The sequence below is a fragment of the Marinobacter sp. genome (assembly GCF_041984545.1).
Taxonomy (GTDB): Bacteria; Pseudomonadota; Gammaproteobacteria; order Pseudomonadales; family Oleiphilaceae; genus Marinobacter.
This window is the reverse complement of the sequence record NZ_JBHIXV010000013.1, coordinates 1-95,758: the sequence shown is the minus strand read 5'-3', so window position 1 is coordinate 95,758 and position 95,758 is coordinate 1. Positions and strand designations below refer to the sequence as shown.

Sequence of the window (95,758 nt, the reverse complement as noted above, 5' to 3'; positions counted from 1 at the left end):
TGGCCAGCTCACGGGAGGACTTGCACCTCCAGGAGTGCGCCCGTGCCGGGCGCACTAAAAAAACCCCGCAAATGCGGGGTTAAGGCTAGCGCTGTGCTGGAGGGAGAAGCAAGCAACAAACAATGCTGGCTTCCTTCACTACCCTTTCCATTGTGCATACCGTGGATTACCCGGGCGTGGCCGCCAAATTACCTTTTAGTCAGGGACCATCGGCCCGAGGAATTAGGTTGTGCACTCTAGGAAGAGCCCCTAATGTCGAGCCATCAGTTTCATACAGACTCAGGTTACGGAGACACCCGACATGAACACCGACAAACTGCTCACTATGGCCCTTAATGGCGTAGATGCCCTGGGCTACCGACTGGACCAGCTGGGCATCACCGGCAAGGTCAATCGCCACAACCTGGCGGCGTTCCTCATGGTCGAACAGAAGCATCTGGAAGGCGAGTGGGATAGCATTCAGGTACGGGTCAACCGTCGCCGGTCACAGGTAGAAACCCTGGCACACCAGATTGAAACCCGCGCCGACGCCCTGCTCACCCCGGTACTGGACCGCATCAACCGGTTCCGCGCCAGTCAGTGAGTCTCGGCGCCGGACGATTCGGTATTGCTGCGCAGCTCTCCGGGGGCGCCATCGGCAGGCTGCTCAGCCTGGGCTGCACGGATGCGTTTGCGCGCCTCGGAGTAGGCAGGCATCCGAACCGCCACCGTCAGCCCGGGCGAGGATTCCCCGGGCTGAGTATCGCTGAGCAGAATCCGCCCCTGATGAATCTCCGCCACGGCGCTCACCAGGCTCAGGCCAAGACCGTTACCGGGCAGTGAACGGCTCTTGCCCACCCGGTAAAAGCGCTGGAACACCTGATCTTTCTCGGCATCCGGAATCCCGATGCCGCTGTCGCGCACCTCGAAGATCGCCTCACTCCCCTCTTTGCGCACGCCAACACCGATGACACCATGTTCGGGGGTGTACTTGATGGCGTTATCGATCAGGTTGCTGACCATCTGGAACAGCAGATCCCGGTCGCCCTCGATCATCACGCCTTTTTCCAGTGCCTGTGCAAACGACTGGTCCTTGTCTTCCGCCAGCGCCTCGTAAAGCTCGCAGGCGTCGGTAACCAGCTCGTCCAGGGACACCGGCTTCATGTCCGCGGCGTTGCCCCGTGTCTCCAGGCGCGCGATGCGCAAAAGCGCGTTGAAGGTCGCCAGCAACTGGTCCGCTTCCGCCACGGCGCGCCCCGCCTGCTCCCGGGCCTCGTCGTTGTCTACTGACATCAGGGTGTTTTCCAGCTGGTTTCGCAGCCTGGTGAGCGGCGTGCGCAAGTCGTGGGCGATGCTGTCAGAGACATGCCGGATACCCTCCATCAGGTACACAATCCGGTCCAGCATCTGGTTCAGATTTTCCGCGAGCTGGTCGAAGTCGTCGTCGGTCCCTCGGGTAGGAATACGCAGTGACAGATGACCATTCATGATCCGGCGAGAGGTGTTGTTGATTACCTCGATGCGCCGCGTGGTACTCCGGCTCATCAGGAACCCGCCCAGGAGCGCCAGGGCCAGGGTGATGCCCATGCCCCAGTTGATGGCCGTTTCGATGACCCGCTTGAGGTTGGTCAGTTCATCCACGTCCCGACCTACCAGGAGCCGGAGGCCGCCCTGAACCTCGAAAATCCGGGCCCGGGCCAGGCGCTCAGGCCCGCTCCAACCCACCGATTCGTTCAGGGTGAAATTGATCCAGCCACTCTCGGAGCGACTCCCCTCAGGCCAGGTATCAATGTTGCCTGCCAGTTTCAGGAAGTCATCGGTGGTCAGCAGGTAGATGGACTTGGCGTTGGGATCGCGGGCAACGCGCTCGCGAATGATGGTGATCAGTCCATTGACCCCGCGGCCACGATACTGTTCTGCCAGACCGGCGATTTCCGCCTCGATGGTTTCGTCGGTCTGGGCGGTCATGAAGCCCGCGGTACGCCAGTAAATGAACGCCAGCAGCAGAAAAACCGAGGTGGCAAACACCACCATATAGAGCAGGGCGAGCTGAAAAGAGGACGTCCTGAGCTGGCTAAGCAGTTTCACGTAGCATGTACCCTGCACCCCGGATGGTCTGCAGTAAGGGGGTATCGAATTCCTTGTCGATCTTGGCCCGAAGCCGGCTGATGTGCACGTCGATCACGTTGGTCTGCGGATCAAAGTGATAATCCCACACCTTCTCCAGCAGCATGGTACGGGTGACCACCTGACCTGCGTTGCGCATGAGGTACTCCAGCAGGCGAAATTCCCGGGGCTGGACGTCGATGTTCTGGCCAGCGCGCTTGACGGTGCGGGCCAGCAGGTCCATTTCCAGATCGGCAACCTTCAATACCGTCTCGGTCTCGGCCGCCTGCCGATTACGACGGATGAGGGATTCTATGCGCGCCAGAAGCTCGGTGAACGAGAAAGGCTTGGTGAGGTAGTCGTCGCCACCGCCCCGAAGACCCTCGACCCGGTCGTCGACATCGCCCAGGGCGCTCAGGATCAGCACCGGCACCTGATTGCCCGTCGCCCGCACCGTTTTTATGATCGACAGACCATCCATACCCGGAAGCATACGATCCACGATCATGATGTCGTAATCCTCGCTGGCCGCCATCATCACGCCCTCTTTGCCATCGGCGGCATGATCGACCACAAAGTCCGATTCCTTCAGCCCTTTGACAAGGTAGTTTGCAACGTCCTGATCGTCTTCGATTACCAGCGCTTTCACCGGTTCTCCTCCCGATAGCGGATTACAGTAGCGACACGTACATCTGCGACAAGGGTACGAAGGATTCCGCAAGCCGGCCAGTTACGATCTTGTAAGAGGGTGTCGCCTATGGCGACGGTCGATGACCACCGGCAAACCAATCCAGACTGTCGGCAGTCCGGCCCGAGGGCCGATATTCGGCGCTGACCCAGCCTTCGTACCCAAGGCGGTCGATCGCCTCGAAAACATTCAAAAAGTTAATCTCCCCGGTGCCCGGCTCATGGCGCCCCGGATTGTCCGCAAACTGGATATGGCCTATCCACGGTAACAGGCATTCCACGGTGCGGACCAGATCGCCCTCCATGATCTGCATGTGGTAAAGGTCATACTGCAGGCGAACATTGTCGGCGTCCACCTGCTCAATCAGTGCCAGTACCTTGCCAGAGGTATCCAGCACGAAGCCCGGCATATCCACTCGCGAGTTGATCGCCTCCAGGCACAGGGTGATGCCCTGCTCTGCCAGCTTCGATGACGCCCAGCTGACATTCTCCACCAGGGTCTGCCAGGCCAGCTCCTCCGACACATCGGCAGGCTTGAGCCCTGCCAGGCAATTCAGCTGACGACAGTCGAGAGCCCGGGCGTACTCGATGGCCTGGTCAACGCCGGCCCGGAATTCCTCAACCCGGTCTGGCAGGCAGGCAATGCCGCGCTCACCGGCGTCCCAGTCTCCCGGCGGCAGATTGAACAGCACCTGGGTCAACCCGTGCTCGCGCAGCAGCCCACGCAGCTGCTCCGGGGGATAGGCATAGGGGAACAGGTATTCCACACCCTCAAAACCGGCGTCGCGGGCAAGGGCAAACCGCTCCAGAAAGTCCGCTTCCGTGAACAGCATGGACAGATTGGCAGCAAAACGGGGCATGGCGGTTACTCCTTCGTGCCTTGGCCGTGGGCACCGAGCAGGGCACCGTTCAGATGCTCCAGTTCCAGCAACAGGCCGCTGTGGTCAACATCGCTGTGGCCGTTGGCCACCAGCGACAGGTATTCGTTATGGGTCTGCTGCGCCAGCGGCAGAGTCAGCCCTTCCGCCCGCGCCTCATCCAGGATCATCCGCATGTCCTTGAGCTGAATCCGCGCCGGCGCGCCGGGGGCAAAGTCCCGTTCGATCATACGCTGCCCATGCAGCTCCAGAATCCGGCTGCCGGCAAAGCCTCCGAGCAGCGCTTCCCGAACCGCTGCCGGATCCGCACCGCCTTTGGCGGCAAGCAGCAACGCCTCGGACACCGCGCCGATGGTGATACCCACGATAGCCTGATTGGCCAGCTTCGCCAGTTGCCCCGAGCCCACGGGCCCGATCCGGGTGCACTTACCGAGCGCCGCAAACACCGGCCGTGCGCGGTCCACATCCGCCTCCGTTCCCCCGGCCATGATACTGAGGCGAGCTTCCGCCGCGCCCAGCGTTCCACCGGACACCGGGGCGTCCACATAGCCGGCACCCCGTTCCGCCGCCAACTCAGCATGCCGCCGGGCCACAGAAGGCTGGATGGAGCTCATATCAATCACCAGCGCCCCCGGCTTCAGGGCCTCAAGAGCCCCCTGCTTCACCAGCACCTGCTCAACCACATCGCTATTCTCCAACATGGTGATCACCACGTCGGCATTGGCCACGGCGTCTACCGGAGAGTCGGCAATGGATGCTTCCTGTGAAAAGGGCTCGCATTTGCTGGACGTGCGGTTCCACAAGGTCATCGGGAAACCCGCGTTCAGAAGGTTACGGGTCATCGGCGCGCCCATGAGGCCGATGCCGAGAAATGCGATATGGGGTTCTTTCGAGGTCATGGTTTGCTGGCCTTACTCAAAGGTTCGGGACGCGGTTGGGTAGCCCCTCCCAAAACTGTGCGTAGCCAGGGATGGCGGAGCCCAAGCGTCACATGGATGTGCCGCAAGGAGCGTGTTTTGGGAGGGGCTACTCAACCGCGTCTTCCACGGAAGTCAGATAAAAGATTATACAAACAAAAACGCCACCAACCGGAACCGGTGGTGGCGTTCTATTCAGATTACCTGATTAGACAGGCCGAACCTCAGGCCGCCTCAGACATCTGCATGCGAATCTTCTTCATGGCATTCTTCTCAAGCTGGCGAATCCGCTCCGCAGACACCCCATACTTGTCGGCCAGCTCATGCAGCGTCGACTTGCTCTCGGACAACCAGCGCTCGCGCAGGATGTCCTGACTGCGCTCGTCGAGGCTTTCCAGCGCCTGCATCAGACGGCCGTTGGCATCATCTGACCAGTCAGCGTTTTCCAGCTGCGTGGCCGGATTGCTGCGCGCATCTTCCAGATAATAGGCCGGCGCCTGGTAGGCGTTGTCGTCATCGTCGTCCATCGGACCATCAAACGCCGTGTCCTGCGAGGCCAGACGTCCTTCCATTTCGCGGACAACACGGGGCTCCACACCGAGATCCTCGGCCACCGCGTTCAGTTCATCGTGGCTGAGCCATGCCAGCTTCTTCTTCTGGCTGCGCAGGTTAAAGAACAGCTTGCGCTGGGCCTTGGTGGTCGCGACTTTCACGATCCGCCAGTTGCGCAGGATGAACTCGTGAATCTCGGCCTTGATCCAGTGCACCGCAAACGACACCAGGCGCACCCCGTATTCCGGGTTGAAGCGCTTCACGGCCTTCATCAGGCCAACGTTGCCTTCCTGGATCAGATCCGCCTGGGCCAGGCCATAACCGGAATAGCTCCGGGCAATGTGAATCACGAAGCGCAGGTGAGACATAACCAGCTGACGGGCGGCTTCCACATCGCCCTCGTAATGGAGCCGTTCTGCCAGCTCCCGCTCCTCGTCCGCTGTGAGCACCGGAATACGACTCGCAGCCTGAATGTAAGACTCGAGATTCGCACCCGGAACCAGTCGATCAACCAGTTGTAAACTCGTACCCATGCTCTAACCTCCGAACCCGACGGCCCTAAAATATACCAACTCTCATTTAGACCGCCAAGAACCCTGAAAGTTCCCGAATTTTCCAGTAAAACATTTAAAATCAACAGTCTGGAAAATTCGCCTTGGCTTTTCTGACTCCCAACCTACGCCAGAGAAAGCTGTCTCTTCAATACGGTTTTCCCGCAATCCGGATCATCAACCACCGGCAATATCGCCAGGCTCCAGATCGTCCAGATGACGCTTCACGGCAACCCAGGCGCCAAGCCAGCCTAGCAGCATCCCCACAATAATCAACGCCAGAGCGCCATCAAATTGCAGTCCCTGCAGGGAGAAGTCACTGCGGTACAACCCCGCCAGTCGCTCAATGGGCCCGCTGAGCCACCAGAGGGAAAGTTGCAGCAGGATCAGTGCGACCACACCGCCCCCAAGACCAAACCAGGCCCCTGTATAAAGGAAGGGACGGCGAACAAAGCCGTCGGTACCGCCCACCAGCTTGGCCACCAGAATCTCGTCTCGGCGGTTTTCAATGGCCAGCCGCACGGTGTTGCCAATCACCAGCACAACCGCTGCCGCCAACAGCACAGCCAACGCCCACACCGCGCGGGCCAACAGGTCAGTCATGGCATTAAGTCGCTGCAGCCAGCCCAGGTCCACCTGAACACGTTCTACTCCCTCCATTGCTCCGACGAAGCGCACCAGTGCCTCGACGCCTTCGGCCGACCGGGCCGATTCCTGGGGGGTTACCAGCAGGGTGTGAGGTAGCGGATTTTCCTCCAGGTAATCGAGCGCGTCCGCCAGCCCGGAGGACGTCCGGAACTCCGCCAGGGCCTGCTCTCGCCCGATCAGCTCAACAGCGGCTACCCGCCCATCGGATGCCACCTCCTGCTGTAGCCCCTGCGCTTGTTCCAGGTTCGTATCGAGGGTCAGGTAAGCTGTCACCCGGGCACTGCTTTCCCAGCCGGCGCTGACACCCTGAAGACTGGTGAGCAGCAAGAGCAAAGCCACCGGCAAGGCCAGGGCAACGCCCATCACTGTCCAGGTCATCAGGCTGGCCACCGGTGTGCGCCAGAGCCGACGGGCACTGTCCCGCGCCACCTTGCGATGGTGGCTGAGATAGCTATCTGCCTGTTCCCGCCATGGGGAACGTGCGGCGTTCGCCCCCCGGGACGAGTCCTGCTTTCGCCTCGGGTCAGTGGCCACTCGCACCTCCCACAACCGGCGTGCCACCGGCAACGAGGCGCCCATGATCCAGAGTCAGGGTGCGTCGGCCCATGGTGTTGATGAGGGCGATATCGTGGGTGGCAATCAGTACCGTCACCCCGACCTGACTGAACTGCCCGAACAGGTTCATGATGTCTGCGGACAGTTCCGGGTCCAGATTACCGGTGGGCTCATCCGCCAGCAGAACCGGCGGCTTGTTGACCACGGCCCGGGCGATACCGACCCGCTGCTGCTCACCGCCGGACAGCTGCATCGGATTCATTTTTTCCTTATTCAGCAGACCGACTTTATCCAGTGCTGCCCGCACCCGCCGACCGGTGTCACGAGGTGAGGCGCCCATGACCTCCAGGGGCATGGCCACGTTGTCGAACACGGTGCGGTCAAAGAGCAGCTGGTGATTCTGGAACACCACGCCGATGTGACGACGAATGTAGGGAATCTGCCGGCGGGGTAGCCGGTTCAGCAACTGGCCGCCAACAACCACTTCGCCGGCGCTGGGCCGCTCCATCACCATGATCAGCTTCAGCAGCGTACTTTTACCGGCCCCGGAATGCCCGGTAAGGAAGGCCAGTTCGCCCCGAGCCAGGCCGAAATTGACCTGACGCAGGGCGGTGTGATCGCTGTCGTAGCGTTTGGTGACCTGGCGAAACTCGATCATGGGCGACTACCGCTGGGCGCTGGGCTATTCGTCGAAAAGCGCGTGAACAAAGGTTTCGGCGTCGAAACTGCGCAGATCCTCCACCTGCTCACCCACACCGATAAAGCGGATGGGCAGCTGCAGCTGGCGGGCTATGGCAAACACGATACCGCCTTTGGCGGTGCCGTCGAGTTTCGTCAAGGTGATCCCGGACACTCCCACCGCCTGCTGGAACACCTGGGCCTGGCTCAGGGCGTTCTGTCCGGTGCCGGCATCCAGCACCAGCATGACCTCGTGGGGCGCCGTCTCATCAAGTTTCTTCATTACGCGGACCACCTTCTCCAGCTCCTGCATCAGGTTGTCCTTGTTCTGGAGGCGGCCGGCGGTGTCGGCAATCACCACGTCAACGCTACGGGACTTGGCCGACTGGATGGCGTCAAAAATGACCGACGCGCTGTCGGCCCCGGTGTGCTGTGCCACCACTGGCACGTTATTGCGCTCCCCCCAGACCTGCAGCTGTTCCACAGCCGCCGCGCGGAAGGTGTCGCCCGCCGCAAGCATCACCGATTTACCCTCGTCCTGGAATTTGCGGGCCAGCTTGCCAATCGTCGTGGTCTTGCCCACGCCGTTCACGCCGACCATCAGGATGACGTACGGGGTTTTGTCGGCGTCGATCTTCAGAGGCTGGGTAACGTCTTTGAGCAGGTCGTGCAGCTCGCCACGCAACGCCTTGCGCAGCGCCTCGCCGTCCTTGAGCTGATTGCGCTCGAGCTTCTCCGTGAGAGAATCAATGATCTCGGAAGTGGCGGTAACGCCTACGTCGGCCATCAGAAGCGTGGTTTCAATCTCTTCCAGCAGCTCTTCGTCAATCTTCTTGCCCAGTGAGAACAGATCTGACAGGCCACCCGTCAGGCCCGCGCGGGTTTTACCCAGGCCCTTGCGGATTCGCTCAAAAACACTGAGCTGGGGCTCCGGCTCCACCGGCTCCGGGGGTTGCTCGGCGGGCCGGGGTTCGGCTTCGGGCTCCGGCCCTGGTTCGGCCTCAGCAGCAGGCTTAGGCTCGCCTTCTTTGGGCTCTGGCGCAGCCCCTCTTGCAACCTCGGGCTTGCGCTGGGGTACCGGCCGCGGCCTTGGCGCCCGGCTCCGGTTGCCGGCAACATCCAGGATGAAAACGAGCACAAGAAGGGCCAAAAGGCCGATTGAAATCCACTCTGCCGTCATAAAATCAATCCATCAGTATGAATGGGCGGAACTCAGAAAGCGCACATTCTAGCAGACTGTCCCATTGAAGTGAGGCTTGCCGGATTATCACGCTGGCACGGGATTCCGGTAACATGCCGGGGTTCGTCACCCTGTTGATCCGCTTCGGAGTTACCGCCATGGCGCGTCGAAAACCCGCTCATCGAAACCCCGGCACAAAAAGCCCGGCTCCCGCCCGCTCAGACAGCGGAACCCGGGGTGCTGGCGAGCTTCGGATCATCGGCGGCGACTGGCGCAGCCGCAAACTCAAGTTCCCCGACGCCGGGGGCGTTCGGCCCACGCCGGCCCGCACCCGGGAAACTCTGTTCAACTGGCTGGCCTTTCACCTCGCCGGCAGCGATTGCCTGGACCTGTTCGCCGGCTCCGGCGCTCTGGGACTTGAAGCGTTGTCCCGAGGTGCCGGCCATGCCACGCTGGTGGACCACACGCCGGCTCTGGCCAACGCACTGAGGACCAACCTGCGGCTGCTGAAGTCTGAATCGGGAGAGGTGGTGTGCAGTGCCGTGGAGCACTACCTGGCGCAGCGGCAGCGACCGCCATTTGATATCGTTTTCATGGATCCGCCGTTCCGTCAGGGCTGGCTGGAGCGGCTGTTTCCGCTAATGGAAGCGCAGGGCTGGGTGAAACCCGGCGGCTGGGTCTACGTGGAGCATGAGAGTGAACTGGTCACGCCGGCGGTGCCGGCGACCTGGCACCTGCACCGTCAGAAGCGTGCAGGCCAGGTTACCTATTCCCTGTTTCGGGTTCAGGCCGAGGGTCTGAGCGAGTAGGCCCGCAGATGGTCGGCAAACTCCTCGAGGTAGCGGATACCGCTGGCTTCTGCCTCACGACACCAGGCCATCAGGGCATTGAGCTTGTCCTGGGGCTTGAGACCCCGCTGACGCCAGAGCGCCTGCAGCTCGTGGCTCTTCTCGTAGATCTGGCGGAGCACGGCGTTACGCTCAAGCACCGACTCCAGGGTTTCTTTCTCCCTGGGGTGGATCAGACTGATCTCCCGTGACAGCAGCTGCTTGAGCTTGCGGTACCGGGGACGGATTTCGTCGTCCATCAAGGATTTCTGCTGGCGCAGCACCGGCTCCATGACCCGCTTGCGGTATTGACGCATGATATCGAAACGGTTGTTGGCAATGGCCTGCACCGTTTCCACATCCATATCCAGCTTGCCCGGCACGTGATGGGCAATGGGCCGGTAACCTTTGGGCGTGGCCAATCCAAATAGCTGGAACAGACGGATATAGCCCCAGCCAATGTCCACCTCGAACCAGCGACGGGACAGCTTGGACGAATTCGGGTAGGTGTGGTGGTTGTTGTGCAGCTCTTCGCCACCAATCAGCAAGCCCAGCGGCGAAATATTTCGGGCGTTGTCGGCACACTCATAGTTACGGTAGCCCATCCAGTGACCTATGCCATTGACCACGCCGGCAGCCCAGACCGGGATCCACATCATCTGCACTGCCCAGATCCAAATACCATGAACACCGAACAGCGCCAGGTTGATCACGGCCATCAACGCAATACCCAGCACCTTGTAGCGGCTGTAAACGTTGCGCTCGATCCAGTCCTCGGGTGTTCTCTGCCCATACCGCTCCAGGGTTTCCGGAGTAGCGGAAGCGGCATAGAGCTCGGCGCCCTCGAACAGCACTTTACGAATGCCGAGCACGACCGGGCTGTGGGGATCTTCCTCGGTTTCGCACTTGGCGTGATGCTTGCGGTGGATCGCTGTCCACTCCTTCGTGTTCTGGGCCGTGGTCAGCCAGAGCCAGAACCGGAAAAAATGCTTCAGGACCGGATGCAGGTCCAGCGAATTGTGCGCCGAATGGCGATGCAGGTAGAGCGTTACACTGACAATCGTGACGTGGGTCATTCCGAGTGTCACCAGAACGAGCTGCATCACAGACAGGTCAAGAAGACCATTGAACCACATAGCAAATCCTCAAAATCAAAATCACTGGCACAAAGCCAGGGTCGCCGCTTTGGCAACGACGACACTTTAGCTTACAGCTGTAAGCCCCAACAACCGCATTTGGATGCAAATTTGTTACTGATTACACTTAGATGTTTCCAGGAGAAGCCCCGTGCCCGAACTGCCCGAAGTTGAAACCACCCGAAGGGGCATTGCCCCGCACTGCGAGGGTCAGACCATCGCGCGGGTTACCGTCCGCAATGGCAGCCTGCGCTGGCCGGTTCCCTCCGACCTGGGCGACCGCCTCGAAGGCCAGGTGATCCAGAGCGTTGACCGGCGTGCCAAGTATTTGTTCCTCAATCTCGACCAGGGTACGGTCATCGTGCATCTGGGCATGTCCGGCAGTCTTCGGGTGATCACCGACGGCACTGCCCCCCTCACCCACGACCACATTGATGTGGTCCTGCAGTCGGGCGTGATTCTCCGGTTCAACGATCCCCGGCGATTCGGCTGCTGGCTCTGGGCCGACTCCACCGACGAGCACCCGCTGATCCGCCACCTCGGGCCAGAGCCCCTGGTTCCGGAATTCAACGGCGCCCACCTGTTTCGACTCTCCCGGGGCCGGAGCACGCCGGTGAAGTCCTTTATCATGGACAATCATGTGGTGGTTGGCGTGGGCAACATCTACGCCAATGAAGCGCTGTTCAAGGCCGGGATCCACCCCCGCCGCAAGGCCGGTCGAATCAGCCTGGACCGCTACCACCGGCTGGCGGAAGCCATCCGGGAAACCCTCAGCGCCGCCATCCTGATGGGCGGCACCACACTTCGGGACTTTGTGAACAGTGACGGCAAGCCGGGTTACTTCGCACAGTCCCTGCTGGTTTACGGACGCGACGGCGAACCCTGCCGCGAGTGTGGCCGGGTACTGAAAGAAATCCGCATGAACAACCGGTCGACGGTCTACTGCCCGCAGTGTCAGCGCTAAAGGCCGACCCGGTGCACATTTTGCAACGAAAAATCGTTTGAAAATGCGCAAATATGATTCATAGTTAACGGAGGACTTATGCCCGGCGTATACAATAGGCTGGCATCCGATGGATGCCGTTCCGGTACTGCTCCCTGCGGGGAACAGATCGCGAGGGCCAAGAAGCTCAGGAGACAGTAACCATGATCCGCAAGATTTCCCGCACTCTGGTAGCCACCCTGGCTGCCTGCCTGATGGCCTTTTCTTCACTGGGCCATGCCCAGGCCGTTGATGAAACCCCGTCCGCCCTGGCCATGACCGGCGACGCCATCTTTGTCCGTCCGGCACTGCTGGCCACCACCATTGTGGGCAGCGCCGTCTACCTGGTGTCCCTGCCCTTCTCCCTGCTGGGCGGCAACGCCGGTGAGGCGGGAGAAGTCCTGGTAATGGGCCCCGCCAAGGCGACCTTCGTTCGCTGCCTGGGCTGCACCCGCACCGGTCGCAAGCCGGAAACGGTGGAACAGGCCGACAACTGATTCTGACCAAAACATCCGGCCTCCGTACTATCACGGCTTGCCGGGAAGGCGAAACTGCGGCAGCCTGAAGGAAATTTCTCAGGCTGCTTTGGCGTATGGTTAACTGGTCGTCCCTCGACACTGTGTTCCTGGATATGGACGGAACACTGCTGGATCTGCACTTCGACAACCACTTCTGGCTCGAGCATCTGCCGGCGCGCTATGCCGAGCACTATGACCTGCTCCCACAGCAGGCCAAAGACCACCTGATCCCGATGATCATGGCCGAGCGCGGCTCCCTCAACTGGTACTGCACGGATTACTGGAGTGAGCGGCTGTCACTGGATATCACCAGCCTGAAAGCCGAAGTGGGGGATCGTATCGGCTACCGCCCCCACGTGATCGATTTCCTGAACGCGCTGAAAACCAGCGGCCTGCGGTCGGTCATCGTCACCAATTGTCACCCTGATCCCCTGGCCCTGAAGCTCGAACGGACCGGGCTGGCGTCGCGAGTGGACGCCATTGTCTCCAGCCACGAGCTGGGCAAACCCAAGGAAGAGCCGGCGTTCTGGGAAGATCTGCAGACGCTGGCCCCCTACCGCCGGGAATCCACATTGATGGTGGACGACAGTTTCCCGGTGCTCGAGAGCGCACTCCGGGCCGGGATCAGCCAGTGCCTGGCCGTGCTGGCACCGGACAGCAAGCAAGGGCCCCGTGAAGCTCACCCGGACATCCCCTGCATCCACCACTTCGACGAAGTGCTTCCGGCACTGCGGGAACGCTCCTCCCTGTCAACCGGCCAATGACGGGTTATAATCCGGGTAGAGACCCATCCGGTGAGGAGATATGACGGCACCAACCTCTGACGAACAACGCGTAAGACTCGACAAGTGGCTGTGGGCCGCGCGCTTCTATAAAACGCGCACCCTTGCCAAGGAAGCCATCGAAGGCGGCAAGGTGCACTACAACAGCCAGCGCTGCAAACCCGGCAAACTGGTGGAGACTGGCGCGACTGTGACCCTGCGTCTGGGCTGGCAGGAAAAAGTGGTGATCGTCGACGATATCAGCGACAAACGACGTGGCGCGCCCGAGGCGCAAAAGCTCTACCACGAAACCGACGACAGTGTTAAAAAGCGTGAAGAACTGGCCTGGCAGCGGAAAACCATGCAGGCAGCCCAGCTTCCACCGGCAAGAAGACCTTCCAAGAAGGATCGTCGCGACATCCAGCGATTCCGCGAACAGAACGGCCTCTGACCCAAGCCGGAAGGCGGTCGAGCCGGAGCCACCCCTTCCCCATCGATATTCAGCTTTTCAGGAGACATCACATGGCATCCCGCGACCAGTTCCAGCGTTTTATCTTCGAGCACAGTCAGGTGCGGGGAGCCTGGGTCCGGCTGGGTGAAAGCTATCAGGTGATCGGCAGCCAGGCACCCTACCCCGATACCGTTCGCACGATGCTGGGCGAGGCACTGGTGGCCAGCATCCTGATGAGCAGCACCCTCAAGTACCAGGGCACCATCTCGATCCAGGCCCAGGGCGAAGGCCCTCTGCGCACGCTCATGGCCGAGTGCAGCCACGACCGGTACATCCGCGGCCTGGCCCGGTTTGACGAGCACGCGGTGAGTGAGGACAGCTTCACCGACCTGCTCGGCCAGGGCCAGATGGCCATCACCATCACCCCGGAGCAGGGCCAACGCTACCAGGGTGTGGTGCCAAGAGAATCGGATACGCTGGGCGGCTGCCTGGAAGACTACTTTGAACGCTCGGAGCAGATAGGTACCACTCTGATCCTGTTTGCCGACGACAAGGGCGCGGCCGGCCTGATGCTCCAGCGCCTGCCCGGGGCCACCGATGAGGATGAGGACCTGTGGGAGCGGGTTAACCACCTGGCCCGCACGGTAGAGGCTGCCGAACTGCTGGAACTGGACAGCGAAACGGTGCTGCACCGACTGTTCCACGAGGAGACCGTGCGCCTGTTCGATGCCGAACCCGTGGCCTTCCGCTGCACCTGCTCAAGAGAGCGGACCCTCGGCGCCCTGGAGGCCATTGGACGAGACGAGTGCTACAGCATCATCGAGGAACAGGGTTCCATCGAAATGGACTGCCAGTTCTGCCACGCTCACTATCGCTTCGATAGAAATGATATTGATCATCTTTTCACCGGTCATACGTTACACTGAACGTCGTCTCGATTCGCCCGGAAGCCGCTCATAGCAAGGCTTTCCGGGCAGTCGTTTTTTACCGGCGTCTCTGGCATAATAGCGCGCCTGAATTGACCCGATTGTTCAGATTTCCGTCAATTTTGGGGGGCGGCCTGAACAATCGCTAAGACATCCCGAGGGCGAGGTCGAAGTGAGCACTACTTATAATGATCTGAGTACAGCACGACTGGTTGAGGTGGCGCTGGCACGTGACGAAGGCCAGCTGGCATCCAACGGATCGCTGGTGGTAAGAACCGGTGATCGCACGGGCCGGTCTCCCATGGACCGCTATATCGTCGAGGAGCCAAGCACCTCCGACGATATCCACTGGGGTCCGATCAACCGCCCGTTCGATGCGGAAAAGTTCGACGCCCTGTGGGAGCGTGTTGAGGCGTACATCGCCGAGAAAGACCAGTTTGTCTCCCATGTACACGTTGGCTCAGATCCGGAGCACTACCTGCCGGTGAAAATGACCACCGAGACTGCCTGGCAAAACCTGTTCGGCCGCAACCTCTTTATCCGCCCGGAGAGTTACAACCCCGCCGACAAACAGGAATGGCAGATCCTGAACGCCGCCAATTTCGAGTGCGTACCCGAACGCGATGGCACCAACAGCAACGGCTGCGTGATGATCAACTTTGCCAAGCGCAAGGTGCTGCTGGCCGGCATGCACTACGCGGGCGAAATGAAGAAAGCCATGTTCTCGGTGCAGAACTTCCTGCTGCCCGAGAAAGACGTGCTGCCCATGCATTGTTCCGCCAACGTGGGCGAGAACGGCGAGACCTGTCTGTTCTTCGGCCTGTCCGGTACCGGCAAGACCACCCTGTCGGCCGACCCCCACCGTTACCTGATCGGCGACGATGAGCACGGTTGGGGCCCGGGCACGGTGTTCAACATCGAGGGCGGCTGCTACGCCAAGTGCATCGACCTTAGCCAGAAAAACGAACCCATCATCTGGGACGCCATCCGTTTCGGTGCCATCGTCGAGAACGTGGTGATCGATCCGGAAACACGCGAGCCGGACTACACCGATGTCTCGCTGACCGAGAACTCCCGTTGCGCCTACCCGCTTGAGCACGTCGAAAAGCGAGTGATCGAGAACCGGGCCGGCGAGCCGTCCCACATTGTGTTCCTGACCTGCGACATGACGGGCGTGCTGCCCCCGGTGTCCATCCTGAGCCGTGAAGGTGCGGCCTACCACTTCCTCAGTGGCTACACCGCCCTGGTGGGCTCTACCGAAATGGGCTCCTCCTCCAAGCTCAAGTCCACCTTCTCCACCTGCTTTGGTGCGCCGTTCTTCCCGCGCCCGGCCGGCGTCTACGCCGAGCTGCTGATGAAGCGGATGGACGAGTTCGGCAGCAAGGTGTTCCTGGTGAACACCGGCTGGACTGGCGGTCCGTACGGTGAAGGTCAGCGCTTCAGCATCCCGACCACGCGCGCCATCATTGCCGCCATCCAGAACGGCGATCTGGACGACGTGGAAACCGAGCACCTGCCCACGCTGAACCTGGACGTGCCCAAGCATGTGCCTGGCGTCGATACCGAGCTGCTGAACCCGCGCAACACCTGGGTCAGCCCGGACTACTACGACGGTAAGGCCCAGGAACTGATCGCCCAGTTCGTGGAGAACTTCAAGAAGTTCGACGTGGCCGATTCGATTGTCGAGGCTGGTCCGAAACTGAACTGAAGCCGCCAGCGGTCAATAAAAAAGCGCCCTGCGAACGCACGGCGCTTTTTTTGTAAGATAGGGCCTCAACTCAGCAGGACACCACCGATGAAAAACCGTCTGCGCAAGCTCTTCTCTCCGATCCTGACGCCCATGGAAAGCGGTGAAGTCGGGCCCAGCTACAAGGCCTCCCACCGAACCATCCTGAAAGCGGTAGGCGTGCTCTTCCTCATTCTGGCCACAGGGTCTGGTGCCGCCCTTGCCTATACCGGGGAGCTCGGCGCACTGATCCCTCTGCTGGTTTTTCTGGGCATTGGCGGTCTTTCAATTATTGTCGCAACGCTCGGTTCCGATGCGGCCGTGTCGAAAATGTGGGGTAACCGATAGCCCCCGGCACGCCCATTCGCGGCACGGGGCATCTCAGGTTTTATCCGGCGTAGAAGAGCAATGGCACAAACGCCACCAGGATCAGCGAAATGCCCATGGCAATCAGCGGCATGATGATCCGCTCGTGGCGCTGGTAGAAGCTGCCGCTCTCCTGCTGAGCCGCCAGCACTTCCGCCTCACCCACCACCTGTCGGGTAAGCAGGTGATTCAGCGCCACCGGCGGACTCAGGTAGCCCAGCTCGAACGCCACCAGGGTCACCATCCAGAAGTGCACCGGGTGGATACCGCTGGCATAGGCAATGGTGGCAACCGTTGCCGTTACCAGGATCACCGCCCCGAAGGCATCCATGATCATGCCCAGGACCACCAGGATCACCACCATCAGCAGCATGGCCGACCAGGTGCTGTCGAACGACTGGGGGAAGGTTTCCATGATGTGGGACCGTTCGATCACACCGCCGATACTGACCGAGAGGCCCAGCAGCAGAAGCAGTGCGCCAATTTCCGCCGTGGTGTCGTTGGTGGCCCCGCGCAGACTGCGCTCAAGGCCCTGATGGTTGACCTCGCCCGAGGCACGACCTTTCCGGTTCTTCAGGCGCACATGTTCGTACACCAGAATGGCCAGCATGATGACCGGTAGCAGCCTCGGCGCCGAGAATTCATCCACGCCAACATCTAGCGCGAGACGATAGAACAGGACCACCGCGGCAATCACCAGAACATAGGGGATCAGTGGCTTCAGCGCCTGAAGCATTGCCGGAAAGGCCTCCGAGGAGGGCGCCAGGTTGAATTGGCTCTGCCGGTTAACGCTCAGGGCCACCAGCGCGAACATGGTGGCGGTCAGCAGGAACACCCAGATACCCCAGCCGAATAGCTCGTCGGTGGTCACTTCCCGGTTCAGGTAGGCAATGACCACCACCAGCAAACAGGGCCGCAGAACCACACCCAGGGAACCGGACATTGCCGTCGCCGCCAGGGCAAGATGGCGCCGGGCACCAGCGGCACGAAGTTCACTGTAGATCACGGCACCTGCAGCAATAACGAAAATGCCGGAGGCGCCGGTGTAGGCAGTCGGCACCGCCGCCACCAGAACCGCCACCACGGCGAGCAATTCCGGGGGCATACGCCAGGGCCGGAACACATTGAACACCAGGGTTGCCAGGCGGGTCTGCTTGAGCATCATGCCCACCCAGACATACAGGCCGACGTTGAGGAACATGTCCGACAGTTCCATCATCTTGCCCAGATAAATGCCAATGCCCGAGGCGTGTCCGATCAGCGCAAAATAGGTCCCGGAAATCAGGCACATCACCGTGTACAGGGGCACCGCGAGGAAGGCCTTGTTCAGGTTGCCTCCCGGCTCCAGATCCCGGGGTACCCGCAACAGCCGGTAGAGGCTGGCCAGGGTCAGGCAGGCAAAGCCGACAATCCAGAAATTGTGCAGCAGGAGCTCTTCCGAAGAGACGGCGGTGTCCGAGCCCAGGGTGGATTGCCGGAAAATCACGCTGGAGCCCAGCAGCATGGCGTTGGCAATCGTCTGCAGCGTGTGGGACACGGTGTAATCCAGCCGGGTCTCCATCGCGCGCATGGCAATGTGATGTCGGGTCAGAGTGGCCGTTACCGCGCACAGCATAACCAGCACCACCAGAATGAAACGCTGGGACTCCAGTCCGAAGGCGATCAGATCGGCGATGAACAGCTCCACCGCGCGATAGGCTTTGACTCCGGGGGAAAGCTGTTGCTTGAGGTTCTCGTAACTACGGTGCGCTTCCCGGCAATCGGCCACGGAGCGCTCGATGGCCAGCCGGACGTCGGCGGGGTCCTTCTCTTCAGCACCCAGCAGGGCCGCCATCGGATCGTCGGCTTCGGCACTGGCGGCCAGTTCCGCTTTAACCGCAGCGTCTATGTCCGGATTGGGATCACAGGTAGGCTGGACCGGATCCATTCGCAGCTTGTAATAGCCGCTCCAGAGCTGTTCGCCGCCACGCAGCATCTGGTTGTGGATGTCGCTGCTGGTGGAAAAAATAACCACCGCCAGCAACAGCAGGCACGCCGGCAGCGAAGAAAACCACTCCAGACCGCTGCGCTGAAAACCGCCCTTGGACATGACTCTTTACCCTGGAAGTGGAATGGTTACAGCAGATCGTCCAGATCCATGGTTTCGACGTTCTCCGGCTGGTCATCCCAGAAGGTGCCGAGTTGGCCAATCGGTGTCCGATGCCCGGTATTCTCGACCCAGAGACGGTCAGAAACGGCAACGATCATGTCGGTAGCCAGGGCATCGACGAAGCGCCACTCCTCGTTGGCCGGTGTGGTCTCGAGGGATTCGGCGTGATCACGGATCACCTGCCGCACCATCGCTTCATCGCCCTTGTTCATCGCCGCCAGGGCGTGGAATACATGGGCCAGGCGCACGCCCGCTGCTTCACCCTGCTCACCGGCGATCGCCAGTCGCTCGAACGCGTTCTCACCCGCCGGCTGAGCACCGGGAATCATCGCCCAGACAGTGGCCCTGAGGGCCATCGGGGCACCCCACCATTTCTCATTATCCAGACAGCTGGTCGCCCGGGCTGCGATGGAGCCGATGTTGGCGGGCACGCCGGTAGATGAGGTGGACTGGATCTGCGCATTCAGCGCCTGCAGGCCCGAGAGCAGGCCGGCCATGTAGATGAATTCATCCATATCGTCATCGAAGCCGGGGCATTCGCCGGCGGCGGGATCACCGTAGTGGGCCTTGAAATGCTGCCAGGCCCGGAAATAACGCTGGGACGCCAGGGTGTGGGCGCGCTTCTGACGAATCATCGCGTCCTGCGCGGCGTTGCCATTCATCGCGTGCAGGGCCGCCAGGGCTGCCAATTCATGCTCCCGGGCCTGCTCATCAGCACAACCGCCGGCGGAGAGGTACAGCATGACTGCCAACTGGTCCGGCTCATCGGTTACCCGGCCGAACGACATCAGCAGAGGTGCTGTCGCCTCGCTCATGGCGCATCCCATGGCCAGGTCGTCGCTTTGCATCAGGAACGGTACGGTGTGGTTACGGGAAAAGCCCTGCATGACATCGCCGGTGGTCTTGTAGATCATGTTATTGACCACGCCACAGCCACTGAGTAACACACTTGCAGCCACCGCCGCGAGCAGGCCGCGGACAGGTCGCATCCAGGGCGTTGCCGGGCGCGAGGAGTTCCTGAGTTGAGTCATAACTTCTTTACCTTTTGGTTCTTGTTGTCCCGCCCGGTGGTGCGGGCAGCAGTGCCAGGGGTCACGGCGCCACTTTGTTACAGACTGTAACCAGGCCCGCATTATGGCGTAGGTAACCCGCTTTTTATGCGACAGATGCCGCAAATGACACCGAATTTCACAGACTTCCGCTGCACCGGTGTTTGCACATTGGGGCGCAAGCCACTATAGATTGGAGCAGCCACGAGTCGATTGATTCCGGCCGCACCAGACTGAAAAAGCAGAATTACAAAAAGGAGTATCCGATGCGCAAACCTGAACTCGCCGCCGCCATCGCCGATCGCACCGGCCTGACCCGGGAAACAGCCAGCGAAGTCATCACCGCCTTTACCGACCAGGTCTCCGCAGCCGCATCGCGGGGCGAAGATGTCACCCTGATTGGCTTTGGCACCTTCAACATCCGTACCCGGGAAGCCCGGGACGGCCGCAATCCTCAAACCGGCGAAGCGATCAGGATACCCGCCAGCAAGACCGTGGGATTCAAGGCCGGCAAGGCACTCAAGGACGAAATCCGCTAACCGGACGCCGGCCCGCCCTGCGGGCCGGCGTACAGCCAGTATCAGGTTCCGGCCACCGAGGCACACTCGGACCGGGTGGCGTCCACCCGACAGCGGATGGCCTTCATCAGCTTGATCGCGCGCTCGTCATAGACACCGTCTTCGAGCAACGATAGCCGGACCTTGCGCAGCATCTTGTCGTACTCCGCCGTGTCCTCCTGAGGCAGGTACATCCAGACATCTTCCGGTATTTCCGCTTCCGCCTGGGCGATGATCTCGTAGGCCTCGTCGATCCGCTTGATGGATTCGTCGCGCACCATCTGTCCCGCAGAATCCGGGAACCGGTCACGATGGATAATCACCTGGAAGTTCATATAGCCGAGGGCGTACTTGACCACGGCGCCGTTGGGCTCAACACCTTTGTAAAGCTCCAGCGGTGTATAGGCTACGGCCGGGGCATAGGCCAGATCGACACTGCCATTGTTGAACTTGCCAGCGAAGTTGGCCGAGTTGGAGCCAACCACGGAAGCGCCCACGTGCCGCACCATGCGCACCGATGCCTGGTCGTAGTCGAGGGTGGCAATGCGCTTACCCTGCAGTTTTTCCACAGAGTCGATGCTCCGGTCGCGGGTATGCAGATAGATGGCGCCACCGGGGAACACGCCCGCCACCTCATAAGGACCGTCGATCAGGAAGGGCCGGGCTTTGGGCTGGCTGAGGGTGTTGTACAACAGCCGCATTTCTTCTTCGCCCGGCACTGCGCCCATGGCTTCGAGGCTGCCGGTGAACTTGTTGAACTCACGGGCCCGGGTACCGGTCAGCAACACCGCATCGCACTGGCCTGCCTTGAAGTCCTCCGCCGCCACCTTCTCATCAGTGTAGGCGCGCAGGTCCAGCTTGATACCGTGGTTCAGGGCAACGGGCTGGAAGGTCTTGGTGATGGCGAACAGCGGTCCGTTGGCGCCCACCGGATCGAATACGCAGAAACTGCGCTCAAGGGGTGCATTCTGCGCCTGGGCGTAGCCCGCCAGAGGCATCAGCACGCCGGCACACAGGGCCGCCGCCAGCGCGAAGCACCGGGGATGTTTGATTGATTTCACGGGATGACTCCTGGTTGTTATTGTCGGACACCGGTACATCCGGGTACCGGTCAGGCCTTACGTTCCTTGGTCGACCTTAGGCCGACGGTCACAAGAATACGTTGGCACCGGTGCCTGCCATCAAGGGCTTTTGGGCAAAAGGGAGAGAATCTGTGATGGTGTCGACAGAGGTGGCGCTACCTCTGCCGCACTTTGCCGGCGCGGGCCGTTCAGGTTTCGGGGTGTTGCCAGGCCTTGCGGCCGCCGGCCAGGGTCAGTTGCACCACGCCCGGCAACTCCCGATCCGTCACCGGCGCGTGGCGACCGGCGGAGACCAGGGTCCGGGGCCCGGGCGCCCAGAAGGCCTCCGGATCAAACAGGCACAGATCGGCCGGTTCGCCCGGAGCAACCCTGGCAGAACGACCAATCACCGATGCCGGGCCGGTAGTGAGTGCACGCATCAGATCGGCCAGCGACAGCTCATTCATCTCTACCAGTTCCAGACCCAGTGAAAGCACGCTTTCAATACTGGACAGGCCCGGTTCCGTCGCCGCCATGGGCGCCTGCTTGGCAGCGGTGTCGTGGGGCTGGTGCTGGCTGACAATGGCATCAATGATGCCGTCACGAACCCCAGCGATCAGCGCTTTGCGATCGGCTTCGCTACGAAGCGGCGGACGCACGTGGAAGCGGCTGTCAAAACCCGCCAGGGCCTCTTCGGTAAACACCAGCTGGTGCATGGCCACATCAGCGGTCACGGCAATGCCACGGCGGCGGGCCTCGGCGAGCATCTCCACGCTACGGCCACAGGACAGCTGGCTGAGGTGCAGGCGAACACCGGTTTCCTCCGCCAGCAGCAGCATTTCCATCAGGGCGGCGGTTTCCGCCACTTCCGGGATGCCGAGCAGGCCCAGGCGAGAGGTAACCAGCCCGTCATGGGCATAGCCGTCTGCGGCAAGCGCCTGGTTCTCGGGGCTGAACATCACGGTCAGGCCAAAGGTCTGGGCATACGCCATGCACCGGCGAAGAATGCGGGCATTCCGCACCCCGCGGGAGCCATTGCCAACGGCCACGCAACCCGCGGCCGCCAGGCCGGCCATGTCACTGAGCAGATCCCCTTCCAGGCCTCGGGTAATGGCACCCACCGGCAGCACCCGGATCGGAGAGCGGCTGGCGGCGCCCTCGCGGATCAGATGGGTCACCGCACTGGAATCGTTCACCGGCGAGGTTTCCGGCGAGGCACACACCGTGGTAAACCCGCCGTGGGCCGCCGCCCGTGTTTCCGAGGCAATATTGCCCTTCTGTCCATTGCCCGGTTCGCGCAGATTGCAGCACAAATCGACAAAGCCCGGTGCAATCACCCAGTTATCAGCACGAACGGTCTCGTCTGCCGGCGCCCGGATGGCCTCATCGCCCAGGGCAACAATATGGCCATCGCGAATCAGGATCGCGGCGTTGTCCTGCTCGCCACCCAGGCCATCAAACAGTCGGCCGCCGGTAATCTTCAGGCTGAGTCCCGGTGCGTTGGCACTGGTCATGACGGGCTCCTCTCACTCAGTTTCTGCTGGCGCTCGGCCACCTGGCCGCCCATGGCCATGGACATCACCGCCATCCGGATGGCGATGCCGTTGGTAACCTGGTTCAGGATGACCGACTGGGGGCCGTCGGCCACGGCGGATTCGATCTCCACCCCCCGGTTGATTGGCCCGGGATGCATAACGATGCACTCGGGATGGGCCAGCGCCAGTTTTTCCTGGTTCAGACCGTACAGCCGGTAGAACTCACGCTCGCTGGGCAACAGGGCCCCCTCCATGCGCTCCTTCTGCAGACGCAGCATGATCACCACGTCCAGATCCCGCATGCCGCGCTTCATGTCGTAGTCGACCCGGCAGCCAAGGCTCTCCACGTCTTTTGGCAACAGCGTGCCGGGCGCAATCACCCGGACTTCTTCGGCGCCCAGCTCGTTGAGAGCGCGAATCTGGGAGCGAGCCACCCGCGAGTGCAGGACATCGCCCACAATCGCCACTTTCAGCCCCTCGAAACGCCCCTTTCGCTGGCGGATGGTGAGCATGTCGAGCATGGCCTGGGTCGGATGGGCATGGCGTCCGTCGCCGGCATTGATGATGGCCACGCCGGGGGTGACGCTCTCGGCAATGAAGTGGGGCGCACCGCTCTGGGAGTGACGCACCACGAACATGTCGCTGGCCATCGCCTCCAGGTTAAGCAGAGTGTCGGAGAGGGATTCGCCCTTGGAAGTGGCCGAAGTACTGATGTCCAGGTTGAGCACGTCGGCCGAGAGGCGCTTGGCGGCCAGCTCGAAGGTGCTTCGGGTGCGGGTGCTGGATTCGAAGAACAGGTTCACTACCGTCCGACCCCGCAGCAGCGGTACCTTCTTGATGGAACGCTCGCCGACCTCGATGAACGAATCCGCGGTGTCCAGGATGTCGGTGAGCAGGCTGCGATCAAGCCCGTCGAGGGTCAGAAAATGCCGCAACTGGCCATCCCGGGTCAGCTGCAAGTGGTGCGGGGAGGAGTCTTGTGCGGTCATGGGTCGCCTGTTGTCTGATTCGGAGATTTTACCGCCCGGCTTCCTGAAGCTCGATCCGGAGCGGGTCGGGGCCCCGGAGCTTGACGCGCTGGTGGGATTCCAGGGCCAGGACACGGCCGGCCACGTCGGGCTGAATGGGCAGTTCCCGGGCGCCAAGATCAATCAATGTGGCCAGTATGATACTGGCTGGGCGGCCATAATCGAAGATCTCATTCATCGCCGCGCGGATGGTGCGGCCACTCATGATGACATCGTCGATCAGGATGATGTCCCGATCTTCGGTATCGAACGGCAGGCTGGAAGGCTTGACCCGGGGATTGAGCCCGATCCGGCTGAAATCGTCCCGGTAAAAGGAAATGTCGAGTTCTCCGAAGGGCTCCTCAATACCGAGGCGCTTGCTGAGCACATCGGCCAGCCAGACCCCACCGGTGCGAATGCCGATCAGCACCGGCGCTTCAATGCCCCGGTGTTCGAGCACCTGGCGCAGCCCGGCCTCCATTTCATCCAGCAACTGGTTGATATCGAGCAATGCGGTCATTAATTCCTCACAGTTTCAAAAGCCGGAGCCATTTCAGTGGCCGGGCGGGTTTGACTGCTCGCCAAACCAGGTTTCCAGGATCAGTACCGCGGCCCGATCGTCCACGCCGTGGCGGCCAAAGTCCCGACTGCCGCCTGCGGCCATCACATCGCCCTTGGCCTCGAAGCTGGTCAGTCGCTCATCCACCATCTCCACCGGCACGTGATAGCGCCCGTGCAGACGCTTGCCAAACTTGCGGGCCCGGGCGCACATGTCGTTCTCGGAGTCGTCCATGTTCAGGGGCAACCCCACCACCACCAGATCCGGCTGCCACTCAGTCAGCAGGGCCTCGATCTGGTGCCAGTCCGGTATGCCGTCACGGGCGGGAATCAGGGCCACCGGCTGGCCGGTTGCCAGCAACTCCTGGCCGACAGCGACACCAATACGGCGGGTACCAAAATCAAACGCCATCACCCGACGGCTGGTACTCTCAGGCATGGCCGACGGATTCACTGAGCTGGTTGAGGTCAATGCCAATCAATTTCAGCACCGCCTCGTAGCGATCTTCCCAGCGGGTGCGGAACAGGATATCGGTGTTGGCAGGGCAAGTCAGCCAGGCGTTGCTACCAAGCTCTTCCTCGAGTTGCCCCTCGCTCCAGCCGGAATAGCCCAGGGCCACCAGGTATTCGGAGGGTCCTTCCCCACGACCGATGCCGGCCAGCACGTCCCGGGAGGTGGTCAGCAATACCTCGTCGGTCACCCGGGCGGTGTTTTGCCAGTTGGTGCCCGGCGTGTGCAGCACAAACCCCCGTTCCGGCTGGACCGGTCCGCCACTGAACACGGGGATATCGAGCTCATCCCCGGGCAGATCCAGCTGCTCGAGGATTTCGCCGAGATGAATGTCCAGTGGATGGTTGATCATCAGCCCCAGGGCACCCTCTTCGGAATGCTCACACAGGTAGATCACGCCACCATGGAATCTTGGGTCGGCAAGATAGGGAGACGCCACCAGAAAGTGATCGCGCAGGCTGTGGGGAGAATGTTTCGATGCTGTCATCCGGATGTCAGCCCCCGACGCTGGAAAGACCAGGTTCGTATGATCTCGAGTTCGTCCACCTCCTGCCGCATCTCCTCGGGGAACGGGGCAAAAGGCGCTGCCATTCTGACAATCCGGATGGCGGCATCATCCAGCACCGTGCTGCCAGAGGACTGCAGAATGGCCACTTCCTTGATGGTGCCGTCCTTCTTCAACGACACCAGCATGCGCAGTGTGCCATAGATACCTGCCCGACGCGCCTCGGTCGGGTAGTTGATGTTACCCACCCGGGTCACCTTGCTCACCCAGTTCTGAACATACCAGGCGTTGGTGGATTTCAGAGTGGACGCCGCGGTCACACGCATCACTCGCGGCTTGCGGGCGTAGGCCCTCTGCTGGGCGTCAAACCGGGCCTCCAGACTGGCGATCTCCAGGCTGCGCTCCATCAGGCTCTTTTTCTCGCGCACCGGCAGCGGCTCTTCCTCGGGTGCTGTCTGCTCCTGCGGTTGCTGTACCTTCTGGCTGGAGGGGCTCTCGGTCTGGACCACGGGCCGCTCTTCCTTCGGCTGCGGCCGGGTTGTCGACGGCGGCTCCGGCTGCACCTGCGCCACCTCTGGCTGACTGATCTCCGCCGGCTGGGGCGTGGTCATCTCCTGGACCTCTTCCTCGGTACCACTACCCTGCTGGCTGGTCTGGGCCAGGAAGTCCGCTTTCTCCGGCGCCTCTTTGTCGTCAAACTGCGACAGGGTGATCTCCATGGTCTGGGCCGAGGAGCGCGGCTGCTCCGGGGCAAAGGTAATGCCCAGCACCACCATGGCGTGCACGGCCAGCGCCATGAAAAGGGTAAAGGAGAGCCGGTCGAAGTCGCTTACCTGAACTGCCATTCCTGAATTGAATCCTGTCGTTGAGCCCGTCCGGCCGGTGTGGCCGGATCAAGCCTGGCCGAGACGCCGGGCGATGGCATCCATCAGCATGCCGCCAATATCGATCCCGAAGGCCGCATCAAGTTCCCGGATGCAGGTCGGGCTGGTCACGTTGATTTCAGTCAGGTAATCACCGATCACGTCCAGACCCACGAAGATCAGTCCCTTTTCCTTGATCACCGGCGCCACACGGGCACAGATTTCCCGATCCCGGGCAGTCAACTCACGGCCCTCGCCGCGACCACCGGCGGCCAGATTGCCCCGGTTTTCTCCGTGGGACGGAATCCGGGCCAGGGCATAGGGCACCGGCTCGCCGTCAATCAGCAGAATGCGCTTGTCGCCATCGGTGATTTCGGGAATGTATTTCTGGGCCATGGCTTGATGGCTGCCATAGTTGGTCAGGGTTTCAATAATGACCCCCAGGTTGAAGTCATTTTCCCGGATGCGGAAGATCGAATGCCCGCCCATGCCGTCCACCGGCTTCATGATGACATCGCCGTGCTTCGCGTAGAACTCCCGGAACCGGGTGGCGGAACGGCTGACCAGCAGCGGCGGGGTCAGATCCTCGAACTGGGTGGCAAACAGTTTCTCATTACAGTCCCGCAGCGTGGCCGCCGGATTCACCACCAGCGCCCCCTGCTGCTCGGCGGCTTCCAATATATAGGTGGCCATCAGGAACTCGCGGTCCACCGGCGGATCCTTGCGCATGAGGATCACGTCCAGGTCCCCCAGCGCCCGATCCCGGGCAGGCCCGTAGCTGAACCAGTTGTCCGGATCCATGTGCACGGTCAGGTCCCGGGTGTGGGCCATGGCCTTGCCGCCGTCGAGGTACAGGTCCGGCAGCTCCATGTACTCAATCTCCCAGCCCCGGTTCTGGGCGGCCAGCAACATGGCCAGTGAACTGTCTTTCTTGAAGTGAATGTCTTCAATCGGATCCATCACGATCCCGAGTCTGACGGTCATGGGCTTTGGTGGACTCCCTGAGGGTTAAAAACACGAACCGGTCTGCAGAGCGGACCAGTCAATCGATGCTATGCTTTGCATTGACAACAGATGGTATTGTACCCGAGCTGCAAATGCATCCGGAGAAATCCTCAGTCAGTAACGTGACAGTGCGGGCAGAAGTACATTTGGTCACAAACTAATACTTTTTATCCGTTCATTGATAATCTATAAATGATCGGGGTTTATAGAAGAACCTTAAGGTTTGTGTTAAAACCCTCGGTTCAAAATAACGACAGTCGCTGAGCGCAAGGCAGTTGGACAATGGATGACAACTTCGAGAACTTGAAGATCATGGTGATCGACGACAGTAAAACCATCCGTCGCACCGCAGAAACCCTGTTGAAAAAGGTCGGCTGCGAGGTAATCACCGCAACCGACGGCTTTGACGCTCTCGCCAAGATCGCCGATTCCCAGCCGGACATCATTTTTGTTGATATCATGATGCCTCGCCTGGACGGCTACCAGACCTGCGCACTTATCAAGAACAACTCCTCCTTCAAGAAGACGCCGGTTATCATGCTCTCCAGCAAGGACGGGCTGTTCGACAAGGCCAAAGGCCGGATCGTAGGCTCGGACCAGTACCTGACCAAACCGTTCAGCAAGGATGAACTGCTCAACACCATCCGCCAGTACGTTCCGCAGGCGGAACAGTAAACCTGCTGATACAAAGAACCATTGAGGAAACCATGGCCCGCATTCTGATTGTTGATGACTCCCCCACCGAGGTTAAGAAGATCTCCACGATCCTGGAGAAACACCAGCACGAGGTGCTCACCGCCGACAACGGCGCAGACGGTGTTGCCAAGGCCCGCGCAGAAACACCCGACCTGGTTCTGATGGACGTGGTCATGCCCGGCCTGAACGGCTTTCAGGCAACCCGTCAGCTGACCCGTGCACCGGAAACCGCCTCCATTCCCGTGGTTATCGTGACCACCAAGGATCAGGAGACAGACCGGGTATGGGGCACCCGCCAGGGCGCTAAGGGTTACCTGGTCAAGCCGGTTAACGAAGACGACCTGATCAAAACAATCAACAGCCTGATTGCCTGATCCCCAACCGTGGAGTACGCATGTCCGCCCAGGCCGCCCCTTTTGCCGTTCTGACGGATATCGCCGAGCGCAGCCGGTCCATGGCCGCCGGCCTGCCGGAGCAACAGGAAGCCGTTGAGCTGTGGAACGGCATCGGTTTCATTCTCGCCGGCCAGCGTTACGTCGCTCCCATGGGCGAAGTTACTGAAATTCTCCACGTGCCCCGCTTTACCCACATTCCCGGGGTGCGCCCGTTTCTGCTCGGAGCGGCCAATGTTCGCGGCCGCCTCCTGCCCCTGGTCGACCTTGCCAGCTTTTTCGACATCCCCCGTTCTTCCCGCAGCCAGCGGGAGCGGCGTGTGCTCGTTGTTGAACAGGGCGACATTTTTAGCGGGCTGGTCGTGGACAGCGTTCTGGGCATGCAGTACTTCGCAACTGACAGTTTCAAGGATTCGCCGGAAGGCGTTCCTGAAAACGTTCGACCGTTTGTCTCAGGCGGTTACGAACGCAATGAGGAAGTCTGGAAAGTGTTCTCCGCCGTCGACCTGCTCGACGACGAACGCTTCCTGGACGTTGCCCAGTGGTAAGGGTGGTGACAATGGCAGGAACATCACCCTGACCGCCTGAAGCCCGACAAAACAAACTTGCCATTTTATTGAAAAGGCCGGGAGCCAGAAGATGAAGAACAGAGCCGGAAGACTCAGTATGGGACAGGGAGGCAACAAACTGGTTGCCGGCCTGATCGCCGCACTGATCGCACTCACCATCCTGCTCGTTGTGGTGCTGTTTATTATCAACCGGGACAGCCAGAACGATCAGGAATACATCGCCCAGACAGCAGAACTGCGGGTACTCTCGCAGGCCATTGCGAAGAACGCCACGGAAGCGGCCGGCGGCACCGCCGAGGCCTTCAACCAGCTGCGGCGATCCCGGGACGAATTCCAGCAGCTCTGGACCAACATCACCGAAGGTAACCCGGAAACCGGCCTGCCCCCCAGTGAAATGGCTCAGCAGAGTGGCGTACAGGCCACCTGGAACACGGTGCGGGAAAACGCCGACAGCATCCTCTCCACGCAGGATGCCGTACTTGGCCTGCACGAGGTGGCCCGGACCCTCAACGAGACCATTCCCCAGCTGCAGGTTGAGTACGACGACATCGTACAGATCCTCCTCGACAACAACGCGCCGGCCGAGCAGATTGCCCTGGCCCAGCGCCAGTCGCTGCTGGCAGAACGGATTGTGCGCTCGGTCAACAACGTACTCTCCGGTGACGAAGACGCCGTTATCGCCGCCGACCGTTTCGGCCGCGACGCCAACCTCTTCGGCCGGGTACTCGACGGCCAGCTCAATGGCAACCCGGCCATGGGTATCTCACGGGTAGACGACGAAGACGCCATCTACGGTCTCGAGGCCGTTGATGAGCTGTTCCAGTTCGTTTCCCAGAACGTAGACGCGATTCTTGAAGCCTCTCCCGACCTCTTCAAGGTGCGTACCGCGGCCAGCGATATCTTCCAGAATTCCGAGATCCTGCTCTCCGAACTGTCTGACCTGGCCGAAAACTTCCGGACCCAGTCCGGCTCCCGCGTGGTCAGCCCGACGCTCGCCTTCATCATCCTGGCTGCCATGGTCGCCATCGTTGTGTTCATCGGTCTGGCCCTGTACCGCGAAGCCCAGGCCCGCCTGGCCACTACCCAGGAGCAGAACGAGCAGAACCAGAACGCGATCCTGCGACTGCTGGACGAACTGGCCGACCTGGCGGACGGTGACCTGACCACCGAGGCCACGGTTACCGAGGACTTCACCGGTGCCATCGCCGACTCCATCAACTACGCGATCGACCAGATGCGTGGCCTGGTACAGGCGATTCGTGGTACCGCTGTACGGGTAGCGTCAGCGGCCCAGGAAACCCAGGCTACGGCCATGCACCTGGCCGATGCTTCCGAGCACCAGGCCCAGGAAATTGCCGGCGCCTCCGCCGCGGTGAACGAGATGGCGGTGTCCATCGACCAGGTATCCTCCAACGCCGCCGAATCCTCCGCGGTTGCGGAACGGTCGGTAGCGATCGCGAAGAAAGGCGCGGAAGTGGTACAGAACACCATCCGCGGCATGGACAACATCCGTGAGCAGATTCAGGAAACGTCCAAGCGGATCAAACGACTGGGTGAATCCTCCCAGGAAATCGGTGACATCGTATCCCTGATCAACGACATTGCCGACCAGACCAATATCCTGTCCCTGAACGCCGCTATCCAGGCCTCCATGGCCGGTGACGCAGGCCGGGGCTTCGCGGTGGTTGCGGACGAAGTTCAGCGCCTCGCGGAACGTTCCTCTGCGGCAACCAAGCAGATTGAAGCGCTGGTTAAGACGATCCAGTCGGATACCAACGAAGCGGTTATCTCCATGGAACACACCACCGCCGAGGTGGTCCGTGGTGCCCGTCTGGCCCAGGACGCGGGTATCGCACTCGAGGAAATCGAGAACGTATCCATGTCTCTGGCGGAACTGATCCAGAACATCTCCAACGCCGCGCGCCAGCAGTCTTCGTCTGCCGCGCACATTTCCAACACCATGAACGTTATCCAGGAAATCACCTCCCAGACCTCCTCCGGTACCAACGCGACAGCGAAGTCTATCGGTAACCTGGCAGAAATGGCGTCCGAGCTGCGGTCTTCCGTTGCCGGCTTCACCCTGCCAGAAGAGGACGTGGCGGATCAGGAAGAAGAGGAAGACAGCGACGTTCCGGTGGTGGGCTGATCTTCGCTCCAGGGCTGTTGACGGTTTATGGCGCACATGCATAACAACCTGTCACCTGCCGAGGGCATCTGGTCACTGCGCCGACTCCCCGACATGGATGAGGCGCAGTTTAGCCAGTGGCAAACCCTGCTGGAGCACCGGACGGGCATAACCCTGTCGGCCGAACGTCGCTCCTTCCTGGAGACCAATCTTGGTATCCGGATGCGGGAAATTGGCTGCAGCAGCTACCAGGCCTATTACGAGCAGATCGTCTCCGGACCGGATGCCATCCGGGAGTGGGCCACCCTGGTGGACAGGCTCACGGTCCAGGAAACCCGGTTCTTCCGGGATCCGGACGCCTTTCGGCTGGTGGCAGACTATGTGCTTACCCGGCCCAGGGAGCTGTTAAAGAAACGCCCCCTGGAGGCCTGGAGTGTCGGCTGCTCAACCGGCGAGGAGCCCTACACGCTGGCCATGGTGCTGAACGAATGCATGAGCCAGCTGGCGCTTCAGCCCTTGTTCGGTGTCACCGGTTCGGACATCAGCAAGCCTGCGATCGAGAAGGCCCGGAACGGCCAGTTCAATCCCCGCAAACTGCTGGGCATGGACGAAGACATGAAAACGCGGTACTTCCGCCCGGCCGAGCGGAATACCGTTGAAATTGTGAACAGCATCCGTGACCGGGTGTGCTTTACCAGACTCAATGTACTGGATCTCGACAAAGCACCGATGCACGGCATGAACATTATCTTCTGCCAGAACCTGCTGATCTATTTCCGTCGTTGGCGCCGGCGGGAAATTGTCAAGCGACTTGCAGAGCGGCTGGCGCCCGGGGGTTTGCTGGTGCTGGGCCAGGGAGAGCTGACCGATTGGCAGCCTCCCGGGTTACAGAGAGTCCCCTCGGAACATGTGCTGGCGTGGATCAAACGCCAGACTGACGAAGAATAACCGGAGTGGTTATGGGCAATCACCATGACAGCATCGCCCTCGACTGGGTTCGGGGAGAGATACAGGACACGCTGACCCAGGGTCAGCATGCACTGGAGGCGTATGTCGAGAATCGCGACGACACCGCGCGCCTGCGCTTCTGCCTGAATTATCTCCATCAGGTGCACGGCACCCTGCAGATGGTTGAGCTCTACGGGGCGGCGCTGCTCACCGAGGAAATGGAGAAGCTGACCCAGGCGGTGCTGAACGAGACGGTGGCCAACACCGACGAAGCGGTGAATGTGCTCATGCAGGCCATTCTGCAGCTTCCCCAGTACCTTGAGCACCTGGGAACCAGCCGGGACGATTTCCCGATGGTGCTGTTGCCCCTGCTGAACGATCTCCGGGCCGCCCGTGGTGAATCCCTGCTCTCTGACACCTCTCTGTTCAAGCCGGATCTGGCGCCTGCCCGCATCAAGGTAAGCGGCAAGGTTTCCCAGCGCCTGCAGGATCCGACAGTGCTCGGCCACATCCGCAAGCTGCGCCAGATGTACCAGTTCGCCCTCGCCGGCGTGATCCGGGAAGCCGATCTGGATGCGCACTTTGACTACATGCAGAAAGTCATCCAGCGGCTGATACGCCTGTGCCAGAAGACTCCGCGGGGTGAAGTCTGGAAGGCAGCCAGCGGCTTTGTGGAATCCCTTCAGGGACGCGTCAATCCGGTCAACCCGGCCGTCAAATCCTTGCTGCGGGAACTGGACAGTGAGATTCGACGGCTTATAGACGAGCACGCCGACATCCTGCAGCAACCGGCGCCGGAAGCGCTGCTGAAACACCTGCTGTATTACGTTGCCCGGGCGAGGGACCTGGACACGCCTCACATCAGCGCGCTCCGTGACGCTTACCAGCTGAATCGTGCCCTGCCCTCGGATGATGACGTGGATGCGGCCCGAAGCCGCGTCTCCGGCCCGGGTCGGGACGCTATCCACTCCGTGGTCGGCGCCCTCAACGAAGAACTGGCGAAACTGAAGGACCAGCTTGACCTTTATGTACGCTCGGAGCTGCGCCAGAACAGCGAACTGGAAGACCTGCTGCCCGGCCTGCGCCAGGTGGCCAACACCCTGGCCGTACTGGGGCTGGGCATCCCCCGCAAGGTAGTGACCGAACAGGTCGAACTGGTACAGAAGCTCAGCGACCAGGCGGAGCCGGTGGACGACGGTACCCTGATGGACATCGCCGGCGCCCTGCTCTATGTCGAGGCCAGCCTGGCCGGGCTGGAGAGCGATGGCCAGCCGGACGCCGCCCAGCCGGAAACGGATGCTCCGGTGAACCTCGGCTCGCGAGAGCTGGGCGAAGCCAGCAGTGCCCTGCTGCGGGAATCCCGAAACACCCTGGAACAGGTCAAATCCGCCATTGTGAACTTCATTGCCTCACAGTGGGACACCCGGGAAATCGAGCACGTGCCCGGCCTGCTGCACAGCATCCGCGGCGGCCTGAGCCTGATTCCCCTGGAACGGGTGGCCAGCATGCTCGCTTCCGCCGAGCGCTACATTACCGATGTCCTGCTGAGCAGTGGTCAGGTACCCGACTGGAAGCAACTGGATACCCTGGCCGATGCGGTAACCAGCATCGAATATTATCTGGAGCGCCTGGCTGAGGGCATCGGAGAGAACGACTCCGTGCTCAGAGTGGCCGAAGACAGTCTCGCCAGCCTTGGCTTCCCGGTAGGTGCCGAGCCAACCTGGACCGAAACCGGCAGCGAAGACGTTCCGCTGGTGGAAGCAATAGAGGAACCGCAGGAAAGTCCTGCAGCCGTGCAGGAGGACGCCGGCAAGGGCTCCGATGCCGAACTTCTGGACGATGAAATCCTCGGCATTTTTGTCGAGGAAGCGGAAGAGGTGCTGGAGACCATCCACGAGTTTTACCCGCGCCTGCGCCAGAACCACGACGACCGCGAGGCCCTGACCGAAGTCCGGCGCGCCTTTCACACGCTCAAAGGCAGCGGCCGCCTGGTGGGTGCCACCAGTATTGGTGAACTGGCCTGGTCGGTGGAGAACCTGCTCAATCGCGTCATTGACCAGACGGTTCGCCCCACGGACGACATGTTCTCCCTCGTGGACGAAGTCAACGCCCGCATTCCCTCGCTGATTCGCGAGTTCAAGGACGGCCAGACAGCTGGCGACGTGAGTGCCCTGATCAGCCGCGCCGAAGCCATGGCCACCACCCGCCGTGCCGAGGGCGAACCGACGGCGGCGGCGGAGGCGGCGAGCGCTCCTGCGACAGAGGAGCAGGTTGAGGACGCTTCGCCCGAGCCCGCGGCGGAAACCCACACTTTCGGAAACACCGACGAAGATGACCTGATCGACGACGAGATCCTGGAAATCTTCGTGGAAGAGGCCGGCGAGGTCCTGGAGACCATTCGCGAATACCTGCCCATGCTGCTGCGTCAGCATGACGACCGCAGTGCTCTGTCTGAGGTACGACGGGCATTCCACACCCTCAAGGGCAGCGGGCGCATGGTCGGCGCCCTGGTGGTCGGCGAGTTGGCCTGGTCCGTCGAGAACATGCTGAACCGGGTGATCGACGGCAGCATCTTCATGAACGACGACATCGCGACGTTGCTGGAAGATGTCACCGCCAACCTGCCCGCCCTGGTTGAGGATTTCGAAAAGCGCCGTGCGCCTTCGGTGGATACCTCCAACCTGGAGGCCCGTGCCAACGCGCTGGCCAATGGCGAGATCCCCGATGCCAGTACCATGCCCGCCGCCGAGGCAGACAGCGCCGAAAGCCAGGTCGAGGAACCGGCCGTTTCCGTCGCTACCGGAACGGAAGCCTCCGACGAGGATGTGGTTGATCCCCTGCTGCTCGACATTTTCGAGAGTGAGACGGAAACCCATCTGCAGACGCTGAAGGACTTTCTGGCCGCCGCCGGCGACAAGACCTCGGTGGCCTATACCGACGATCTCTCCCGGGCACTTCACACGCTCAAGGGCAGTGCCCACACGGCAGGCATCGCCCCGATTGCCGCAGTGATCACACCGCTTGAACGGTTCGTCAAGGAATCCCGGGCCCAGAACAAACGGGCAAACCGCGACGTACTGGCCCTGATCGAATCCGCCTGCGACTTTCTCACCCAAGGCCTGGCCCAGATTCGTAGAAGCCCGCAGTCGCCGCTCCCCGGTACGGATGCCTTCCTGGACAGCCTCGAACAGCTGCGCCAGGAAACCTTCCGTGGCCACAGTGTCGAGACCGAGCAGACCCACGCACCGGAGTCGTCCTCCCGCCTGGTTCAGCTGTTCCTGAACGAAGGCCTCGATATTGTTCTCGACGCTGACCGCATCCTCGATCAGTGGGCCGCCAACCCGGAGGAAATTACCGCGCTGGACCGGCTGCGCTCAGAACTTGAGCAGTTGACCGCTGGCGCCTCCGATGCCGGCCTGAGCGACGTTGCCGCGCTTTCAGCAGCGCTCAAGGATACCTATAACGGCGTGGCTGCCGAAACCGTCACCGCTGACGAAGACTTTTTCGACACCGTCAGGGCGGCCCAGGAACAGCTGATCAATATGATGGACCAGGTGGCCGCAGGACTGGCCACCGAATCCAGCGAGGACATGGTGGCGGCGCTGGAAGCCCTGCGCCAGACGCCCTCGGCTGAAGCCGACACGGTGCCGGACGCGTTCGAGCAGGAATTCACCGGCGACCTTGAGGAAATCGACCTCAGTTTCGACCAGGACGAACAGTCACTCTCGCCGCCCGATCCGGATACCGAATCGGTGGAACAGCCGCCGCTTCCGGAAACGTCCGAGTCCGACGACATGGACGAGGAGCTCGCGGAGATCTTCCTGGAAGAGGCCCGCGACCTGATCGACAGCACCGCCGAGGCGCTTCAGAACTGGAGCGAGAATACCGGCAACCTCGATATTCTTCGACTGCTCCAGCGGGACCTGCACACCCTCAAGGGGGGTGCCCGCCTGGCCGACATTCCCGCGGTAGGCGACCTGTCCCATGAGCTGGAAAACCTGTTCGAGGGGCTGACCGAACAACGGTTGTCCGTCAACGATGAGCTGTCCGACCTCCTGTTCCGGTGCCACGACCGGCTGGCAGGCATGGTGGAAAACCTGGAAGCCCGGGACGCGCCCCGCCCGGCCCCGGACCTGATCAGTGAAATCCGCGCCTATATGGACAGCGCCACCGGCAGCCGACCGGTCACGTCGGTACCGGAAGACGAGCAGCCGGAGGCCGAAGGCGTCGACGACGACCAGGTGCCGCTACCCGACGTCGAAGAAGACGATACTGACGCACCAGCGCCGACCGGTAGCGATGACGTCGCCAGCGCCGAAGACGGCGTGGCCGATCTTTCCCACCTGGATCCGGAGCTGGTAGGCATCTTCCTGGAAGAAGCCTACGACCTGATCAATTCTACCGGCAGCGCGCTGCATACCTGGACCGAAGACCCGTCCGACCGGGCCGTGGCCGCCGAACTCCAGCGCGACGTGCATACCCTCAAGGGCGGCGCCCGGATGGCCGGAGTCGAGGCCATCGGCGACCTCACCCATGTACTCGAGGATCTGTTCGAGAAGGTCGCCGAAGGTCAGCTGGAAGCCAGTGACTCCATGAACGACCTGCTGTTTGCCTGCCACGACCGGCTGGCGCAGATGGTGGAGCAGGTGGCAACGCAGAAACCCTGCCCGCCGGCAGACGAGCTGGTTGCCCGGGTTAAGGCCATCCTCCGGGGCGAATCCGCCCCCACCGACGGGGCATCGCTCGTAGCCGAACCGGAGCAGGAAGCGGAAACGGAGACCTCCGAAAGCGAACAGGCGGAGGACACCACCAGCCTCAGCGACACCCTGACCCAGGCCAGCGACGAGGACCTCATCGGCATCTTCCTGGACGAGGGCCTGGAGATCCATGACGCCATCACCGAATGCCTGGACCAGTGGCGGGAAGAGCCGGAAGAACTCACCGGGGTTACCCAGCTGCAACAGGAACTGCACACGCTCAAGGGCGGTGCGCGGCTGTCCGATATTGACCCGGTGGCCGATCTGGCTGAGGCCTGGTCCGATGCCCTGGATCCCCTGATTTCCGGTTCCAACAACCAGCAAGCCCTGTTCAGCCTGAGTGAGCGGGCGCTGGCCAGCCTCAAGGCCATGCTCGACAGCATCGAAGAGGGCAACAAGCCGGCACCCGACGGCAAGCTGGTTGCAGAACTGCAGGCGGCCCACGAAGCCAGCGCCAACGACACCGCCGGTTCCGAGCCCGAGTCGGCAGAGGCGAGCCAGGACACCATCGATCCGGAAGTACTGGAAATCTTCCTGGAGGAAGCCGGCGAAATCATGGATCAGCTCGAGCAACTGCTCGATGACTGGCGCAAGGAGCCCGCGAACCACAGTTTCAACCAGGAAGCCCAGCGGGCACTGCACACCCTCAAGGGTGGCGCCCGTCTGTCCCAGCTGACCCAGCTCGGGGATAAGGCCCACGCTTTCGAGACACGCCTGATTGACCTTGGCGGTAATGCCCCGGACGAGTCCCAGTGGCAGGCCATTACCGAAGATCACGACGCCATCATTGCCCTCGTGGCCGAGATCCGGAAAAGCTATGAGACCGGCTCCGCCATGCCCTCTGCGGCGCCGGCGGAACCGAGCACACCCGCTCCTTCCGAACCCGAGCCGAAAAAACCGGAACCACCGGCAGCCCCGGCCCGTGCTGAAAAACCCGCCGAACCGACGCCGAAGCCCGGCAAGTCTCCGGCACGGGCCCGCAAACAGGCTGCCGAAGCCCAGCGTGCGGCTCAGGAAACCATCCGGGTCTCTGCCCCGTTGCTGGATGAGCTGGTCAACCTGGCCGGCGAAACCAGTATCACCCGGGGCCGGCTGGAGCAGCAGACCAGCGACTTCGGCCATACTCTGGATGAAATGGCCGCCACCATCGAGCGTCTGCGCGAGCAGCTGCGCCGGATGGAGATCGAAACCGAGGCCCAGATCCTGTTCAGTGCCGAGAAAGAACACGGCCCGGATTACGGCGACGACTTTGACCCGCTGGAAATGGACCGCTACTCGTCTATCCAGCAGCTCTCCCGGGCACTGACGGAATCCTCCTCGGACCTTGCGGACCTGCGGGAAACCCTGTCCGATCGGGTGCGGGACACCGAAACCCTGCTGGTACAGCAGTCACGGATCAACACGGAACTCCAGGAAGGTCTGATGAAGACCCGGATGATTCCGTTCGCCTCCATGGTGCCGCGCCTGCGCCGAATCGTACGCCAGATCAGCGGGGAACTGGGCAAGAAAGTCGACTTCGATGTTCGCAACGCCGAAGGCGAGATGGACCGCAACATCCTCGAGCGCATGATTGCGCCGCTGGAGCATATGCTCCGGAACGCCCTCGACCATGGCATCGAGAGCCCGGAAAACCGCAAGAAAGCGGGCAAACCGGAAACCGGTGAAGTGACCCTGTCGCTGACCCGCGAAGGCGGCGACGTGGTACTTCGCATGATCGACGACGGCGCCGGCATCCCGTCTTCGGTGATTCGTGACAAGGCCATCCGCCAGGGCCTGCTTCGGGAAGACGAGGACCTCACCGAACGGGAGATTCTCCAGTTCATCCTCCAGCCCGGTTTTTCCACCGCCCAACAGGTAACGCAGATTTCCGGTCGCGGCGTGGGTATGGACGTGGTTGCCAGCGAGATCAAGCAGCTCGGCGGCAGCCTCGATATTGATTCGGCCGTTGGCCGCGGTACCACCTTCACCGTTCGGCTGCCGTTCACGGTGTCGGTAAACCGGGCGCTGATGGTGTCCACCGGTGAGGACTTCTACGCCATCCCGCTGAACACCATCGAGGGTATTGTCCGGGTCAGCACCTACGAGCTCGAGGAATACTACAAGCCGGATGCGCCACTGTATGAGTACGCCGGCCAGGAATATCGCCTGCAGTACCTGGGCAGTCTTCTGAACAGCGACCACCACCCGAAGCTCCAGGGCCAGGCGCTGCCACTGCCGGTAATTCTGGTGCGCGGTGCGGAACAGCCGATGGCCCTGCAGGTGGACAACCTGATGGGCAGCCGGGAAATCGTGGTTAAATCCCTCGGCCCGCAGTTCAGCTCGGTGCGTGGGGTGTCCGGCGCCACCATCCTCGGTGACGGCAACGTGGTGGTGATTCTCGACCTGCCGGCGATGATCCGTTCCGACATCCTGTCCGAGCGCCAGCGTCTGGCCAACCTCGAGAAGGCCCGCGAGTCCGCCCGCTTCGAGGAGCAGGCCACGGTGGTGATGGTGGTGGACGATTCGGTTACGGTCCGGAAGGTCACCTCTCGGCTGCTTGAGCGTAACGGCATGGAAGTCATTACTGCCAAAGACGGCCTGGACGCCGTGGCCCAGCTGCAGGACCACAAGCCGGACATCATTCTGCTGGACATCGAGATGCCCAGAATGGACGGTTTCGAGGTGGCCAGCTTTGTTCGCCACGATGACAACCTGAAGGAAACCCCGATCTGTATGATCACTTCCCGGACAGGCGAGAAGCACCGGGAGCGGGCGCTGGCCATTGGGGTCAACGAGTACCTCGGCAAGCCATTCCAGGAAACCGAGCTGCTTGAGACCATCGAGCGGCTGACCGGACGACAGTGATGACCGGCGATACGGGCCGGCCACAGGTTGGAATCGTCTCCGACATGGTCCTGCAGAGGCATCGGCTGCAGGCCGCCGCAGCCCGGTTTGGCCTGGAGGTCTGTTTTTCAGGCAACCCCGACCGGCTGCTGGGCTATCCGACCTTTCCGGAGGCCGGGCTCTGGCTGGTGACACTGGAGGATGAAGCCGACCATCCCCAGCTGTTTGACCACCTGCTGGAAAATACCGAGGCACCGGTGCTGTTCGGGCTGGACGAAGCGCCAAAGCCTGGAAGCACCGAGTATTTCCGCTGGGAACGCCGGCTGCTCGGCAAACTGGAACAGCAGCTGGGGCACCTTGAGCAACTGGATTCCGAGGCAAGCCTCGAGCAACTTGAGGACAATGCTCCGGCGGTCCCACGCTCGCCGGAGCTGCCCCGCTGGATCACGCCGGCGGTACCCGGCTCCATTGCCGAAGAGGTCTGGATTCTGGGTGCCTCTCTCGGGGGGCCCGCGGCGGTCAAGACGTTTCTCGACCACCTGCCGGCCGGGCTGCCGGTGGGCTTTATCTACGCCCAGCACATTGATGGCAACTTCACAGAAGTGTTGACCCGCGTGCTAGGTCGCCACGCCCATTACCGGCTGCAAAAGGCCGAGGAAGGCTATCGGGTCAAGAATGGCGATGTGGTGCTGATGCCGGTCGAACACGAGTGGCAGCTCAACGAACAGGGCGCCCTTACCGAATGCAGCAAGCCCTGGCCGGGGCCCTATGGGCCGTCCATCGATCAGGTGCTGTTGAACGTTGCCGACCATTACGGCCCTCGCTGTCATGCCATAGTCTTCTCCGGCATGGGCAACGACGGTGCCATTGCGGCGCCGCTCCTGAAAGCCTACGGCAGCCGTATCTGGGTACAGGAAAGCACCAGCTGCGGCAACAGTTCCATGCCGGACTCCGTGGCGGCAACCGGCTGCAGCGGCTTCTGCGGCACCCCCGAGCAACTGGCCCGGGAACTGGTAAAAACCATTGAAGAATCCTGCCTGCTGAAAAGCCGGCAGAAACGGGACTCAGCCTGAGGACACACGCCATGAACGACAACAGTCAAACCCTCTCCTGCGTCATGATCCCCATGAGCGGGCGCCAACTGTTGCTGCCCAACGTCTCGATCGCTGAGGTGGTCGACTACGCCAGCTCCGACGCCGGCACCAACAGCCCGGAATGGCTGGTGGGCTATCTGGACTGGCGCGGCCTGCAGTTGCCCGTGATTTCCTACGACGCTGCCAATGGCGCGGCCCTCACAGTACCCGGAGACAACCGGGGACGTATCGTGGTTCTCAACACCATTGGCGAGCATCACCAGGAGATTCCGTTCATGGCCCTGGTCACCCAGGGCATTCCCAGCCAGGCGCGGCTGACCGAGGACCAGGTTCGTAAGCTGGACGGGGAGCCCGGCCCGGCCGACCTGATGCAGGTTGAGATCGAGGGCGAGCAGGCCTGGATACCCAACCTGGAGTTTCTGGAATCCCTGATCCTTCAGACCCGTCACTGACCCCTTGGTGCCCGCCCGGAGATCGGGGCACCCTGGCAGGCCAGCCTGAATATGTTATAATGTTTCAAATTTTTTTGGGGTGCCTGCCATGCCTGCGCGAGCCATTCCCTATCGGCCACATAATCACGATGCCTGCGTCAGCCAGGCTCTGGACGATGCCCGTCGAATCTGCCAGCGGCAGAACGCCCGCCTGACGCCCATCCGGGAACGGGTACTGGAACTCATCTGGCAGTCCCACAAGCCCCTCGGCGCTTACGACGTACTCGCCGAACTGGCCTCCGATGGCCACAACGCAGCGCCACCGACGGTCTACCGGGCCCTGGATTTCCTGCAACAGCACGGTCTGGTGCACCGTATCGCCTCACTGAATGCGTTCATTGGCTGTACTCACGCTGGCCAGTCCCATACCGGCATGTTCCTGATCTGCCGTGCCTGTGGCAACGTGCTGGAACTCACGGCACCCTCTGTGTCCACCGAGGTGCGCCGGGCCGCGACCAGTGAAGGATTCCAGGCCGAGGACACAACACTTGAGATTGCCGGCCTGTGCCCCCGCTGCCAGGCGGAGCCAGGCCATGAGTGACCCGCTGGTCCACCTGCAGAATGTCAGCGTGCAGTTCGACACCCGACCGGTCGTGGAGTGGGTCAACCTCACGGTGCATCGGGGTGACATCATCACCATCATCGGCCCTAACGGTGCCGGCAAGACCACGCTGATCAAGGCCGTGCTGGGACTCCAGAACGTGACCGCAGGACAGGTCTCACTGGCTCGCAACCTCGTGGTTGGCTACGTGCCCCAGCATCTGACCCTCGAGGCCACGCTGCCATTGAGCGTGCGGCGTTTCATGCTGCTCAGCGGTCAGTCCCGGTCGCGCTGCGAGGCGGCCCTTGAGAAAACCGGCGTCGGTCACCTGCTGAATGCCTCGGTGCACCACCTGTCCGGAGGCGAGAAACAACGGCTGCTGCTGGCCCGGGCCCTGGCCCGCCAGCCGGACCTTCTGGTGCTGGATGAGCCAGCCCAGGGTGTTGATATCAATGGCCAGGCCTCCCTGTACAACCTGATCCGGCAACTGCGGGATGAGCTGAATTGCGGCGTGATCATGATTTCCCACGACCTCCACCTGGTGATGGCCGCCACCGACAAGGTGATCTGCCTGAACCAGCACGTGTGCTGCAGCGGCTATCCCGAGGACATTTCCCACGATCCGGCCTTTATCGAAACCTTTGGACGGCCGGTGGCGGAATCCCTCGCGGTGTACCATCACCGCCACAACCACCGCCACGATCTGCACGGCAATGTGGTGCATGGCGAAACCCGTGGCCAGGAAGGCGAGCACCAGGGGTGTGACCATGCCCATCATTGATGCCCTGCTCGACGATTTCTTCTGGCGCGCGCTGATCGGGGGTCTCGGGGTTGCCCTGGTGGCCGGCCCCCTTGGCTGTTTCGTGGTCTGGCGCCGTATGGCCTATTTTGGCGACACCCTGGCGCATTCGGCGCTGCTGGGCATCGCCCTGAGCTTCCTGATCAGCGTGCCACTGAACCTGGGCGTGATCATTGTCTGCGTGGTGCTGGCCATGGCCCTGGTGCTGTTCTCCCGTATCCGTACCCTGGCGACCGATACCCTGCTGGGCATCATGGCCCACAGTTCCCTCGCCATAGGTCTGGTCACCCTCAGTTTCATGCCGGACATCCGGGTGGACCTCACGGGTCTGCTGTTTGGCGACCTGCTGGCCATGAGCCGGGAAGACCTGCTCTGGATCTATGGGGGCGCGGCGCTGATCCTGGCACTGCTGGCCGTGCTCTGGCGGGGGCTGTTGATGGCCACAATCCACGAGGAGCTGGCCCGGGTCGAGGGGCTGGCGGTGGAGCGCCTGCGACTGGTGTTGATGCTGATGTTCTCGCTAGTGATCGCCGTGGCCATGAAGATAGTCGGGGTACTGCTGATCACAGCCCTGCTGATCATCCCTGCTGCCACGGCACGGCGACTGGCCGGCAACCCGGAAATCATGGTGGCCCTGGCGGTGGCCTTCGGCTTTGTCGCGGTGTCTGGCGGGCTTACCCTGTCCTGGCATCTCGACACCCCCGCCGGACCGTCGGTGGTGGTGGCCGCCTTCTCGGTGTTTCTTCTGGTCTATGGCAGTGCCGGCCGGAGCCAGAGCTGAGCGTTTCCCTGTTCGCCCGGGCTGGGCTAGAGTAGTAGCAAGAGAATGCTGGTGATCCGGGGTTGATGCCCCGCCGCACAGGAAAGCTGCCATGGAACGCTCAGAGGCCACGGAACGTCGCAAACCGGTCGTCTGGCCGGGGCTGTGGGTACCCCTGCTCCTGCTCACAGCCGGACTGATGACGACCGCGCTGGCCGCCCACCTGGAGGCCCGACGCGCCAGCGCCGCGGCCGATATCCGTTTTTACGCCCAGCACCAGGCGCTGGTCAACCATCTGCTCATCCACACGCCGGAGGCCGCCGGCGCCGTCGAGGCGGGCGGACAGTCCGCGTCGCACTGGCTTGTGGGACTGTTCGAGGGCGCATTGCCCGAGACCCTGGGACTGCGCATTGATACCCTGGAGCGACACACCAAAGAACCGCTCCTGGAACTCGGTATCGACGGCACCCTGGATCCGACCCGGGCCCTGCGCACCGAAGTCCACGCTCTTGGCGAGCAATGGATGGTTACCACGCTGCCTGCCCCCGCTGCCCTGGAGAACCCGGCCGACAATGCCCGACAGACCATCTGGCTTGTCGGCGGCACCCTGAGTCTGACGGCCGCCGGGCTGGCACTGGTGCTGAATCGCCGGCTGTATCGACAGGAGCTGGAGCTCCATGACCTGGAACACCGGGAGACCGGTGCCGACCATCAGATCGCCAACCTGCAGGTGGAAAAATCCATTCTTCGGCAGGCGCTCAATGACAGTGAACAGCGCAGCCGGGATCTGGTGGCGCTGTCCGGAGCGGTAATCTGGGAGCTCGACGAGAACGCACGAATCGGATTTGTATCGCCGCAGATCGCAGACCTTCTGGATCGGGCACCGACCGACCTCGCGGGACAGGCCATGGAAGCGTTGGTGGCACCGGAGTGCCAGGCCCACTTCCGCCAGGCACTGGCGGCGGCAAGACGCGACAACGCCATCGAGCGGGTCGACCTGCCCCTCTTGCACCACGATCAGGAAAACCGGGTGCCGGTGGTGCTTCGGGTCAGAGCCCTGAAAGACACGGTTCACGGCCTGTCCGGCTATCGGGTCAGCACACTCCATCACGTGGCCCACTCACCGCAGGCCTGACCCTGGTTACTTACGTCAGGTGCTTGTGGCTACCGTCACACAGGGGCGCATGACCGGTCTGCTTGCAGCCACAAAACCAGACCCACTCCTTTTTTTCAGCCTCAAAGCGCACCGGTGTTATACCGGTACCCTGATGGGAGCCGTCACAGAAAGGCTGGTTTGCACTCCGGCCACAGGCACACCACAGGTAGTGTTTGCCCGCCTCTACCATGACACAGCATGGGGTGGTGCGGGCGACAACGGGTTCTTCTGCCATGGATTCCTCCGGGCTGGTTAACAGGCGCCCTCCAGTATAGCCGCTCCTCTCAGAGTGGCCGGGCAACGTCCGCGAGCCGCCCCTGTTCCACCAGCTCCATGAACTCATCCCCAAGCCGGTCGCTCTCGGCAATCGCGTGTCGCCAGGCCCGTTCGCGACCGGCGTCGTCACCGGCATAGCGTTCAAAATCCTTACGATCCGGCAGCTTGCGGTCGGGTAGCGACTCAAGGTACGCCTTTGACGGGGCAATCAGCAGAACATCCTGTAGCCGGGTAGCGTCCCCCCGCCGCCAGGGCAGCGACTTGTCGAACCAGCCGGGCACCACGCGATCGGTGAAATGGGGATACAGGATCACGCCGGGCTGCTGGTAGGGCAGATCCAGATGGTAGTCCAGAAGCCCTCCGTCCCGGTAGACGCCCTCCGGTGCCCCAGGGATGTTGCGCACACCCGACATCACCAGAGGAATGGACGCCGAGGCCAGCAGTGCGGGCAGCAGGTTGTCCGGCGTAAGTGCCACTTCGTGGCTGGGAAAATCCACCAGTTTGGCCACCGGTGCCTTGAGGCGGGCATCGTGGATAATGCCTCGCTCCATGAACCGGCCAAGGTGCCGACGGCTGACCATGTTGGCGCTGATGGCACGCATCAGGCCAAGGCCAAGCCGTCCACGGGTGTCCTCCGCCAGCATCCCCAGGCTGCGCACCACCACGATGTTCAGCCGGTACCAGGGATGATTGAGGATGGCCTGTTCCCTGCCCCCCAGCAGCTCCTCAAGGAACAACACGCTTTTGCGGCTGACCTCGGCCGCGCTGACGCCCTTCGCAAAGCGCTGCATGGTGTACAGTTCGGCAAGCCGGGAGAGTTGCGACCGGGGGTCGTCCGAAGAGGCGATGGCGGCAAATCGCCAGCTTCCGATGGAGGAGCCAATCAGGGAACGCTCCTGGGGCACCCGGGGCAGCCAGTCGCCGAAAATGGCCTTGTCCAGACCGCTGATGCCGAGGGCTTTGGGACCACCAGCCGCTCCGGGTATGACGTGAACATCCTCCGCCGACAGCGGTTTGTCCCTGAGTCGCTGCAGCGCGCGCCTGCCTGCGCGTATGGTCAGTGCCGGTTCACGGGTCTGGATTGCAGTCATTGGATGGGTCCCTGGAGCAGCTCCCTGAAAGTGTCCCGCGAAGTTTAACCAAGTGGACATCCGCCGGCCAACTGAACAAAACTAATGGTGGCCATTAATGACATGATCTGCTTCAGTTAGAGCATGACAAGACCATGATTCGGCCAAATCCATGGACCGGCCCGACAACGGATGCGGGCGCTCAAGAACCAGACAGCAGGAGTAAGCTGTGAAATTCTCTGTACCCCCCGATTCCCTGGCCGCCAATCCGACCCTGGCGGTGCTCGGTTTCAAACGGCAGTTGGTGTACCACCTGCACTTCTGGGCCTTTATTGCGGTCGCGCCGCTGGTGATGGTGCAGTGGCAGCAGTCGCACTACCTGCTGTCTGCCATCCTCGTGCTTTTCTGCGTCAACGCCCTGCTGGTGATTGCCTTCCTGAAGCTGAGAGGCACCTATTTCCTCAAAGGCCGTCTGTTTCCTCTGCTCGCCGTGGTGAGCGCCGCCTACTCCACGCACATCAACGGTCATGCCGGCCTGTACTGGGCTTACCCCGCGGCCACCGCGCTGTTTTTCCTGCTGCCCCTGCGGGAGGCGATCGGCAGCAACACTGTGTTCGTGGTGGTCATGGCGGTGGTCTCTTTCCTTCGCTTTCCCGAGGCGGACTTCTGGCGCATCACCTTTTCCCTGGGCCTGACCTGCCTGTTTGCCATGATCTTCGCCTGGCTGGTGGGTAAGCTCCAGCAGGAACTGACCCGCCTGGCCACCACCGACCCCCTGACCGGCTGCCTGAACCGGTCGCAACTGGCCGATATCCTCAATGGCCAGATCCAGATGCGGGAACGGTATGAACGAGTCTCGAGCCTGATCCTGCTGGACCTGGACTATTTCAAGACCATCAACGACCAGTGGGGCCACCTGGCCGGCGACAGGGTGCTACGGGAACTGACCCTGAGACTCCGCAAGCGTCTCAGGGAAAGCGACCAGCTGTTCCGGATCGGCGGTGAGGAGTTCATGCTGGTATTGCCGGAAACCCGCCAGAAAGACGCAGACGCCCTCGCCCACCAGCTACTGACCAGCATCAGTGCCCGACCGTTCCTGGAGGATATCAAAGTCACCGCCAGTGCCAGTGTGGCGGAGGTCAGCAAGGGCGAGACCTGGTCCGTGTGGCTTAACCGGGCCGATCAGGCCCTGTACCAGGCAAAATCCCAGGGTCGCAACCAGGTGGTCAATGCGGCCCGACCGCTCCCGGTGATTGGACGGGGAGCCATGGATGAAGCAGACTCGGCCCAAGGCTGATACCGTGATCCGGCTCAGGCGCCTGCGGCGCGCTGGCGAAAATCCCGGTAAGCGCTGAACACATCCCAGGGGGTTTCGAGGTGGGGGTAGTGGCCGATATTACGCAGGCACACCACCTCAGGGTCAGCCACCAGTTCCCGATATCGGCGGGCCATGGCCGCGCCCGAAACCGGGTCGGCGGTGCCTGAAATCAGTCGCAGGGGCTGTTCCGCTTTCTGCACCGCCGAGACCCAGCGATTGCGGTGGCAACGCCGCTCCTCCATGAACTGAATCAGGCGATGCAGAATGCCCCGCCCGTTGTTGTAGGTGAGCAGGTACCAGAAATCCTCCATGTCCTGGCGATCCGGCGGGTTATGGGTTCCGAACAGGCGCCGGAAGTTGCGCTCAAAGCTGCGCCGGGTCAGGCCACGGCTGATCAGCCCTCCAAGGGGACTGCGCAACAGCTTCTGGATCAGCAAAGGATTGTGTACCTCGGGGAAAAGCGCACCATTGAGGAAGCACACGGTGCGGATCTGGAATGGCAGGCTCGCTTCCTGCTCCCGGGCCAACAGCTCCTGGGCCACGCTGCAACCGTAATCGTGAGCCAGCAGGTGCACCGACGACAGTCCCAGTTGTTCGATCCAGCCCTGGAACAGGTCGGCCTGATCCTGGATGCTGTAGGGATAGTCAGCCGGCTTGTCGGAAAACCCGAAGCCCAGCATATCCAGGGTCAGAACATTGTGGTGCGGCACCAGCATCGGCCACAAACGATTCCAGTCCCAACTGGCCGTGGGGTAACCGTGCATCAGAACCAGCGGTTCGCCGCGTCCGCCCATGCGGCTGAAAATGGCGTGGCCCTCGTAGCTGAACCATTTGCCTCCATGCTGCCACCCTTCCAGAGTGTCGGCCTGACGCCCCGCGGCGGCCGCACCACTGACATTGGGTATCACCTGTTCCATGCGTTGTTCCCAGCGATTCGACACAGGCTGAAACTGTAGAACAAACCGGTGCCGGCTGCCATAGCCCGAGCGCTCGATAACCCCGGCACGACAGTCACAGTGGTCTTTTTCTGCAACCTGCCCGTACATGCTGGAGATGCGATGCCGGGCAAATTACCTTAAGCTTTGGCCCTCGACCGATTCAGCTAACCGGACAAGATTATGACCAAACTCCTAGACGACCTTTCGGGGCACTACCGGGCCATTATCAGCGGGCTGGGTGAAGACCCTGACCGCGAAGGTCTGCAGGACACGCCCATGCGGGCAGCCAAAGCCATGCAGTTCCTGACCCGGGGCTACCAACAGGATCTCGGCGACCTGGTCAACAACGCCGTGTTCGAGTCCGCCATGGACGAGATGGTGGTGGTTCAGGACATCGAACTGTACAGCATGTGCGAGCACCACATGTTGCCGTTCATTGGCAAATGCCACATTGCCTACCTGCCCCAGGGTCGGGTTCTGGGGCTGTCCAAGTTTGCCCGTATCGTTGACATGTACGCCCGTCGCCTGCAGATCCAGGAAAACCTGACCCGCCAGATAGCCGAGGCTATCGAGAGCGTTACCAACGCCAAGGGCGTGGCGGTGGTCATCGAGGCCCAGCACATGTGCATGATGATGCGGGGTGTGGAAAAGCAGAACTCGCGGATGAAGACCTCGATGATGCTAGGTCAGTTCCGTAAATCCCAGGCAACGCGTACCGAGTTCCTGAACCTGATCGGCGGCCACCGCTGATCAATCAGCTCCCGGAGGAAAGCGGCATGACAGAGGTTAACGGGAATCGCCAGGCAACAGTGCGGATCAAGGATCTGCTGCTCCGAGCCTACATTGGCATCAAGGAGGAGATTAATAACAAGCAGGACGTTCTGATCAACATACGCCTGACCTATGACGCAACAGCGGCCATCAATGAAAACGAGATCTCGGCCGCCCTCAACTACCGCACCATCACCAAGCAGATCATCCAGCATGTGGACGGCAACCGCTTTGCCCTCCTCGAGCGCCTCACACACGAGGTGCTGACCATTGTCATGGAACACGAGGCCGTGCAATGGGCGCAGGTGGAAATCGACAAGCCCCACGCGTTAAGGTTCGCGCAGTCCGTTTCCGTTTGCCTTGAAGCGCATCGTCCCTGAACTGGAGCCACTCTCCGCCATGCCGACTGACGCGCCTGAACAGCTCCGCCAGGTCCTGAGCTCCGTCAAGACCATCGCTCTGGTGGGTGCCAGTGAGAAAACCCACCGGCCCTCCCATGACGTCATGGCCTACCTCCAGAACCAGGGTTACCGGGTCATTCCGGTGAACCCTCGCCTGGCTGGCCAACAGCTGCTGGGCGAAACCGTGTACGGGAATCTGCCGGAACTGCCGGAACCGGTCGATATGGTCGACCTGTTCCTGGCTCCCGAACGCACCGACCCCGTGATTGACCAGGCCATCGACCTGAAGATCCCGGTGGTATGGCTGCAGATCGGGGTGATCAACCAGGAGGGGGCCGCCAGGGCCGAGGCCGCGGGTCTGACGGTGGTTATGGATCACTGCCCAAAACAGGAAATTCCCCGCCTGGGTATCGCTAAACGGGCCTGATTGCTGATCTGGATCAGGAACTGCGTCACACTTTCGCAACTCTGCTGTAACCGCCCCTCAGGGTCTGACATAATCGACCCACGTAAGTAATTCCCGCATTTTCGTCCTACCAGCAACTGATGGCGGTAACCGATCAAAATGGTTCATTTTTCTGCTGGCGCCGGCAACGTGCCTGCACCACCGTACATGGCCACGGAGTAAACTGTGGATAAACCCGCATCGCCCCCCAAAGCTGTTGTATCGGGCCTGCTGAGCCCGGTGTTTCCGGTGGTGATCTTTCTGGTTTTCCTGGGTCTGGCGACAGGCCTGCGCTACGGACTGGTACAACAGGACAAGGCCCAGATTGAAGCCAACCTGGCCAACGAGACCCGGGCCATGGCCAATCATCTGCAACGGGAGTTTCTGGTGCACGCCGAGGCCATTCGCCGCATGGCCAAGCGCTTCCAGAACGATCCGTCCATTACCCTCGAGACCTGGCGCCAGGATGCCCGGAACTACCTGGAGGATTTTGGCGTTTACCAGGCCATCGAGTGGATCGACCGTGATTACGTTATCCGGTGGCTGGAACCGGTGGCCGACAACCAGGACGTGATCGGCTATAACGTCGCCTTCAACGATGAGCGCCGCCGGGCGCTGGCGCTTGCCCAGAGCACCGGCAACTGGGATCTGTCCGGTATCATTGATCTTCGCCAGGGCGGCAAGGGCATGGTCATCTACGCTCCGGTAGGCTCGGGCGCGGACAATAACGGCTTTATCGCCGGCGTGTTCCGGATGGAGATACTGGCCCGGCAACTGCTCACCGAGCGGGTGCTGGAATCGTTCCGGGTGGAGATTCGCGAAGCCGGCGAGCTGAGTTACCAGCTGAACAACGACCTGCCGGTCAGCGACACCTTCTCGCACTCGTTGCCGGTAGACCTGCCCACGTTGAACTGGACTCTGACCCTGAAGCCGGCCAGGACCTGGGTTGAGAACCAGTACAGCAACTGGCCAACGCTGACCTTCACGACCTTCCTGCTGATGGGCCTGCTGACCAGCCTGACTACCCTGCTGGTACAGCTGATCCTCAAACGCAACCAGTCGCTGCTGAAAACCCGGCGGGAACTGGACCTGGAAATTGCCCAGCGCACCGCCATCCAGATCGATCTGGCCCGCCTGGAATCCACCGACACCCTCACCGGCCTGGCCAATCGCCGGTTCTTCATGGAAGACCTGGCGCACACCCTGAACATTGCTGATCGGCAAATGCGGCAGGTTGGCCTGATCATGCTCGACCTGGACCGCTTCCAGACGCTGAACGATTCCCTTGGCCACCAGTTCGGCGATGAGCTTCTGATCAAGGTCTCCGAACGACTCAACCGCCTGAGCAACGAACGGATCCTTGTCGCCTACTCGGGCGGCGACGAATTCATGGTGTGCCAGCAGCAGGTCGACGACCTCGACGATATCATTCACCTTCTTGGCCAGATCAAGCAGTGCTTCGACCAGCCCTTCGAGGTACAGGGCCAGGCCCACAGCATCACCGCGACCATGGGGGTGGCGGTGTATCCCCAGAGCGGCCTGGATTCGGACACCCTGCTGCGCAACGCCGACATTGCCCTGTACCGGGCCAAGGAACAGGGTCGGAACACCTACCAGTTTTACACCGAGGGCATGCAGGAACGCGAGGTGATGCGACTGGAGCTGGACAAGGACCTCAGCCAGGCCCTCACCAACGACGAGTTTGTCCTGTTCTACCAGCCGCAACTGAACCTGGACACCGGCGAGATCCAGAGCGTGGAGGCGCTGATTCGTTGGCAGCACCCTCGACGGGGCCTGCTGCCCCCGGGTGAATTTATCCCGCTCGCCGAGGAGAGCGGCCGTATTACCGATATCGGTCGCTGGGTGGTGATGGCCGCCTGTCGGCAACTGGCAGACTGGAAAGGCACCGAGCAGGAAGGCCTGCGCATTGCCGTGAATCTCTCTGGCCGGGAACTGGACGATGAGGCCCTGGTGGATCACATCCGGGAAGCCCTGGAGGCGGAGAATGTCCCCGCCGAGCGTCTGGAATTCGAGCTCACCGAGGAAATTTTCATCCAGAACATCGAGCGCAACCGTAATCAGCTGTCGCGCCTGCAAAAACTGGGCGTGCACCTGGCCATTGACGATTTCGGGGTGGGTTATTCCTCGCTGGGTTACCTGCGGGATTTCCCCGTGGATGTGCTGAAGATCGACCGTTCGTTCATTACCGAGGTCACCGAGCGCCACGACGACGCCGTGATCACCCGGGCGGTTATCAATCTTGCTCACAATCTCGGCATCCAGGTGGTGGCTGAAGGTGTGGAAACCGAGGAACAGCTGGCGTTCCTGAAGCGGCACCGGTGCAACTTTGCCCAGGGTTACCTGATCAGCCGACCCATTCCGGCGCGGGATCTGGAGCAGGCGCTGGCGTCGGGCATACTGGTTGCGGGCCTGGCCGAGGGATCGAGTTTGTAATGGCGGCGATCCGCCCCCAAGATACGGATAAACGGTTCGAGTGAGTGACTATGTCTGCCCAATATCTGACGCCGGAACAGAACGAGAAGCTTCGCCAGTGGGAGCGTTGGAACCGCAATTATTTCCTCTTTGCCTTCGTGGCGCTGACCGTCATCCTGGTGTTCAGCAGCCAGCTCGGGTTGTCCAGTGACGACAGTTGGGGCCCCCTGGGTGTGCTGATCGCAGCCCTGATTACACCGATCATCGTGCTGCAATTGAAGCTGGCCTGTCCCGCCTGTGGCCACAAGATTGGCTGGCAGGCCAAGCTGATGGCGCCGGACCAGTGCAAGACCTGCGGGACCTTCCTGCGCGCCAGGGGTCAGTAAACCTCCGTGCTTTTTCCTTTCAAAAACCTTTGACCTGTGAGTAGCTCACAGGTTTTAGTCTTACTCTATGGTTCTGGAGTTTGCCGTGCCGGGGCCGACTTCCATTCTTTGATTCCTGAAGCCATCCAGGATGGCTGGGTGAAACCACGATGAAAGTAAAAGAGATTGCAGAAGCCGCAGGCGTGAATCCGGATACCGTTCGGTTCTACACCCGGGAGAAGCTGCTCAGCCCGACCCGGAATCCGGACAACAACTACCAGCAGTACGACACCGAGGATCTGCGCCGGCTACGTTTTGCTCGCAAGGCCCGGCAGCTGGGCTTTTCGCTGCCCGAGATCCGGGAGATTCTCGACCAGGCTGATGATCACAATTCGCCCTGCCCGATGGTGCGGGATGTCTTTCAGCAGCGTCTCGCGGAGGTTGAGCGGGAAATCCGGGAATTGCAGCAACTGCGTAAACGGATGACTTCAGCGCTGGCTGCCTGGCAGGACATGCCCGATGGCACGCCGGACGGCCACACCATTTGTCGCTTGATTGAACACTGGGACGACGCAGAGTCTTGCTGCCCGTCAGAGCAATACGAGGAGGTGACCTCGAATGAATGATGCACCTGTTATACAAACCGCTCTCAGTATTTCCGGGGCCTCCTGCCAGGGGTGCGCGAAGAAGATTCGCAACGCCCTGGAATCACTGACCGGTGATGCCGACCTGGTTGAGGTGGATCTGGCCAACCAGACGGTAGCGCTCCCGGAGGGCATTGATGCCACCGAGGCGGCCCGGATCGTGACCGAGACCGGTTACCCCGCACAGCCACTGGAAACAAATCCTGAACCTGCCAGTTGCTGTGCCGGCGGGGGGCACAAAGACAAGGCGCATTCGCCTGCGAACGAGACCCCCTCCGTCGAGGCCGCCGCGCCCGAAGCCGATAGCGCCACCGGGGAAACGCCGGCTGCGGAACACGATCAGGTCCATCTGTCAGTCAGCGGGGCCACCTGCGCTTCCTGCGTGAATACCATCGAGAAGGCATTGCTGTCGGTCAAGGGCGTGCACCATGCCCATATGAACCTGGCGGACAATACCGCGACGGCCTCGGGCGACGCCGATCCGGCGGCTCTCGTCAAGGCGGTTGAAAGCGCCGGCTACGGGGCTCGCGTAATCGAGGACGAAGACGAGGCCGACGACCGGAAACAGGCCGAGGATCGCAAGCAATACCGGGTCCTGCTGGCCAAGATGGCCGTCAGCCTGACCCTCGGCGTGGGTCTGATGGTCTGGGGTATGGGCTTTGGCTCCATGATGGTTACCGGGGCCAACCAGGGCACCTGGCTCGGCCTGGGCCTGCTGACTCTGGTGGTGATGGCGGCCACCGGTGGGCACTACTTCACCGGGGCCTGGAAGGCCTTCCGGCATCACAACGCGAATATGGACACCCTGATTGCCCTGGGTACCGGGACCGCCTGGCTTTATTCCATGGTGGTTGCCAGTGTGCCCGGCGCGCTGCCGGAAATGGCCCGGCATGTCTATTTCGAGGCGTCCGCGATGATCATCGGCCTGATCAACCTGGGTCAGGCCCTGGAACTGCGAGCCAAGGGCAAGACCTCTGAGGCGGTGCGCCGGTTGCTGGACCTCCGGGCGAAAACGGCCCGGGTTATCCGCGACGGCGAAGAGCGGGATATTCCGGTGGAAAAGGTTCGCAAGGGCGATCACATCCGGGTACGTCCGGGAGAGAAACTGCCGGTGGATGGTGTGATCGCCGAAGGCTCGACCCGCATCGACGAGAGCATGCTGACCGGCGAGCCGATGCCCGTTAGCAAGGCACGTGGCGACGAGGTGTCTGCCGGCACCCTGAACACTCATGGTTCCATCGTGTACGAGGCTACGCGTGTAGGCAGCGAAACCGCGCTGGCGCAGATCATCCGGCTGGTGAAGAAAGCCCAGGGCTCCAAGCCCGCCATCGGCCGGCTGGCCGACAGGATTTCCGCGGTGTTTGTGCCCACGGTCATGCTGATTGCTATTGTCTCGGCACTGGTCTGGTACAACGTGGGGCCGGAGCCTGCGATTGTGCACATGATGGTCGCCGCCACCACGGTACTGATCATTGCCTGCCCCTGCGCCCTGGGCCTGGCCACACCCATGTCGGTGATGGTCGGGGTTGGCAAGGCCGCCGAGTATGGTGCGCTGATCCGTCAGGGAGACGCCCTGCAAACGGCGGGCAAGCTGGATCTGGTGATTCTGGACAAGACCGGCACCATCACCGAAGGCCATCCCACCGTCACCCGCCTCTACAGCATAGACGGCGACGACCATCGACTGCTGGCCCTGGCCGCTGGACTGGAACAGCATTCCGAGCACCCGCTGGCCGAAGCCATCCTCGCGAAGGCTCGGGAACAGGGCGTTCACCCGGACAGGGTCAGCGGCTTTGAGGCCCACAACGGCAAGGGTGTGGAAGGCCAGTTTGACGGCCAGCCCCTGCGACTGGGCAACCGCCGGTGGCTGGAGAGCCGGGGCATTGATCTTGGGGCGCTGGCCGATTCCGCGGACACCGTGGCCTCCGAAGCCGGTACGCCGCTGTTCCTGGCGCTGGGCACCCGCGCCCTCGGGGTGATCGGCGTGGCCGATGCCATCAAGCCGGATTCCAAGGACGCCATTCGCCGTCTGCACGATGCCGGGATCAGGGTGATGATGGTCACCGGGGACGTGGACGCCACCGCTCGCGCCATTGCCGCGAAGGCGGGTATCGACGATTACCGGGCCGAAGTGCTGCCCGAAGACAAGGCGGAAGTGGTGAGCGAAATGCGCGGCAAAGGCTACACCGTGGCCATGGTGGGCGATGGCATCAACGACGCCCCGGCCCTGGCCGCCGCCGATGTGGGTTTTGCCATCGGCACCGGCACGGATGTGGCCATCGAGAGCGCCGGCATCACGCTGATGCGTGGGTCACTGCACGGGGTGCCGGACGCCATCGAGATTTCCCGCGCTACCGTAAAGAACATTCACCAGAACCTGTTTGGTGCGTTCATATACAACACTATGGGTATTCCGGTGGCTGCCGGGCTGCTCTACCCTGTCTGGGGAATACTGATGAGCCCGATTCTGGCCGGCGCCGCCATGTCCCTGTCCTCGGTGACGGTGGTGTCGAATGCCAACCGGCTGCGTCTGTTCCGGACCAGCCAACGGCCAACCCTGGATGCCCCCGGGCAGACAGCCACCCTGAAAGAGGAGCGGAACTGATGGAATCTCTACTGGTCAACGTCGGAGGACTGGCTCTGATGGCCGCCATCGTCTGGTGGTTCTGGCTGTCCGGCTCCGGCTCAACTGGCACCAACAACGATCAACACCACCACTGAGGTAACAGCGATGAAAAAACACACTCTGGCCCTGGGCCTGATGGCAGCTCTCGGATTCAGTACCTCTGCCCTGGCCGCTGGTGCCGCCCAGAGCATTCACGTGTACAAGTCTCCCACCTGTGGCTGCTGCACCGACTGGGTCAAGCATCTGGAAGACAATGGCTTTGACGTGAAGGCCACCAACACCAACGACATGGGCAAAATCAAGGTGGATGCCGGCCTGCTGCCCGGTCTGGGCAGCTGCCACACGGCTTTCGTGGGTGATTACGTGATTGAAGGCCATGTGCCGGCACAGGACATCCGGCGACTGCTCAGTGAAGCACCGCAGGCCACCGGCCTCAGCGTGCCCGGCATGCCTGCCGGCTCCCCGGGCATGGAGATGGGTGACCGCAAGGACCACTACAAGGTGATCCTGTTCAACGACGCCGGGCAAACCCGGATTTTCTCCGAGCACAACTGAGCGGAGCAACCGGTCTCCCTGTCCGTTTTTTCTACACTCTGGCCAATCGGTGTTCTATCATGAACCCGACCCAGCAGATACGGAACGAACGGAGAGGGACCCTCGTTGAGCCTGAAAACCCGAATTCTCGGTCTGGCCGCCAGCCTGATCATCGTGGCATCGGTGGCTTCCTGGCTGGCCTACCGCGAATTGTCGGAAGACATCATTGAGCGCTGGGGCCAGCAGGTAGCGGAAATCCAGGTGCGCTATGACAGCGCCCGCCTGCTGCAATCGCTGGAGCGGGAAATCGGTCTTGCCAAACAGATGGCACGCTCATCGGCGCTGGTCGAGTGGGCGCAAAATCCCGACGACGCCTCCCTGAAGAACACCGCCATCCAGCAGATGGAAAGCTTTCGCGCCAGTTTCCGGGACAACAGCTACTTCGTCGCCCTGGTGGCCAACGGCCATTATTACTACAACAATGCCGCCAATGAATACGCGGGTGAGCAGTTCCGCTATGTCCTGGATCCGGAAAAACCCGACGACGCCTGGTTCTTCCAGCTGATTGAGGAAGGCCGGGATTTCCACCTGAACGTGAACCCCGACACCGAGCTAGGCGTAACCAAGCTCTGGATCGACGTCCTCATGCGGAACCAGGAAGGCACCATTGTCGGCATGGTGGGCACCGGCCTGAACCTCGACAGCTTCCTGCAGGACATCGTCGACATTGGTCAGGAAGGCATTACCACCCTGTTTGTCGATTATAACGGCGCCATCCAGCTCTACCGCGACCGCAATTACATCGATTTTGCCAGCATCATCAAGCCCGAAGGCCAGAAAAACACCGTCGACCTGCTGTTTGATGACCCTCAGGACAAGCAACAGATCCTGGGCATGCTCCAGCTGCTCAAGAAACGCAGTACCGAAGCGGGGCACGTGGAAAGCGGGTTTGTCACCGTGGACGGGCGCAAGCACCTGGCCGGGGTGGCCTTCCTGCCGGCCATCGGCTGGTTCGAGATCACCCTGCTGGATCTCAATACCCTGCTGCCCCAGAGCTATCTGTGGCCATTGGTGGCGGTGTTTCTGGCGGCCCTGCTGGTCACCCTGGTGGTGTTTCACCTGATTATCCAGTCCCGCATTCTCAAGCCGATCATGGGCCTTGAGCGAGCCGTGGAAAAGGTTCGCGAAGGCAGCTTTGACCTGCCCCGGCTGGAAAAACCGGACAATGAAATCGGCTGGCTGGCGGATCATTTTGAGAAAATGACTCAAACACTGGGCCAGTCCACCCGGGAGCTGGAAGCCAAGGTGGCCCAACGCACCGAGGAGCTGAATCGCCTCGCTCGCATCGACCCGCTGACCGGCCTGAAGAACCGCCGGGGCCTGGACGAGATCCTGGATGAGGAAATCCAGAGGGCACAGCGCCAGGGCACGGGCTTCGGTATCATCTGGCTGGATATTGATCACTTCAAGAGCGTGAACGATGAGCTGGGACACCAGGCGGGTGACCAGATACTCTGCCGGGTGGCACTCTGGCTGAAGGCGGGCGTGCGGCCCTACGATCATCCGGGACGCTGGGGCGGCGATGAGTTCGTGGTGGTGCTGTCGCCCTGTGATCAAGACACGCTGACTCGTATTGCCCGTCGCATTCACGCGTCTGTGGAACAGGAAAGCCGGAAAACCGGAACCGCGGTGACCGTGAGCATCGGCGGTTATTTCTGCTCACCCGATGACACCATGGACGACATTCTGAGAAACGCCGACCGCGCACTTTACCGGGCCAAGGCCAACGGTCGCAATCAGGTCTGTATTGATGCTTCCGGGGATGCCAGGGCTGGCGCCGAAAGCTGAGGGTAAGGGCAGGACTGCCGGGGCCATAGGCCCCGGCGGGTCACCACCTCAGTAGAGGTAGGGTGCCAGTGCCAGCTCCAGGCGAGCCTGGGCCGAATACAGGTTGGCAACCGACATGGCAGGCTGCTTCGGCGGCAGCGCTGTCGGCCAGGCCTTCTGCAACTCACTCAGGGCCTTTTCAGCATCGCGCCAGGCTTCCTTGTTCTGCTTTTTCAGCATCCCCTGGTTGTTCTTCAGGTAATCCTGGGCAGTCAGCACAAAGCCACGGCCATCCTGATACTCGTGCTCCGCTACAAAGCGCCCGTCTTCCAGGGCTTCGTCGTATTCCAGAACCGCCTGCTTGGTCAGCGACAGCACGACCCTGGAGACGCTGGCAGCACTCTGGCCATCCACCGACTTGATGGCTTTTTCGATGTCTACCCAGGCTGCCTGGAAGGTTTTGCTGGTGTCACCCCATTTCTCCACCTTGCCGGCGTTCTCTGCCAGCGCTTTCAGGTGCTTGCCAAGGGTGTTCTGGCCCCGGCTTTCCAGGCCGGCATCGGCCATCGGATACACTTCTGCCCAGGGGTGGGTCAGATGCGGACGGCCCTCGGCCACATTGCCGGCCTTGATCAGTTCCCGGGCCGCCATGAGATGGCCCTGCATCATGTGCAGCATGGCCACGTAGGCGCCGTCGGACTTGACGGAAGATATGGCGCTTCCGGCCTCACCGCCTTCGCCACCTTCTCCGCCTTCTCCGCCTTCTCCGCCTTCTCCGCCTTCGCCACCCGCCGCGAAGTAGCTGAACGCGGCACCGGCTTCACCACCATGGGCTTCACCGCCTTCGCCGCCGTGGTGCTCGCCACCTTCACCGCCGTGGGCTGACTTTTCGCCACCTTCGCCGCCATGGTTTTCGCCACCCTCACCGCCGTGAGTGGACTTTTCACCACCTTCTCCACCGTGGTGCTCACCACCTTCACCGCCCTCGCCGCCGTGGGCACCGGAGGTCATCATTTCGTCGTGGTGCTCTCCACCGTGCTGGTCTGCCATCGCGCCGGAGCTGGCCAGCAGGGTCGCCATGCCGATGCCGGTCCAGAGTTTCAGCTTCTGGTTGTTCATCCTTCTCTCCTGAAAAAGCCCGCCACGCGCTTCCCATGACGGTATCATTGCTGGTTCTGACGTGGTGATGCATGATGAGCCAAAGCATATACTGATTGCAAATTATTCCCATTAAGAACTGGAGCCCCGATGATTCTCTGCATCAGCGACATCCTCAACAACGAACAACTGACTCGCGTCCGGACGGCCCTGGACGGCGGCCACTTTGAGGACGGTCGCAAAACCGCGGGCTGGCACGCCCGGCTGGTGAAGAACAACGAGCAAATGGCCATGGCCAGTGACACCGCCAGGGCGCTCCGGACGGAGGTGGAAAAAGCACTCACGAGCCACCCGCTGTTCCAGATGGCGGTGCGACCGGCGAAAATGACACCTCTGCTGTTCAGCCGCTATCGAGATGGCATGACCTACGGCAACCATGTGGATGATCCGGTCATGGGACGTGGCGACGGCCGGCTGCGCACCGACATCTCCTTTACCCTGTTCCTGGACGACCCCGACAGCTACGACGGCGGCGAACTGGTGACTGATACCACGGCCGGTGAGCAGTCCTACAAGTTGCCTGCCGGGGCGGCGGTAATTTATCCCTCCTCTACGCTGCACCGGGTGCAACCGGTCACTCGAGGCCAGCGCCGCGTGGCCATCGGCTGGATCCAGAGCACCATCCGCGATCCGGCCCAGCGGGAGGTGCTGTTCGACATCGATACCGCCCGCAGGCAGCTGTTCGAGCGCGAAGGCAAGACCGCGGAATTCGACCTGCTGACCAAATCCCTGGCCAACCTGCAGCGTTTCTGGGCTGAAATCTGAAGGCTGGCACCGGGTATCTGACGCATGGCGCCATAACCGTTATACTCCGCCCCATCATTCATTTTTCCCAGCCAGGTTTACTCCATGCTCAATGCCGACGCCCTTAGCCAGTTGCGCCAGCTGAAATCCGATATCAAGGAAAACAAGGTGGTTTTTCCCGGCACCGTCAAAGCCACCAACGGGCGCTTCGGATTTGTGGCTCTGGACGAGGGGCGCGACGTGTTCCTGCCGCCGGAGGAAATGCAGAAGGTGTTGCCCGGGGACCGGGTCAATGTCACCGAGCATGAAGTGGAGAAAGGCAAGACCCAGGGCGTGGTGGATGAGCTGCTGGAAACCCGGCTGAACACCTTCGTTGGCCGTTACCTGGTCAAAGGCAAGGGCCACTTTGTGGTGCCGGAAACCCCGGGCATCAACCGCTGGATCTTCATTCCTCCCAAAGAGCGGATGAATGCCCAGCAGGACGACTACATCTATTGCCAGATTCACCGGCACCCGATCAAGGACGGCAAAGGCCAGGCCCGGGTGCTGCGGGTGATCGGCAAGGCCGGCGAACCGGGCATCGAGCGAGCCTTTACCCTGGCCACCTTCGATCTGGCCGACACCTGGCCCGAGCCGGTCCGGAAACAGGCGGACGCCCTGACCGAAAGCGATCTGACCAGCCGCGAAGCCGGCCGCGAAGACCGTACCGACCGCCCCTATGTCACCATCGACAGCCCCGGCACCCAGGACATGGACGACGCCCTGCTGGCCGAACCCAACGCCACCGGCTGGACCCTGTCCATTGCTATCGCCGATCCGACCGCGGTGATCGAACCGGACAGCCCCGCCGAACAGGAGGCGTTTAACCGCGCCACCGCCATTTACTTTCCCGGCGAGCCCCTGCCAATGCTTCCGGACAGCCTCAGCACCCGGCTGTGTTCGCTGATGCCGGAGGTACGGCGCCTGGCACTGGTATGTGACCTCCAGGTCAACAACGACGGCAGCCTGGGCGACTACCGCTTTCATCAGGCGGTGATCCAGTCCAAGGGCAAGCTGAGCTACGAGCTGGTTTCCAATTTGATCGAAGGCCGTGAAGATGACGAGATCAAGGCCCTGCCGGAGCCGGTGGCCAATAGCCTGGACCAGTTGCACCAGGCCGCCACGGCGCTGCGCAAATGGCGGGCCGAACACGCCCTGCTCAGCGCCGACCGGCCGGAATTCCGGCTGCGCCTGGATGAGAACAAGCGCATTCGCCTGATCGAGCCGTCGGTTCAGAACGAGGCTCATCGCCTGGTGGAGGAGTGCATGGTGGCGGCCAACCGCTGTGCCGCCGATTTCCTGACGGGCCAGGCCTCGGGCCTGTTTATCCAGCACCCGGGTCTGCGGGACGACCGCGCCGACAACATCCGGGCGCTGCTGGAAGCACACGCGCCACACCTGGCCGGCGTGGATGCCCATCAGGCCGAGGGTTTCCGGACCCTGATGAAGGAGACCGAATCCCTGGAAGCCGAAGTGCCGGTGAAAGCCATCCTGTCCCGGCAGCTGGCCCGGGCGGAGCTGGGCTTTGAGCCGGCACCCCATCAGGGCATGGGACTGAGTGCCTACACCACCTTTACCTCACCGCTGCGCAAGTTCACGGACTTTTACGTGCACCGCCTGATCAAGGCCGCCCTGTGGGGTACCCCCATGAAGCCACTGAATGCCGGCCAGCTGGAGCTGCTTCAGAACGCCCAGCTGCGGGCCCGGCAGGCGGCCAACAGTCTGGAGGCCTGGCTCAAGAGCGACTACGCGAAAACCCTGGGCGAGACGCCCATGGCCGGAGTAATCAGCCGTACCGTGCCGGCCGGCTTCTTTGTGCGCCTGGACGCCAACGGCCTGGAAGGCTTCGTCAGTTGCAAGGATCTGGAAGGCAAGTACAGCTTCGATCCGGTCACCCTGCGCCTTATCCACAACAAGAACGGCCGGATTTTCCAGCTGGAGCAACCGGTAACCGTGACCTTTGCCGGCGTGGACGAGGAACGTCGACAGATCAATTTCAAACTGGTGGAAGCCCCGGAAACCGGCGCATCGGAAGGCCCGGACAACGGTTGAAAAACCACCCAGGCAGGCGCATCGTAAACCTTGAGACGTGATTGAGCACATTGTCCGCTGAGGGAGGTGCGCCATGCCCATCAGTCCTGATGAATTTCTGAGGAAGTACGGCTTCGACAAGGACGAGGAAGAGCGGGACCACAGCCTGCGCCATAACGCCATGGAGCACGCCAGGCACCTGCGCCGGCCCCACGCCGGAACTCCCCACGACTGGGAAGAGTGGGAGCGCTACAAGCGTGAGCACCCGGATGAGGTGGAGGACGATGCCGACCGCTGAATCCGTTTCAGCGGGCCAGCATCCGTTCCAGACGCTCGTCCTTGGCCTGCCACTGTTCTGCCAGCCAGTTCTTCACATTCCGCCGGTGTTCCGCGTCGGTTGAATAGTCCCGGCCTTTGAGTTCGTCGGGAATATCGTGGGTGTGAATTTCCATCTTTACTTCCCCCACCCGTCCACAAAGAAATTCCCAGAACGTCGGTGCGCCATCCGGGTAGGCAATCGTCACGTCCACCAGGGTCTGGATGGAATCACCCATGGCATCCAGTACGAAGGCGGCGCCGCCGGCCTTGGGTGTCAGCAGGTGCTGGTAGGGCGATTTCTGTTTGTCGTGCTTGGCCTGGCTGAAGCGGGTGCCTTCCACGAAGTTCATCACGCTGACCGGCGTGTAGCGGAATTTCTCACAGGCCCGGCGGGTCGAGCGCAGGTCTTCTCCGCGCTTTTCCGGGTGCTTGATCAGGTATTCCCGGGTGTAACGCTTCATGAACGGGAAATCCAGGCCCCACCAGGCCAGGCCAATCACCGGCACCCAGATCAGCTGCTGCTTCAGGAAGAATTTCAGGAATGGCGCCCGTCGGTTGAACACTCGCTGCATGGCAAAGATATCGACCCAACTCTGGTGGTTGGCCAGCACCAGGTACCAGCTCTCACGTTTGAGCTTGTCGGCCCCCTGCACCTCCCACTTGGTGCCGTGGGTCAGTTTCATCCAGCCGGTGTTGCAGGCCACCCAGGCTTCGGCAATGGCGATAATCACCTTGGTGCAGAGCACGCGGAAGCCGTGGATCGGGATGATCAGCTTCAGGATGGCCGGGATGTACAGCAGGACGCACCAGACCAGGGTATTGATTCCCAGCAGGATTGAGTTGATGACACCGATCACGGGGGCAGGCAGAAAGCTGAGCATGGCAATCCTGTTCTTCTGGTTGTTGTTTCCAAATCGGGTGCAATCATACCAACCCAAGTCCGGATTGGGCAGTGGCCGGAAGTGACCGGTTTGCCCATCAATCTGGACAGTTTTGCCATGGTACCCGGTGCCCGACTATGGATAATCCCTACCCTGAGTTTTCGATTCTTCATGGACACCCCAATGCCCAATCTCGTCAAATCTGCTGCTGAACGCGCCGCAGGACTGTCCCGGCAGGCAACACTCTACGCCGGTAACGCCTTCGACCGGGTGTTCCGGGCGGCCAGCCTGGTTCAGGCCGGGCAAACGCCGTTTGAAACCCTGTTCACCGATGGTCTGGTAAGTCTGCGCTACTACCCGCCCCTGGCCGAGGATTTTATCGAGCTGGACGGCGAGACCATCCCCGTGGAGCGCAAGGCCCACAAGACGCCGATTGTGATTGTGCCGCCGCTGGCGGTGAACATGCTGATCTACGACCTGTTTCCCCAGCGCAGTCTGGTGCGCTTTTTACGGGCCAAGGGCTTTGAGGTGTATCTGATCGACTGGGGCATTCCCACCCGGGAGCACAGTCACTACAACCTGCACACTTATGTGGCGGAGTTGCTGCCGGCCTACCTGAACCGGGTGCGCGAGCACAGTGGTGAGCAGGAGCTGTCGCTGCATGGCTGGAGCATGGGCGGCATGTTCACCCTGTTCTATTCGGCCCTGAGCAACGATCAGCACGTGCGCAATGCCATTGTGCTGGGCTCGCCCATCGACAGCCATGCCTCCGGCATTCTCGGGCTGCTGAACCAGCGGCTGGCCGATGTGGCAGGGTTCATCCGCAAGCGCAGCGGGTTTCGGCTGCATAACGTGAAACCGCACTGGTTCCACACGCCAGGCTGGGCCAACACCATTGGCTTCAAGCTCACCAATCCGATCGCCAGTGTGATGAGCTACTGGGAGTTGATTATCCGGCTCGGTGATCGCGAGTTTGTTACCAACCATGCCACCACCTCGGCGTTCCTCGACCGTATGGTGGCGTACCCCGGCGGGGTGATTCAGGACACGGTGGTGCGGGTATGGATCGATAATCAGCTCTCGAAGGGCGAGATCCAGATTGGCGAGGACATTGCCAGGCTCGACAATGTGAGTGCCAACTTACTGGCTATTGCCGGCCGCGAGGACACGCTGGTGACCGAAGGCGCGGCCAAGCGGGTGATGGATCATGTCAGTTCCACCGACAAGACGTTTCGGGTGGTGCCGGGTGGGCACATGGGGATTCTGGCGGGGAGCAAGGCGCCTCGGGAGAGCTGGTTGGCAATGGCTGAGTGGTTGGCGGAGCGGTCGGACTGACCTTTTTGTGCTGGTGCATGCCGGCAGGTGTTGCGGTGGGGTTTCCAAAACACGCTACAAGCACATCCCTGTGCGCTTGTTTCGGGCCATCGATGGCCCTCTACAGTTTTGGAAACCCCACCCCAACACCTGCCTCCGCTGGCTTCAGAGGTTTTTCAGGGTCGATTTCAGTTCTGACAGGCTGTTGATCACCGCCGAGGGCTGGATTCCCCAGTCCTCGAACACCTTGTCCGGATCCCGTTTCACCCAGACCGCCAGCAACCCCGCTGCCCTTGCGCCAATCACATCCCAGGCATTACTCGAAACCAGGCACAGCGGCTTGTCCCAGGCCCCGGTGGCTCTGCGGGCGTGAGTGTAAACAGCCGGGTCGGGTTTGAAGCTTTTGATGTCGTCTACCGAGACCAGACCATCGAACTGTTCCAACAACTGGTTATGACCGAGCACTTTCTCCAACGCCGGGTAGCTGCCGTTGGAGAACGCGAACAGCGGATAGTTTCCTTTGAGGCTTTTCAGGGCCGGCAGTGCATCGTCGAACGCGGGCAGCGACAGGTAGGCGGCCATCAGGGCGTTCTCTCGGTCGTCAGACAGCGCCAGCTTGTGGCTCGCCATGGCGTAGCGCAGGGCCTGGCGGGTGCACGCGCCGAAGTCTTCGTAGACTTTCATCAGGCCCTTCCGGAACGAGAATTCCAGCTGTTTTTCCCGCCAGAGTGCAGCCACCGCTTCGGCCCGGTCGCCGGCGTCCTGCGCCAGCAGGCGGGACATGCCCATGGGGTCCACCAGGGTGCCGTATACGTCGAATGCCAGGGTCATGGTCACTGTGCGGGCTCCTCATCCGGTCGCGGTTATGCTGTCGTATCTGAAAGACACTAGCCGATATTGAACGATCGCTCAATCGAAGCAACCGAAACCGCATGATCATTCAGAGGAGCCCCGTGGACCGGCCAATCATGACGATTTTCCGAACCCTCACTGTCACTCTTGCCCTGACTGCCACCACAGCGTGCGCAACCGGTGGAAACCTTTACCGCCCCGGGCCATCGATGCTCTCCGCCGGCCCGGTGGAGGACTTTGATCAATACGTGGCATCGGTGCGGGCTCACGTTGCCACCAATCTTGTGGCGGTGAACGGCTTTGAGCGCGACCGGCAGGTGGAATGGAACCTGCCGTTCCGGAGGGCGCCGGCGGCTGGTTGCCCATCCGGCGAGCGCACCGGGTTGCTGCTGGTGCATGGCCTGAGCGATTCACCGTTTGTGTTCCGGGATCTCGCCGAGTATCTGGCCGCGCATTGCGTGGAGGTCCGCACGCTCTTGCTGCAAGGTCACGGCACGCGGCCCGGCGATATGGTGACTGCCAGCGCCGAGGTCTGGCGGGCGCAGGTGCGGGATCACTTCACTGCCCTGTCACAGGCGGTGGACCGGGCCTTCATTGGCGGGTTTTCCCTGGGCGGTGCACTGGCAACTGATTACGCCCTGGCCGACAACGGGCCCCGGCCGGCGGGGCTGATCGCCGTGGCCCCGGCCTGGCAGCTCAATGGCCTGCGGGATTACCTCTGGCTGGCGCCCATTGCCGATGCGTTCGGCGACTTTGTTGAGAAGGAGCCGGAGCTGAATCCGGTCAAGTACGAGTCGTTTTCCTTCAATGCAGGCAGTCAGCTCGACATCATCATGTCGGCGGTCCAGAAGCGCATGCCGGAGCCTGATTCACTGGAGATGCCGCTGTTCCTGGCGGCCACGGAGGCGGATTCGGTGATCAACCTGGAATATCTGGTCAGCCGGTTCCGGGAGCGTTTCACCCACCCGGCCAACACCATGATGATTTTCCGGGATACGCGGAATCCCTGGCCGGAAGCGATGGCGGACGATCGCATCCAGTTCCTGAACAGCTATCTGCCCGAGGCCAACATTCTCGAGTTTTCCCACCAGTCGCTGCTGATTTCGCCAAACAACGAGCTCTACGGTCTGGGCGCACCGCTGCAGCGCTGCCTGGAACCCAACAACCTGTCCCTGGAAGATTGCCGGCAGCTGCCGGAGGAAGAGCTATGGTTCAGCGCCTGGCACGACACCGAGCGGCCAGTGTTCACCAGCCGGCTGACCTACAACCCCTGGTTCCCCGAACTGGCGGCCGCCGTGCGGTCGTTCATGGTAACGCCATAGCAGAATCCGGGGTGGCGGGTTAGACTGCCATTCATGAACCCGATTGATACATTGAACCTGGATTTTCGCGCCCTCACCACCTTCCTGGCGGTGCTGGATGAGGGCAGCGTGTCGCGCGCCGCGGTAAGGCTGGGCGTGACCCAGTCGGCGGTCAGCCATACCCTGGAGCGCCTGCGCCAGGCCCTGGGCGACCCGCTGTTCGTGAAATCCGGGCGCGGCATCGTGCCCACCCGTTACGCGCTCCAGGCCGGCCCGCACGTGCGCCAGATCCTGGACGATCTGCAGTCCCTGTCCGCAGGCCCGCCCTTCAGCCCGGCCACGGCGGAATTCACGTTTACCATCGCGGCCAATGACTACCAGCGCGATCTGTTGCTGCCGGGGCTGGTGCGCACCCTGCGCCGGGAAGCCCCGGGTATCCGCGTGCAGGTGATTCCGTCGGGGATTCCGCGGGCGGATCTGCTGCGCAAGGATGTCTGCGATCTGGTGATTTCCCCGCACGCACCGGAAGCCACGGACATCATGCAGCGCGGCCTGATGGCCGACCGCATGGTGGTGTTCTACGATCCGGCGCAGCGGCAGCCGCCGGCAGACCTGCCGGAATACCTGAAGGCGGATCACATTGCCCTGCTGTTTGCCACCGGTGAGAAGCCGACGGTGGAAACCGCCATGGAGGCCCGGGGCATGGTGCGTCGCAATGTGGTGACGGTGTCGAACTTCTCGGGGCTGCCGGAGTTTCTGCGCGGTTCCGATATGCTGGCTACGGCGCCGGAGGGTATGAGTCAGCACCTGCTACGGGATTTTGCCTGGGTGCCCCTGCCCTTTGATTTCAAGCCTTTTACCCTGCTGATGCTGTGGCATCGCCGCAATCAGAACGACCCGGCCCACAAGTGGCTGCGCAATCAGGTAAACGCGGTGGCGGCGGAACTCAATGCCCTGAAGCATTAATCAATTAGTTTTGCTCATAGGTTGTATGAGCTTTCTTGCCGTTATCTTCTTCTCACCTCTGCCCTAGACTGCCTCTACTCCCCTATCGGCCAGGTCGGGTAGCGCTCTCCAAAACACGCTACAAGCACGTCCATGTGCGCTTGTTTCGGGCCATCCATGGCCCTCTACAGTTTTGGAGAGCGCTACCCGACCCGACCTGTTGAACTCTTGAGATAACAACGCACCAGGAAACCCATGCTGACTTTGACCAGTGTCTGGACAACCGTATTACTTGCCGCCGCCGTAGCCCTGGGGCCATTGGCGACGGACATGTATTTACCGGCACTGCCACAGATCGGTTCCGACTTTGGAACCGGCGTTGATCAGGTGCAGCTGACGCTCAGCCTGTACATGGTCGGGTTTGCCATCGCCCAGTTGATCTGCGGGCCCCTGGCCGACCGGTTCGGTCGCAAGCCGGTCATGATCGGCGGGTTTGTTCTGTTTGCACTGGCCAGCATTGGTTGTGCCCTGGCCACCAATATTGAAACCCTGATCCTGTGCCGGTTCCTGCAGGCCCTTGGCGGCTCGGCGGGCCCGGTTCTGGGCCGGGCGGCGATCCGGGATATTTATACACCTCGCGAGGCCGCGAAGATTCTGGCGATCCTGGCCAGCATCATGGCGCTGGCACCGGCGGTGGCGCCAACCATTGGCGGCCTGCTGACCGCCAACCTGGGCTGGGCCTCGGTGTTTCTGGCGCTGGGTGGTTACGCGCTGGTGATGGCGGTGGTGGTGGCTTTCGGGATTCCCGAGCCCATGCGCCCGGAGCATCGCCAGTCCCTGAAACTCTGCAGCCTGCTGCGTAACTACCGGACGATCGCCAGGGATGTCAGCTTTCTGGGCTATACCCTGACCAATGCACTGATTTTCTCGGGCCTGTTCGCGTTCCTGTCCGGCTCGTCGTTCGTGCTCATCGATTTCCTGGGCGTGCCCACGGAGCAGTTCGGTCTGTACTTCGCCTGCATGGTAGCCGGCTACATTACCGGCAACCTGACAGCGGTGCGCCTGGGCAGCCGTCTGTCGCCAGACCAGATCCTCGTTCGCGGGCTGATCATTGCCGTCGCTGGCGGCAGCCTGATGGCGGTGCTGGCCGTCAGCGAGGTGTACAACGTCTGGGCGGTGATCCTGCCCCAGGCCCTGTTCATGATCGGCACCGGCATGGTGCTGCCCCAGACCATGGCCGGCGCCCTGGCCAACTTCCCTTCCATGGCGGGCTCCGCCTCGGCGCTGTTCGGCTTCACCCAGATGGCCATCGCCGCCATCGCCGGCATGCTCGTCGGCCACCTGCACGACGGCACCTCCCTGGTCATGGCCACCATCATCGCCGCCTGCGCGGCCTTTGCGATGGCCTGCTACCTGCTGCTGGTTCAGCGGTTTCCCGCCAAGGGCTTTGAAACTCAGGAAAGTCTCCGTTCGCTCGCAAAAAACTGAGAGCTTCGAGTTTCCCAGATACTCTGGGGGCAGGTGGTGGATGGCTCTCGAAAACTGTCTGTCGCCAGGGGTGAAGAGCGAGAGCTCTTCACGGGCTGGCCAGGGATGGCCTGCCCAGGACCCTCAGTGCGACGCAGGAGCAGTTAGCGCTGAGGGGCGACAGCCAAGCGTCACAGGGATGTGCCGCAAGGAGCGTGTTTTCGAGAGCCATCCACCGCCTGCCCCTTGACCGAAGCCCGAATGCAAAATCATCCAAAGTGGTCTACACAGAGTACGTAAGACTCTCACCCAGACACCAAGGAGCACACCATGAGCAGCGTCACCCTGGACGGCAACCCCCTGGAACTGAGCGGTAAGTTCCCGCAAGAGGGCGACAATGCGCCGCCCTTTACCCTGACCAACAGCGGCCTGGAAGAAGTGAAGCTGGACAACTGGGCCGGCAAGCGCAAGATCCTGAACATCATCCCGAGCATCGATACCGGCGTCTGCGCCGCCTCCACCCGCAAGTTCAACGAAAAGGCCGGCAATCTGGACAACACCGTTGTGCTGGTCGTCTCCGCCGACCTGCCATTCGCCGCCGCCCGGTTCTGCGGCGCCGAAGGCCTGAAGAACGTGGAAACCCTCTCCACCTTCCGCAACTACAGCTTCCAGCAGGACTACGGCGTGGCCATCCAGAACGGCCCATTGGCCGGCCTCTGCGCCCGGGCCGTGGTGGTACTGGACGAGAACAACAAGGTGCTGCACAGCCAGCTGGTGGATGAGATCAAGAACGAGCCGGATTACGACGCGGCCTTGAACGCGCTGTAGTACCTTGACTTAGCTCCACGGCGGGTATCGACCCCGCTGCCGGGGCAGTTGGATGGGGGCGGACTTCTGAAACCGTGCGGAGCCATGGATGGCGGAGCCGAGCGTACAGGGAAGTATTCACAGCGTGTTTCAGAAGTCCGCCCCCATCCGACTGCATTCTCCGGAACCAGAAGCTGTTAGAATTCCCGCCCCAAGCCAGATCCAAAACCGAAGGCCCCAAACACCCCGTGCAGACCACCACCCAGAACCCGTCGCTGGCCCGCCAGCTCTACAGCATGACCTGGCCCATGCTCTTCGGGGTGCTGTCGCTGATGACGTTCCAGTTGGCGGACAGCGCCTTTGTGGGTCAGCTCGGCCGGGACCCACTGGCAGCCCTGGGCTTCACCCTGCCGATGCAGCAGTTGATCATCGGCCTGCAGGTGGGCCTGGGCATTGCCACCACGGCCATTGTCTCCCGCACCCTCGGCGCCGGCGACGAGCTCCGGGCCTTCCGGCTCGGCGGGCTGATTATTACCGTGGGCGGCAGCCTGGTGTTCGTCATCTGCGTCACCCTCTGGTTGCTGCAGGAAGTGATCATGACCGCCCTGGGCGCGGAAGAATCCCTGCTGCCGCTGATCCGCCAGTACTGGATTCCCTGGCTGATCGCCGCCTGGACCGGGGCCTTTCTCTATTTCGGCTACAGCGTGTGCCGCTCCCACGGCGATACCAAACTGCCGGGGTACATGATGGTGGCCACTAGCCTCACCAACATTGCCCTGGACCCGCTCTACATCTTCGTATTCGACTGGGGCCTCCCCGGTGCCGCCTGGGCCACGGTAACCTCGTTTGGCATGGGCTGCCTGGTGATCTACCCCAAGCTGCTGAAGCGGCACTGGGTGCGGTTTGACCTGCAGGAACTGGCACTCTGGAAGGCGCTCAAACAGCTCAACGGCATCATGGCCCCGGCCATGGTCAGCCAGCTGATGCCGGCAGTCTCGGCCATGCTTGCCACTGCCCTGGTGGCCGGCTTTGGCTCGGCGGCGGTAGCCGCCTGGGGCCTGGGCACCCGTCTGGAGTTTTTCTCGATTGTGGTGGTGCTGGCGCTGACCATGTCCATGCCGCCAATGATTGGTCGCATGCTGGGTGCCGGCGACATTGAGCAGATCCGACGGCTGGTTCGGCTGGCGGTGCGCTTTGTGGTGGTCTGGCAGCTGGCCATTGGATTGATCTGGGTGGTCGCGTCCGGGCTGGTGTCCGATCTGTTCTCCAGCGACCAGGCGGTTCAGGAGGTGCTGGCCGGTTATCTGGTGCGGGTGCCCCTGAGCTACAGCGGCCTGGGCGTGTGCATGCTGATGGTGTCGGTGTGCAACGCCCTGGGGCTGGCGATGCGGGCGCTGCTGGTGTCTACCCTTCGGCTGTTTCTGTGTTTCCTGCCGCTGCTGTGGGTTGGCAGCCAGCTTAACGGCATCTATGGCCTGATGAGCGGTGCCCTGGTGGGCAACCTGTGCGCCGGCGCCATGGCCTACAGTTTCTATCGGGTGGGCATGACGCGGCTGAAGGCCGAGATGACATCAGGCAAAGCGTGAGCGGAAGCTCTCGGGCATGGGCACCACTTCCTTGCGCTGGTAGTTAAAGAACACGAATCCATACTTGGCCAGCGCCACCGGCTGGCCGCTTTCAGCTTTGGTAACCCGGAACACGAAATCCCCGCCGTACTTGTTGAAGTCCATCACGCCCACTTCAAAGCGCAGCATTTCCGGGAAGAAGGATTCCGACTGGTACATGGTGGCCAGGTCGGTAACGATGATGCCGGTGCCGTCCTTGCCGGCTTCCTGAAGACCGTAGCTCACCAGGAACTGGGCGCGGGCTTCGGAGAGCATGGAGATCAGGGCGTCGTTGCCCAGGTGGTTGGCGCCGTTGATGTCGGTGATGCGCACGGGCATGCGGGTTTCGAAGTAGAAGGCGTCGTCCGGGAAGGCGAGTTTGATTCGGGCCACGGGGGTGTCCTGTTCTTGCTGGGCATTGGGGCGTGAATGATACGCCCTTCGACTTTGGTGTTCATCCTGAGATCTTGCCGTATAAATCGGTTATCTTGGTTCTAACTTCGAAGCGCGTTGAGTTTGGGGGAGCGACGGTTGGGAAGCGCCTTCCAAAACACGCTCCTTGCGGCACATCCATGTGGCGCTTGACTGTCGCCATCCCTGGCGACAGACAGTTTTGGAAGGCGCTTCCCAACCATCGTTGTTACAACTCCCGCGCACCTGAAACAAAAAGATGAAGACGGAGTCTTATGGAAATTCGCCCTGCTGCCACTCTTGTTCTGGCCCGAGATACATCGGAAGGCATTGAAGTCCTGCTGCTGCAGCGCACCTGGGACGCCGTGTTTTTGCCCGGGTATTTTGTGTTTCCCGGTGGCCGGGTTGAGGAACATGAACCCCATGGACGGGAGCACGCGATCGGGGCCGGAGACGCCGAGATCAGTCAGACGTTAAGCGTCGACGAAGGCGGCGCGGATTTTATGCTGGCGGCGGTTCGGGAGTGTTTCGAGGAGTCCGGGATTCTGGTGGCGATGGATCAACAGGGCAAGCCGGTTGCCGGGGATCATCCGGCCCATGGTGACAGGCAGGCATTGTTTGATGGCGAATTAACGCTGGCCCAGCTGTGCCGGAAGCACGGTTTGTCGATTCCTCTGGACCGGCTGGCCTATCTCGGGCACTGGATTACGCCGCCGGGGCCGCCGCGACGGTTTGATACGCGGTTTTTCGTGACGCCGCTGCCGGAGGGCCAGTTGGCCAGTCACGATGGCATTGAGACCATTGATCATGTCTGGCTGCGGCCGGAGCAGGCGCTGGAGGAGCATCGCGCCGGTCGGCGTTTGTTGGGGCTACCCACGATTCGTACGCTGCGGATTCTCAGTGACTTCGACACCACCGAGGCGCTGATGCGCTACGCCCACGCCAATCCGCCGGAGCCCTATCCGAGCGAGCCATGGCCCGCCGTGAAGAAGGGCAAGCCGGTGACTCTGGAACCCGGTGCGCCGGCTTACGATGAGGCGGTGAAGCTGGACCCGGAGGGTGAGGGCTCGACGAAGGCGGAGATCATACCGGGGGAGCCGGTTGAGGTGGCCGCGCGGGTGATGCGGCTGACGGCGCCCAACCCGGGCATGATGACCGGGCCTGGCACCAATACCTACATCCTGGGCCACGAGCGGTTTACGGTGATCGATCCAGGCCCCGCCAAGGACACCCACATCGAGCGGATTCTGGAACTGACCGGCGGGGTGATTGATCAGGTGCTGGTGACCCACACCCACCAGGATCATTCACCGGCGGTGGCCGAGCTGAAGGCCCGGACCGGTTGCCGGGTGTTCGGCTGGCCGGCGCCGGAGGGTGCGGGCCAGGACCAGACCTTTGTGGCCGACGATGAGCCGGAGCATGGCGATCTGATCGTGACCGAGGCCGGTATCCTGAAGGTGCTACATACACCCGGGCACGCCTCCAACCACTTGTGTTACCTCCTCGCAGACCAGCAGCTGCTGTTCTCCGGCGACCACATCATGCAGCGCTCCACGGTGGTGATCAATCCGCCGGACGGCGACATGAAGGCCTACATCGAGTCGCTGTACGATCTACTGGCCGAATCCCTCCGGTTCATTGCGCCGGCCCACGGCTTTCTGATGGGGCACCCGCCGGCGGTCATCGATTTCCTGATCACCCACCGTCTGTCCCGGGAGCACAAGGTGATGCGGGCCCTGGAGACCCTGGCGCCGACGGATCTCAAGTCGCTAACGGCCAGGGCCTATGACGACGTACCGGCCGCCATTCACGGCCTGGCGGCACGGTCGGCCCTGGCGCACCTGCTGAAGCTGGAGGCCGAACACCGGGCCTACCAGGACGGCGACCAGTGGCACCTGGTACACGCGAACTAACCGGACGTAACAGACGCACACTGGATTTCGCAAAACCCTTCTGTTGTCGGCCTCCGCTCGGGCGTATAAATGTAACAGCAATGCAAAACGCCCCAGCGGCAAGGATTCCGGGCGGCCCTGCGCCGCTCTCAGGCATTCATGAAGACGGCATTAAACCTTTGTTACAGCCGTATTCAAGACTGCCACCGCCACTCTATCCTTGCACGCACACGGTTGAACCGAGAGGACGGGACAGAAACCACTATGCTGTTTACGCGGCTTTCATCACCCATTCGCCATGCCCTGATTGCGGGCCTGGTCACACCCTGGCTGGCCCTGTCGGCCATTGCTGCACCCGCCCAGGGGGAAACAGGGTCAGCCAGTACCGGCAAGAAGTCGGACGTGCTGGTTGCCGAGCTGGCAGAAGATGAAAGCGTGGCGGATGTCGAAGAATCGGTACCGCTGAAAACCGCAGACCGGGAGAAACGCAGTGCCGCAACCGCCAGCGCGCGCACCGGTGCCGGAGTCGATACCCCCTCGTCGCCGGCCCGCAAGGTGGCACCGAACATCGACCTCAAACAGGTGGCACCGCCGCCCGAAGCCCAGCCCGCCACCCAGACGGGCCAGACCGGGGAACCGCCCGGGCCGGAGGTAGCGACGGAGGACACCGGTACCGCTGCGGAGCCGGAGATTCTGCCCGGAGAAGTGTTCACACTTCTCGGCAGCGATGTCATGCCCGGCACCTCCACCCGGCTGGCGTGGACCCCCGGCATCCAGATTGCCGGCCTGTCCCAGCCAACCCCGGTGCTGGTGGTGAACGGCGTCAACGCCGGCCCCACCCTGTGTCTGACCGGCGCCATCCACGGTGATGAGCTCAACGGCATCGAGATCATTCGCCAGACCATGTACGACCTCAACCCGGAAAAGCTGTCGGGGCGCGTGGTCGGCATTCCCATCGTCAACCTGCCCGGGTTCCAGCAGGGCAGTCGCTACCTGCCGGACCGGCGCGACCTGAACCGGCACTTCCCCGGCCACCCCGAGGGCAGCCTTGCTGATCGCATCGCCCATTCGCTGTTCGAGAACGTGATTCGCAAATGCGACATGCTGGTGGACATCCACACCGGCTCGCTCAAGCGCACCAACCTGCCCCAGCTGCGGGCCGACATGAACAACCCGGAGGTGGCCGAGTTCACCCGCGGCTTTGACCGCATGGCGGTGGTGCACAGTACCGGCTCACCGGGCATGCTGCGCTCTGCTGCGGTGGCCGCCGGCATCCGCACCGTGACCCTCGAGGCCGGTGAATCCCACCGCATCCAGCAACACCAGATCAGTGCCGGCGTTAACAGCCTGACCAGCCTGATGGAGCGCCAGGGCATGATCTCCCGGATGTTCGTGTGGGGTGATCCGGAGCCGGTCTATTACGATTCTGACTGGATCCGTGCCGATCACGGGGGCATCCTGTTCAGCGAAATCGAACTGGGTGCCCGGGTGTCCAAGGGCGAGATCCTGGGTTATGTCTCCGACCCCATTACCAACGCCCAGCACCCTATCCGCTCCACCAGCGACGGCCGGGTGATTGGTATGGCGGTGGATCAGGTGGTGATGGCAGGGTTCGCCGCCTACCACATTGGTACAGAGGCGGAAGTGCCCGGAGAGTAGTATGCTAGGCTTTTTTTGGGCGAGACCACGACCCCATAGGAGCCTCAGTGTCTTCAGATAGCTCTGGTGAGAAACAGGGAGCGAACCAGGGAATCCTGGCCCGCATTCCTGGCCTGGCCTACATCGGCCTGGTGCTGACACCCCTGTTCTGGGCCGGCAACGCGGTTGTCGCCCGCGGCACTGTAGACAGCATTCCCCCGCTTTCCATGTCGTTCTGGCGCTGGATCATTGCCCTGGCAATCCTGCTGCCGTTCGGCCTGCCCGGGATGTGGCGTCATCGGCACACCATCCGGCAGCGGTTCGGCTCCATGCTGGCCCTCGCCACCTTCAGCGTGGCCGCGTTCAACTCGCTGCTCTATTTCGCGGCCACCACCACCACGGCCACCAACATTGCGTTGATCAATGCCACCATCCCCATTTTCGTGGCACTGCTGGCCTGGGTGCTCCTGGGCGACCGGACCCGGCCCCTGCAGGCCCTGGGTATCACCCTGGCCATTGTCGGCATCGCCACCGTGGTTGCCCGGGGCAACCTCTCGGTGCTGACCAGCCTCCAGGCCCAGGCCGGCGACCTGATCATGGTGGCGGCCGTGTTCAGCTGGGGGTTGTTCTCGGTGCTGCTGCGGCGCCAGGCGGTACCGCTACCAGCCCTGACGTTCCTCACCACCCAGATCCTGCTTGGCACGGTGGTCATCCTGCCATTCTATCTGGCGGATCTGATGTTCTTCTCCGGCGGCTTTGAGCTCTCCCAAGGCACGGCGCTGCCGTTGCTGTATTTCGCCATCTTCCCCGGCATCCTGGCCTATGGCTTCTGGAACCACGGTGTCCACAAGATCGGGCCGGCACGGGCGGCGATCTTCATGTACCTGACTCCGGTGTTCGCCTCCATTCTGGCCTCCGTGTTTCTCGGCGAATCCCTTGGCCTGTTCCACGTGATCGGTGGCCTGTTGATACTCGCAGGCCTGCTACTGGCCACACAGACCGGTCGTCGTGCACACTATCGGCCGCAACGCAAACCCGCAAAAGGAAACGCCCATGACTGATTCCCTGTACCCCATCCTTCGACGCGTCTTTTGCCTGGTCCTATTTCTCGCGGGAGCCACCACTTCACTCTCGGCGGCCGCCCAGCCCTGCGACCCCGAGGCCTCCAAATGGGTACCCAGCCGCTATTATCCGGCCGGCACCGTGGTCTTCCACAAAGGCGAATGGTATGAATCGCGGGAATTGCACCAGGGGCTGGAGCCGGGCATTACCTTTGAGTGGATTGAGCTGGATTCCGTACCCGACTGCGGCAAGCCGAAGCCTGCGCCCGAGGGCACCGGAAAGGATGCCGCCAGCAGTGCTGCCAATGGTGGTGGCGGGAAGGCCGTGCCGGAAACGCCGAAAGCCGGGCCCTCCGAGCGCGGCGTGAACGACCTCGGCCAATGCGAGAAACCGGATCCCTGGCAGTTCTCCAGGAGCTACACGGTGGGCAGCCTGGCCACCCACGGCGGGCAGATCTGGGAGGCCATCCGGCCAACCAATGGCGATATGCCGGGCATGACCGAACCGCCACGCTGGAAACTGGTCAAGGAGCACTGCGCACTGGAAGCGCTGTAAGGCTCAGCCAAGGGCGTTCAGTGCCGCTTCTATGCGGCCGACAACCTGTTCGAGCACCGATCTCGGGCAGCCGATGTTGAGCCGCATGAAGCCACTACCCTGCTCACCAAAGGACAGGCCGGGATTCATGCCAACGCCGGCATCCCTGACGAAGAACCGCTTCAGGCCGGCATCGTCCAGGTCCCGGTCTCGACACAACTCCCGGCAGTCCAGCCACATCAGGTAGGTGCCTTCCGGCACCGCCACCCGGATGCCGGGCAGCCGCTCTGCCACCGCCTGCGCAATGAAATCCCGGTTACCCTGCAGATAATCCATCAGACGGTCGAGCCAGGGTCCACCATGGCGATAGCCCGCCTCAAAGCCGGCGATGCTGAACGGGTTGCACTGGGGCAGATGCATGGATTCAAAGACCGACTTCATGGCCTTCCTGCGCTCGGGATCGGCAATCACCAGCGCCGACAATCCAAGCCCGGGCATGTTGAAGCTCTTGCTCGGGGCCACCGCCGTTATCAGGGCATCCCCGGGACCGGCAAGATTGGCAAGCACCGTGTGGCCGGGTTTGTCCGGGAAGGTCAGGTCGCAGTGGATCTCGTCGGAAATCACCACCAGCTCGTGTCGCCGGGCAATGGCCAGAACCGCCCGCAGCTCGTTCTCGGACCAGACCCGACCCACCGGGTTGTGGGGGGAGCACAGCAGCAGAATCCGGGCATCCGGCCGTGCCGCGCACGCCTCCAGATGGTCCAGATCCATCCGGTAGTGGCCTGCCCGCTCGTCGTCTGGTACCAGTGGATTTTCAATCACTTCGCGCCCGCTGTGCCGGACCGAACTGAAGAACGGCGGGTACACCGGCGGCTGGATGATCACGCCCTCCCCCGGCGCCGCATAGGCCATGCACGCGGCGTTCAGGGACGGCACCACGCCCGGCGCCATCAGGATCCACTCCCGCTCAATCCGCCAGCCGTGGCGGTCGGCAAACCAGTCGATCATCGACTGGTACAGGGAGTCCGGGAAGAGGGTGTAACCGTACACCGGGTGGGACGCTCTCTCCTGCAGCGCCCGGGTGACCGCCTCCGGTGCCGCGAAGTCCATATCCGCGACCCACACCGGGATGACGTCGTCACGGCCAAACACCGCCTTGCGGGCATCAAATTTCACCGAGCAGGTATGCTCTCTGGACACCGGCACATCGAAGGGATTGGACACGGGCGCTCTCCACGGCAACGTTAAAACGGATTAGCGGTATTGTGGTGGGCCGGCCGGGCAACCGCAACCGTGCTCACGGGGCAGTGAACCTGACCCTGACCCTGCACCTCCGGCTTTGGTCTAAGATTGGTGAATTTTGCTTGCCCGGATGGGCTGATACTTGCGAACCTAACGGTTTAACCTGAAACAAGAGTCACAACCTCCCGGAGCCATGTCCATGATTGGCCAGATCCTGTCCACCATGTTGCCGGTCTTCCTGATTGCCGGGTGCGGCGCCCTGTACGGGCGTTACCGTACGCCCGATATCAAGGGTCTGAATGTTCTGAACATGGAACTGTTCGTGCCCATGCTGGTATTCGCGGTACTGGCCGACCAGAAGGCACCCCTGCAGGATTACGCCCAGCTGGCACTGGCAGCGACAGTGGTGGTGCTGGGATCGGGCATTGTGCTCTACCCGCTGGCGAAGGTTCTCAAGCTGAACCTGAAAACCTTCCTGCCGCCGATGATGTTCAACAACTCCGGTAATATGGGCATCCCCATTCTGGTACTGGCGTTCGGCGATGCCGCGCTGCCGGCGGCGGTGGTGCTGTTCATTGTCGAGATGCTGCTGCACTTCTCCGTGGGCCTGTATATGCTGGACCCGCACACCTCCATCATCAAACGTCTGCGATTGCCCATTGTCTTCGCCAGCATTGCCGGCCTTGCCGTCAACCTGGGGGGCGTGGAATTGCCGGAATGGCTGCTGGAAACCCTCAACATGCTCGGCGGGGTGTGTATTCCTCTGATGCTGTTCGCCCTGGGCGTGCGCATGCTCGATGTGGACTTCAGTGACTGGAAGCTCGGTTTGCTCGGCGCGATTGCCTGCCCGGCCAGTGGCCTGATCCTGGCCTGGCCGATGATTGCCCTGCTCGACCTGCCCGGCCTGCAGATCGCCGCGCTCTGGGTGTTTGCGGCCCTGCCGCCCGCGGTACTCAACTACATGGTGGCGGAACAATACCAGCAGGAACCGCACACGGTGGCCTCCCTGGTGCTGCTCAGTAACCTGGCGAGCCTGGTGGTGATGCCGGTGGTGCTCGGCCTGGTGTTTGCCGCCGGCTACGTGTGAGCCGGCGACGCTGTAACGCTTATCAGGCTCAGCCTTTCAGCTGGAACACGCTCACCCGGGCGCGCAGCTGGCCCGCCAGCACCGCCAGGTCGCGGCTGGCTCCAGCCACCTGATCGGAGCCGGCGGAGGTTTCCACAGTGGCATCGTGAATGCGGCTGATGTTCCGGTTCACTTCCTCGGCCACCGAGCTCTGCTCCTCCGAAGCGCTGGCGATCTGCGCGTTCATGTCGTTGATGGCACCCACCTCGCTGCGGATGCGGGCCAGGGCCTCCTCGGCCTCACGGGTTTTGTCGACGGTGGTACGGGCCAGCTCCCGGCTGCTTTCCATCTCGCTGGATGCCTGGCCGGCGCCGGCCTGCAGGGTGCCGATCATTTCCTGGATCTCCCGGGTGGAATCCTGGGTCCGGGACGCCAGGGACCGAACTTCGTCCGCCACCACCGCGAAGCCACGGCCGTGGGTACCAGCCCGGGCGGCCTCGATGGCGGCGTTGAGCGCCAGCAGATTGGTCTGCTCGGCAATGGCGTTGATCACTTCAATGATCTTTTCAATGTTGGCACTGTCTTCAGACACCCGCTGAACCGTTTGCGACGCCTGCTCCAGGGTCTGGGCCAGCCGCCCGATAGAGCTGGCAGTTTCCTCTACTACCCGGTTACCGCTCTCAACCTCGGCGTCGGCCTTCTGGGTGGCAGTCGCGGCGCTTGCGGCAAAGCCGGCCACTTCGTTCACCGTTGCCGCCATCTGGTTCACGGCGGTGGCCATCTGCTCGGCTTCACTGGCCTGCAAGCGAATCTGCCGGCTGTTGTTCTCGGAGGTGCCCTCAAGTTCGTTGGAGGCATTGGACAGTTCCTCTGCCGCCGCCCGAACCTCGTGAATAATGCCGGCAAGCCGCTCAACCGTGTCCTGCAGGGCGCCCATCACGCTGTCCGGGTACCGGGTCTGCAGATCCTGGTCCAGCACACCGTCGGCCAGCTGGCGAATGGCGCTGGCCACATCTTCCGGTTCGCCACCCAGAATCTTCTTGAGTCGGCGGATAATAACGACAGCCACCAGGGCACCCAGAATCACGGCAAGGCCGGTTACCGTGAGATTCAGCGTATTGAAGGTACCGGCCGCCTCCCGGACCTCGTCGACACCACTGGTGACCACTTCTTCCTGGTAATCGATAAACGCGTTGACCCGCTTGAGCCACTCGGAATAGGCACCGGAGACGTCACTGAGCAGGAACGCCCGGGCCTGATCGATCTTCCCCGCCAGCCGCAGCTCAAGGAGCTCCTCGGTCAGGGCCAGTGCACGTCGCTCGATCTCCTTGATGGCGTTCAGCAGCTCCCGCTCCCGGTCGGTGGCCCCCTTGCTGGCGAACATGGCATCCATGGGACCGGCCGAATCGCGATAGAAGGTTTTCAGGCGCTCGATGTCCGCGAGGTGCGTCTGCAGCTCGCGGTCGTTCTCAACCAACACCGCATCGCGAATGGCAATGGCCCGGTCATGCACACTGCCGCGGAAGTTGATGGCGTAGCGCTGTTTGACGGCGGCGCCCTCGCCCACCTCGGTCAGGGTCCGGTCGATAAAGCCGACACGCTGGTTACCAATCAGGCTGACCGCGATCATCAGCGAAAGAATGAGGCCGAAGCCAAGGGCAAGGCGTTTTGCGACGGTGAGCGGGCCAATCATGAATACACTCCGGGTCCGTTTTATTGGATGAGGCTATGTATTCAGAAAAAGTTGCAGACTGGATCAATCAATCGCCCGAAAATACTGCCCGTGTGACAACACTTTTCATTCCTGCAATCAATCTTTACATCTCACCCGCCGGGACCTTGCAACCGCCGATACTTTGGCCGATGGTAAATAACAGCTTCTGGTTATTGCATTCACGATATGGAGGTCTGCCCATGAGTGTTCTTCTCCTGCTGATCAGTGCCCTGGTGCTGATCTATTTCGGTATTGGCGGTACCACCGCCGCAGCGGTGATGGCCATCGCCACCGTTGTTGGTCTGTTCCAGGACGACTGGCACCTGCTCAGCATCCTGTTCGGTGGCGGCCTGCTGGCTCTGGCCCTGATACTGGTCATTCCGGGCGACCTGCGCCTCGACAAGCTGAGTCGACCACTGCTGGGCTGGGTGCGCAGCCGCCTGCCCAAACTCTCCGACACCGAGGCCGAAGCACTGAAATCGGGTTCCGTGGACTGGGACGGCGAACTCTTCTCCGGCCAGCCCAGGTGGAGCAAGCTGCTGGACGCCAAGCCAGCGCACCTCACCAGCGAGGAGCAGGCCTTCCTGGACGGCCCGGTGGAAAAACTCTGTGCCATGCTCGATGACTGGAAAATCACTCACGAGCAGTACGATCTGCCGGACAAGGTCTGGAAGTTCATCCGGGAGAACGGGTTTTTTGGGCTGGTGATTCCCAAAGAGGATGGTGGCCTGGGTTTCTCGAACACCGCCCATTCGGAAATCGTGATGAAGATTTCCACCCGCAGTGTCTCCGCCGCCGTCACCGTGATGGTGCCCAACTCCCTGGGCCCGGGCGAGCTGCTGATGCATTACGGTACCGATGAACAGAAACAGCATTACCTGCCACGCCTGGCCGGTGGCGAGGAGATTCCCTGCTTTGCCCTGACCTCTCCGGTGGCCGGCTCCGACGCCGGCGCCATCCCTGACAAGGGCATCGTCTGCAAGGGCAAGTGGAACGGCAAGGAAGTGCTGGGCCTGAAAGTTACCTGGAACAAGCGCTACATCACCCTGGCGCCGGTGGCGACGCTGATTGGCCTGGCGATCAAGGTCTATGACCCGGACAAACTGCTGGGCGAGAGCGATGACATAGGCGTGACCTGTGTGCTGGTGCCCCGTGACACCGAAGGCGTAAACGCCGGCGCGCGGCACCTGCCCATGAACACCGTGTTCATGAACGGGCCTACGTGGGGCAACGAGGTATTCATTCCCATGGAGCAGGTCATTGGCGGCCAGGACATGCTCGGCAAGGGCTGGACCATGCTGCTGGAATGCCTGTCCATTGGCCGCTCCATCTCCCTGCCGGCCCTGGGCACCGGTGCCGGCAAGGTGGCCAGCCTGGCGACCGGCTCCTACGCCTACACCCGGGAGCAGTTCGGGCGCTCCATCAGCCAGTTTGAAGGCGTGCAGGAAGCACTGGAACCCATCGCCGGCTACACCTACATGATGGACGCCGCCCGGCTGCTCACCTCGGGCATGCTGGATCGGGGCGTTCGGCCTTCGGTGCCCTCGGCGCTGCTCAAGTACCGCAACACCGACCTGATGCGCGAAGTGATCAACCACGCCATGGACGTGGTGGCCGGCCGGGGTGTGATTACCGGGCCCCGCAACTTCCTGGCCAGGGCCTATCAGGCCGTGCCCATTGGCATCACCGTGGAAGGTGCCAACATCCTGACCCGCAGCTTGATGGTGTTCGGCCAGGGCGCGATTCGCTGCCACCCTTTCATCGTGGAGGAAATCGAGGCCGCCGGCATGGCGGACGAAGACCGGGCGGCGAAAAAATTCGACGGTGTGTTCTATCGGCACCTCGCCCACACCACCCGAAACGCCCTGAGGGCATTCCTGCTTGGCCTGACCCGTGGCTGGATTGAATCGGTGCCGCGGCAGGGCAACATCAAGCCCTGCTACCGGCAGCTGGCACGGTTCTCCGCTGCCTTCTCGCTGATGACCGACGTAACCCTGCTCACCGTGGGCGGCGGCCTCAAGGCCCGCCAGCGGCTGTCCGGGCGCATGGCGGACTGCCTGGTGCAGCTGTACTACGCCACCGCCGTGATCAAGCAGTGGCATGAGGAAGGCTACCCGGACGATCAGCGGCCACTGGTGGAGTGGTGCCTGAAAACCTGCCTGCGGGACCTTCAGGGCTCCATGCGCGAGGCGATCATCAACTTCCCGGTGCCAGCCCTGCGCTGGCCTCTGCGACTGCTGGTATTCCCGCTCGGCGCCACCGGCCTGAACGGGCCGGACGACAAGCTGGGCGCCCGGGTGGCCGAAACCATCGTCAAGGACACCCCGGTACGCAAGCGCATCAGCCGCGGCGCCTACACCACCATGGATCCTGAAGATTCCCTGGGCCGGGTGCTGAACGCCTACAAGCTTGCTCACGAAACCGCCGAGATGCGCAGCCGGCTGCACGAAGCCATCCGCAACCGCGACGAGGACCAGATCGACGGCATCGCCCTGCTGATGGGCCATCAACGCAAGGAACTGGTGGACTGGGCCTGCGATCAGGGCATCGTGAAAAAAGAGGAATGCGACAAGCTGCTGGAAGCGCTTGAAGCCCTCTACGACGTGATCCGGGTGGATGCCTTCGACGCCGATGGCCTGAAAGCGCTCAGCCGCTGCGCCAAGGGCAAGCGCAAGGTGGTGGAACGCCCGCCCCGGGAAGAGGAGTGACCGATGCGCTGGCGCGGCCGCACGATGGGCGCGCCAGCGGTCTTACAGGCGTAAGAACGGGTACCGGTTACTGATCGAGAATGTTGATGATCTCCCGGGTGTCCTTGACCACCGTGTAGATCCGGTCTTCCACCCGAACTTCCTGGCGCCCGTCGCCAATGTCGCGCACCTCGCCATAATCGTACAGATCCCTGTAAAGACGATCTCCCGGGCCCAGGTTGACTTTCTTCTGCCAGCCGGGAGGCAGCGGCTTGCCCTGCTCAATTTTCTTCTGCAAACCGGGCGGCAATTCCGCGCTGTGGTTGCCGGCGCTCGCGGGCAAAGCCGCGCCCATCAGACATGTGATTGCGACAGCAAATACTGCTTTGTGCATGGTTGCCTTGCTCCTGTTGAAAATACCTTCGGGCGGGATGGATAAACCAGTCTCCTACTCTCCCGACCCTGTTGTCTACACGCGTGCAGGCGGTGCTTCGTTCCCTACTTCGCCCGCTTCCGCCTGAACACGCCCGTCACTCGGGCAGAATTTCCGGACGCAGCCCCCCGGCAATCGCCTCCGAAACCAACCACCGGCGCAGCAGTTGAATGCCCCGCTCCCGCCGACGGCTGGTTTTCCAGGCAAAGAAAAAGCTGTCGCCGGTCATCACCGAATGACAGGGCAGGCGTACGAAGTCGCTGGAATCCTGGCGGGTGCTGAGCATGTAGTCGTTGGTGAGCGCAATGCCCTGGTGAAACCGGGCCGCCTCCAGCGACAGCAGCATATGGCTGGAGTGCAGCAACCGGCTCGAGGCCGGCAGCGCCATACCGGCCTCGCGATACCAGGCCTCCCAGTCGCCACCCTGCCGATCATAGATGCTGTGAGTCGACAGCAACGGAAATTCCGCGACCTGGGCCGGCGTGAGTGACACCGACGCCGGATCCCCGGTGACTTCCTCCAGACCCAGCTCCCGACGAATCTTCTGCCAGTAATCCTGGCTGCAAACGGGGAACAGGCGTTCCTCGTACAGCAATTCATAACTGAACGCGGTTGAGTTCGGCTTCACCGTGATGAAACAGTCCGCCACCCGATCCGACAGCACCGGGTTGGCACTGCTCATCTCCAGCGACAGATCCAGCTGCGGGTGCTGCCGCTTCAGATCCGGCAGCCTTGGTACCAGCCACCGTACGGCAAAAGAACTGAACACCGACAGCCGCAACAGCGACTCCTCATGCCCCAGCAACGCCTCGCTCGCCCGTTCAATCTGCAACAGCGCCGAGCTGATCCCGTCCAGATACTGACGTCCCTCATCGGTCAGGGTGACCGACCGCCCCGAACGCCAGAACAGCCGTTCCCCGAGGTAGGTTTCCAGCTGCTTGATCTGGTGACTCACCGCACTCTGGGTAATGGCCAGCTCCTCGGCGGCCTGGGAAAAACTCTTCAGGCGGGCAACGGCTTCGAACACGGGCAGCGATTTCAGGGGTGGCAGACGCATCTATCGAATTTTCTAATAGTGGAAAAATATTGATCATTTTATCGGATAGTTAAGCACACCTAGAATTCCCTTGCATTGGGAATCCACGAACGGGTTCCGGGAGGTGGTCGGTCAGGTTGCTTCCGAAAATGCTTGGAGCCATGGATGGCGGAAAGCAAGCGTACATGGACGTACTCGCAGCGGTTTTCGGAAGCAACCTGACCGAGCGCCTCTTGCTCGAAAGTTTATGAACCGCGAGGGAGAGGTTAAATGTCAGGCAAGACCATCAACAGCGCCATCCTGCTACTGGTCATCGGCAACGCCCTGGCCATCGGCTCCGATGTGTTCATCAAACTGCTGGAACCCGGTGCCCCGATCTTCCAGTTTGCCTTCCTGCGCTGCCTGTTCACGCTGGCGTTCCTCATGCCCCTGCTCGGCCAACTCAACCGCCAGCACCTGTTCAGCGGCCTGGGCATCCACACCCTGCGGGCGCACATCCATCTGGCGGGCATCCTGTGCATGGTTGTGGCCCTCAGCCACCTGCCGCTAGCCACGGCCAACGCTCTGTTCTACGGCGCGCCCATACTGGTCATGGTGCTCTCCGCCCTGGTGTTCCGTGAGCGGCTGACACCGCTGAGCGTGGTGGCCGTGTTCAGCGGATTCGCCGGCATTATCGTCATCCTGCGCCCGGTTGAGTTCAACTGGGCCGCCATTGCCGCCCTGGGCTCGGCACTGGCACTGGCCCTGAACGCCGTTATGGTGCGCACCTTGCCCCGACAGCAAAGCACCGTGCACAAGCTGTTCCTGAACTACCTGCTGATCCTGCCGGCCGCCGCTGCCCTCGCCTACTGGGAAGGCGCCGACTGGAACGCCGGCATGCTGGTGAGCGCCGCCGGCTCTGCTCTGCTGATTCTCGGTTACAACATTACCGTGTTGTTGGCCTATCGCCAGGTGGACGCCAACCAGGTGACCAGCGCCGAATACACAGGGCTGATCTGGGCCGTGGGGATTGGCTGGATCTGGTTCGGCGAGGTACCCGACGTGTGGTTCGCCGTGGGCAGTGCCATGATTGTGGTGCCGCTGATTATGCTGGGCCTGCGCTCGCGGCAGCGGAGTCACCGGGTGTTGCAGGTTCAGACGGTGAATGGTTGATGCTCGCGGCCATCAGAGAGGCCCAGGAATGGCCCGATCCCATCTGCAGGGTCTGTTGTGGGGTTAGGGTCATTGATTCGGCGGAACAGGTGACTCGATAGTGAGTGGGGCGCTAAAGGCGGATTAGCGGAGGTTCAGAGTGGTCGCAAAGCGAACATTCGAAGTGGTGCCCAGAGCGCCATCTTCCAGCCGTAAAAGGCCAGGGATTTCGTTGAGACCGAAACCCAGCTACTGCGCCGTTTTCACAAACTTCAGCCTATCAAACTCGCCAGTTACTACGCGTCTGTTAAGTAAAAGTATTTGAAGGCTTCTCGATCACTCTACCTTTAGATTTTGCTGGTATTGCAGCATTTGCTCCATCATCAGCTGCATTTGATCCATGCGCTCCTGCATCATCTGAATTTGTTGCTCGTTAGACAGACTACCACCATTCTTTGATTTACCGCCGCCGTTCATCAGGTGCTGACCTCCCATCATGTCGTTTTGTCCACGCATCATGCCAGGTCCCATCATGCCGCGATGCATATAATCCATTTGTTCTTGCATCGCCTCTCTGTGTTCTCGCATCAATTGTTGCCGTTCTTGCGGTGAAGCTTCATCAGGAATGCGTTGCATCAGCTGGTTCATGTGGGACCAGTTCTGGTGCATCTGCTGCATTTGCTCCTGATCCATCATCATGCCGGGACCATGCCCTTGCCAGGGGCCTTGGTCACCATGCGCTATTACCAATGCTGGAAAAACCAATAGCGCAGCGGTTGCAGCAAGCCCTTTAGATGAAATCATAAAGTTATCCCCCAAAAATGAGATGCCCACTCCATTTCACTTATCATTGTAGATCTTTATCCAGATAAACGCCGATCTTAACGACTAGAGTAAATTAGTCATTGACCCTGTAGTAACTACAGGGTTTTAAATTGCATCATTTGTACGAGAACCGGAGCCGAGAAAATGAGCAACACCTGTGACGGACAGTGTGGCAGTGAGGAAGCTGGCACAGATAATTACACTCGGAACCCCGTTATCACCACACATGGAGCCCAGATCAGCACCTACAAAGTGCCAAAAATGGACTGTCCTTCGGAAGAGCGAATGATTCGAATGGCGCTCAATGGCTTTGACAACATTCGGTCACTCTCATTCGACCTATCGAATCGAAATCTGGAAATTATTCATCAAGGCGAAGCCGGACCTATTACGAGCAAGCTGGAAACCCTGGGGCTGGGCGCTTCCTTGCAGAAGTCAGAAGAGGCCAGCGCTGAATCCGTCAGATCGGCTGAGTCGTCTAATGCCAACGAAACCGAGGAATCCGGCACTTTATGGATACTGCTGGCAATCAACGGTCTGATGTTTCTGGTCGAGATGACGATGGGCCTGATCGCCCAGTCCGCTGGCCTGATTGCAGACTCGCTAGACATGCTTGCCGATGCCGCCGTCTACGGTCTCGCGCTTTACGCCGTTGGGCACGGCATCAAAATGCAGGTCAGAGCGGCGCATGTGGCTGGCATACTCCAGCTTATCCTTGCCGCTGGGGTACTGGTTGAAGTTGGCAGGCGCTTTCTGTTTGGCAGTGATCCGCAGTCGCTGATGATGATGGCCGTCGCATCTGTGGCCCTTATTGCCAACGTCAGTTGCCTGCTCCTGATCGCCAAACACCGTGAAGGCGGTGCTCACATGAAAGCCAGCTGGATATTTTCGGCCAACGACGTGGTCATCAATCTAGGGGTTATCCTCGCAGGGCTTCTTGTCGCCTGGACCGGCTCCAACTACCCGGATCTGGTTATTGGCGGCATTGTGGGAGGCATTGTACTCATCGGTGCCAAGCGCATACTTGCACTAAAAGGATAATTCGATGTCTGGAGACCGTTCTCGCTTTTTTACGCTGAACTTTCTCGGCTTTTCCACGCTGATAGCGTTGGCTGACCAGGCCATTAAATGGCTGGTCCAGCAATCCATGGCTTACGGGCAATCGGTTGAGATCACTTCTTTCTTTAATTGGGTGCACGTATGGAATAAAGGCGCTGCCTTTAGTCTCTTCGCCGATGGCGGGGGCTGGCAGCGATATTTTTTTATTGCGATAGCCGTTGTCGTCTCGGCTGTTCTGGTCAAATTGATTCGGGACAGCCGTCATCGAACTGAAGCCCTGGCTTACGCGATGATACTGGGCGGCGCACTTGGGAATGTCATCGACCGAATGTTTCGAGGCTACGTGGTCGACTATCTCGATTTTCATTGGCAATCCTGGCACTGGCCGGCGTTCAACCTTGCCGACGTATTCATAGTCCTGGGCGTGATCATGATTTTGGCCACTGGCTTTAGGGCCGAAAAAAGTGCCGGAAACAACACGAAATGAACAACTACCGAACAAGGAGAAAATAATGGGCCACGAACATGCTCACATGTCACCGGATACCAAGGACAAGCGAGTTGCAGTAGCCATCTGGGCGAATGGCATCCTGACTGTCGCCCAGATCGCGGGCGGGATCTTCGCTGGCAGCCTGGCGCTGATCGCCGACGCTATACATAACTTTTCAGATATGGCATCGCTGGTTATCGCTTTTGCCGCCCGGAAAATTGCACGCCGCCCGGCCGACTCAAAGATGACCTTTGGCTATGGGAGAGTTGAGATCGTTGCGGCACTCATAAACTACACCACCTTGATCATGATAGGCCTCTACCTGATCTACGAAGGTACCATGCGATTCATTGAGCCGACGGAAATCAAGGGATGGTGGGTAATCTGGCTTGGCATTGTCGCACTGGTGGTGGACGCGTTGACGGCGCTGCTGACCTACTCTATGCAGAAGGGCAGCGTTAATATTCGTGCGTTGTTTTTACACAACTTGTCCGATGCGTTTGCCTCAATAGCAGTCGTTGTAGGCGGTGCCCTGATTCTCCTGTACGACATGCGCTGGGTTGATCCCGCAATCACAATTGGTATCGCCAGCTACATTCTCTACCTGGGCCTGACGGAAATCGGCGGAACCATCCGAACACTCATGCTGGGAAGTCCTGTGGATATCGACACTGATTCGGTCATTGAGGTTGTATCAAAGGTAGAAGGTGTTATCGACCTTCACCACGTACATTTCTGGCAGATGGGTGAGCATGATGCCTCCCTCGACGCCCATGTGGTGGTCGAGATAAGTGCCTGGAATGAACTTGAGAAAGTCAAGGACGAGATAAAACGAACTTTGGAAAACGAATTCAGCATCACTCATTCAACATTGGAGTTTGAACATCCTGATCACAGTCACAAAGATGCCCATACTTATGGCCATGGCTAGCAGGGCTGCTGAAATGGGTGCCGTGTGGCAGATCGACTGCGAATGGCCGACATGCCACACGGTTAAGAACACCTTATGCGAGACGTAATTGAACGCCATCAGGTCTGGGCCTACCTCATCGCTGTTTTTTCCGGCCTCATTGCCGGATGGACCTCTTCCCTCGGCGACAGGGTGCAGGAGTGCCAGAGCACCCGAGCCATTGCGGCAACGCCGGTTCTGTTGATTGCTCAACTGGCTCTTCTTGCACTTTACCTCTGGCTTTTCCTGGGCAATCAGTTCGACGTAAATCTTGAGCTTGGGCGACACCTCCTGCCGGCCTTTGTCGGGCTGCTTGTTGTCCCCCTTATCCTGGCATTTCTGACTGAAAAATGGGCGGAAAAGTCCGAAAAAGCCACCGGGTTGATTCGCTTCATGGGTCTGATGCCGGTCCCTCTGCTGACAGTCGTACTTTTCATCATCTCAATGACACAAGTCAGCCAGATCGACAGTACCGGCCCACTTATCTGGCCCTTGATGATTCTGTTTCCGGCCTATTTGCTAGCTGAGGCTCCGGTTGGAAAGACTCTGCGCCGGGTCTTTCGATTACCGGTAGCAACCGGTCGCACCGTCATTTTCAGCCTTGGCACCCGCAACTCCTTCGTGGTTTAACCTCTGGCATTGTCGCTACCAGAGGCCTGGGCCGCGGCTGTCGTGGTGATTGTCGTGCAGTCCCTGGTGGAACTTATTGATATGATGTTTTATCTGAGGTGGCTTCCCAATCGGCTGCTACCGAATACCGGAAAATCTGACACTCGTTAAACTTATCTAAAATAGGAAGATCTTACGTGCGTACCCGAACCCTGGTCACAAGCCTCGTTCTTTTTTGTCTGGTTGTCTTCGCGGCCGCTTTCGTTTATTACGATCGTTCTCAAGGCATTGATGAACCCGCCGTTGTTGAAAAAACGCCGCTGGTGAGAGATTACTCTCCCGTTATCGGCCCTGAGGACGCGCCGGTAACCATTGTCGAATTCTTCGACCCATCCTGCGAAGGCTGTCGCGCCATGCATCCCTATGTGAAACAGATTCAGGCTGCATACCCGGACAACGTGCGTCTGGTCCTGCGCTACGTATTGTTTCACAAAGGCTCGGAAGAGGCCGTCAGAATTCTGGAAACCGCCCGCGAACAGGGGATCTACGAGCCGGTGCTTGACGCTGTCATGGAAGCCCAACCCCAGTGGCATGACGATCCAAAGGTCGCCGCAGCATGGGATGCGGCGGAGTCAGCCGGGCTTGATTTAGAAGCCGCCCGGGCCGGTATGAACTCGCAGGAGATTGACCGCATTATTCAACAGGATGCGGCTGACGTGAAAGCGGTTGGAATTTCTGGAACCCCAACCTTTTACGTCAACGGGGACACCTTAAGTCGGCTGGGACCCCAAGAACTGTACGACCTTGTCACCTCCAAGGTAGAGTCGCCTCAATAACAACTTCAGAACCGGCAACGCTATGTCACTGCTTGACTACTTATTACCTTACGATTTCTCGCCGCTGACCATACTGAGCTACATGCTCGTGATGGGGTTCTATGGCGTTGGGCTATTTCGGATGCCGGAACAGGACCGGCCAGGCGCACTGCGGATCTTTGCGTTCACCCTGGGGGTGATGATCTGTTATGCGGTGATGCAGACCCGCTTCGATTACTACGCGCAATACATGTTCTTCGTCCATCGGGGCCAGCATCTGATCCTTCATCATATTGGGCCTATCCTGATCGCGCTTTCCAATCCCTTGCCGGTCATGCGGTTCTGGTTTGAAAAAATCAGCCCAGGCTGGAGGCGCACGCTCCGGCCTCTGGGTTGGTTTTATCAGGTCCTGCAACAACCCTTCATCGCCCTATTCCTGTTTGTCGGGCTCATTTATTTCTGGCTGTGGCCATCAATCCATTTCGACGCCATGCTCAGCCGGGATCTGTACTGGGTCATGAACTGGAGCATGTTACTGGATGGCCTGCTGTTCTGGTGGTTGATCTTCGACCCGCGACCGCCTGCGATCACCTCATCGCTGGGGTATGGCAGACGCATGTTGGTTCTGGCTGCCGCAGGTGTGCTTCAGATGTTTCTTGGGGCGTGGATCGTGTTCTCACGTGACATGGTCTACGACGTTTACGAAGTCTGTGGCAGGGCCTGGCCGCTGGACCCGGAAGTCGACCAGCTCCTGGGCGGCATGCTGACCTATATCCCTCCCGCTATGATGAGCATCCTTGGCATTCTTCTGATGCTTCGGCGAGCCATGCATCAGGACGGAAAATATGCCAATCAATCCAAACCACTTGAGGAAACAGCGTCATGAGAACTCGCTTCTGGCGACAGCGCACCAACATCATATCGGCGACCTTAACGCTGATTGCATCCCTATTGCTGACTGGTTGCTTTGCCAATGACGAGGAAGACTGGAACGGTAAAAACATCAGTGGCTTGATGCCTGAGCTGGAATTCGACCTGATCAATAGCCAGGGCGAGTCGGTATCTGGCGAGGATTACAGTGGACGGGTGAGAATGCTGTTTTTCGGGTTCACCTCGTGCCCCGATGTTTGCCCAACCGCCCTGCAAAAGCTCAATCAGGCAACCAGTGGCCTGGCCCCGACGCTTCAGGATGAAGTACTCACTTTGTTCGTGAGTGTCGATCCGAAACGTGACACGCCCGAGCGCCTCGCAAAATACGTGGATTTCTTCGGTGACAATATTGTAGGGCTCACTGGAAAAGAACCCCAGCTTCGTGAACTGGCAAAACGATATAGGACAACCTTCGGTTATGACGAACCTGACGCTGATGGAAATTATGCGGTGTCACACAGCAGCGCGATTTATGTATTTGATCGCGAAGGTAACCCTCGCCTTTTAATGCGGCCCGATTTGAGCGGGGAAGAAATTCGGCATGACCTCGCTGCTCTTATTCAGGAGGATGCCTGAGTTAACGAAGCTTGCCATTGGAAAGTAATGCTTAGCTGCTGCGGAATACGGCAGCAGCCCGTGACTCAAGATTTGATTGTCGGATGCTTATGTTCATCTTTTGCCGGGCTTCACATATCCAGTTTTTTTGGCCTTTGGAAAGCTGGGGGCAGGTCAATCGGGGTAAACATCGGCTTAGCCCATTATCGCTAACTCTATACCGGAATTAGTTGGCACCTGAAAGTTGCTCCATCAACCATGATGAATCAAAGGCCAATGACGAGCTTGGAACCTTCGGGGGGGAGAAGGAAGGCCTGACTCGAATGTTCGCTTTTGTTTAGCGACGGGAGGAGCCTGATCGAAACCCGAGGGTGAGCATCGACCGGGGCTGGCAGCGTCAGCGGCATCCAAAGGGACCAAGGACACAAGTTACGCACCTAGATCTCAATACTCTCAGCTATCTCCAGAGCATCCTCGACCTCAACACCAAGGTACCGCACGGTGCTCGACATATTCGTGTGTCCCAACAGCAACTGGACGGCTCGAAGATTCTTGGTCTTCTTGTAGATCAATGTCGCTTTGCTGCGTCTCATTGAATGGGTTGCGTAGACTGAAGGGTCAAGTCCAATGCTGGTAATCCACTTTTTGACAAGACGGGCGTATTGGTGAGTAGTGATATGGTCGAACTTTCGCATCCGGCTCGGCCACAAATAATCCATACCCGAGAGTCCGCGCAACTCGATCCATGCTTCGACCGATTCGCGCGTCTTTTTGGTTATCTCAAACTGGACAGGCTGACTGGTCTTCTGCTGGATGACTTGCGCCCGATCCAGAACCTCGCCGTTTCTGGAAATATCTCGAACCAGGAGCTTTACCAAATCGCAGGACCGGAGTTTGCAATCAATTGCCATGTTGAACATCGCCAGCTCGCGGATGTTCTTAGCAATCTCCAACCGAATGCGGATAGCCCATATTTGTTCGAGTTTGAGCGGTAACTTCTGGCCAACAAGCTTTCCCTTATTCCAGGGAGCTTTGGCTATTGGAAATGTCATGGCGTGGCCCTCTTCGGAGGGTAAGAGCCTTTAAGTATGGTTCAGAAAATTGTTTTCTGCTGGTCAATCACGAAAGCGAACGTTCAGGCGGATAGTCCAACACTTCCCCCGGGAGAAATTCCGCCTCTTTTTAGAGAGATCCGCAGTAACGCGGCAGAACCCGACTACCGTCCACTTGTCTGTGAGAGTTCGACTGCTTCCAGACATTGCTCAAAAGGCAGCCAAAGCGCTAAAGCATCACCCTCAACGGCATCAATAGCGACGAACCCGAACTTTTCGTAGAATCTTTTTGAGTCGTCGTCTTTGGCATCTACCGCACAGCCGATACCTCCAACTGAAATCGACGCATCAACAACCCGTCTCAAGCACTCGACCAGCAGGTATGCTCCTAATCCATACCCTTTCACAGAGTTATCAACCGCAAGTCGTGCCAGCCGGTAAACCGGCGGATCCGACGGAAACCGCTTTTGCAGGGGATGCCCCTGGGGGAAGACAACGGTGCTTGGAAGAAGAGTGTAATAACCCAGGATCTCCGTCGGGTCGCCCTCATCTTCAATCAGTACATAAGTCCGTGTCGCCATCTTCTGGCTACTTTGCCGGGCAATTTTCTTTAAGAACTCGTTGAGTGCAGGCTTACCGCAGTCAAATTTTCGCCGATTGTGCTTTTTACTGATTTCTTCGGTTCTTAAAGTCACCAGCCAACTTCCTGTGGTTGAGTGCAGCTTCCCGAAGCTTTGGGTTAATCGGCTCAGGGTTATCCAGCAGCTCCAGCATAAGATCAGCACTTTGCCGGGAAACCTGAATTTGTAGCGCCTGACGCTCGGCCTCCTGTGCTTCTTTCTTTGCAGCGTAGATCAGGAACTGACTCAAGCTGCGGCCCGTTAACTCTGCTGCATGAGCAATAAGTCTCTGCGTTTCTTCATCGACACGGGCCACCAGGCGAGTGTCTTTACCTTGTGTGTTCATCATATTCTTCACCGATGGTGGGATAGGCTCGACTGGAACCCAAGAAAACCATCTTCCTTGATAAAAAGTGATTCGACGGACTCAATCTACGTGTGCCATGTTGGCATACATTACTGCCTCAATCAACCTTGTATGCCAATACGGCACATGCAATTTATAAGATTCTCAGCTGCACAAGGTCGCAAAGCGGACATTCGACCTCTTTCAAAGAGCGTCCGTATTGCCCGCAAAGCCGTCCTTGCACTGCACACTGAAGACCAGCGTTCTCAACTTCGGCAGCGGGCCTTGTACGCTGTAGAGCATCAGAAAGGCTTAATACAAGTCCACGACACCGAGAATGAAACTTAATAGCAGTCTAATCAGTGCGTGAGGCCCCTTCCCTTGCAGGTCAGATCTTCAATGCGGCTTTGGTTCGCCGGGCAAGACTTTCCGCCACATCGGCCGGTGAAATTGGTGACTGGTCGTTCACCCACACGGTGATTGTTATCTCGCTGGAATCAGCATTTTGCTTTGTGATGTTGTGATCCATGACATAAAGCGCATCGCCATGCTGCCGGTGGGCCCGCATTCGGTAGTAAACAGATGGCTCTGAGTCGTAGGCCCAGGCAAAGGTCTTCATTTTTGTTTCGGCCAATGATCCCCACTCCTGGCGGATTTCCTGCTCGGACTGGTACTCGTATTCCTTTTTGATTCTGATAAACGCCACATCGACGTTAAGTGGGACAGAAAAAGAGGTCGTGGATTCAGTAAAAGTCTTTCTGCCGGAAGACGAACCAGCCGAGCCTGAAGACTCGGATTGAGCGGTCGCCTGATCAGACGGTTTATAGGTGCTGCCTGGAATCGACCCGTCGTGGTTCAGGGGTTCACCCGTGAGAGGGTTATTGATGCAGGTGACGCATTTTCCACCAACCAACACGTGTTCGGTTGTTGAGCAGCCAGTTAAGGCCGCTGCCAACCCCAGTGACAAAACTAGGGAGACTCTGAATAAGTCGCCGGAATCGGCGATAATACGGCCATCGCCAACTGCATAGGATTCGTTGCCACCATGGATCAGATGACCTTCTCCGAAGCCGAGTACCAGACCAAGAAGCGCAAGACTCGCCGCGAGATCTTTCTGGAGAGGATGGACAAGCTGATTCCCTGGAAGCCGTTGGAGAAGAAAGTAGCTCGCTATTACC

At 60.9% G+C, this 95,758-nt stretch carries 90 protein-coding genes; 55 read left to right on the top strand and 35 right to left on the bottom strand.

All coding sequences use genetic code 11. The features are described 5' to 3' along the window. Positions 1–301 precede the first annotated feature (301 nt). Entirely contained in the window at positions 302–583 is a 282-nt protein-coding gene (locus ACFC20_RS08440) for a hypothetical protein (RefSeq protein ID WP_374964964.1), read from the top strand. Here the strand turns inward: ACFC20_RS08440 and ACFC20_RS08435 are convergent. The 8 genes from ACFC20_RS08435 to ftsY all read right to left on the bottom strand — a co-directional run bounded on the left by ACFC20_RS08435 (position 577) and on the right by ftsY (position 8,731). Next, positions 577–2,067, bottom strand: coding sequence for an ATP-binding protein (locus ACFC20_RS08435; RefSeq protein WP_375192614.1), 1,491 nt, complete (start codon positions 2,065–2,067; stop codon positions 577–579). The two genes, ACFC20_RS08440 and ACFC20_RS08435, sit on opposite strands and share 7 nt — an antisense overlap. After that, positions 2,054–2,734, bottom strand: coding sequence for a winged helix-turn-helix domain-containing protein (locus ACFC20_RS08430; protein WP_375192613.1), 681 nt, complete (start codon positions 2,732–2,734; stop codon positions 2,054–2,056). Before ACFC20_RS08430 ends, ACFC20_RS08435 begins: the two co-directional genes overlap by 14 nt. 106 nt (positions 2,735–2,840) lie before the next feature. Next, the gene (gene hyi / locus ACFC20_RS08425; protein WP_374964968.1) at positions 2,841–3,632 is read right to left on the bottom strand and encodes a hydroxypyruvate isomerase; all 792 of its coding nucleotides are present in this window, start codon (positions 3,630–3,632) and stop codon (positions 2,841–2,843) included. A 5-nt stretch (positions 3,633–3,637) separates the two neighbouring features. Next, the gene (locus ACFC20_RS08420) at positions 3,638–4,549 is read right to left on the bottom strand and encodes an NAD(P)-dependent oxidoreductase (RefSeq protein ID WP_375192612.1); all 912 of its coding nucleotides are present in this window, start codon (positions 4,547–4,549) and stop codon (positions 3,638–3,640) included. 242 nt (positions 4,550–4,791) lie between these two features. Next, positions 4,792–5,652, bottom strand: a complete 861-nt coding sequence (gene rpoH, locus ACFC20_RS08415) for an RNA polymerase sigma factor RpoH (protein ID WP_375192611.1) — start codon at positions 5,650–5,652, stop codon at positions 4,792–4,794. Between the two features lie 195 nt (positions 5,653–5,847). Next, on the bottom strand, positions 5,848–6,852 hold the full coding sequence (gene ftsX / locus ACFC20_RS08410) for a permease-like cell division protein FtsX (RefSeq protein ID WP_375192610.1): 1,005 nt from the start codon (positions 6,850–6,852) through the stop codon (positions 5,848–5,850). Further along, positions 6,842–7,531 carry a cell division ATP-binding protein FtsE gene (gene ftsE, locus ACFC20_RS08405; protein WP_375192609.1) on the bottom strand — a complete coding sequence of 230 codons (690 nt, stop codon included), beginning with the start codon at positions 7,529–7,531 and terminating at the stop codon, positions 6,842–6,844. The genes ftsX and ftsE overlap by 11 nt, the downstream gene beginning before the upstream one ends. A 24-nt stretch (positions 7,532–7,555) precedes the next feature. Beyond that, positions 7,556–8,731, bottom strand: a complete 1,176-nt coding sequence (gene ftsY, locus ACFC20_RS08400; protein ID WP_375192608.1) for a signal recognition particle-docking protein FtsY — start codon at positions 8,729–8,731, stop codon at positions 7,556–7,558. Positions 8,732–8,889: 158 nt separating this feature from the next. Here ftsY and rsmD point away from each other — a divergent pair, with 158 nt between their 5' ends. Then, positions 8,890–9,540, top strand: a complete 651-nt coding sequence (rsmD, locus tag ACFC20_RS08395) for a 16S rRNA (guanine(966)-N(2))-methyltransferase RsmD (protein WP_375192618.1) — start codon at positions 8,890–8,892, stop codon at positions 9,538–9,540. Here rsmD and ACFC20_RS08390 read toward each other — a convergent pair. Continuing rightward, positions 9,516–10,694, bottom strand: a complete 1,179-nt coding sequence (locus tag ACFC20_RS08390) for a fatty acid desaturase (protein WP_375192607.1) — start codon at positions 10,692–10,694, stop codon at positions 9,516–9,518. The genes rsmD and ACFC20_RS08390 overlap by 25 nt on opposite strands. 151 nt (positions 10,695–10,845) lie before the next feature. Between ACFC20_RS08390 and mutM the strand changes: the two genes are divergently transcribed. From mutM to ACFC20_RS08355, 7 genes are all read left to right on the top strand, one after another. Continuing rightward, entirely contained in the window at positions 10,846–11,658 is an 813-nt protein-coding gene (mutM, locus tag ACFC20_RS08385; RefSeq protein ID WP_375192606.1) for a bifunctional DNA-formamidopyrimidine glycosylase/DNA-(apurinic or apyrimidinic site) lyase, read from the top strand. Between the two features lie 182 nt (positions 11,659–11,840). Beyond that, positions 11,841–12,173, top strand: a complete 333-nt coding sequence (locus tag ACFC20_RS08380; RefSeq protein ID WP_375192605.1) for a hypothetical protein — start codon at positions 11,841–11,843, stop codon at positions 12,171–12,173. Between the two features lie 95 nt (positions 12,174–12,268). Continuing rightward, a complete protein-coding gene (gene yrfG / locus ACFC20_RS08375; protein ID WP_375192604.1) occupies positions 12,269–12,958 on the top strand; it encodes a GMP/IMP nucleotidase in 690 nt (229 codons plus the stop codon). A 40-nt stretch (positions 12,959–12,998) separates the two neighbouring features. After that, positions 12,999–13,406, top strand: a complete 408-nt coding sequence (gene hslR, locus ACFC20_RS08370; protein ID WP_375192603.1) for a ribosome-associated heat shock protein Hsp15 — start codon at positions 12,999–13,001, stop codon at positions 13,404–13,406. Positions 13,407–13,477: 71 nt separating this feature from the next. Then, positions 13,478–14,332, top strand: a complete 855-nt coding sequence (gene hslO / locus ACFC20_RS08365; RefSeq protein ID WP_375192602.1) for an Hsp33 family molecular chaperone HslO — start codon at positions 13,478–13,480, stop codon at positions 14,330–14,332. Between the two features lie 172 nt (positions 14,333–14,504). Continuing rightward, the gene (locus ACFC20_RS08360) at positions 14,505–16,040 is read left to right on the top strand and encodes a phosphoenolpyruvate carboxykinase (protein ID WP_375192601.1); all 1,536 of its coding nucleotides are present in this window, start codon (positions 14,505–14,507) and stop codon (positions 16,038–16,040) included. An 87-nt stretch (positions 16,041–16,127) separates the two neighbouring features. Further along, positions 16,128–16,406: a hypothetical protein gene (locus tag ACFC20_RS08355; RefSeq protein ID WP_375192600.1), complete on the top strand. Its 279-nt coding sequence runs from the start codon at positions 16,128–16,130 to the stop codon at positions 16,404–16,406. A gap of 40 nt (positions 16,407–16,446) precedes the next feature. On the opposite strand, the gene ACFC20_RS08350 is transcribed toward ACFC20_RS08355, so the two are convergent. Together ACFC20_RS08350 and ACFC20_RS08345 are read right to left on the bottom strand one after the other, a co-directional pair. Beyond that, a complete protein-coding gene (locus ACFC20_RS08350) occupies positions 16,447–18,513 on the bottom strand; it encodes a TRAP transporter large permease subunit (RefSeq protein ID WP_375192599.1) in 2,067 nt (688 codons plus the stop codon). Between the two features lie 26 nt (positions 18,514–18,539). Then, a complete protein-coding gene (locus ACFC20_RS08345; protein ID WP_375192598.1) occupies positions 18,540–19,604 on the bottom strand; it encodes a hypothetical protein in 1,065 nt (354 codons plus the stop codon). Between the two features lie 284 nt (positions 19,605–19,888). Here ACFC20_RS08345 and ACFC20_RS08340 point away from each other — a divergent pair, with 284 nt between their 5' ends. Beyond that, complete coding sequence (locus ACFC20_RS08340) at positions 19,889–20,161, top strand: HU family DNA-binding protein (protein ID WP_375192597.1); 273 nt, start codon at positions 19,889–19,891, stop codon at positions 20,159–20,161. Positions 20,162–20,202: 41 nt separating this feature from the next. Here ACFC20_RS08340 and ACFC20_RS08335 read toward each other — a convergent pair whose 3' ends face one another. The 8 genes from ACFC20_RS08335 to gshB form a co-directional block, all read right to left on the bottom strand. Further along, the gene (locus ACFC20_RS08335) at positions 20,203–21,177 is read right to left on the bottom strand and encodes a putative solute-binding protein (RefSeq protein ID WP_375192617.1); all 975 of its coding nucleotides are present in this window, start codon (positions 21,175–21,177) and stop codon (positions 20,203–20,205) included. Between the two features lie 272 nt (positions 21,178–21,449). Then, entirely contained in the window at positions 21,450–22,754 is a 1,305-nt protein-coding gene (locus tag ACFC20_RS08330; protein ID WP_375192596.1) for a dihydroorotase, read from the bottom strand. After that, on the bottom strand, positions 22,751–23,764 hold the full coding sequence (locus tag ACFC20_RS08325) for an aspartate carbamoyltransferase catalytic subunit (RefSeq protein WP_375192595.1): 1,014 nt from the start codon (positions 23,762–23,764) through the stop codon (positions 22,751–22,753). The genes ACFC20_RS08330 and ACFC20_RS08325 overlap by 4 nt, the downstream gene beginning before the upstream one ends. A gap of 28 nt (positions 23,765–23,792) precedes the next feature. Beyond that, a complete protein-coding gene (gene pyrR / locus ACFC20_RS08320; RefSeq protein ID WP_375192594.1) occupies positions 23,793–24,302 on the bottom strand; it encodes a bifunctional pyr operon transcriptional regulator/uracil phosphoribosyltransferase PyrR in 510 nt (169 codons plus the stop codon). Between the two features lie 33 nt (positions 24,303–24,335). Next, positions 24,336–24,779 (bottom strand): Holliday junction resolvase RuvX, encoded by a 444-nt coding sequence (ruvX, locus tag ACFC20_RS08315; protein WP_375192593.1) that lies wholly within the window; start codon positions 24,777–24,779, stop codon positions 24,336–24,338. Beyond that, positions 24,772–25,338, bottom strand: coding sequence for a YqgE/AlgH family protein (locus ACFC20_RS08310; protein WP_375192592.1), 567 nt, complete (start codon positions 25,336–25,338; stop codon positions 24,772–24,774). The genes ruvX and ACFC20_RS08310 overlap by 8 nt, the downstream gene beginning before the upstream one ends. Further along, complete coding sequence (locus ACFC20_RS08305; protein ID WP_375192591.1) at positions 25,335–26,201, bottom strand: TonB family protein; 867 nt, start codon at positions 26,199–26,201, stop codon at positions 25,335–25,337. Before ACFC20_RS08305 ends, ACFC20_RS08310 begins: the two co-directional genes overlap by 4 nt. A 48-nt stretch (positions 26,202–26,249) precedes the next feature. Then, positions 26,250–27,203: a glutathione synthase gene (gshB, locus tag ACFC20_RS08300; RefSeq protein WP_375192590.1), complete on the bottom strand. Its 954-nt coding sequence runs from the start codon at positions 27,201–27,203 to the stop codon at positions 26,250–26,252. 303 nt (positions 27,204–27,506) lie between these two features. Here gshB and pilG point away from each other — a divergent pair, with 303 nt between their 5' ends. From pilG to ACFC20_RS08240, 12 genes are all read left to right on the top strand, one after another. After that, positions 27,507–27,899, top strand: coding sequence for a twitching motility response regulator PilG (gene pilG, locus ACFC20_RS08295; RefSeq protein WP_008175635.1), 393 nt, complete (start codon positions 27,507–27,509; stop codon positions 27,897–27,899). A gap of 32 nt (positions 27,900–27,931) precedes the next feature. Next, complete coding sequence (gene pilH / locus ACFC20_RS08290; RefSeq protein WP_008939836.1) at positions 27,932–28,294, top strand: twitching motility response regulator PilH; 363 nt, start codon at positions 27,932–27,934, stop codon at positions 28,292–28,294. Positions 28,295–28,314: 20 nt separating this feature from the next. After that, on the top strand, positions 28,315–28,860 hold the full coding sequence (locus ACFC20_RS08285; protein WP_375192589.1) for a chemotaxis protein CheW: 546 nt from the start codon (positions 28,315–28,317) through the stop codon (positions 28,858–28,860). A gap of 91 nt (positions 28,861–28,951) precedes the next feature. Next, entirely contained in the window at positions 28,952–31,027 is a 2,076-nt protein-coding gene (locus ACFC20_RS08280) for a methyl-accepting chemotaxis protein (protein WP_375192588.1), read from the top strand. 27 nt (positions 31,028–31,054) lie between these two features. Then, positions 31,055–31,954: a CheR family methyltransferase gene (locus ACFC20_RS08275; protein ID WP_375192587.1), complete on the top strand. Its 900-nt coding sequence runs from the start codon at positions 31,055–31,057 to the stop codon at positions 31,952–31,954. Positions 31,955–31,965: 11 nt separating this feature from the next. Then, on the top strand, positions 31,966–39,555 hold the full coding sequence (locus tag ACFC20_RS08270; protein WP_375192586.1) for an Hpt domain-containing protein: 7,590 nt from the start codon (positions 31,966–31,968) through the stop codon (positions 39,553–39,555). Then, the gene (locus tag ACFC20_RS08265; protein WP_375192585.1) at positions 39,555–40,607 is read left to right on the top strand and encodes a chemotaxis protein CheB; all 1,053 of its coding nucleotides are present in this window, start codon (positions 39,555–39,557) and stop codon (positions 40,605–40,607) included. Before ACFC20_RS08270 ends, ACFC20_RS08265 begins: the two co-directional genes overlap by 1 nt. A gap of 11 nt (positions 40,608–40,618) precedes the next feature. Continuing rightward, a complete protein-coding gene (locus ACFC20_RS08260; RefSeq protein ID WP_375183238.1) occupies positions 40,619–41,080 on the top strand; it encodes a chemotaxis protein CheW in 462 nt (153 codons plus the stop codon). Positions 41,081–41,168: 88 nt separating this feature from the next. Beyond that, positions 41,169–41,660, top strand: a complete 492-nt coding sequence (locus tag ACFC20_RS08255; protein WP_375183237.1) for a Fur family transcriptional regulator — start codon at positions 41,169–41,171, stop codon at positions 41,658–41,660. After that, the gene (gene znuC / locus ACFC20_RS08250; protein ID WP_375183236.1) at positions 41,653–42,441 is read left to right on the top strand and encodes a zinc ABC transporter ATP-binding protein ZnuC; all 789 of its coding nucleotides are present in this window, start codon (positions 41,653–41,655) and stop codon (positions 42,439–42,441) included. Before ACFC20_RS08255 ends, znuC begins: the two co-directional genes overlap by 8 nt. Beyond that, entirely contained in the window at positions 42,428–43,240 is an 813-nt protein-coding gene (locus ACFC20_RS08245) for a metal ABC transporter permease (protein WP_375183235.1), read from the top strand. Before znuC ends, ACFC20_RS08245 begins: the two co-directional genes overlap by 14 nt. Before the next feature lie 91 nt (positions 43,241–43,331). After that, the gene (locus ACFC20_RS08240; protein WP_375192584.1) at positions 43,332–44,354 is read left to right on the top strand and encodes a histidine kinase; all 1,023 of its coding nucleotides are present in this window, start codon (positions 43,332–43,334) and stop codon (positions 44,352–44,354) included. A 10-nt stretch (positions 44,355–44,364) separates the two neighbouring features. Here ACFC20_RS08240 and ACFC20_RS08235 read toward each other — a convergent pair whose 3' ends face one another. Together ACFC20_RS08235 and ACFC20_RS08230 are read right to left on the bottom strand one after the other, a co-directional pair. Continuing rightward, positions 44,365–44,610 carry a CDGSH iron-sulfur domain-containing protein gene (locus ACFC20_RS08235; RefSeq protein WP_375192583.1) on the bottom strand — a complete coding sequence of 82 codons (246 nt, stop codon included), beginning with the start codon at positions 44,608–44,610 and terminating at the stop codon, positions 44,365–44,367. 49 nt (positions 44,611–44,659) lie between these two features. Continuing rightward, positions 44,660–45,742: a patatin-like phospholipase family protein gene (locus ACFC20_RS08230; RefSeq protein ID WP_375192582.1), complete on the bottom strand. Its 1,083-nt coding sequence runs from the start codon at positions 45,740–45,742 to the stop codon at positions 44,660–44,662. Positions 45,743–45,950: 208 nt separating this feature from the next. On the opposite strand from ACFC20_RS08230, the gene ACFC20_RS08225 reads away from it, so the two are divergent. Then, entirely contained in the window at positions 45,951–47,018 is a 1,068-nt protein-coding gene (locus ACFC20_RS08225; protein WP_375192581.1) for a GGDEF domain-containing protein, read from the top strand. A 14-nt stretch (positions 47,019–47,032) separates the two neighbouring features. Here the strand turns inward: ACFC20_RS08225 and ACFC20_RS08220 are convergent, their stop codons facing one another. Further along, positions 47,033–47,956 (bottom strand): alpha/beta fold hydrolase, encoded by a 924-nt coding sequence (locus tag ACFC20_RS08220; protein ID WP_375192580.1) that lies wholly within the window; start codon positions 47,954–47,956, stop codon positions 47,033–47,035. Between the two features lie 201 nt (positions 47,957–48,157). On the opposite strand from ACFC20_RS08220, the gene folE reads away from it, so the two are divergent. The 9 genes from folE (at position 48,158) to ACFC20_RS08175 (ending at position 58,044) form a co-directional block, all read left to right on the top strand. Continuing rightward, complete coding sequence (folE, locus tag ACFC20_RS08215) at positions 48,158–48,727, top strand: GTP cyclohydrolase I FolE (RefSeq protein ID WP_091988899.1); 570 nt, start codon at positions 48,158–48,160, stop codon at positions 48,725–48,727. A 26-nt stretch (positions 48,728–48,753) separates the two neighbouring features. Beyond that, a complete protein-coding gene (gene folX / locus ACFC20_RS08210) occupies positions 48,754–49,128 on the top strand; it encodes a dihydroneopterin triphosphate 2'-epimerase (protein WP_375192579.1) in 375 nt (124 codons plus the stop codon). 19 nt (positions 49,129–49,147) lie between these two features. Beyond that, entirely contained in the window at positions 49,148–49,576 is a 429-nt protein-coding gene (locus ACFC20_RS08205; RefSeq protein ID WP_375192578.1) for a CoA-binding protein, read from the top strand. A gap of 204 nt (positions 49,577–49,780) precedes the next feature. Then, positions 49,781–52,048 (top strand): putative bifunctional diguanylate cyclase/phosphodiesterase, encoded by a 2,268-nt coding sequence (locus tag ACFC20_RS08200; protein WP_375192577.1) that lies wholly within the window; start codon positions 49,781–49,783, stop codon positions 52,046–52,048. Positions 52,049–52,098: 50 nt separating this feature from the next. Then, on the top strand, positions 52,099–52,413 hold the full coding sequence (locus ACFC20_RS08195) for a hypothetical protein (RefSeq protein ID WP_375192576.1): 315 nt from the start codon (positions 52,099–52,101) through the stop codon (positions 52,411–52,413). 149 nt (positions 52,414–52,562) lie between these two features. Continuing rightward, a complete protein-coding gene (locus ACFC20_RS08190; RefSeq protein ID WP_375192575.1) occupies positions 52,563–53,018 on the top strand; it encodes a MerR family DNA-binding protein in 456 nt (151 codons plus the stop codon). Beyond that, positions 53,011–55,641: a heavy metal translocating P-type ATPase gene (locus tag ACFC20_RS08185; protein ID WP_375192574.1), complete on the top strand. Its 2,631-nt coding sequence runs from the start codon at positions 53,011–53,013 to the stop codon at positions 55,639–55,641. The genes ACFC20_RS08190 and ACFC20_RS08185 overlap by 8 nt, the downstream gene beginning before the upstream one ends. Positions 55,642–55,767: 126 nt before the next feature. Beyond that, positions 55,768–56,217 (top strand): DUF411 domain-containing protein, encoded by a 450-nt coding sequence (locus ACFC20_RS08180; RefSeq protein WP_375192573.1) that lies wholly within the window; start codon positions 55,768–55,770, stop codon positions 56,215–56,217. Between the two features lie 105 nt (positions 56,218–56,322). Then, on the top strand, positions 56,323–58,044 hold the full coding sequence (locus tag ACFC20_RS08175) for a diguanylate cyclase (RefSeq protein ID WP_375192572.1): 1,722 nt from the start codon (positions 56,323–56,325) through the stop codon (positions 58,042–58,044). A 48-nt stretch (positions 58,045–58,092) separates the two neighbouring features. Here ACFC20_RS08175 and ACFC20_RS08170 read toward each other — a convergent pair whose 3' ends face one another. Continuing rightward, positions 58,093–59,142, bottom strand: a complete 1,050-nt coding sequence (locus ACFC20_RS08170) for a hypothetical protein (RefSeq protein WP_375192571.1) — start codon at positions 59,140–59,142, stop codon at positions 58,093–58,095. A 129-nt stretch (positions 59,143–59,271) separates the two neighbouring features. Here ACFC20_RS08170 and ACFC20_RS08165 point away from each other — a divergent pair, with 129 nt between their 5' ends. The 3 genes from ACFC20_RS08165 to ACFC20_RS08155 all read left to right on the top strand — a co-directional run bounded on the left by ACFC20_RS08165 (position 59,272) and on the right by ACFC20_RS08155 (position 62,293). Further along, complete coding sequence (locus ACFC20_RS08165) at positions 59,272–59,946, top strand: Fe2+-dependent dioxygenase (protein ID WP_375192570.1); 675 nt, start codon at positions 59,272–59,274, stop codon at positions 59,944–59,946. 84 nt (positions 59,947–60,030) lie between these two features. Beyond that, entirely contained in the window at positions 60,031–62,016 is a 1,986-nt protein-coding gene (locus ACFC20_RS08160) for a ribonuclease R family protein (RefSeq protein WP_375192569.1), read from the top strand. 73 nt (positions 62,017–62,089) lie between these two features. After that, the gene (locus ACFC20_RS08155; protein ID WP_375192568.1) at positions 62,090–62,293 is read left to right on the top strand and encodes a hypothetical protein; all 204 of its coding nucleotides are present in this window, start codon (positions 62,090–62,092) and stop codon (positions 62,291–62,293) included. Between the two features lie 7 nt (positions 62,294–62,300). Here ACFC20_RS08155 and ACFC20_RS08150 read toward each other — a convergent pair whose 3' ends face one another. Beyond that, positions 62,301–63,194, bottom strand: coding sequence for an acyltransferase (locus ACFC20_RS08150; protein ID WP_375192567.1), 894 nt, complete (start codon positions 63,192–63,194; stop codon positions 62,301–62,303). Positions 63,195–63,377: 183 nt separating this feature from the next. On the opposite strand from ACFC20_RS08150, the gene ACFC20_RS08145 reads away from it, so the two are divergent. Continuing rightward, positions 63,378–64,529, top strand: a complete 1,152-nt coding sequence (locus ACFC20_RS08145) for an alpha/beta fold hydrolase (protein ID WP_375192566.1) — start codon at positions 63,378–63,380, stop codon at positions 64,527–64,529. A gap of 144 nt (positions 64,530–64,673) precedes the next feature. On the opposite strand, the gene ACFC20_RS08140 is transcribed toward ACFC20_RS08145, so the two are convergent. Then, positions 64,674–65,339 (bottom strand): haloacid dehalogenase type II, encoded by a 666-nt coding sequence (locus tag ACFC20_RS08140; RefSeq protein ID WP_375192616.1) that lies wholly within the window; start codon positions 65,337–65,339, stop codon positions 64,674–64,676. 137 nt (positions 65,340–65,476) lie between these two features. On the opposite strand from ACFC20_RS08140, the gene ACFC20_RS08135 reads away from it, so the two are divergent. The 5 genes from ACFC20_RS08135 to ACFC20_RS08115 all read left to right on the top strand — a co-directional run bounded on the left by ACFC20_RS08135 (position 65,477) and on the right by ACFC20_RS08115 (position 71,466). Beyond that, complete coding sequence (locus tag ACFC20_RS08135) at positions 65,477–66,682, top strand: alpha/beta hydrolase (protein ID WP_375192565.1); 1,206 nt, start codon at positions 65,477–65,479, stop codon at positions 66,680–66,682. A gap of 33 nt (positions 66,683–66,715) precedes the next feature. Further along, positions 66,716–67,627, top strand: a complete 912-nt coding sequence (locus ACFC20_RS08130; RefSeq protein WP_375192564.1) for a LysR family transcriptional regulator — start codon at positions 66,716–66,718, stop codon at positions 67,625–67,627. Positions 67,628–67,861: 234 nt separating this feature from the next. Then, on the top strand, positions 67,862–69,094 hold the full coding sequence (locus ACFC20_RS08125; protein ID WP_375192563.1) for a Bcr/CflA family multidrug efflux MFS transporter: 1,233 nt from the start codon (positions 67,862–67,864) through the stop codon (positions 69,092–69,094). Between the two features lie 309 nt (positions 69,095–69,403). After that, positions 69,404–69,901, top strand: coding sequence for a thiol peroxidase (gene tpx, locus ACFC20_RS08120; RefSeq protein WP_375192562.1), 498 nt, complete (start codon positions 69,404–69,406; stop codon positions 69,899–69,901). 227 nt (positions 69,902–70,128) lie between these two features. After that, entirely contained in the window at positions 70,129–71,466 is a 1,338-nt protein-coding gene (locus tag ACFC20_RS08115) for an MATE family efflux transporter (RefSeq protein ID WP_375192561.1), read from the top strand. On the opposite strand, the gene ACFC20_RS08110 is transcribed toward ACFC20_RS08115, so the two are convergent. Beyond that, positions 71,452–71,877 (bottom strand): thioesterase family protein, encoded by a 426-nt coding sequence (locus ACFC20_RS08110; RefSeq protein WP_375192560.1) that lies wholly within the window; start codon positions 71,875–71,877, stop codon positions 71,452–71,454. The genes ACFC20_RS08115 and ACFC20_RS08110 overlap by 15 nt on opposite strands. 293 nt (positions 71,878–72,170) lie before the next feature. Here ACFC20_RS08110 and ACFC20_RS08105 point away from each other — a divergent pair, with 293 nt between their 5' ends. From ACFC20_RS08105 to ACFC20_RS08090, 4 genes are all read left to right on the top strand, one after another. Next, on the top strand, positions 72,171–73,808 hold the full coding sequence (locus ACFC20_RS08105) for an MBL fold metallo-hydrolase (RefSeq protein ID WP_375192559.1): 1,638 nt from the start codon (positions 72,171–72,173) through the stop codon (positions 73,806–73,808). A 243-nt stretch (positions 73,809–74,051) separates the two neighbouring features. Then, complete coding sequence (locus ACFC20_RS08100) at positions 74,052–75,446, top strand: succinylglutamate desuccinylase/aspartoacylase family protein (RefSeq protein WP_375192558.1); 1,395 nt, start codon at positions 74,052–74,054, stop codon at positions 75,444–75,446. A gap of 92 nt (positions 75,447–75,538) precedes the next feature. After that, positions 75,539–76,486, top strand: coding sequence for a DMT family transporter (locus ACFC20_RS08095; RefSeq protein WP_375192615.1), 948 nt, complete (start codon positions 75,539–75,541; stop codon positions 76,484–76,486). After that, positions 76,479–77,042, top strand: coding sequence for a carbohydrate-binding protein (locus ACFC20_RS08090; protein ID WP_375192557.1), 564 nt, complete (start codon positions 76,479–76,481; stop codon positions 77,040–77,042). The genes ACFC20_RS08095 and ACFC20_RS08090 overlap by 8 nt, the downstream gene beginning before the upstream one ends. A 3-nt stretch (positions 77,043–77,045) precedes the next feature. On the opposite strand, the gene ACFC20_RS08085 is transcribed toward ACFC20_RS08090, so the two are convergent. Further along, positions 77,046–78,245, bottom strand: coding sequence for a MalY/PatB family protein (locus ACFC20_RS08085; protein ID WP_375183254.1), 1,200 nt, complete (start codon positions 78,243–78,245; stop codon positions 77,046–77,048). Between the two features lie 217 nt (positions 78,246–78,462). Here ACFC20_RS08085 and ACFC20_RS08080 point away from each other — a divergent pair, with 217 nt between their 5' ends. After that, entirely contained in the window at positions 78,463–79,350 is an 888-nt protein-coding gene (locus ACFC20_RS08080) for an AEC family transporter (protein WP_091990988.1), read from the top strand. Positions 79,351–79,378: 28 nt separating this feature from the next. Here the strand turns inward: ACFC20_RS08080 and ACFC20_RS08075 are convergent, their stop codons facing one another. Further along, entirely contained in the window at positions 79,379–81,022 is a 1,644-nt protein-coding gene (locus ACFC20_RS08075) for a methyl-accepting chemotaxis protein (RefSeq protein ID WP_375183253.1), read from the bottom strand. A gap of 221 nt (positions 81,023–81,243) precedes the next feature. On the opposite strand from ACFC20_RS08075, the gene ACFC20_RS08070 reads away from it, so the two are divergent. Next, positions 81,244–83,751 (top strand): acyl-CoA dehydrogenase, encoded by a 2,508-nt coding sequence (locus ACFC20_RS08070; protein WP_375192556.1) that lies wholly within the window; start codon positions 81,244–81,246, stop codon positions 83,749–83,751. A gap of 67 nt (positions 83,752–83,818) precedes the next feature. Here ACFC20_RS08070 and ACFC20_RS08065 read toward each other — a convergent pair whose 3' ends face one another. Then, positions 83,819–84,124 (bottom strand): hypothetical protein, encoded by a 306-nt coding sequence (locus tag ACFC20_RS08065; protein WP_375192555.1) that lies wholly within the window; start codon positions 84,122–84,124, stop codon positions 83,819–83,821. A 136-nt stretch (positions 84,125–84,260) separates the two neighbouring features. Then, positions 84,261–85,220 carry a LysR family transcriptional regulator gene (locus tag ACFC20_RS08060; RefSeq protein ID WP_375192554.1) on the bottom strand — a complete coding sequence of 320 codons (960 nt, stop codon included), beginning with the start codon at positions 85,218–85,220 and terminating at the stop codon, positions 84,261–84,263. A gap of 249 nt (positions 85,221–85,469) precedes the next feature. On the opposite strand from ACFC20_RS08060, the gene ACFC20_RS08055 reads away from it, so the two are divergent. Continuing rightward, complete coding sequence (locus ACFC20_RS08055; RefSeq protein WP_375192553.1) at positions 85,470–86,351, top strand: DMT family transporter; 882 nt, start codon at positions 85,470–85,472, stop codon at positions 86,349–86,351. Positions 86,352–86,666: 315 nt separating this feature from the next. Here the strand turns inward: ACFC20_RS08055 and ACFC20_RS08050 are convergent, their stop codons facing one another. Further along, entirely contained in the window at positions 86,667–87,134 is a 468-nt protein-coding gene (locus tag ACFC20_RS08050) for a hypothetical protein (RefSeq protein WP_375192552.1), read from the bottom strand. Positions 87,135–87,299: 165 nt separating this feature from the next. On the opposite strand from ACFC20_RS08050, the gene ACFC20_RS08045 reads away from it, so the two are divergent. The 7 genes from ACFC20_RS08045 to ACFC20_RS08015 all read left to right on the top strand — a co-directional run bounded on the left by ACFC20_RS08045 (position 87,300) and on the right by ACFC20_RS08015 (position 92,583). Next, positions 87,300–88,196, top strand: a complete 897-nt coding sequence (locus ACFC20_RS08045; protein WP_375192551.1) for a cation transporter — start codon at positions 87,300–87,302, stop codon at positions 88,194–88,196. Positions 88,197–88,200: 4 nt separating this feature from the next. Continuing rightward, entirely contained in the window at positions 88,201–88,701 is a 501-nt protein-coding gene (lspA, locus tag ACFC20_RS08040) for a signal peptidase II (protein WP_375192550.1), read from the top strand. A 25-nt stretch (positions 88,702–88,726) separates the two neighbouring features. Continuing rightward, entirely contained in the window at positions 88,727–89,635 is a 909-nt protein-coding gene (locus ACFC20_RS08035) for a cation diffusion facilitator family transporter (RefSeq protein WP_375192549.1), read from the top strand. Between the two features lie 171 nt (positions 89,636–89,806). Continuing rightward, on the top strand, positions 89,807–90,283 hold the full coding sequence (locus ACFC20_RS08030) for a hypothetical protein (protein WP_375192548.1): 477 nt from the start codon (positions 89,807–89,809) through the stop codon (positions 90,281–90,283). A gap of 176 nt (positions 90,284–90,459) precedes the next feature. After that, the gene (locus ACFC20_RS08025) at positions 90,460–91,098 is read left to right on the top strand and encodes a thioredoxin domain-containing protein (RefSeq protein ID WP_014575723.1); all 639 of its coding nucleotides are present in this window, start codon (positions 90,460–90,462) and stop codon (positions 91,096–91,098) included. A 22-nt stretch (positions 91,099–91,120) separates the two neighbouring features. Continuing rightward, positions 91,121–91,963, top strand: coding sequence for a cytochrome c oxidase assembly protein (locus ACFC20_RS08020; protein ID WP_014575722.1), 843 nt, complete (start codon positions 91,121–91,123; stop codon positions 91,961–91,963). Next, positions 91,960–92,583: an SCO family protein gene (locus ACFC20_RS08015; protein ID WP_375192547.1), complete on the top strand. Its 624-nt coding sequence runs from the start codon at positions 91,960–91,962 to the stop codon at positions 92,581–92,583. The genes ACFC20_RS08020 and ACFC20_RS08015 overlap by 4 nt, the downstream gene beginning before the upstream one ends. Before the next feature lie 416 nt (positions 92,584–92,999). Here ACFC20_RS08015 and ACFC20_RS08010 read toward each other — a convergent pair whose 3' ends face one another. The 4 genes from ACFC20_RS08010 to ACFC20_RS07995 form a co-directional block, all read right to left on the bottom strand. Further along, positions 93,000–93,614 carry a tyrosine-type recombinase/integrase gene (locus ACFC20_RS08010; protein ID WP_375192546.1) on the bottom strand — a complete coding sequence of 205 codons (615 nt, stop codon included), beginning with the start codon at positions 93,612–93,614 and terminating at the stop codon, positions 93,000–93,002. Positions 93,615–93,778: 164 nt separating this feature from the next. Beyond that, positions 93,779–94,309, bottom strand: a complete 531-nt coding sequence (locus ACFC20_RS08005; protein WP_375192545.1) for a GNAT family N-acetyltransferase — start codon at positions 94,307–94,309, stop codon at positions 93,779–93,781. Beyond that, the gene (locus tag ACFC20_RS08000; RefSeq protein ID WP_106672860.1) at positions 94,281–94,583 is read right to left on the bottom strand and encodes a DUF1778 domain-containing protein; all 303 of its coding nucleotides are present in this window, start codon (positions 94,581–94,583) and stop codon (positions 94,281–94,283) included. Before ACFC20_RS08000 ends, ACFC20_RS08005 begins: the two co-directional genes overlap by 29 nt. A 385-nt stretch (positions 94,584–94,968) precedes the next feature. Continuing rightward, a partial coding sequence (locus ACFC20_RS07995; protein ID WP_375192544.1) for a hypothetical protein occupies positions 94,969–95,758 on the bottom strand: 790 nt, incomplete at its 5' end.

What these genes read in the sequence shown, in the direction of transcription:
- ACFC20_RS08440 (WP_374964964.1), top strand. Translation starts at nt 302, where the DNA reads ATGAACACCGACAAACTGCTCACTATGGCCCTTAATGGCGTAGATGCC.
- hyi (WP_374964968.1), bottom strand. Translation starts at nt 3,632, where the DNA reads ATGCCCCGTTTTGCTGCCAATCTGTCCATGCTGTTCACGGAAGCGGAC.
- ACFC20_RS08420 (WP_375192612.1), bottom strand. Translation starts at nt 4,549, where the DNA reads ATGACCTCGAAAGAACCCCATATCGCATTTCTCGGCATCGGCCTCATG.
- rpoH (WP_375192611.1), bottom strand. Translation starts at nt 5,652, where the DNA reads ATGGGTACGAGTTTACAACTGGTTGATCGACTGGTTCCGGGTGCGAAT.
- ftsE (WP_375192609.1), bottom strand. Translation starts at nt 7,531, where the DNA reads ATGATCGAGTTTCGCCAGGTCACCAAACGCTACGACAGCGATCACACC.
- ftsY (WP_375192608.1), bottom strand. Translation starts at nt 8,731, where the DNA reads ATGACGGCAGAGTGGATTTCAATCGGCCTTTTGGCCCTTCTTGTGCTC.
- rsmD (WP_375192618.1), top strand. Translation starts at nt 8,890, where the DNA reads ATGGCGCGTCGAAAACCCGCTCATCGAAACCCCGGCACAAAAAGCCCG.
- ACFC20_RS08390 (WP_375192607.1), bottom strand. Translation starts at nt 10,694, where the DNA reads ATGTGGTTCAATGGTCTTCTTGACCTGTCTGTGATGCAGCTCGTTCTG.
- ACFC20_RS08380 (WP_375192605.1), top strand. Translation starts at nt 11,841, where the DNA reads ATGATCCGCAAGATTTCCCGCACTCTGGTAGCCACCCTGGCTGCCTGC.
- yrfG (WP_375192604.1), top strand. Translation starts at nt 12,269, where the DNA reads ATGGTTAACTGGTCGTCCCTCGACACTGTGTTCCTGGATATGGACGGA.
- hslR (WP_375192603.1), top strand. Translation starts at nt 12,999, where the DNA reads ATGACGGCACCAACCTCTGACGAACAACGCGTAAGACTCGACAAGTGG.
- hslO (WP_375192602.1), top strand. Translation starts at nt 13,478, where the DNA reads ATGGCATCCCGCGACCAGTTCCAGCGTTTTATCTTCGAGCACAGTCAG.
- ACFC20_RS08355 (WP_375192600.1), top strand. Translation starts at nt 16,128, where the DNA reads ATGAAAAACCGTCTGCGCAAGCTCTTCTCTCCGATCCTGACGCCCATG.
- ACFC20_RS08350 (WP_375192599.1), bottom strand. Translation starts at nt 18,513, where the DNA reads ATGTCCAAGGGCGGTTTTCAGCGCAGCGGTCTGGAGTGGTTTTCTTCG.
- ACFC20_RS08345 (WP_375192598.1), bottom strand. Translation starts at nt 19,604, where the DNA reads ATGACTCAACTCAGGAACTCCTCGCGCCCGGCAACGCCCTGGATGCGA.
- ACFC20_RS08340 (WP_375192597.1), top strand. Translation starts at nt 19,889, where the DNA reads ATGCGCAAACCTGAACTCGCCGCCGCCATCGCCGATCGCACCGGCCTG.
- ACFC20_RS08335 (WP_375192617.1), bottom strand. Translation starts at nt 21,177, where the DNA reads ATGCCTCTGGCGGGCTACGCCCAGGCGCAGAATGCACCCCTTGAGCGC.
- ACFC20_RS08330 (WP_375192596.1), bottom strand. Translation starts at nt 22,754, where the DNA reads ATGACCAGTGCCAACGCACCGGGACTCAGCCTGAAGATTACCGGCGGC.
- ACFC20_RS08325 (WP_375192595.1), bottom strand. Translation starts at nt 23,764, where the DNA reads ATGACCGCACAAGACTCCTCCCCGCACCACTTGCAGCTGACCCGGGAT.
- pyrR (WP_375192594.1), bottom strand. Translation starts at nt 24,302, where the DNA reads ATGACCGCATTGCTCGATATCAACCAGTTGCTGGATGAAATGGAGGCC.
- ruvX (WP_375192593.1), bottom strand. Translation starts at nt 24,779, where the DNA reads ATGCCTGAGAGTACCAGCCGTCGGGTGATGGCGTTTGATTTTGGTACC.
- ACFC20_RS08310 (WP_375192592.1), bottom strand. Translation starts at nt 25,338, where the DNA reads ATGACAGCATCGAAACATTCTCCCCACAGCCTGCGCGATCACTTTCTG.
- ACFC20_RS08305 (WP_375192591.1), bottom strand. Translation starts at nt 26,201, where the DNA reads ATGGCAGTTCAGGTAAGCGACTTCGACCGGCTCTCCTTTACCCTTTTC.
- gshB (WP_375192590.1), bottom strand. Translation starts at nt 27,203, where the DNA reads ATGACCGTCAGACTCGGGATCGTGATGGATCCGATTGAAGACATTCAC.
- pilG (WP_008175635.1), top strand. Translation starts at nt 27,507, where the DNA reads ATGGATGACAACTTCGAGAACTTGAAGATCATGGTGATCGACGACAGT.
- pilH (WP_008939836.1), top strand. Translation starts at nt 27,932, where the DNA reads ATGGCCCGCATTCTGATTGTTGATGACTCCCCCACCGAGGTTAAGAAG.
- ACFC20_RS08285 (WP_375192589.1), top strand. Translation starts at nt 28,315, where the DNA reads ATGTCCGCCCAGGCCGCCCCTTTTGCCGTTCTGACGGATATCGCCGAG.
- ACFC20_RS08280 (WP_375192588.1), top strand. Translation starts at nt 28,952, where the DNA reads ATGAAGAACAGAGCCGGAAGACTCAGTATGGGACAGGGAGGCAACAAA.
- ACFC20_RS08275 (WP_375192587.1), top strand. Translation starts at nt 31,055, where the DNA reads ATGGCGCACATGCATAACAACCTGTCACCTGCCGAGGGCATCTGGTCA.
- ACFC20_RS08270 (WP_375192586.1), top strand. Translation starts at nt 31,966, where the DNA reads ATGGGCAATCACCATGACAGCATCGCCCTCGACTGGGTTCGGGGAGAG.
- ACFC20_RS08265 (WP_375192585.1), top strand. Translation starts at nt 39,555, where the DNA reads ATGACCGGCGATACGGGCCGGCCACAGGTTGGAATCGTCTCCGACATG.
- ACFC20_RS08260 (WP_375183238.1), top strand. Translation starts at nt 40,619, where the DNA reads ATGAACGACAACAGTCAAACCCTCTCCTGCGTCATGATCCCCATGAGC.
- ACFC20_RS08255 (WP_375183237.1), top strand. Translation starts at nt 41,169, where the DNA reads ATGCCTGCGCGAGCCATTCCCTATCGGCCACATAATCACGATGCCTGC.
- znuC (WP_375183236.1), top strand. Translation starts at nt 41,653, where the DNA reads ATGAGTGACCCGCTGGTCCACCTGCAGAATGTCAGCGTGCAGTTCGAC.
- ACFC20_RS08245 (WP_375183235.1), top strand. Translation starts at nt 42,428, where the DNA reads ATGCCCATCATTGATGCCCTGCTCGACGATTTCTTCTGGCGCGCGCTG.
- ACFC20_RS08240 (WP_375192584.1), top strand. Translation starts at nt 43,332, where the DNA reads ATGGAACGCTCAGAGGCCACGGAACGTCGCAAACCGGTCGTCTGGCCG.
- ACFC20_RS08235 (WP_375192583.1), bottom strand. Translation starts at nt 44,610, where the DNA reads ATGGCAGAAGAACCCGTTGTCGCCCGCACCACCCCATGCTGTGTCATG.
- ACFC20_RS08230 (WP_375192582.1), bottom strand. Translation starts at nt 45,742, where the DNA reads ATGACTGCAATCCAGACCCGTGAACCGGCACTGACCATACGCGCAGGC.
- ACFC20_RS08220 (WP_375192580.1), bottom strand. Translation starts at nt 47,956, where the DNA reads ATGGAACAGGTGATACCCAATGTCAGTGGTGCGGCCGCCGCGGGGCGT.
- folE (WP_091988899.1), top strand. Translation starts at nt 48,158, where the DNA reads ATGACCAAACTCCTAGACGACCTTTCGGGGCACTACCGGGCCATTATC.
- folX (WP_375192579.1), top strand. Translation starts at nt 48,754, where the DNA reads ATGACAGAGGTTAACGGGAATCGCCAGGCAACAGTGCGGATCAAGGAT.
- ACFC20_RS08205 (WP_375192578.1), top strand. Translation starts at nt 49,148, where the DNA reads ATGCCGACTGACGCGCCTGAACAGCTCCGCCAGGTCCTGAGCTCCGTC.
- ACFC20_RS08195 (WP_375192576.1), top strand. Translation starts at nt 52,099, where the DNA reads ATGTCTGCCCAATATCTGACGCCGGAACAGAACGAGAAGCTTCGCCAG.
- ACFC20_RS08190 (WP_375192575.1), top strand. Translation starts at nt 52,563, where the DNA reads ATGAAAGTAAAAGAGATTGCAGAAGCCGCAGGCGTGAATCCGGATACC.
- ACFC20_RS08185 (WP_375192574.1), top strand. Translation starts at nt 53,011, where the DNA reads ATGAATGATGCACCTGTTATACAAACCGCTCTCAGTATTTCCGGGGCC.
- ACFC20_RS08180 (WP_375192573.1), top strand. Translation starts at nt 55,768, where the DNA reads ATGAAAAAACACACTCTGGCCCTGGGCCTGATGGCAGCTCTCGGATTC.
- ACFC20_RS08170 (WP_375192571.1), bottom strand. Translation starts at nt 59,142, where the DNA reads ATGAACAACCAGAAGCTGAAACTCTGGACCGGCATCGGCATGGCGACC.
- ACFC20_RS08165 (WP_375192570.1), top strand. Translation starts at nt 59,272, where the DNA reads ATGATTCTCTGCATCAGCGACATCCTCAACAACGAACAACTGACTCGC.
- ACFC20_RS08160 (WP_375192569.1), top strand. Translation starts at nt 60,031, where the DNA reads ATGCTCAATGCCGACGCCCTTAGCCAGTTGCGCCAGCTGAAATCCGAT.
- ACFC20_RS08155 (WP_375192568.1), top strand. Translation starts at nt 62,090, where the DNA reads ATGCCCATCAGTCCTGATGAATTTCTGAGGAAGTACGGCTTCGACAAG.
- ACFC20_RS08150 (WP_375192567.1), bottom strand. Translation starts at nt 63,194, where the DNA reads ATGCTCAGCTTTCTGCCTGCCCCCGTGATCGGTGTCATCAACTCAATC.
- ACFC20_RS08145 (WP_375192566.1), top strand. Translation starts at nt 63,378, where the DNA reads ATGCCCAATCTCGTCAAATCTGCTGCTGAACGCGCCGCAGGACTGTCC.
- ACFC20_RS08140 (WP_375192616.1), bottom strand. Translation starts at nt 65,339, where the DNA reads ATGACCCTGGCATTCGACGTATACGGCACCCTGGTGGACCCCATGGGC.
- ACFC20_RS08135 (WP_375192565.1), top strand. Translation starts at nt 65,477, where the DNA reads ATGACGATTTTCCGAACCCTCACTGTCACTCTTGCCCTGACTGCCACC.
- ACFC20_RS08130 (WP_375192564.1), top strand. Translation starts at nt 66,716, where the DNA reads ATGAACCCGATTGATACATTGAACCTGGATTTTCGCGCCCTCACCACC.
- ACFC20_RS08125 (WP_375192563.1), top strand. Translation starts at nt 67,862, where the DNA reads ATGCTGACTTTGACCAGTGTCTGGACAACCGTATTACTTGCCGCCGCC.
- tpx (WP_375192562.1), top strand. Translation starts at nt 69,404, where the DNA reads ATGAGCAGCGTCACCCTGGACGGCAACCCCCTGGAACTGAGCGGTAAG.
- ACFC20_RS08105 (WP_375192559.1), top strand. Translation starts at nt 72,171, where the DNA reads ATGGAAATTCGCCCTGCTGCCACTCTTGTTCTGGCCCGAGATACATCG.
- ACFC20_RS08100 (WP_375192558.1), top strand. Translation starts at nt 74,052, where the DNA reads ATGCTGTTTACGCGGCTTTCATCACCCATTCGCCATGCCCTGATTGCG.
- ACFC20_RS08090 (WP_375192557.1), top strand. Translation starts at nt 76,479, where the DNA reads ATGACTGATTCCCTGTACCCCATCCTTCGACGCGTCTTTTGCCTGGTC.
- ACFC20_RS08080 (WP_091990988.1), top strand. Translation starts at nt 78,463, where the DNA reads ATGATTGGCCAGATCCTGTCCACCATGTTGCCGGTCTTCCTGATTGCC.
- ACFC20_RS08075 (WP_375183253.1), bottom strand. Translation starts at nt 81,022, where the DNA reads ATGATTGGCCCGCTCACCGTCGCAAAACGCCTTGCCCTTGGCTTCGGC.
- ACFC20_RS08070 (WP_375192556.1), top strand. Translation starts at nt 81,244, where the DNA reads ATGAGTGTTCTTCTCCTGCTGATCAGTGCCCTGGTGCTGATCTATTTC.
- ACFC20_RS08065 (WP_375192555.1), bottom strand. Translation starts at nt 84,124, where the DNA reads ATGCACAAAGCAGTATTTGCTGTCGCAATCACATGTCTGATGGGCGCG.
- ACFC20_RS08060 (WP_375192554.1), bottom strand. Translation starts at nt 85,220, where the DNA reads ATGCGTCTGCCACCCCTGAAATCGCTGCCCGTGTTCGAAGCCGTTGCC.
- ACFC20_RS08055 (WP_375192553.1), top strand. Translation starts at nt 85,470, where the DNA reads ATGTCAGGCAAGACCATCAACAGCGCCATCCTGCTACTGGTCATCGGC.
- ACFC20_RS08050 (WP_375192552.1), bottom strand. Translation starts at nt 87,134, where the DNA reads ATGATTTCATCTAAAGGGCTTGCTGCAACCGCTGCGCTATTGGTTTTT.
- ACFC20_RS08045 (WP_375192551.1), top strand. Translation starts at nt 87,300, where the DNA reads ATGAGCAACACCTGTGACGGACAGTGTGGCAGTGAGGAAGCTGGCACA.
- lspA (WP_375192550.1), top strand. Translation starts at nt 88,201, where the DNA reads ATGTCTGGAGACCGTTCTCGCTTTTTTACGCTGAACTTTCTCGGCTTT.
- ACFC20_RS08035 (WP_375192549.1), top strand. Translation starts at nt 88,727, where the DNA reads ATGGGCCACGAACATGCTCACATGTCACCGGATACCAAGGACAAGCGA.
- ACFC20_RS08020 (WP_014575722.1), top strand. Translation starts at nt 91,121, where the DNA reads ATGTCACTGCTTGACTACTTATTACCTTACGATTTCTCGCCGCTGACC.
- ACFC20_RS08015 (WP_375192547.1), top strand. Translation starts at nt 91,960, where the DNA reads ATGAGAACTCGCTTCTGGCGACAGCGCACCAACATCATATCGGCGACC.
- ACFC20_RS08010 (WP_375192546.1), bottom strand. Translation starts at nt 93,614, where the DNA reads ATGACATTTCCAATAGCCAAAGCTCCCTGGAATAAGGGAAAGCTTGTT.
- ACFC20_RS08000 (WP_106672860.1), bottom strand. Translation starts at nt 94,583, where the DNA reads ATGATGAACACACAAGGTAAAGACACTCGCCTGGTGGCCCGTGTCGAT.